The 115343-nt window shown below is 74.1% G+C and carries 87 protein-coding genes and 1 pseudogene (1 of these 88 running past the window's edge); 45 read left to right on the forward strand and 43 right to left on the reverse strand.

Annotated features, from left to right (window positions below; translation table 11 throughout):
* Positions 1-718 (reverse strand): annotated as a pseudogene (locus tag QK440_RS03995) (FUSC family protein); the annotation flags it as partial.
* 308 nt (positions 719-1026) lie between these two features.
* Between QK440_RS03995 and QK440_RS04000 the strand changes: the two are divergent.
* The 5 genes from QK440_RS04000 to QK440_RS04020 all read left to right on the forward strand — a co-directional run bounded on the left by QK440_RS04000 (position 1027) and on the right by QK440_RS04020 (position 4992).
* Complete coding sequence (locus QK440_RS04000; RefSeq protein WP_282791533.1) at positions 1027-1584, forward strand: DUF5134 domain-containing protein; 558 nt, start codon at positions 1027-1029, stop codon at positions 1582-1584.
* Positions 1585-1952: 368 nt separating this feature from the next.
* Complete coding sequence (locus QK440_RS04005) at positions 1953-2885, forward strand: M56 family metallopeptidase (protein WP_282791534.1); 933 nt, start codon at positions 1953-1955, stop codon at positions 2883-2885.
* A 33-nt stretch (positions 2886-2918) separates the two neighbouring features.
* Positions 2919-3626 carry a phosphatase PAP2 family protein gene (locus QK440_RS04010; protein WP_282791535.1) on the forward strand — a complete coding sequence of 236 codons (708 nt, stop codon included), beginning with the start codon at positions 2919-2921 and terminating at the stop codon, positions 3624-3626.
* 79 nt (positions 3627-3705) lie between these two features.
* The gene (locus QK440_RS04015) at positions 3706-4407 is read left to right on the forward strand and encodes an HAD-IA family hydrolase (protein ID WP_282791536.1); all 702 of its coding nucleotides are present in this window, start codon (positions 3706-3708) and stop codon (positions 4405-4407) included.
* A gap of 186 nt (positions 4408-4593) precedes the next feature.
* Positions 4594-4992, forward strand: a complete 399-nt coding sequence (locus tag QK440_RS04020; RefSeq protein ID WP_282791537.1) for a hypothetical protein — start codon at positions 4594-4596, stop codon at positions 4990-4992.
* Positions 4993-5124: 132 nt separating this feature from the next.
* Here QK440_RS04020 and QK440_RS04025 read toward each other — a convergent pair whose 3' ends face one another.
* The gene (locus tag QK440_RS04025) at positions 5125-5364 is read right to left on the reverse strand and encodes a DUF2630 family protein (RefSeq protein ID WP_282791538.1); all 240 of its coding nucleotides are present in this window, start codon (positions 5362-5364) and stop codon (positions 5125-5127) included.
* Positions 5365-5577: 213 nt separating this feature from the next.
* Between QK440_RS04025 and QK440_RS04030 the strand changes: the two genes are divergently transcribed.
* Positions 5578-6222 (forward strand): TetR/AcrR family transcriptional regulator, encoded by a 645-nt coding sequence (locus tag QK440_RS04030; RefSeq protein WP_282791539.1) that lies wholly within the window; start codon positions 5578-5580, stop codon positions 6220-6222.
* Positions 6223-6246: 24 nt separating this feature from the next.
* Here the strand turns inward: QK440_RS04030 and QK440_RS04035 are convergent, their stop codons facing one another.
* Positions 6247-7755, reverse strand: coding sequence for a hypothetical protein (locus tag QK440_RS04035; protein WP_282791540.1), 1509 nt, complete (start codon positions 7753-7755; stop codon positions 6247-6249).
* Positions 7756-8069: 314 nt separating this feature from the next.
* Here QK440_RS04035 and QK440_RS04040 point away from each other — a divergent pair, with 314 nt between their 5' ends.
* On the forward strand, positions 8070-8696 hold the full coding sequence (locus QK440_RS04040; protein ID WP_282791632.1) for a DUF305 domain-containing protein: 627 nt from the start codon (positions 8070-8072) through the stop codon (positions 8694-8696).
* A 149-nt stretch (positions 8697-8845) separates the two neighbouring features.
* A complete protein-coding gene (locus QK440_RS04045) occupies positions 8846-10216 on the forward strand; it encodes an FAD-dependent oxidoreductase (protein WP_282791541.1) in 1371 nt (456 codons plus the stop codon).
* A gap of 152 nt (positions 10217-10368) precedes the next feature.
* Here QK440_RS04045 and QK440_RS04050 read toward each other — a convergent pair whose 3' ends face one another.
* Positions 10369-10743 carry a helix-turn-helix domain-containing protein gene (locus QK440_RS04050; RefSeq protein ID WP_282791542.1) on the reverse strand — a complete coding sequence of 125 codons (375 nt, stop codon included), beginning with the start codon at positions 10741-10743 and terminating at the stop codon, positions 10369-10371.
* Between the two features lie 138 nt (positions 10744-10881).
* On the opposite strand from QK440_RS04050, the gene QK440_RS04055 reads away from it, so the two are divergent.
* Complete coding sequence (locus QK440_RS04055) at positions 10882-11967, forward strand: NADH:flavin oxidoreductase/NADH oxidase (RefSeq protein ID WP_282791543.1); 1086 nt, start codon at positions 10882-10884, stop codon at positions 11965-11967.
* A gap of 97 nt (positions 11968-12064) precedes the next feature.
* Here QK440_RS04055 and QK440_RS04060 read toward each other — a convergent pair whose 3' ends face one another.
* Positions 12065-12760, reverse strand: a complete 696-nt coding sequence (locus QK440_RS04060) for a L,D-transpeptidase (RefSeq protein WP_282791633.1) — start codon at positions 12758-12760, stop codon at positions 12065-12067.
* 214 nt (positions 12761-12974) lie between these two features.
* The gene (locus QK440_RS04065; RefSeq protein WP_282791634.1) at positions 12975-16142 is read right to left on the reverse strand and encodes an amidohydrolase family protein; all 3168 of its coding nucleotides are present in this window, start codon (positions 16140-16142) and stop codon (positions 12975-12977) included.
* A gap of 768 nt (positions 16143-16910) precedes the next feature.
* Between QK440_RS04065 and QK440_RS04070 the strand changes: the two genes are divergently transcribed.
* The 3 genes from QK440_RS04070 to QK440_RS04080 all read left to right on the forward strand — a co-directional run bounded on the left by QK440_RS04070 (position 16911) and on the right by QK440_RS04080 (position 21073).
* Complete coding sequence (locus QK440_RS04070; RefSeq protein ID WP_282791544.1) at positions 16911-17087, forward strand: hypothetical protein; 177 nt, start codon at positions 16911-16913, stop codon at positions 17085-17087.
* A 178-nt stretch (positions 17088-17265) separates the two neighbouring features.
* A complete protein-coding gene (locus QK440_RS04075) occupies positions 17266-20115 on the forward strand; it encodes a LuxR family transcriptional regulator (RefSeq protein ID WP_282791545.1) in 2850 nt (949 codons plus the stop codon).
* A 124-nt stretch (positions 20116-20239) separates the two neighbouring features.
* Entirely contained in the window at positions 20240-21073 is an 834-nt protein-coding gene (locus QK440_RS04080; RefSeq protein ID WP_282791546.1) for a BTAD domain-containing putative transcriptional regulator, read from the forward strand.
* Positions 21074-21420: 347 nt separating this feature from the next.
* Here the strand turns inward: QK440_RS04080 and QK440_RS04085 are convergent, their stop codons facing one another.
* From QK440_RS04085 to QK440_RS04110, 6 genes are all read right to left on the reverse strand, one after another.
* A complete protein-coding gene (locus tag QK440_RS04085) occupies positions 21421-22794 on the reverse strand; it encodes a hypothetical protein (protein ID WP_282791547.1) in 1374 nt (457 codons plus the stop codon).
* Positions 22781-23854, reverse strand: coding sequence for a caspase family protein (locus QK440_RS04090; RefSeq protein WP_282791548.1), 1074 nt, complete (start codon positions 23852-23854; stop codon positions 22781-22783). The genes QK440_RS04085 and QK440_RS04090 overlap by 14 nt, the downstream gene beginning before the upstream one ends.
* A gap of 69 nt (positions 23855-23923) precedes the next feature.
* Positions 23924-25438: a hypothetical protein gene (locus tag QK440_RS04095; RefSeq protein ID WP_282791549.1), complete on the reverse strand. Its 1515-nt coding sequence runs from the start codon at positions 25436-25438 to the stop codon at positions 23924-23926.
* Between the two features lie 204 nt (positions 25439-25642).
* Entirely contained in the window at positions 25643-26461 is an 819-nt protein-coding gene (locus tag QK440_RS04100) for a transporter substrate-binding domain-containing protein (RefSeq protein ID WP_282791550.1), read from the reverse strand.
* A 157-nt stretch (positions 26462-26618) separates the two neighbouring features.
* Complete coding sequence (locus QK440_RS04105) at positions 26619-28256, reverse strand: M81 family metallopeptidase (RefSeq protein WP_282791551.1); 1638 nt, start codon at positions 28254-28256, stop codon at positions 26619-26621.
* Positions 28253-29677, reverse strand: coding sequence for an ROK family transcriptional regulator (locus QK440_RS04110; RefSeq protein ID WP_282791552.1), 1425 nt, complete (start codon positions 29675-29677; stop codon positions 28253-28255). The genes QK440_RS04105 and QK440_RS04110 overlap by 4 nt, the downstream gene beginning before the upstream one ends.
* A 233-nt stretch (positions 29678-29910) precedes the next feature.
* On the opposite strand from QK440_RS04110, the gene QK440_RS04115 reads away from it, so the two are divergent.
* The 9 genes from QK440_RS04115 (at position 29911) to QK440_RS04155 (ending at position 41078) form a co-directional block, all read left to right on the forward strand.
* A complete protein-coding gene (locus QK440_RS04115) occupies positions 29911-31764 on the forward strand; it encodes a peptide ABC transporter substrate-binding protein (RefSeq protein WP_282791553.1) in 1854 nt (617 codons plus the stop codon).
* Positions 31761-32711 (forward strand): ABC transporter permease, encoded by a 951-nt coding sequence (locus tag QK440_RS04120; protein ID WP_282791554.1) that lies wholly within the window; start codon positions 31761-31763, stop codon positions 32709-32711. The genes QK440_RS04115 and QK440_RS04120 overlap by 4 nt, the downstream gene beginning before the upstream one ends.
* Positions 32708-33625 (forward strand): ABC transporter permease, encoded by a 918-nt coding sequence (locus QK440_RS04125; protein ID WP_282791555.1) that lies wholly within the window; start codon positions 32708-32710, stop codon positions 33623-33625. The genes QK440_RS04120 and QK440_RS04125 overlap by 4 nt, the downstream gene beginning before the upstream one ends.
* 13 nt (positions 33626-33638) lie before the next feature.
* A complete protein-coding gene (locus QK440_RS04130; protein WP_282791556.1) occupies positions 33639-35813 on the forward strand; it encodes an ABC transporter ATP-binding protein in 2175 nt (724 codons plus the stop codon).
* Positions 35810-36763, forward strand: coding sequence for a homocysteine S-methyltransferase (gene mmuM / locus QK440_RS04135; protein WP_282791557.1), 954 nt, complete (start codon positions 35810-35812; stop codon positions 36761-36763). Before QK440_RS04130 ends, mmuM begins: the two co-directional genes overlap by 4 nt.
* Positions 36764-36934: 171 nt before the next feature.
* Positions 36935-38020 (forward strand): exo-alpha-sialidase, encoded by a 1086-nt coding sequence (locus QK440_RS04140; protein ID WP_282791558.1) that lies wholly within the window; start codon positions 36935-36937, stop codon positions 38018-38020.
* A gap of 126 nt (positions 38021-38146) precedes the next feature.
* Positions 38147-38824, forward strand: coding sequence for a uracil-DNA glycosylase (locus QK440_RS04145; RefSeq protein WP_282791559.1), 678 nt, complete (start codon positions 38147-38149; stop codon positions 38822-38824).
* Positions 38821-39960, forward strand: coding sequence for a BadF/BadG/BcrA/BcrD ATPase family protein (locus tag QK440_RS04150; protein WP_282791560.1), 1140 nt, complete (start codon positions 38821-38823; stop codon positions 39958-39960). The genes QK440_RS04145 and QK440_RS04150 overlap by 4 nt, the downstream gene beginning before the upstream one ends.
* 188 nt (positions 39961-40148) lie before the next feature.
* Positions 40149-41078 carry a hypothetical protein gene (locus QK440_RS04155; RefSeq protein WP_282791561.1) on the forward strand — a complete coding sequence of 310 codons (930 nt, stop codon included), beginning with the start codon at positions 40149-40151 and terminating at the stop codon, positions 41076-41078.
* 97 nt (positions 41079-41175) lie between these two features.
* On the opposite strand, the gene QK440_RS04160 is transcribed toward QK440_RS04155, so the two are convergent.
* The gene (locus QK440_RS04160; protein ID WP_282791562.1) at positions 41176-42216 is read right to left on the reverse strand and encodes a lactonase family protein; all 1041 of its coding nucleotides are present in this window, start codon (positions 42214-42216) and stop codon (positions 41176-41178) included.
* A gap of 358 nt (positions 42217-42574) precedes the next feature.
* Between QK440_RS04160 and QK440_RS04165 the strand changes: the two genes are divergently transcribed.
* Positions 42575-43180, forward strand: a complete 606-nt coding sequence (locus QK440_RS04165) for an HAD family acid phosphatase (protein ID WP_282791563.1) — start codon at positions 42575-42577, stop codon at positions 43178-43180.
* 149 nt (positions 43181-43329) lie between these two features.
* Here the strand turns inward: QK440_RS04165 and QK440_RS04170 are convergent, their stop codons facing one another.
* Entirely contained in the window at positions 43330-44850 is a 1521-nt protein-coding gene (locus tag QK440_RS04170; RefSeq protein ID WP_282791564.1) for an FUSC family protein, read from the reverse strand.
* Positions 44851-45130: 280 nt separating this feature from the next.
* On the opposite strand from QK440_RS04170, the gene QK440_RS04175 reads away from it, so the two are divergent.
* Positions 45131-45613, forward strand: coding sequence for an Lrp/AsnC family transcriptional regulator (locus QK440_RS04175; protein WP_282791565.1), 483 nt, complete (start codon positions 45131-45133; stop codon positions 45611-45613).
* A gap of 45 nt (positions 45614-45658) precedes the next feature.
* Positions 45659-46339: an HAD family phosphatase gene (locus QK440_RS04180; RefSeq protein ID WP_282791566.1), complete on the forward strand. Its 681-nt coding sequence runs from the start codon at positions 45659-45661 to the stop codon at positions 46337-46339.
* Positions 46340-46448: 109 nt separating this feature from the next.
* Here the strand turns inward: QK440_RS04180 and alaS are convergent, their stop codons facing one another.
* From alaS to QK440_RS04210, 6 genes are all read right to left on the reverse strand, one after another.
* Positions 46449-49109 (reverse strand): alanine--tRNA ligase, encoded by a 2661-nt coding sequence (gene alaS / locus QK440_RS04185; RefSeq protein ID WP_282791567.1) that lies wholly within the window; start codon positions 49107-49109, stop codon positions 46449-46451.
* Between the two features lie 23 nt (positions 49110-49132).
* The gene (locus QK440_RS04190; protein ID WP_282791568.1) at positions 49133-49702 is read right to left on the reverse strand and encodes a GNAT family N-acetyltransferase; all 570 of its coding nucleotides are present in this window, start codon (positions 49700-49702) and stop codon (positions 49133-49135) included.
* Positions 49702-50778: a tRNA (adenosine(37)-N6)-threonylcarbamoyltransferase complex transferase subunit TsaD gene (tsaD, locus tag QK440_RS04195; protein ID WP_282791569.1), complete on the reverse strand. Its 1077-nt coding sequence runs from the start codon at positions 50776-50778 to the stop codon at positions 49702-49704. The genes QK440_RS04190 and tsaD overlap by 1 nt, the downstream gene beginning before the upstream one ends.
* A gap of 192 nt (positions 50779-50970) precedes the next feature.
* A complete protein-coding gene (locus QK440_RS04200; protein ID WP_282791570.1) occupies positions 50971-51540 on the reverse strand; it encodes a TetR/AcrR family transcriptional regulator in 570 nt (189 codons plus the stop codon).
* Positions 51541-51641: 101 nt separating this feature from the next.
* On the reverse strand, positions 51642-53024 hold the full coding sequence (locus tag QK440_RS04205) for an amidase family protein (RefSeq protein ID WP_282791571.1): 1383 nt from the start codon (positions 53022-53024) through the stop codon (positions 51642-51644).
* Positions 53011-53211 (reverse strand): hypothetical protein, encoded by a 201-nt coding sequence (locus QK440_RS04210; RefSeq protein ID WP_282791572.1) that lies wholly within the window; start codon positions 53209-53211, stop codon positions 53011-53013. Before QK440_RS04210 ends, QK440_RS04205 begins: the two co-directional genes overlap by 14 nt.
* A gap of 265 nt (positions 53212-53476) precedes the next feature.
* On the opposite strand from QK440_RS04210, the gene QK440_RS04215 reads away from it, so the two are divergent.
* Complete coding sequence (locus QK440_RS04215; protein ID WP_282791573.1) at positions 53477-54448, forward strand: MBL fold metallo-hydrolase; 972 nt, start codon at positions 53477-53479, stop codon at positions 54446-54448.
* Positions 54449-54523: 75 nt separating this feature from the next.
* A complete protein-coding gene (locus QK440_RS04220) occupies positions 54524-55585 on the forward strand; it encodes a chitinase (protein WP_282791574.1) in 1062 nt (353 codons plus the stop codon).
* 93 nt (positions 55586-55678) lie between these two features.
* Here QK440_RS04220 and QK440_RS04225 read toward each other — a convergent pair whose 3' ends face one another.
* Positions 55679-55906 (reverse strand): hypothetical protein, encoded by a 228-nt coding sequence (locus QK440_RS04225; protein WP_282791575.1) that lies wholly within the window; start codon positions 55904-55906, stop codon positions 55679-55681.
* Positions 55907-56075: 169 nt separating this feature from the next.
* Here QK440_RS04225 and QK440_RS04230 point away from each other — a divergent pair, with 169 nt between their 5' ends.
* The 3 genes from QK440_RS04230 to QK440_RS04240 all read left to right on the forward strand — a co-directional run bounded on the left by QK440_RS04230 (position 56076) and on the right by QK440_RS04240 (position 61069).
* Entirely contained in the window at positions 56076-58595 is a 2520-nt protein-coding gene (locus QK440_RS04230; protein WP_282791576.1) for a polysaccharide lyase family 8 super-sandwich domain-containing protein, read from the forward strand.
* A gap of 91 nt (positions 58596-58686) precedes the next feature.
* On the forward strand, positions 58687-59493 hold the full coding sequence (locus tag QK440_RS04235; protein ID WP_282791577.1) for an alpha/beta fold hydrolase: 807 nt from the start codon (positions 58687-58689) through the stop codon (positions 59491-59493).
* 226 nt (positions 59494-59719) lie between these two features.
* Positions 59720-61069: a cytochrome P450 gene (locus QK440_RS04240; RefSeq protein WP_282791578.1), complete on the forward strand. Its 1350-nt coding sequence runs from the start codon at positions 59720-59722 to the stop codon at positions 61067-61069.
* Between the two features lie 41 nt (positions 61070-61110).
* Here the strand turns inward: QK440_RS04240 and QK440_RS04245 are convergent, their stop codons facing one another.
* The 11 genes from QK440_RS04245 to QK440_RS04295 form a co-directional block, all read right to left on the reverse strand.
* Positions 61111-61440 carry an STAS domain-containing protein gene (locus tag QK440_RS04245; protein WP_282791579.1) on the reverse strand — a complete coding sequence of 110 codons (330 nt, stop codon included), beginning with the start codon at positions 61438-61440 and terminating at the stop codon, positions 61111-61113.
* Between the two features lie 112 nt (positions 61441-61552).
* Positions 61553-62929 carry an FAD-dependent monooxygenase gene (locus tag QK440_RS04250; protein ID WP_282791580.1) on the reverse strand — a complete coding sequence of 459 codons (1377 nt, stop codon included), beginning with the start codon at positions 62927-62929 and terminating at the stop codon, positions 61553-61555.
* Positions 62930-62980: 51 nt separating this feature from the next.
* Positions 62981-64348, reverse strand: coding sequence for a cytochrome P450 (locus QK440_RS04255; RefSeq protein ID WP_282791581.1), 1368 nt, complete (start codon positions 64346-64348; stop codon positions 62981-62983).
* 65 nt (positions 64349-64413) lie between these two features.
* A complete protein-coding gene (locus QK440_RS04260) occupies positions 64414-65511 on the reverse strand; it encodes a hypothetical protein (protein WP_282791582.1) in 1098 nt (365 codons plus the stop codon).
* Positions 65512-65576: 65 nt separating this feature from the next.
* Positions 65577-66326 carry a hypothetical protein gene (locus QK440_RS04265; RefSeq protein ID WP_282791583.1) on the reverse strand — a complete coding sequence of 250 codons (750 nt, stop codon included), beginning with the start codon at positions 66324-66326 and terminating at the stop codon, positions 65577-65579.
* Between the two features lie 108 nt (positions 66327-66434).
* Entirely contained in the window at positions 66435-70895 is a 4461-nt protein-coding gene (locus QK440_RS04270; RefSeq protein WP_282791584.1) for an amino acid adenylation domain-containing protein, read from the reverse strand.
* Between the two features lie 412 nt (positions 70896-71307).
* Entirely contained in the window at positions 71308-71856 is a 549-nt protein-coding gene (locus tag QK440_RS04275; RefSeq protein ID WP_282791585.1) for an EF-hand domain-containing protein, read from the reverse strand.
* Between the two features lie 752 nt (positions 71857-72608).
* Positions 72609-73751 (reverse strand): XdhC/CoxI family protein, encoded by a 1143-nt coding sequence (locus tag QK440_RS04280; protein WP_282791586.1) that lies wholly within the window; start codon positions 73749-73751, stop codon positions 72609-72611.
* Entirely contained in the window at positions 73744-75966 is a 2223-nt protein-coding gene (locus QK440_RS04285; protein WP_282791587.1) for a xanthine dehydrogenase family protein molybdopterin-binding subunit, read from the reverse strand. The genes QK440_RS04280 and QK440_RS04285 overlap by 8 nt, the downstream gene beginning before the upstream one ends.
* Entirely contained in the window at positions 75963-76955 is a 993-nt protein-coding gene (locus QK440_RS04290; protein WP_282791588.1) for a xanthine dehydrogenase family protein subunit M, read from the reverse strand. Before QK440_RS04290 ends, QK440_RS04285 begins: the two co-directional genes overlap by 4 nt.
* Positions 76952-77566 carry a 2Fe-2S iron-sulfur cluster-binding protein gene (locus QK440_RS04295; RefSeq protein ID WP_282791589.1) on the reverse strand — a complete coding sequence of 205 codons (615 nt, stop codon included), beginning with the start codon at positions 77564-77566 and terminating at the stop codon, positions 76952-76954. The genes QK440_RS04290 and QK440_RS04295 overlap by 4 nt, the downstream gene beginning before the upstream one ends.
* 462 nt (positions 77567-78028) lie before the next feature.
* Between QK440_RS04295 and QK440_RS04300 the strand changes: the two genes are divergently transcribed.
* The gene (locus QK440_RS04300; protein ID WP_282791590.1) at positions 78029-78607 is read left to right on the forward strand and encodes a TetR/AcrR family transcriptional regulator; all 579 of its coding nucleotides are present in this window, start codon (positions 78029-78031) and stop codon (positions 78605-78607) included.
* 57 nt (positions 78608-78664) lie between these two features.
* On the opposite strand, the gene QK440_RS04305 is transcribed toward QK440_RS04300, so the two are convergent.
* Positions 78665-79087: a secondary thiamine-phosphate synthase enzyme YjbQ gene (locus QK440_RS04305; protein WP_282791591.1), complete on the reverse strand. Its 423-nt coding sequence runs from the start codon at positions 79085-79087 to the stop codon at positions 78665-78667.
* 133 nt (positions 79088-79220) lie between these two features.
* Here QK440_RS04305 and QK440_RS41340 point away from each other — a divergent pair, with 133 nt between their 5' ends.
* From QK440_RS41340 to QK440_RS04330, 6 genes are all read left to right on the forward strand, one after another.
* Positions 79221-79304 (forward strand): putative leader peptide, encoded by an 84-nt coding sequence (locus tag QK440_RS41340; RefSeq protein ID WP_319053403.1) that lies wholly within the window; start codon positions 79221-79223, stop codon positions 79302-79304.
* A 387-nt stretch (positions 79305-79691) separates the two neighbouring features.
* Entirely contained in the window at positions 79692-80591 is a 900-nt protein-coding gene (locus QK440_RS04310) for an ABC transporter permease (protein WP_282791592.1), read from the forward strand.
* Positions 80564-81361, forward strand: coding sequence for an ABC transporter ATP-binding protein (locus QK440_RS04315; RefSeq protein WP_282791593.1), 798 nt, complete (start codon positions 80564-80566; stop codon positions 81359-81361). The genes QK440_RS04310 and QK440_RS04315 overlap by 28 nt, the downstream gene beginning before the upstream one ends.
* A gap of 51 nt (positions 81362-81412) precedes the next feature.
* Positions 81413-82459: an ABC transporter substrate-binding protein gene (locus QK440_RS04320; protein ID WP_282791594.1), complete on the forward strand. Its 1047-nt coding sequence runs from the start codon at positions 81413-81415 to the stop codon at positions 82457-82459.
* 2 nt (positions 82460-82461) lie between these two features.
* Complete coding sequence (locus QK440_RS04325; protein ID WP_282791595.1) at positions 82462-83670, forward strand: LLM class flavin-dependent oxidoreductase; 1209 nt, start codon at positions 82462-82464, stop codon at positions 83668-83670.
* 106 nt (positions 83671-83776) lie between these two features.
* Positions 83777-84892 carry an NAD(P)-binding domain-containing protein gene (locus QK440_RS04330; protein WP_282791635.1) on the forward strand — a complete coding sequence of 372 codons (1116 nt, stop codon included), beginning with the start codon at positions 83777-83779 and terminating at the stop codon, positions 84890-84892.
* Positions 84893-84957: 65 nt separating this feature from the next.
* Here QK440_RS04330 and QK440_RS04335 read toward each other — a convergent pair whose 3' ends face one another.
* The 7 genes from QK440_RS04335 to QK440_RS04365 all read right to left on the reverse strand — a co-directional run bounded on the left by QK440_RS04335 (position 84958) and on the right by QK440_RS04365 (position 95665).
* A complete protein-coding gene (locus QK440_RS04335; RefSeq protein WP_282791596.1) occupies positions 84958-85356 on the reverse strand; it encodes an STAS domain-containing protein in 399 nt (132 codons plus the stop codon).
* 366 nt (positions 85357-85722) lie between these two features.
* Entirely contained in the window at positions 85723-86949 is a 1227-nt protein-coding gene (locus QK440_RS04340; RefSeq protein ID WP_282791597.1) for a S8 family peptidase, read from the reverse strand.
* Positions 86950-87723: 774 nt separating this feature from the next.
* Positions 87724-88383 (reverse strand): response regulator transcription factor, encoded by a 660-nt coding sequence (locus QK440_RS04345; RefSeq protein WP_282791598.1) that lies wholly within the window; start codon positions 88381-88383, stop codon positions 87724-87726.
* Positions 88383-90503, reverse strand: coding sequence for a sensor histidine kinase (locus QK440_RS04350; protein ID WP_282791599.1), 2121 nt, complete (start codon positions 90501-90503; stop codon positions 88383-88385). The genes QK440_RS04345 and QK440_RS04350 overlap by 1 nt, the downstream gene beginning before the upstream one ends.
* Entirely contained in the window at positions 90500-92545 is a 2046-nt protein-coding gene (locus tag QK440_RS04355; RefSeq protein ID WP_282791600.1) for a GAF domain-containing sensor histidine kinase, read from the reverse strand. Before QK440_RS04355 ends, QK440_RS04350 begins: the two co-directional genes overlap by 4 nt.
* A gap of 267 nt (positions 92546-92812) precedes the next feature.
* On the reverse strand, positions 92813-93643 hold the full coding sequence (gene mltG, locus QK440_RS04360) for an endolytic transglycosylase MltG (protein ID WP_282791601.1): 831 nt from the start codon (positions 93641-93643) through the stop codon (positions 92813-92815).
* A gap of 93 nt (positions 93644-93736) precedes the next feature.
* Positions 93737-95665 carry an ABC transporter ATP-binding protein gene (locus tag QK440_RS04365; protein WP_282791602.1) on the reverse strand — a complete coding sequence of 643 codons (1929 nt, stop codon included), beginning with the start codon at positions 95663-95665 and terminating at the stop codon, positions 93737-93739.
* A 346-nt stretch (positions 95666-96011) separates the two neighbouring features.
* On the opposite strand from QK440_RS04365, the gene QK440_RS04370 reads away from it, so the two are divergent.
* The 3 genes from QK440_RS04370 (at position 96012) to QK440_RS04380 (ending at position 101625) form a co-directional block, all read left to right on the forward strand.
* Positions 96012-96452, forward strand: a complete 441-nt coding sequence (locus QK440_RS04370) for a MarR family transcriptional regulator (RefSeq protein WP_282791603.1) — start codon at positions 96012-96014, stop codon at positions 96450-96452.
* A 290-nt stretch (positions 96453-96742) separates the two neighbouring features.
* Positions 96743-99685, forward strand: a complete 2943-nt coding sequence (locus QK440_RS04375; RefSeq protein ID WP_282791604.1) for an FAD-binding and (Fe-S)-binding domain-containing protein — start codon at positions 96743-96745, stop codon at positions 99683-99685.
* Between the two features lie 458 nt (positions 99686-100143).
* A complete protein-coding gene (locus tag QK440_RS04380) occupies positions 100144-101625 on the forward strand; it encodes a Gfo/Idh/MocA family oxidoreductase (protein ID WP_282791605.1) in 1482 nt (493 codons plus the stop codon).
* Positions 101626-101676: 51 nt separating this feature from the next.
* On the opposite strand, the gene QK440_RS04385 is transcribed toward QK440_RS04380, so the two are convergent.
* Entirely contained in the window at positions 101677-102414 is a 738-nt protein-coding gene (locus tag QK440_RS04385) for a L,D-transpeptidase family protein (protein WP_282791606.1), read from the reverse strand.
* A gap of 345 nt (positions 102415-102759) precedes the next feature.
* Between QK440_RS04385 and QK440_RS04390 the strand changes: the two genes are divergently transcribed.
* From QK440_RS04390 to QK440_RS04400, 3 genes are all read left to right on the forward strand, one after another.
* Positions 102760-104889, forward strand: coding sequence for an ABC transporter ATP-binding protein (locus QK440_RS04390; protein ID WP_282791607.1), 2130 nt, complete (start codon positions 102760-102762; stop codon positions 104887-104889).
* Positions 104886-106667, forward strand: a complete 1782-nt coding sequence (locus tag QK440_RS04395) for an ABC transporter ATP-binding protein (RefSeq protein WP_282791608.1) — start codon at positions 104886-104888, stop codon at positions 106665-106667. Before QK440_RS04390 ends, QK440_RS04395 begins: the two co-directional genes overlap by 4 nt.
* 702 nt (positions 106668-107369) lie before the next feature.
* Positions 107370-108713: an MFS transporter gene (locus QK440_RS04400; RefSeq protein WP_282791609.1), complete on the forward strand. Its 1344-nt coding sequence runs from the start codon at positions 107370-107372 to the stop codon at positions 108711-108713.
* 179 nt (positions 108714-108892) lie between these two features.
* On the opposite strand, the gene QK440_RS04405 is transcribed toward QK440_RS04400, so the two are convergent.
* Positions 108893-109687 carry a metal-dependent hydrolase gene (locus tag QK440_RS04405; protein WP_282791610.1) on the reverse strand — a complete coding sequence of 265 codons (795 nt, stop codon included), beginning with the start codon at positions 109685-109687 and terminating at the stop codon, positions 108893-108895.
* Positions 109688-109748: 61 nt separating this feature from the next.
* Between QK440_RS04405 and QK440_RS04410 the strand changes: the two genes are divergently transcribed.
* The 3 genes from QK440_RS04410 (at position 109749) to QK440_RS04420 (ending at position 114100) form a co-directional block, all read left to right on the forward strand.
* Positions 109749-112322 (forward strand): DUF3516 domain-containing protein, encoded by a 2574-nt coding sequence (locus QK440_RS04410; protein WP_349239261.1) that lies wholly within the window; start codon positions 109749-109751, stop codon positions 112320-112322.
* Positions 112323-112359: 37 nt separating this feature from the next.
* Entirely contained in the window at positions 112360-113259 is a 900-nt protein-coding gene (locus QK440_RS04415; RefSeq protein ID WP_282791612.1) for an acyl-CoA thioesterase II, read from the forward strand.
* Between the two features lie 364 nt (positions 113260-113623).
* Positions 113624-114100, forward strand: coding sequence for a tetratricopeptide repeat protein (locus QK440_RS04420; protein WP_282791636.1), 477 nt, complete (start codon positions 113624-113626; stop codon positions 114098-114100).
* Between the two features lie 153 nt (positions 114101-114253).
* On the opposite strand, the gene QK440_RS04425 is transcribed toward QK440_RS04420, so the two are convergent.
* Positions 114254-115343: the 3' portion of a DUF6397 family protein gene (locus tag QK440_RS04425; protein WP_282791613.1), read on the reverse strand. It continues 23 nt past the right edge of the window; only the last 1090 of its 1113 coding nucleotides appear in the window; its start codon lies off the right edge, out of view; its stop codon occupies positions 114254-114256.

The following is a 115343-nucleotide window of genomic DNA, read 5'->3' on the forward strand; positions in this document are numbered from 1 at the left end:
CGGCCGCCTCCCCGGTGCCGTCGGGAGCGGCGGCGGCCACGGCGTCGGCGTAGGCGGCGCTCGCGCGCAGGGCCCGGGCGGTGGCACGGCGCTCGGGGCCGTGCGGGCGCAGCGGCGCGGGCGCCATGCACACCAGCCAGGCCAGTGCCCCGGCGCCGAGCGTCATCGCGAGGTGGCCGGGCACCTGGCCGAGGCGCTGCGGCGCGAACAGGCTCGCCGAGCTGACGAAGGTCAGGATCAGATGGCCGGGCGGGCCGACGCGGGTGGCGTCGCAGAGGGCCTTCTGGGCGGCAGCGAGCAGCGCCCCCACCGCGACGAGCACCGCGGCGCCCGGCGCGAGCGCGGCGGCGGTCAGCGCCACGGCCACGCTCGCCGCCATGCCGGCCACGACCCAGGCCAGGGCGCGGGCCCGGGCGGCGTACGGGAACTGGTGGGTGTACAGGGCGCAGAACGAGCCCGCCATCGTGTACATCACCAGGTCGAGGCGGTCGAGCGCGAGCAGCGTCAGATGCGGCACGGCGGTGGCGGCGACGACGCTCAGCGCGGGCTTGAACCAGATGTCCGAGGGCGCGTTCAGGCGCAGTACGCCGGCGAGCGGCAGTCGGTGCGGGTGCGTGCGGGAGGCGGGGCGGGTGCGGAAGCCCGGGCGGGTGCGGAAGCCCGGGCGGGTGCGGAAGCCCGGGCGGGAGGGGCGGGTCGGGGGTGGGGCGCTGCTCATGAGAGAGAAGGTTAGCAAGTGTTTTACCTGAAAAATAAATGAGGGCGCAGGCAGTCACGCTCCGGCGGCCCGGTCACGCCCCAAGCGCGGCAGGGCGGGGCGGGGTCGCGCTCAGTCGCGCCCCGCGTGAGGCGCGGCCGTGCTCCGGGCGCGGGAGGCACGTGCACCGCACCCGGCGCGAGGCCCGTGGTGAGCCCGCCCCGCTCCCCGTCCGCGCTCCCGCCGTACACCCGTGCGCTCCCGTACGCCGCCCCGGTCCCGGGCATCGACCCGTCAACGGCGACGACCGTCGATCGAGGAGGTGCCCGGTGCACGGACCCGGTTCGGCGAGCTGGCTGCTCGTGGCGCTCTGCGCGGCGAGCGGCGCCTACTGCCTGCTGCGCACCCGCAGCTCCGTCGCGGAGCAGCGCCGCGCGGCGGGCAGCGAGGCCCTGATGGGCTTCGGCATGGCGGTGATGGCCGTCCCGGCCGCCGTGCTGTCCCCGCCCCGCGGCGCCTGGCTCGTGTACACGGCGGTGTTCGCCGCCGCCGGGCTGCGCACGGCGTGGACGGCCCGGCGCGACCCGCACCACCTCCACCACCTGCTCGGCGCCGGGGCGATGGTCTACATGTCGGCGGCGATGACCACCGCCCCGGGCGGGGCCCACGGGGGCGGGCACGGCGGCGGGGGCGTCCCGGCGCTGACCGGCGTCCTGCTGCTGTACTTCACCGCGCACGTCCTGGCCTCGGGCGCCCGGCTCGCGCCGGTGGGCGCGGCGGCGGCCCCGGAGGCGGGCGTCGTGCGCTGGGCGGACCGGCCGGAGCTGGCGCTGGTGTGCCGCCTGGCGATGAGCATGGGGATGCTGGCGATGCTCCTGACGCTGTGAGGGCTCCTGTGGCGGGGCCGGGTCCGCGGGGCGGCGGGCTCCCGTGACGGGGGTCGGCCCGCCGGGCGGGGGTTCGCGTGGCGGGACCGGGTGGGGGGCTCGCGTGGCGGGCTCAGGCGGCGGGCGCAGGGCTTCCGTCGCGGGACCGGTCCGCCGGGCGGCGGGCTCCTGCGGCGGAGCCGGTCCGCCGAGCGGCGGGCTTCCGCGGCGGCACCGGGCGCCAGGTTCCCGTGACGGGACCAGTACGCCAGACGCCGAGCCTCTGTGACAGGACCGGCCCGGCCGGCGTCGGCGGCCCGGCGTGGCATGCGTCACTTCACGGGGAGGGCCCGTATCCCCGCGCGGGGCGCCCCTCATAGGGTTGACCCATGATGGTCCCCGTCGCGCTGTTGCTGCTGGGCGTGCTGACCGCCGTCTTCGCTCCCCGGATGCTCGCGCGGGCGGAGTGGCCGGAGCGCGAACCGGTGGTCGCGCTGTGGGCCTGGCAGTGCGTCGTGGCGGGCGTCCTGCTCTGCTGCGCCCTGTCCATGACGTTCAGCGCGGCGGCCGCCTGGCAGGCGGTGCGCGGCCATCTGTTCGCGCCCGCGCCGCGCGGCGTGGTGGAGGCGTACGCGCTCGGCCAGACGCCGTGGGCGACCGTGACGGCGGTGGCGCTGGCCTGCGGCGGCGCTTGGACGGCCGTGATGCTGACCCGCGAGATCGCGCTGGCCCGGGCGCGGCGCGCCCGGCGCCGGGCCGAACTGGTGGTGCGCGCCCCGCTGTTGCCCGGCGAGGAGCCCGGCGCCGACCGGCTCGTCGTCCTGGAGGGCGAGCAGCCGGACGCCTGGTGGCTGCCCGGCACCGCGCCCCAACTGGTCGTCACCACCGCCGCGTTGCGCCGCCTCAAGGGCCGCCAGCTCGACGCGGTGCTCGCGCACGAGCAGGGCCACGCGCGGGCCCGGCACGACTGGCTGCTGCACTGCTCGGCGGCGCTCGCCGCGGGCTTCCCGCAGGTGCCGGTGTTCGCCGCGTTCTGCGACGAGATGCACCGGCTGGTGGAGCTGGCCGCGGACGACGTGGCCTCGCGCCGCTTCGGCCGGCTGACGATCGCCCTGGCCCTCGTCGAACTGAACGAGGACCGGGGCGTGTTCGGTCCCTGCCCCACCGCCCACGCCCACGTGCCGCAGCGGGTGCACCGGCTGCTGGCCGCCCGGCCCCGGCTGACCGCCGGACGCCGGCTGCGGCTCACCGCGGCCGCCGCGCTCGTGCCGGTCGTACCGCTCCTGGTGGCGTTCGTCCCGGCGCTCCGCGCGCTCGGTTAGGCACCGCCGCCGTCCGTCGTCCAGGATCGTTCCATGGATTCCGCACCGCCCCCGCCCCCGCCCCGGCCCGCCTCCCGCGCCCCGCGCGCGGCCCTGCTGCTCGCCGTGCCGTCACTGCTCCTGCTCGTCCTGGTCTCCGCCGAGTGGCAGCCGCTGCTCACACTGGACGGCGACGTGGCGCGCACCACGCACCGCTGGGCGGTGGAGCACCGGGGCGCCACCGACGTCGCCCGCGTCCTGACGGACTGGGTGTGGGACCCGTGGACGATGCGCGCCCTGTGCACGGTCGTCATCCTGTGGCTCGCCGGGCAGCGGGCCTGGTGGCTCGCGCTGTGGCTGGCCGGGACCTGCCTGGCGGCCTCGATCTTGCAGCAGGGCATGAAGGCGGCGGTGGGCCGGGACCGGCCCCGGTGGCCGGACCCGGTGGACTCCGCGCACTACGCGTCCTTCCCGTCCGGGCACGCGATGACGGCGGCCGTGGCGTGCGGGCTGCTGCTCTGGCTGGCGCGTCTGTACGGCCTGGGCGCGACCGTCCGGCGGGCCGGGCTCGCCGTGGCCGTGGTGTCCGTGGTCGGCGTGGGCCTCACCCGGGTGTGGCTGGGGGTGCACTGGGCCTCGGACGTCGTCGCCGGCTGGCTGCTCGGCGCGCTGACGGTCACCGTGGCGATCGCCCTGTACGAGCGCTACGCCCCCGCCCCACGGCGGCCGGTCCTCGACGAGCCCGCCGAGACCCGCGCCTGACCGGGCCGGTCCGCCGGGGCACGGCCCGCCCGCCGAGGGGTGGTTGACCGCGCCCTCGGCGGCCGCGGAGGATCGCGGCATGGCGATCAAAGGCGTGCTGTTCGACTTCTCCGGAACGCTGTTCCGCATCGAGTCCGCGGCCTCCTGGCTGCGGGCCGCGCTCACCGCGCGGGGGCTCGCCCTGCCGCCGCGGGAGGAGGCCCGCCTTGCCGCGGCGCTGGACCGGGCGGGCGCGCTGCCGGGCGGCTCCCCGGCCCTGGACGTGCCCGCGCACCTCGCCACCCTCGTCGCCCGGCGCGACGAGAGCGCGGAGCTGCACCGCGCCGCCTACACCGCTCTGGCCAGGACCGTGCCGCTGCCGGACCCGGCCCTGTACGAGGCGCTGTACGACCGCCACATGGCCCCGGAGGCCTGGCAGCCCTACGCGGACGCGCTCGACGTCGTCCGCGTGCTCGGCTCGCGCGGGGTGCGGGTCGGCGTGGTCAGCAACATCGGCTGGGACCCGCGGCCCGTCTTCCGCGCGCACGGCCTGCACCCGTACGTGGACACGTACGCCCTGTCCTTCGAGCACGGCGTCCAGAAGCCGGACCCGCGCCTGTTCGCGCACGCCTGCGCGGTGCTGGGCGTCGACCCCGCCGAGACGCTCATGGTCGGCGACGACCGCCGCGCGGACGGCGGCGCGGCCACGCTCGGCTGCACCGTCCACTTCGTGGACCACCTGCCGGCCGCGGCCCGCCCGGACGCCCTGCGCCACGTCCTGACCCTGGCCTCCCCGGCCTGACGCCCCACGCGCCCGAGGCGCACCGCCCGCCGTACGGACCCGCACCGGGCCTGCGCCACGGACGGAGGTTCGTCCCATTCCGCCCGGCCCGGTCGAACGACCGGTTCCTGTCTGTCCCGGCAACCACCGGTCGTCGACACTGCTACCGACACCCACAGCCGCACCCACACCGCCTCGGGAGCACGCATGAGGAGACGGCCGCGCCGCGCCCTGGCCGCCACGGCGACGATCATCGGCGTGGCGGGCGCCCTCACCCTCGCCTCGCCCGCTCCCGCGAGCGCCGCGACCACCGCTCACTGCGTCAGCGCCTCAGGGCACCGGGACGCCCTGTCGCACCGCGGCAGCCTGCGCGCGGAGCTGGCCTCCTGCCCCGACTTCACGGACTCCGGCGCCCCCTACACCTTCTTCGTCGACGCCTTCTACTCCGCGGAGGTATACGGGGTGCCGCCCCGTGTCGGCTTCGTCCGCTACGACGACCAACTGGCGGACTGCACCGCCGTCACGGTCGAGGGAACCCTCTTGAAGGCCACCGGCTGCCACATCACCCGTCAACCGCGGCCCGATGCCGATCGGCCCTCTCGCTGAGCGGCGCCCGGCCCCTGCGCCGGCGGGCGGCTGCGCGCCGGACCGGCGCGGCCACGGCTCGTTGCCCGAGGGCGACCGCGCGGCGCGACACGCCCGGCCGAGGGGGTGAGGCGTGACAGGGACGCGGGACCCTCAGACCTCGTAGGTGTCGACGCGCGCAGTGGGGCGTAGCCGCACCGGGTCGCCGCCGGAGGACTCCTTGGCCCGGCGCCTGCGCAGCAGCTCCCAGCACTGGTCCAGCTCGCGCTCCAGATCGCCCAGGCGGGCCCGCTCCGTCGCCTCGTCGATCGCCCCGGTCGCCAGTGACTCCCGCAGGGTCTTCTCGGCGTCGACCATCTCGGTGATCCGCGCCAGGATCTGCTGTTGGTCCATGTTCACGCGCCTCCTCTGCCCCTTTGGATCACTGTAAGGAGACGGCGCCGGATCGGCGAGGAGAGCGCGGGCGGGGCGTCACGGGACGCACCTGTGGGCAGGCAACACTCCCCCGCGGTGTTACCTGCCCCCAGGCAGCACCGGCCCCTGTCGGCCAGGGCCGGTATGCCCTGAGTATATTGGCTGTGAGCCAGTCAACGCAGGAGTTACAGGATGTCCCCCCGTAGCCCATCGGTCAATGAAGAGTTGCGGCGGCGTTCCCGGGAGCGGCTTCTGCAGGCGACGGTGGACCTGGTGGGCGAGCGCGGCTACGAGGCGACGACGCTCGCGGACATCGCCGACCGCGCCGGTTCCGCGCGCGGCCTGGTGTCGTACTACTTCCCGGGCAAGCGGCAGCTCCTGCAGTCGGCGGTGCACCGGCTCATGCACCTCACGTTGCAGGAGGCGCTGGAGCGGGAGCCGCGCACCGAGGACGGGGACGAGCTGCTCGCCCGCGCCATCGACGCGATACTGGGCCTCGCGCGGGACCGGCCGGTCCTGATGCGGACGCACATGGCGGGCATCCTCCAGGCCGAGGGCTTCGTGCAGTGCCCCGAGCAGCAGCGCCTCGCCTCCCTGCTGCGCGACACGGTGGACAAGCACGGCGCGCCGGACGCGGAGACCGACTACCGGATGCTGCGCGCCCTGCTGATGGGCGCGGTGTTCGCGCTGCTGATCCCGGGGGCGCCGATGCCGTTCGCGCGGCTGCGGGCGGAGCTGTTCCAGCGCTACGGCCTGGACTGGAAGCTCGGCGTCCCGCCGGGCGACGAACCGCCCGACGGGACGTACCGGGCCGGTGCCGGGCCCGGGGCGCCATGACCCCGGGCGGTCCGGACCACCGGCTCAGTGGTGGCCGAAGTACTCCGGCTGGGTCTGCACGTTGAGCTCGCGCAGCCGTACCCGCTCGGCGGGGGCGGTGCGCTTGTCGTGGAGCTTCAGCACGTCGAAGCCCTTGACCATGTCGTTCGAGTAGATGTGGCCGTTGTAGTAGTACGCCGACCACGAGCCGCCGCCGACGAGGGTGTCCGCGGAGATCGGGCCGCGCTCGAAGTAGGCGATCTCCTTGGGCCTGGTGGAGTCGGTGAAGTCCCACACGGAGACGCCGCCCTGGTACCAGGCCTGGACCATGAGGTCCTTGCCCTTGACCGGGATGAGCGAGCCGTTGTGGGCCACGCAGTTCTCGGTGTCCGCCTGGTGGCGCGGGATCTTGAAGTAGCTCTTGAAGACGAGCCTGCTCCTGTCGCCCCGGCCCTTGATCTCGTAGATGCCGTCGGCGCCGCGGTTCGGGCCGATCTCGGCGTTGCAGGTGGCGCCGCCGCCACCGCCGAGCTCGTCGGTGAACACGACCTTGTCGGCACGCTGGTTGAAGGTCGCCGAGTGCCAGAACGCGAAGTTCACGTTGTCCTGGACCCGGTCGATGACCTTCGGGCGTTCGGGGTCCTTGATGGAGAACAGGATGCCGTCACCCATGCACGCGCCCGCCGCGAGGTCCCTGGAGGGCAGCACGGTGATGTCGTGGCAGCCGGTGGTCTTGGAGACGCCCGGGTTGGTCGGGGCGCCCGGGTTGCCGCCGCCGTCGGGGCCCTCGCCCGGGAACAGCACGGGGAAGCCGACGACCGCCGCCTTCTGCGGGGCCTTGCGCGGCACCTTGATGACGGAGATGCCGTCGTGCGGCGGCTGGCAGTCGGGGAACGCCGCGTTCGGCGCGTAGGAGGAGACGTAGACGTACACGTCGGAACGCTCGGGGACCAGCGTGTGGGTGTGCGAGCCGCAGGCGGTCTCGACGGCGGCGACGTAACGCGGGTTGCGCTTGTCGCTGATGTCGAAGACCTTCATGCCCTCCCAGGAGGACTTCTCCGTGGCCGGCTGCGTGGTGCTGGCGCACGAGCTGTCGCTGCGCGAGGAGTCGGTCGACAGGAACAGCAGGTTGCCGGAGACCGAGACGTCGTTCTGGGACCCCGGGCAGAGCACCTGGGCGACGGTCCTGGGCTTCCTGGGGTTGCTGATGTCGAAGATGCGGAAGCCGTCGTAGTTTCCGGCGAAGGCGTACTTGCCCTGGAAGGCGAGGTCGGAGTTGGTGCCGGGCAGCGCGTCCTTGGGGATGTTGGCGAGGTGCTCGATGTTGTCGGAGTGGACTATCTCGTCGGGCGCGGGGATCTTCCCGTCCCTGATCGCCCGCCTGGTGTCGGCGGCGTCGGACTTCGAGACCTTCTTCGGGGCCGCGGGGCTGTCCCCCGGGTCCGGGGTCGCCGCCGCGGGCACGGCGGTGAGCAGCGCGGCGAGGAGCCCGGCCGCGGCCGTGGCGACTCCCAGACGTCTGCGCCGCGTTCGGGCTTCGTGCAACAAAGTCACTGCGTCCTCCCTTGTGGCCGTTCGACGGTGAACGGTTCACGGACACCCGCAGTATCGTGCTCTACATGCACAGATCAACAGAGGGCGGCAGGGTCGTCATGAACATTCCACACGGGTGATACTCACCCGACGTGCCCGTACGGACCCAACTGCCCCGCCCGCACCAGGAGGTTGCCGTGCCCCGCTTTCGTACGTCCTGCGCCCCTCCGTCCGTCGCGCGGGCCTCCGCCGCCCGTACGTCCGGCGCGCGTACGCCCGTTGCGCGGGTGTCCCTCGGCCGCGGCTGGGCCGTGGCCGCGCTCGTGGCGGCCGTCGTGCTCGGGGGCGGGGCCTGCGACTCGGGGTCCGGTTCGGGGGGCGGCTCCGACGCCAAGTCCGGTGCGTCGTCCGGGCCTTCGGTGATCGCGCCCGGCAAGCCCGGTGAGACAGCCGCGACGCTGTCCGCCGAGGAGGCCGCGAGGAAGCGGACCGACGACGACAGCCCGAACTCGGCGGACTTCGACTACGTCGAGAAGATGATCCCGCACCACACCCAGGCCCTGGAGATGACCCGGCTCGTCCCCGAGCGGGCGCGGTCGACGAAGGTGAAGCGGCTCGCGGACCGCATCAGCTCCGCCCAGAAGCCCGAGATCGGCGCCATGGAGCGGTGGCTGAAGAGCCACGGCGAGAAGCGCGGGAAGCCGCGGCACGGCGGGCACCACGACCACGCCGGGATGCCCGGCATGGCCACCCCGGCGCAGCTCAAGCAGTTGCGGGCGGCCAAGGGCGAGGCCTTCGACGAACTCTTCCTGAAGCTGATGATCACGCATCACCAGGGGGCGCTCACCATGGCCACGGACGTCCTCTCGGAGGGCAACAACCTCCTCGTCGAGGAGATGGCCAACGATGTGGTGGCGCAGCAGACGAGTGAGATCAACCGGATGCGTGGGATGACGGGCTGACCTCGCCCGCCGGGGTGCCGTCGGCTCGCCCGGGACGGCGCCCCGCCATCCGGGCGACGCTTCCTCTCCCCCTGCGGGCGCCCCGGTGCGATGCTGGGACCAACCGGCATCCAGCCGTCCCGGGGGCACCTCGCGGAAGGAGCGCCGCCGTGCACGTAGCCGTCGTGGGATCGGGTCCGAGCGGGGTCTACACGGCCCAGAGCCTGGTGCAGCAGGACCGGGTGCCCGGGGTGCGGGTCGACGTGCTCGACCGGCTGCCGTGCCCGTACGGCCTGGTGCGCTACGGCGTGGCGCCCGACCACGAGAAGATCAAGTCCCTCCAGAACAACCTGCGGGCGGTCCTGGAGCACGAGCGCGTACGGTTCTTCGGCGGGGTCGAGATCGGTCCCGGCGGGGTGTCCCCGGCCCGGCTGCGGGAGTGCTACCACGCGGTCGTGTACTGCGTGGGCGCCGCCGCGGACCGCAGGCTCGGCGTGCCCGGCGAGGACCTGCCCGGCAGTTGCTCGGCGACGGAGTTCGTGTCCTGGTACAGCGCGCACCCGGACGTGGCGGTGCGCGGCTGCGGGCCCCCGGACCGCTTCGTGCGGGGCGTGGAGACGGCCGTCGTCATCGGCGTCGGGAACGTCGCCGTGGACGTGGCCCGGATCCTCGCGCGCGGCGCCGCGGAGCTGGCGGCCACCGACATGCCGCACGAGGCGCTCGGCGTGCTGGCGGAGAGCCGGGTGCGCGAGGTGCACATGGTGGGGCGGCGCGGGCCCTCGCAGGCGCGCTTCACCACGAAGGAGCTGCGCGAGCTGGGCTCCCTGCCCGACGCCGACGTGGTCGTGGACCCGGAGGAGCTCGCGCTCGACCCGGCGTACGCGGACCCGTCGGGGCTGCCCGCGGCGAGCCGCCGCAACGTGGAGGTGCTGCGCGACTGGGCCGGCCGCCCCCCGCGCGGGCGGGCGCGCCGGATCCGGCTGCGGTTCTACCTGCGGCCGGTGGCGGTGACCGAGGCGGCGGGCCGGGTGGGCGGCGTCCGGTTCGAGCGGACGCTGCCGGACGGGCACGGCGGGGTGACCGGGTCCGGCACCTACGAGGACATCGAGGCGCAGCTCGTCCTGCGCTCCGTGGGCTATCGCGGGGTGCCGATCGACGGGCTGCCCTTCGACCCGGCCCGCGGTACGGTGCCGCACGCGGCGGGCCGGGTGCTGCGGGACGGCGCGGTCTCGGCCGGTGAGTACGTGGCGGGCTGGATCAAGCGCGGGCCCACGGGTGTGATCGGCACGAACCGGCCGTGCGCCAAGGAGACGGCCCTGTCCCTGCTCGACGACGCCCCCGCCCTGGCCCGGCGGGCCGTGCCGGGCGATCCGCCGGCCGCGCTGCGGGCGGCCGGGGCCGAGCCGATCGAGTGGCCCGGCTGGCTGGCGATCGAGCGGGCCGAGGCGGAGCTGGGGCGGTCGCTGGGGCGCGGGTCGGTGAAGATCCCGGACTGGGCGGGGCTTCGCGAAGCGGCTGCGCGGGGCGCTGCGCTTGGCTGAGCGGGGGGTGGCCCTTGCTTGGGGCTGAGGGGAGCTTCGGCTTGGGTTGATCGGCCTTCGGCCTCGTCCTCAAACGCCGGACGGGCTGATTCCCCCGTCCATCGCGCCTCCCCTTCCCCCTGCGGGTGACTAGACGGCCTTCGGCCTTGTCCTCAGACGCCGCCGGACGGGGTGCTTTCGGCTGTTGCTCTTTCCTCCTGGCGGGTCGCTGCCAGGAGGACGCTGTCCAGGAGGCCGGGGAACAGGGTGTCCAGGTCGGGGCGGCGCAGGGCGTTGAGTTTGGCCGTGCCGCGGTAGATCTGCTGGATCACGCCCGCCTCGCGCAGGACGCGGAAGTGGTGCGTGGACGTGGACTTGGTGACCGGGAGCTCGAAGTCCGAACAGGTCAACTCCGCGGCGCGGCGCGCCAGTTCCCGCACGATCAGCAGCCGCTGCGGGTCGGAGAGCGCGTGCAGCACGCCCTCGAGGCGGATGTCGTCGCGCGCCGGGTGGTCGAGCACGCGCGTGCTCGGTGCGGCGGTCGTCATGGCGGCTCCCCTGCGGACGGGCGGACTGGCGTACGGGACGCCCTCATCGTACGAGACCTCTCGTAGTTTGACAGGTCCCGTACTACGGTGCCTATCGTACGAGGGTCGTACGCCCACCCCTCTTCGAAGGAGTCCGCCGTGAGCGCGCTGTTCGAGCCCTACACCCTGCGGAACCTGACCATCCCCAACCGCGTGTGGATGGCGCCGATGTGCCAGTACTCCGCCGAGGCGACCGGGCCCGGCGCGGGGGTCGCCACGGACTGGCATCTGGCCCACTACGCCGCCCGTGCCGCGGGCGGCACCGGACTGATCCTCACCGAGGCCACCGCGGTCAGCCCCGAGGGCCGTATCAGCCCCTACGACCTGGGCATCTGGAACGACGACCAGATCGCGCCGCTGCGCCGGATCACCGACTTCCTCAAGAGCCAGCACTCCGTACCGGGCATCCAGATCGCCCACGCGGGCCGCAAGGCGGCGACCGACGCCCCCTGGCTCGGCGGCGGCCCGCTCGGCCCGGACGCGGGCGGGTGGCAGCCGGTCGGCCCGAGCCCGGTGGCGTTCGACGAGCGCCACCCCGTGCCCACCGAGCTGACGGTGGACGGCATCCGCAGGATCGTCGGCGAGTTCGCGGACGCGGCCCGGCGCGCCCTGGCCGCGGGCTTCGATGTCGCCGAGGTGCACGGCGCGCACGGCTATCTGATCGGCGAGTTCCTCTCCGCGCACAGCAACCGGCGGACCGATGCCTACGGCGGCGACTTCGCGGGCCGTACCCGTTTCGCCCTGGAGGTCGTCGACGCCGTGCGCGCGGTGTGGCCCGACGACAAGCCGCTGTTCTTCCGGATCTCGGCCACCGACTGGCTGGAGGACGGCGTCCCCGGCTGGACCGCCGACGACACCGTGCGGTTCGCGCCGCTGCTCAAGGAGCACGGCGTCGACCTCCTCGACGTCTCCACCGGCGGCAACGCCGCGGGCGTGCGCATCCCGGCCGGGCCGCACTACCAGGTGCCCTTCGCCGCCCGGGTCAAGGCCGCGACGGACCTGCCCGTCGCGGCCGTGGGACTGATCACCGAGGTCGCGGAGGCCGAGAAGATCCTCGCCAACGGCGAGGCCGACGCGGTCCTGCTCGGCCGGGAGCTGCTGCGCGACCCGTCCTTCGCCCGCCGGGCCGCCCGCGAGCTGGGCGCGGACGTGCACGTGCCGAACCAGTACCTGCGCTCCGTCTGAGGCGCGCGGACGCGCGAGCGCCGCCGGGAGGACTCCCTCCCGGCGGCGCTGTGCGTGCGTGGTCCGGCGGCGGGCCGGACGCGGGGGCCGCCGCGGCTCAGGTGCCGGGCTTGCGGCCGTAGACGAAGACGTCGTCGCCCTTGCGCAGCATGTTCCAGTACGTCACGGCGTCCTTCTTGTTCATGTTGACGCAGCCGTGGGAGCCCGGCGGGGACCAGACGCTGATGCCGACCGAGTGGAAGGCCTGGCCGCCGTCGAAGAACTGGCTGTACGGCATCGGCACGTGGTAGAGGCTCGACACGTGGTCGATGTCCCGCCAGTAGACCTTCTTCAGGCCCGTGCGGGTCTCGTGGCCGTTGCGGCCGGTGCGCACCGGGACCGGGCCGTACTTGAGCGTCTTGCCGTCCTGGATCCAGCTGAGCTGGAGCGTGAGGTCGACGCAGGCGATGCGGCCCTTGTCGGTCGGGCACTTGCCCGCCTTGTTGGGGTTGTTGCCGACCGCCTTCTGCTTGTTCATGAGGTTCATGACACCCCAGGTGACGCTGCCCGCGTACCCGGCGTTCGGGGTGATCTTGTGCTTGGTCTGGAAGGCCTTGATGGCCTTGCAGTCGGCCGCCGACTGCTTGCCGTCCACCGGGCGGCCGAGGAACTTCTCGACCTGCTTCTGGTACGGCCCGGTCTGCGTCGAGCACGACGCGGCCTGTGCGCTGCCGGCTCCGAGAGCCACCGTGAGCGGGGCCACCAGCACGGTGATCCCCAGGGCAACGGCTCCTCGTCTGCGTATGTCCCCCACTGTTGTCCGCTCCCTCATGCGTCGTTCGTCATCGTTCGTCATGTCCACGTGTGGATTCCCCCTGCTAGACAGTCGATGCCCGGGGTTCGTTGCAGGGTGAATTGACACAGGTGTGTAACAGGGGGTGTTTTGTCGCCGGACGGGCCGCCCGGCCGGCCGGCCCGGCGACCGCCCCGCCCCGCGGTTCCGGGCCGCCTCACCCGCCCGGATCACCTCACACGCCCGGGTCGCAGCAGCTGTCCCTGCGCATCAGGCGGCCCACCTCCAGCCAGTCCGTGCCGCGGGGCGCGCGCCGGGCCGCCGTCGGGAAGGCGCCGACCAGCTCGTCGGTCTCGTACGGCGTGCCTCCGCGCAGGACGCCGACCGTCCGCACCAGCGTGGCGAAGTCCGTGAACGGGTCGCCGTCGACGAGGGTCAGGTCCGCGATCCGGCCCGCCTGTACGGTGCCGAGGTCCTGGTCGACGCCGAAGAGCCGGGCGGGCAGGACCGTCGCGGTGCGCAGGGCCTCCGCCGGGGAGAGCCCGCCGCGGTGCAGGGCGCGCAGCGCCATGTGCAGGGACAGGCCGACCGGCACGATGGGCTGGTCGGTGCCGAGCGCCACGAGGCCGCCCGCGGCGAGGACGCGCCGGTAGACGTCGGTCTCCCGGCGGAGCGTGGCGAGCTGGGCCGCGGTCGGTGGCGCGGCGGCCTGCCTGCGGACGGTCTCGACGTCCCAGGGCGGCATGACCGCCGTGACCCGGGGGTCGTCGGCGAGCGCGGGGGCGGCGCCGATGAGCGGTACGGACGTGAACGGCGTGGCGATGAGGGAGAAGGCCGCGCCCCGGGCGGTGTAGATCTCGGTGACGTCGTCGTAGGCGCGGCCCGATGCGGTGGTGGCGTGTCCGAACTCGGCCCGCTGCGTGGCCTGGAGGTGGGTGGTCAGGTCCTGGCCGGTCTGGATGCCGGGCGACAGGAAGTGACTGCCCGCGCGCACGCCGAGCCGCTCGTGGGCGAAGCGCGCCGCCTCCTCCATGATCCAGGCCGGCGCCCGTACGTACGTCTTGACGACGTCCCAGTCGAGCTGTTCGGCGCGCTCCAGGGAGCGCCTGAGGCCCGCGCGGGTGCGGTGGGCGCGGCCCATGCTGTACGCGACGCGGCTGCCGTCGAGGAGTTCGCCGCAGGTCAGCAGGCGCGGCCCGGCGAGCTGGCCGGTGGCCACCGCCTCGCGGACGCGCGCCTGCTCGTAGGAGAAGCCGCCGAGGGAGACCGTGGTGGTGATGCCGTACGTGAGCTGGCCGACGGTCTGCCGGGCGCCGTAGGTGCTCTGCCAGGGGTGGGTGTGCGTGTCCCACAGGCCGGGGAGCACGGTGCGGTCGGAGGCGTCGATCCGGCGCTCGGCGCGCCGGCCCGCGCGGTGCGGCGCGACCTCGGTGACACGGCCGCGGCGTACGACGACGTCGACGTCGTCCCGGACGCGGTCACCGGTGCCGTCCCAGAGCCGTCCGGCGTGCACCACGGTGTCGGGCGGTGCGGGTCTGCGCTGGTCGAGGGGGACGCGGACGGTGCGGGCCCGGCCGCCGTCGACGCCGATGAGGCGCAGCCGGGTGCCCGAGAGGTACAGCAGCGTCCTGGAGTCGCCCGACCAGCTCGGGTGGTCGGCGGGTTCGGTGGTGAGGGTACGGAGCTTGCCGCGCGGGGTGCCGTCGGCCGCGACGGGCAGCAGGCACAGGGCGGACTCGACGATCACGGCGAGCCAGCGGCCGTCCGGCGACCAGACGGGCCCGGAGTCGTAGCGGTCGGCGACCGAGGTGTGCGGCGCGACGGCGTGCAGGCGGTCCTCGCCGGTGGCGGTGTCGACGACGCGGACGAGGTTGTACCCCTCGCGGAAGCGGAGGCTGAGGCGGTTGCGGTCGCACAGGGCGAGGTGGCGGCCGTCGGGCGACCAGCTGGGGCGGCCGGGCAGTCCGCCGCCGCCCAGGGGTTCGGCCAGGACGCGTTCGGTGCCCGCACCCAGGTCGCGGACGACGAGCCGGCCGGTGAGGTCGAGGCAGGCGAGGCGGGTGCCGTCGGGCGAGAGCGCGGGGTGCACCCGGCCGCCGGTGGCCAGCGGGGTCTCGGTACCGGTGGCGAGGTCGTGCCGGTACACGCCGAGGAGTCCGTCGCGGTCGTCGGCGTACACCAGGGAGCGGCCGTCGCGCGCCCACGACGGCCCGAGGAGGTAGCGCGTGGGCCCCGCCCGCCGCAGCCGGCGCGGTGCCCTGCCGCCCGTGGTGCCCGCCAGCCACAGCGAGTTGAGGGCGGCGAACGCGACGTGCCGTCCGTCGGGCGAGAGCGCGGGCAGGTGGATGCCGCGCACCGGGCGCACCCGGCCCTCGCCGAGGTCGTACTCCTTGACGCGGTACCGGGGCCGGTCCACGGACAGCACCCCTTCGAAGGGGAGGGGGCGCGGCGTCCCGGGTGCGTCGGGGCGTACGAGGGTGAAGCGGCCGTCGACGGTGAGCAGCAGCTCTCCGTCCCGGGTCCAGCGGGGCGGCACGGGCGCGACGTCCCCGGGCACGGCGACGGGCTCGCCGTCGACGACGAGGACGCAGGAGCCCTCGGGCGCCGCCGTGGTGCGCAGATAGGCGAGGCGGCGGCCGTCCGGGGCCGGGGCGGGGGTCATCACCTGGGCGTTCGCGGTCTCGGTGTGCACGGTGGCGACCGGGCCCTGGCCACGGGCGGGCACGGAGGCGACGGTGCGCGCCTGGAGGGACACGCCGGTGGCGGTGGTGACGCCCCTGGCCCGGACGAACACGACGCGGTCGCCGTCCGGGGACCAGGCCGGGTCGAAGTCCTCCCAGGGGCCGTCCTGGTGGGGCCCGTCCTGGCCCGGCAGGCCGGTCAGGCGGGACACCTCGCCGGTGCGCACGTCGAGGACGTGGACGCGGTAGGCGCTGCCCGCCACCGGGTCGCCGCCGCGCTCGGAGGCGAAGGCGATCCGGGTGCCGTCCGGGGACCAGGCCGGGCCCCGGTCGTCCCAGGGGCCGTCGGTGCGCTGCCGCAGGCCGGTGCCGTCGGGGCGCACGGTCCAGATGTGGTAGCCGCCGTCGCGGTAGGCGCTGAACGCGAGGAGCCGGCCGTCGGGCGCGTACACCGGGCGGGAGGGTTCGAGCTCGGCCGGGGTGAGCGGCACGGCCTTGCCACCGTCGGCCGGTGCGGCCCACAGCACGTGCTGGACCTCGGCGACCAGCCGGTCTCCGGCGGGCGAGAGGGTCGCGGAGCCGTTGGTGGCGCGCGTGAAGGACAGGGCGACGCCGCCGGTGGCGGGGCGGGCGGCGGCGGGCGCGGGCGCCACGGCCCCGCCGGCGGCCGCGGCGGCGACGCCCGCCGCACCGGTCGCGACGAGCAGTTGACGCCGGCTCAGCGAGACGGGGCCGGACGGGGCGGGTGCCTCCGGAGCGGGCCGGGGCGGGGCCGTCGCCCCGGGAACGGGGTGGGGCGGGGCGGATGCCTCCGGCACGGGGTGGGGCGGGGTGGGTCCCGCCGGTGCGGGCCGGGGCGGGGTGGACGTCGCCGGAGCGGACGGGGACGAGGAAGGAGAGGACGGCGCTTCAGGGTTCCTGTCAGGGTCCATGGCACAGCACACTCGCGCACCTCAGGGGCCGTGAGCAACACCGCCTGCACGCACTGTCACGGTCCTCGCCGCACCCGCCCTCGGCCCGCGCCCTCGCCGCACCCGGTCCTCGCCGCGCCCGCCCCCGGCCCGCGCCCTCGCCGCACCCGGTCCTGGCCGCAACACTCCCTCGCGGCCCCCGCCCGCGCCCGTCCGCGTCCTCGTACGCGGCGCCCTGCACAGCGCCGTTGGCCACCCGGCGGCACGGCACCTCCGACCGGGGTGCGCCGGGCAGGGTGCGCCCGGCGGGCTGTGCCCGGAGGGGTACGCCACCGCGGGCCGGTCAAGGGCACCTCCGGACGCCGGGCTTCCCGGCCACCCCGGTCGCCCCGGCCGCAACTCCCGTACCACCCTAGGGACTTCCCTAGGTGCCGCACCGACGCGAGGGGTCCCGGGCCGACCCTATTCTGGTCGCCCTTGCCGAGCGTCACGGCTGTCACGCGCCCCGGCTGCCGCCGCCACGGCGGTCGTCACCCGCACGCGTCTCGGCCCGCGCCCCGCAGTGGCTCAGGAGGCGTTGTGCGCTATGTCATCGAGGTGTACCGCTCGCACGACGGGGTGTGCGGCAACGTCGTGCCCGAGGACTCGGAGTGCCCGCACCCGTTCCACGGCTGGCTGGAGCTGCTGTCGCTGCTCGAGCCGGAGCAGCCGGAGGCCGTCGGCCTCGGCGACCCGGCGCCGGAGGAGGCGCCCTAGGGTCCCACCCGTACCGCCGTCCCCCCTTGTCGCGTGGTGCGCGTCCGCGCGGATACCGGCACGTGCCTTGTGCGGAGGGACCGTCGGCCGTCATCGTGGAATTCATGGCCATGTGTCCGGCACAGGTCGCCCGCCCCCCGCGGCCCCCCGCGGCCGCCGCCCCCGCGCGGGGGCGCCGATGACGCCTGAGGACGTCGGCCACGACCGCCGCCACGCCCCCGTGACCGACGACGCCTTCTGCGGACGCGCGCGGGAACTCGACGCCCTGCGGGCCGACTTCGCGGACGCCCGCGCGGGCACGCCGCGCGTCGTGCTCCTCGAAGGGCCCGGCGGCATCGGCAAGACGGCCCTGCTGCGCCGCTTCCTCGACACGCTGGACGGCCCGTGCGTGCTGCACGCGAGCGGTGAGGAGAACGAGAGCTCGCTGCCCTGCGGCGTCCTCGCCCAGCTCGTCGGGCAGAGCCCGCTGCCGGTCCCCGAGACCCTGGCCGGGCTCATGCGCGCGCCGCAGTCGCTGCACGCCAACCTGCCGCCCCTCGCCGCCGGTTTCGGCCTGCTCGACCTGATCGGCGAGGTCCAGGGCAAGGGCCCCGTGGTCCTCGTCGTGGACGACGCGCACTGGGCCGACCCCGAGTCCCTGAACGCGCTCACGTTCGCGCTGCGCCGCCTGCGCCACGACCGGGTCCTCGCCGTCGTCGCGCTGCGCGACCCGTACGTGCCCGAGCTGCCCGACGGCCTGCGCCGCCTGCTCACCGCCCCGCCCACGCGCCGCCTGGCCCTGGACGGCCTGAGCCCCGACGAGCTGGCCGCGCTCAGTGACCGGCTTGGCGGGGCGCGCCTGCCCCACTCGGCCTCCGTACGGCTGCGCACCCACACCCACGGCAACCCGCTGCACGCCCGCGCGCTGCTCGACCAGGTGCCGTCCGCGGTGCTGCTGGACGTCACGACGCCGCTGCCCGCGCCGCGGTCGTACGCCATGCTGGTGCTCGCCAACCTCGCCGGGTGCGGGCCGCAGACGCAGCGCCTGGTGCAGGCCGTCAGCGTGCTCGGGATCTCCTGCCGGCTGCGGACCGCGGCCCGGCTCGCCAAGGTCGCGCAGCCGCTGCCCGCCCTGGAGCGCGCCGTCAAGGCGGGGCTGCTGCGCGAGTCGCCCGCCGGGACGTCGGCGCCCGAGGTCTCCTTCCCGCATCCGCTGGTGCACGCGGCGGTCTACCAGGACATCGGGCCCGCCCAGCGCGCCGCCCTGCACGAGCGGGCCGCCGCGCTCGTCGAGGACGAGTACACGAAGCTGCGGCACCGCGTGCTCGCCGCCACCGGACCCGACGAGCAGCTCGCCGACGCCCTGGCCGCGTGCGCGCGCCGCGAGGCCGCCACCGGCCAGTGGGCCGTCGCGGGCACCCATCTGCGGCACGCCTCGCGCGTCGCGACCAGTGCGACGGAGCGGGACCGGCTCGCCGTGGAGGCCGTCGAGGCGCTGCTCCTGGACGGCCGGGTGCAGGAGGCCGCGGAGCTCGCGGGCGGTCTGCCGGAGTCCGCGGACCCGGCGCTGCGCGGCTACGTCCGCGGCTATGTGGCGCGGGTCCAGGGCCGCACCCAGGCCGCGTGGACGCTCCTCGTGGACGCCTGGGAGAGCTGCGACCGCGGCCGCTACCCGTGTCTCGCGGCGCGCGCCGCCGAGCAGTTGAGCTACGCGGCCGTCATGTGCGGGCAGGCCGCCGTGGCCGCCCAGTGGGCCGAGCGCGCCCAGCGGCTCTCCACCGACCAGGGGCCGAGCCGGATGCTGCGCTTCAACCACCTGGTGGCGCTCGGCCTCAGCGGCCGGGCCAAGGAGGGCATCGCGCTCGCGGGCGAGCTGCCGGACCCGATGATCGTGCCGCTGCGGAGCATCGACCTGCTGCTGGCGCGCGGCCAGTTGCGCCTGTGGTCGGACGACCTGCGCGGGGCGCGCCAGGACCTGCTCGGCGCCGTCACCAACTGCCGTACGACCACGGTGCCGCTGCGGCTGCTGTCCGCATCGGCGCTGGCACAGACACTGCACCGGCTCGGGGAGTGGGACGAGGCGCTGATCCACGCCGAGTCCTCGGCCTCCATCGCCGACGACGCCGACCAGTCCTGGCTGCAGCCGGTCACGCACGGCGTCGCCGCGCAGATCCTCGCCGCGCGCGGCGCCTTCGACCGCGCGGCCGAGCACCTGCGCACGGCCGCCGAGGTGCCCGGGGGCGCGGAGACCCCCGTGGCGTACGCGTACGGGGTGTGCGCCCAGGGCGCCACCGCGGACGCGCGCGGCGAGCCCCGGGCGGTCGTGACGGCGCTGCGCCCGCTCCTCGCCTTCGCCGAGCAGGACGGCGTCAACGAACCCGGCGTCGTGGACTGGCAGCCGCTGCTCGTCGACGCCCTCGTCCAGCTCGGCGAACTCGACGAGGCCGAGGCGGTGCTCGCCCCCTTCGAGGAGCGCGCCCGGGCGCGCGGGCGGCACTCGGCGCTCGCCGCCGCCGCGCGGGCCCGGGGCAACCTGCTGGCCGCGCGCCGCGACACCCAGCGCGCCCAGTCCGCGTACGCCCGGGCGCAGGACCACGCGGCGCAGGTACCGCTGCCGTTCGGGCAGGCCCGGGTGGCCCTCGACCACGGCGCGTTCCTGCGCCGCCTGGGGCGCCGCTCCCTCGCCATCGCCCAGTTGCAGGCGGCGTACACCACGATGACCCGGCTCAAGGCGCTGCCCTACCAGGCCCGTTGCGTACGCGAGCTGAACGCCTGCGGGCGCGCGGTGTCCGCGCCGGCGGCCGGCGGGCCGGCGCACGACGGCGCGGGCGAGGCCCTCGACGGGGCGCTCACGCCGCAGGAGCTCGCGGTGGCGCGGCTCGCCGCACAGGGGCAGACCAACCGGCAGATCGCCACCACGCTCGCGCTGAGCGTCAAGACCATCGAGTACCACCTCGGCCACACCTACGCGAAGCTCGGCATCACCTCGCGCATCGGCCTGGTGCGGCGGCTCGGGCCGCAGGAGCGGCCGTCGCCGTCGGCGGGGTGAGCGCCGGGCGCGACCGGGGCGCACCGGGGTAAACCCCGGCACGCTCCCGGAGGCGCGGAACCGCCCCGGCCCGTACGTTCGTGCCGGACGGCAGGGCGTCGGCGGGACCCCTGGAGGTGGCCCGATGGCTTCGATCACACGCGCGGCGGCCGGAGACGAACGGCCCGCGCTGCGGCTGCGTCTGCTCGGCGGATTCCTCCTCACGCGGGACGCTCCGGGCGGGCGCCCCGCTCAGGGCGCCGACGCGGCATACACGGAGGACGCACAGGGCGCGGAGGACACAGAGGGCACGGACTGCTGCTGCGAGCGGGGCGGGGAGCCGCTGGAGGTGCCCGCCAGCGGGCAGCAGGTGCTGGCCCGGCTCGCGCTCTACGGGGCGGCCAGCCGCTCCGAGCTCGCGGGCACGCTGTGGCCGGACGCCACCGAGACGCGGGCCCGGGCGCGGCTGCGGACCGCCATGTGGCGTCTGAACGGGGCCGGTTCGGCCCTGTCGGACGCGGGCGGGGGGACGCTGGCCCTGAGCTGCCGGGTCCGCGTCGACCTGCAGGCCTTCACGGTGGCCGCGCGCCGGGTGCTCACCCGGGCGCCGGTCCGGCTGCGGCCCGCCTACCACCTGCTGCTGTGCGGCGGGGAGCTGCTGCCGGGCTGGCAGCAGGAGTGGGTGGCCTTCGAGCGGGAGCGGCTGCACCAGTTGCGGCTGCACGCCCTGGAGGCGCTGTCCGCCCGCCTGGTGGCGATGCGGGCGTACGGCGCCGCCCTGGAGGCGGCCCTGGAGTGCACCCGTATCGACCCGCTGCGCGAGAGCGCCCACCGCGCGGTGGTCTCCGTCCACCTCGCGGAGCACAACCTCACCGAGGCGGTACGGCAGTTCGAGCGGTTCCGCGGGCTGCTGCGCGGCGAGCTCGGCGTGGAGCCGTCGGGGCAGTTCTCGGCGATGCTGCGGCACGCGACGGTGTGACGCGGTGGTGTGCCGGGCCCGGGGGCGGCGGGCCCGGTGACGCGGCGGTGTGACGCGGCGGTGACGCCCGCCCGACACGATGGACATGCCTCGTCCAGGTCGCGGGGAGAAGGGGGAACTCCCCTGATGGAGCGCGGCTCGGCCGACCGGCCGCCAGCTCGGCCCGCTCCACCCTGGACGAGGCTTTCCCGCACCGCCACCACCGCGCGTGCCGCCGTACGTACAGGCCGCCGCGGGTACGGGTAGCCGTACGTACAGGGGGACCGCGTACGCGCCGGGGCTGAACCACCCCCCGCGTGGCTCAGCCCCGACTCCCCCGACCCCCGGCTCCCTCGGCGTCCGGACGGCTAACCGGCGCGTCCTCGGGCGGGGCCCGGCCCCCGCAGCCCCTCGATGGCCCGCTCCACCGGCCGGTGGGGCAGTCCCGTCCTGCGGCACAGCTCGTCCCGGGACACGTCGTGCAGGACGTCCTCGACGGTCCGGCCCTCCAGGCCCGCGATCTCCTGGATGTAGGCCTGGACGCGGCCGACCGGGTCGGCCGTCAGCGGGCGCCTGGCGGTCGGGCCCTGCGGCAGGGGCCCGCCGCGGGCCGTCGGCGGGTCCGGCCGGTGCTCGCGCTCCAGCCAGGTGGTCCACACCCCGCGCCCGACCAGGCGCTCGGCGGCGGCTTCCGCGGCCGAGCCGTCCTCGATCACCCCGGGGTCGACGCCGTCGGCCTCGACGAGCAGGCGGCAGGACGCGGCCAGCATGGGCGGTGAGGAGACCGGCCCGGACAGTCCGTCCCCGTCGAGGAGCGTGCACAGCGCGGCGACGTCCGGGTGCCCGGGCAGGTGCGGGGCGAGCCGCCGCACGACCTCCTCCAGGCGCCGCAGGTCGGGCCTGTGGTCGAGCAGCATCGCGTGCGCGCCCACGACGCCGAGCAGCGGATCGGCGTGGTCCGACTCCAGCATCGGGAAGAGCTGCTGGTCGGAGATGAGGTCGATGCCCTGCCGCAGCCCGGAGAGCGCCGCCTCCCGGGCGAGGCTCAGCTCCTCGTCCAGGGGGCTCCAGCCGGCGCCGAGCGGCGCCATCTCCACCGACGCGTGCTGCGGCTGGGCGCCGTGCGGCCCGTTGCCGACGAAGACGAGGGTGGTCCAGCCCTCGGTCACCCACAGCGCCTGGGCCAGCGGCAGGCCCTCGCCGGACGGCCTGCGCAGCCGCAGCCGGTAGCCGCCGGGCGGCAGCGGTCCGCTCCACACCGACCAGCCCTCCCCCTCGTCGACGTGCCAGCCGGCCTCGCCGCCGTCCACGGCCTCGCCGCTCTCCGCGCCGATCTCCAGCGCGTACGGGTCGAGCCGCCGGCCGTGGCGCAGGTTGCGCAGCAGGACCATCACCGTGGGCGGGCCGCTCAGGCAGGTGGACTGCCGGCTCCAGCGGACGGCGGCGGCCCGGTGCCCGGCGTGCGCGGTGGCGGTCCGCCGCACGGGCGCCTGCGCCGGGATGCGCGGCAGGGGCAGGCGCCGCGTGCACGCCTCGGTGCCGACCTCGACGTACTGGGAGGCCACGGCGCCCGCGAAGCGCTGCTCGATGCGGTAGATGCCGGGGGCCACGGTGGTCTCCAGGGTGCCCATGCCGTACGCCACCTCGCGCAGGGCCTCGTCGGTGACGGTGACGCGCACGGACGGGGTGTCGGGGATGACGACGAACGGCACCTCGGTGCGGGCGCGGTCAGAACTGGACACCGTGGCCTCCTGTGGTGACGACCTCGAAGTACCCGCCGGAGCGGAGGTCCGGCGCGGTCGGGCTCTCCGGCACGACCCGGTACAGGCCCGGCCGGAGCGACAGCACGAGCCCGGCCTCGTGGCCGGTGCCGGGGTCGACGTACAGGCGGCGCGGCTCGGTCACGTCGCGGCCGCGCAGCTCCACCCAGCCGCCGAAGCCCGCCGGGAAGCGCAGGGCCACCGGGTAGGAGCCCACGCCCTGGAGACCCTCGGCGAAGACGATCGGGGTGCTGGTCTCGCGCAGGAACCGGGCCTCCTGCGGGACGAGCGCCTGGGCGGTGCCGTCCCGCACGTGGCGGCGTACGTAGCCGACAAGGCTGTCGGAGGTGACGGTGCCCTCGGAGGTGACGGTGCCGCCGCCCGCCCCGCGCAGCCCTTCGAGCAGGGCGGTGGTGAAGTGGCCGCGGGCCCGGTTCGGGTCGGGTGTCCGCTCCTCGTAGGCGGGGTCGCCGAGCGAGGTCGCGTAGCCGACGAGGCACTCGACCTTGTCGGGCGCCTCGGTGGTGTCGGTGAACGGCGGGCCGAAGGCGGTGACCCCGCCGAAGCGGGTGCGGCAGCAGTCGGCGAAGAAGACCACCTCGTGGAACGGCGACGCCGACTCGTACCAGGACAGGTAGGGGCGGACGGCGATGTGGTTGCCGAGCAGGTCGATCGCGGCGTTGGCCATGAGCAGCGCGGCGTCGCCGCCGAACGGGGCGATGCCGTGGCCCGCGAGGAACACGTACAGGCGCGTGTCGGCCCAGGAGCCGCCCTCCTCGACGGCCTTGCGGACCGCGCGGTGCGTCTCGTACAGGGCGCGGTTGACGCTCTCCCGGGTCGGTACGACGGTCAGCACGTCGGCCGCGTGCTCGTCGCGTTCGGTGGCGGTCACCAGCGTGACGTTGCCCTCGGGCACGTTGCCGCCGGCCGGGTCCACGAGCCAGTCGCGGAACCGGCCCGCGTCGCCGCGCGCCCCGCGCAGGTCGCTGATCGCCGGGTAGCGGTTGATCCCGACGACCACGGCGTAGTGCACGTCTTTCACGAGCCTTTCCCCCTGTTTCCCCCTGGTGGGGTCTCCCCCTGGTGGAGCCGTGCCGGAGCCGTCGCCGGCTCAGTCGGCGAGCATCCTGGCGAGGCTCGCCAGGACCTCCGGGTCGTTGTCGAAGCCCGCGTGGCTGCGGGCGCCGGAGGCCAGGCCGGGGCCGCCGTCCACGGGCGACCACACGGTCCGGGTGCCGTCCGCGCGCAGGAAGGCCCGCAGGTCCCGGGCGTCCGGGCCGCCCGGCTCATCGGCCAGGAACCAGCGCTGCATGCCCGCGAGCGGCGCCACCGCGGTGTCCCCGTCGGGGCCGCGCTCCAGGACGGCGGAGACGAAGTACAGCAGCGAGCGCGGATACAGGAACGGCACCAGGTGGTCCGCGCGCTCGGCCTCGTCCGTCAGGGTGAACATCCGCAGGCGGCGGAAGAGCCCGGCCTGGCGCCGGACGACGCCGGCCAGGTCCTTGACCGTGCAGGCGGGCGCCAGGAGGGCGACGTCGCGGACGCGGAAGTCCTCCGGCAGCGGGTCGTCGGCCGCGGCGCGCCTGCGGGCCAGGTCGGCGAGGAGGTGGCCCATGAACACGGCGCCCGCGCTGTGTCCGACGAGCGTCACCTCGGGCCGGCTGCCGGAGGCGAGCAACTGGCCGAAGCGGTCCAGGAAGTAGCGTCCCGCGCGGGGCGGGCCCGCCTCGCCCGGGGCCCCGGCCGCGAAGGTCTCCGCGGTCTGCCGCTTCATGGCGTCCCAGACGGCCGCGCCGACGTTGGCGACGTAGAACTCGCGGAGTATCTCCTCCACGACGGTCGGGTACAGGCCGTGGTCGGTGCGGTGCCGGAAGCGGGCGACGACGGCGGAGACCACGCGGACGGTCCTGCGCACCAGGAGCGCGGAGGTGACCACGGCCCGGCGGTTCTCCGCGTCGGTGGTCCCCGCCGCGAGCTCGGCCACGGTGTCCGGGGACATGAGGGTGGCGACCGCCGCGCGCCCCCCGTTGATGTCGCGCGCGGCGGTCGTCCCGGGCGCCGAGCGCAGGACGGTCCCCGCGATCTCCCGGTTGCGCTCGGCGAGTTCGGTGTCCGCCGAGAGGTCGGCGGTGATGCGGACGCGCTCGGCCTCGCCCAGGGCGGGGACCTCGGCGGGCGGGGTGAGGCGCGCGTACGGCTCCTGTCCGGTGCGCAGCAGGGCGAGCTCGGCGGCCACGTCCCGGGTGGACGGGACGGTGAGACCGCCCAGGGCCCGGGTGCCGGGGTCCTGGAAGACGACGCCCGAGGCGAAGCGGATGACACGGTTCAGCAGGGTCTGGAAGACGCCCTCGCCCAGGATCTGCGGCAGGTTGCCCCGCAGGACCTCCAGCAGCCCGCTGCTCCACACGAAGAACACCGGCTCGGCGCCGGCGGCCGTGTACACCGGGGCGAGCCGCTCGGCCGTCGCGAAGCCGAGCGTGTCGTCGACGAGGCCGCCGTGGAAGTGCAGCACCACGCGCGAGCGGTCCTTCAGGCGCGCGACGAGCGCGTCGACGTCGTCGGTGGTGGTCGTGGCGAGCCGTCCGCCCGTGCCGCTGTGGACGCAGTTCCTGCCGGATGGGTGCATGTCGGACCTCCGGGTCCGCCGGGAGCGCACCGCAGTGGTCTGCGGCTCCCCACCGCTCCGGGCGGATGCCCACCGTAGGCCCGCGGCGGGCGCCGCGTCCCCGGGGACGGGCTCAGGGATTACCCCGGGGTTCGCGGCCCGCCCGTCCCGGCCGCCGGGGCCGTCTCCCGCGCTCCCCCGCGGCCGGCGGGCCACCGGGTCACGTCATCGGCTCCGCATCCACCGCGCCTCGTACGCCGCGTACGTCCCGTCGTGCGTCGCCAGGTGCACGAACTGGTCGACGTACTCCTTGAACGGCTCGTCCCCGCGCGGCAGCGCGTAGGCCTTCTCGGCGAAGGTGAAGGGCTCGTCGGGGCGGATCGCGCACAGTTCGGGGTGCAGCCCGGCCTGGTAGCGGGTCTCGCTCGCGTCGGTGATCATCACGTCCGCGCGGCCCTCGGCGATCTCCCGGAAGATCGTGGTGTTGTCCGGGTGGACGGTGATCGTGGCCCGCTTGATGTGCGCGCGGGCGAACTGCTCGTTGGTGCCGCCGGGGTTGACGACGACGCGGGTGCCCGGCCGGTCGATCCGCTGCAGCGTCCGGTACGCGTCCTTGTCCGCGCAGCGCGCGATCGGGGCCTTGCCGTCCTCGCGGGTCGGCTCGCTGAAGTACACCGTGCGGGCGCGCGGCAGGGTGACGGAGATGCCGCCGACGGCGATGTCGCAGCGGCGGTCGGCCACGTCGTCGACGATCTCCTTCCACGTCGTGGGGACGAACCGCGGCTCGGCGTCGAGGGACTTCGCCAGGTCGCGTGCCATGTCGACGTCGATGCCGCGGTGGCCGCCGCCGGCCTCGCGGTGCGTGAAGGGCCGGTAGTCGCCGGTCGTGCACACGCGCAGGACGCCCTTCCGCGGCACGGAGTCCAGGAGCGTGGAGCGGGCCCGGTCGGCGTGCCCCCGGCCGCCTCCGCCGGGCGAGGCGGGCGCGGCGGCCGTGACGACGAGCAGGCAGACCAGGGCGGACAGGGCGGCGGCACGCTGCATGGCGGGGGTTCCTCTCGTACGGGCGGCGTCGGCGGGGCCCCTGAGGGGTCGGGGCTCCGGTGGCTCGGGGGCCATCGGGGACCCTACGGGCCGAGGGCGACGGTGCCGGGCGTGTGAGCCGGTGCGGGGCGGGCGCGCCGGTGCGGCGCGGGGCGTGTCAGCCCGGCGTGCCCGGTGCGAGCGGTGTGAGCGGTGTGAGCGGTGTGAGGAGGCGCGCGGTGAGGTCGGGCCCCGGGCCGTCGTCGTCCGCGTCCTCGTCGTACGCGTTCTCGTCGAAGGGGTAGAGCGGCCGGTCCACGCGGTGGTGGCCGAGCCGCTTCAGGTCCTGGTCGACGCCGCCGGGGGTGAGCGCGAGCAGCCAGTCGGCGGCCATGGCGTACAGCTCCGGCTCCAGGTAGCCGATCTTCACGACGACCAGGTCGTACGTCCTCGGGTCGATGCCGAGGCCGCCCTCGGCGGGCCCCAGGAAGTCGGCGAGGGTGTGGAAGGCCTTGCGGCGCCCGACGAGGATCACGGTGAGGCCGCCGGTGCGGACCGCCGCCATGTCGGCGCCCCGGTCGTACGCGCCGCCCTCCGCCCGGTCCGCGCGGTCCGTGGCGCGCTGCAACGCCTCGACGGTGCCGGTGAGTTCGCAGGGCCCGCCGTGGCCCGTGTCGACCTTGCCGCCGACGGACAGGGTCACCTCGGCGCCGACGCCGGCCGCGAAGCACCGGGCCACGGCGGCGGGGTCGGTGATGCCGGGGTGCAGGGCGGTGACCCGGCCGGAGCGGATCGCGTCGTGGGCCAGGAGGCGGCGCAGCATGTACGCGAGGTCGCCCGCGCCGCCCGCGGTCGGATTGTCGCCGGAGTCGCTGATGAGGAAGGGCCGCCGGTCGGAGGCCACGGCCTTCTCCACGCACTCCTCGGCGCTGCCCGTCGGCCCGGCGAAGGCGAAGTCGCGGCGCGCGTCCCAGTAGCGGCGGGCGAGCCGCTCGGCCTCGGCGGCGGCGCGCCCGGGGTCCTCCCCGGTGACGACGACCGCGGCGCGGCAGCGCGGCTCGTCCGCCCAGGCGTAGCCGACCCACAGCGCCGCGTCGAGGACGCCGGGCCGCCGCTCGATGTCCGCGAGGGAGGCGTACAGGGACCGGGCGGGCTCCAGGCGCGTGCTGGTCTTCTCGCCGGGCAGCAGCACGGGCACCTGCACCCAGGCGCGGTGGGGCCTGCTGCCCCCGCGCAGGCAGCGCACCAGGTTGCGGGCGGCGCGCTCGCGGGTCTCCCAGGCGTCCTCGTGCGGGGCGAGGCGGTGGGCGGTGAGCAGGTCGACCGGCTCGGCGAAGCGCCGCGAGACGTTGCCGTGCAGGTCCATGGCCGCGGAGATCATGGGGCGCCCGGTGCCGTCCGGGGTGCCGACGGCGTCCAGGGCGGCGCGCACCGCCTCCGTCAGGTCGGCCTCGGCGTCGGTAAGGCCGACGACGCTCATCGCGCCGTGGATGTCGTACACCAGCCCGTCGAGGGGGCCCGCGGCGCGCAGGCGCGTGACGAGTTCGTCCTTGAGGGTCAGATACGACTCCGCCTCCACCGGGCCGCCGGGCAGGGACACCGCGTGCAGCAGCGGCACCCACTCCACGGGGCCGCCGAGGCGGGCGAGGTCGCTGTCGGGGCGCGTCCAGGTGTAGCGGTCGAGCAGTTCCTGACCACGGGTCCGGCGGAAGTCCTCGACGGTGGTGCGGTGCGGGCAGAACGTGGAGGACTCGATGCCGATACCGCCGACGGCGATGCGCAGGGGACGGCCGGTGACGGGCGCGGACGCGGTCATGTGGAGGCGCTCTCTTCCTGGCGGGGGGTGGGCTGCCGTCGGTCCCGGCGGGCAGCGGGCTGCTCGTCGGCGGCACCGTCCGGCCGCGAGGGCGGCGTGGGCTGCGAGGGCGGCGGGGACTGTGTTCCGGACGGTGGGGACTGCCTTCCGGACGGTAGGGACTGCCGACGCCCGGAACCGCCCGGGTCCGTGGGCACGGTGGCGCCCGGGCCCGTGGGCACGGTGGCGCCCGGGCCCGTGGGCGCGGTGGCGCCCGGCTCCGGGGGCGGCGCGGTGGTCGGCAGGTGCCGGCGCAGGGCCGTGAGGCCCGCGCCGATCAGGCCGGCGTCGGGCCCGGTGACCGTCGTGGTGATCTCCAGGTCCGCGGTGGCCAGCGGCAGGCAGCGCTCGTACAGCACCCCGCGCACGGCGGCGACCAGCGGTTCGGCGGTGGCAAGGACGCCGCCGAGCGCGACGGCCTGCGGGTTGAAGAAGTTCACGACGACGGACAGGACCGTGCCGATGTGCCGGCCCGCGGTGCGCACCAGTGTCGTGGCCCGCGGGTCGCCGTCGGCGACGAGCCGCAGCAGCGCGCTCGTGGACCCGACCTCGACGCCCTGGCCGGCGAGTTCGCGGATCAGCGCGGCGCCGCTGGCGACGGTCTCCAGGCAGCCGATGTTGCCGCAGCTGCACGGGCGTTCGCCCGCCGCCTCGATGCGGACGTGGCTGATGTCGCCGGCCGCGCCGTTGGCCCCGTCGTGCGGACGGCCCGCCGCGATGACGCCGCTGCCGATACCGCGGCCGGCCTTGACCACGACGAGGTGGTCGAGTTCGGGCCGGGCGGCGCGGTGCTCGCCGACGGCCATCATCGTGGCGTCGTTCTCGACGGTCACGGGCAGGCCGAGGCGTTCGGCCAGGACCTCGCGCAGCGGGTAGCGGTGCCAGCCGGGCATGCGCGAGGGGCTGAGGACGCGGCCGCCCGCGGGTGCGACCGGGCCGGGGAAGGCGACACCGAGGGCGCGCACCGCCCGGCCCGCGTCCCGTTCCCGGGCGGTGAGTTCGGCCACGCGGTCGCAGAGCCAGTCGACGACCGGCTCGGGCCCGGCCGTGATGTCGTGCGGCAGGTCCACGGGGTCGAGGACGCCGCCGCCGAGGTCGACGGCGCCGAGCCGGGCGTGGTGGCTGCCGAGGTCTGCGGCGAGGGCGACCCCGCCCTGGGCGCGCACCCGGAGCAGCCTCGGGCGGCGCCCGCCGCGGGAGGCCCCCTCGCCGGACTCGGTCAGCACCCCGGCGGCCACCAGCTCCTGCACGCGCGAGGAGACCGTGGAGGGGGCGAGGCCCAACTCCCGCACGAGGTCGGCCCGGGACGTGGCCGCGCCCGACGACACCAGGTGCACGATGTGCTGCGCCGATCCGGGTGGCCCGTGTGCAGTGTCGGCCATACCGCCCCCGTAGGTTCGATGACTTGATTCGGCTGCCGGTCGAACACTAGGGGCCAGCGAAGCAAGTTGACCAGAGCGATGGCGGGGATCCCGCTTTCCGCAGTCTTTGCCGAACGAAGCTATTGACTTGTTTTTCGCCACGGGCCTACGTTCGGGCCCCGCACTCCTCGCCCGTCGCCCGCCACCCGGCAGTCCCGTGGCGGCACGGGCCCGGCTCCGGGAGGCCCCGCACCATGCGCGCACTGAAGGCAGCCGCGGCCGCAGGCCTCGTGCTCGCCGCCCTCACCGGCTGCGTCCGCGAGGGCGGCCGCGTCGACATGGGCCCCACCGGCGGCACCCCCGTCGAGGGCGGCACCGCGACCATGGCCCTGCCGCCCGCCGCGACACCCAACTGGATCTTCCCGATCGGCGCCCCGGGCTACGGCGCCTCGTACAACTACGGCATCCAGTCGCTGCTGTTCATGCCGGTGTACGAGGCCGTGCAGGACAGGGCCGCGGGGAAGCTGACCACGCACGGTCCGAGCACCCTCGGTCTGGAGCCCCGCTACAGCGACGGCAACCGGACCGTCACCGTGCCGCTGCGCCGGGGCGTGACGTGGTCGGACGGCACCCCGGTCACGGCCCGCGACCTGGAGTTCTGGTTCCACCTCGTCAAGGCGAACAAGAGGTCGTGGGGGAACTACTCGGTCGGCACGATGCCCGACAACGTCAAGCGGTTCGAGACGCTCGACGACCACACCGTGCGGCTGCGCCTGAGCCGCGCGTACAACCCCGACTGGTTCACCGCCAACCAGCTCACGCTGATGCGCGCCCTGCCCCAGCACGCCTGGGACGCCACGTCCGACGGCGGGCGGATCGGCGACTTCGACCGGAGCCCCGAGGGCGCCAGGGCGGTCTTCGCCCGCCTCACCCGGCACGCCAAGCGCCTCGGCTCGTACGGCAGCGACCCGCTGTGGAAGACCGTCAACGGCCCCTGGAAGCTGGCCGGATGGCGGGACAACGGCCAGGTCACCCTCGTCCCGAACGAGAGGTTCACCGGCCCGAGGTCCCAGCGGCCGCACCTGGACAAGGTGGTCTTCAAGCCCTTCACGACCGCCGGCTCCGAGTACAACGTGCTGCGCTCGGGAGGCGTCGACTACGGCTACATCCCGCCGTCGGTCCTGGCCCAGAAGGAGCGGTTCGAGGACCGGGGCTACCGCGTCGACCCCTGGGAGGGCTGGGCGGCCACGTACATCGTCCACAACTTCAACTCCACGCACGCCGGGCCGCTGCTGCGGCAGCTCTACGTCCGGCAGGCCCTGCAGCACCTCGTCGACCAGAAGGCGATGAGCGAGGTCATCTGGCAGGGCAGCGCGACGCCGACCCTCGGACCGGTGCCGGTCACGCCGAGGAGCCAGTACCTGTCGAAGGGGATGGAGCGCGAGCGCTACCCCTTCTCCGTCGCGAGGGCCAAGGCCCTCCTGAAGGCGCACGGCTGGCGCACGGAGGACGGCACCGCCCACTGCGCGCGCCCGGGCACCGGCCCGGACCGGTGCGGCGCGGGCATCGCCGAGGGCACCCGCCTGGAGCTGACCCTGCTGTCCCAGTCGGGCTCCACGGAGACCACGAACATGATGCAGGAACTCAAGTCGTCCCTCTCCAGGGCGGGTATCGACCTGACGGTGCGCCAGCAGCCGCTCAACTCGGTGCTCGGCAACTCCGTGCCATGCACGGCCGAGGACCCCGGCTGCGACTGGGACATGTCGTTCTTCGGCACGGCGGGGAGCTGGTACTACCCGCTCAACCCCAGCGGCGAGCAGCTGTTCTCCACCGGGGCGTCCGCCAACTTCGGCAACTACAGCGACGCCAAGGCCGACCGGCTCATCCGCGCGGTGCAGTACGCGCCCGACATGAAGGCCGTGCACGCCTACGGCGAGTACCTCGCCGAGCAGCTCCCCGTCCTGTGGATGCCCAACCCCGCCTACCAGGTCTCCGTGATCCGCAACGACCTGCGGGGCGTCGAACAGAACCCGACGGTCACCTTCGCGCCGCAGGACTGGTACTACGTCAAGAAGGCCGGACAGGCCGGGAAGGGTGGAGCCTCGTGACGGGCTTCCTGCTCAAGCGCTTCCTCCAGGCGCTCGTCGTGCTCCTCCTGGTGTCGGTGATCGTGTTCGTGCTCCTGCACCTGCTGCCCGGAGGCCCCGCCCGCGCCATCCTCGGCCCGAAGGGCACCCCGCAGCAGATCGCGGACTTCAACCACCAGCAGGGGTACGACCGTTCGCTGCCCACCCAGTACGCCCTGTACCTGAAGCGGCTGGTCACGGGCGACCTCGGCGACTCGTACAAGCTGAACTCGCCGGTCCTGGAGCTGCTGCGGCAGCGGCTGCCCAAGACGCTGCTCCTGACCGTCCTGTCCACCGCGCTCGCCGTCGTCATCGCGGTCCCGCTGGGCCTGCTCCAGGCCGTGCGGCGCGGCAAGGCGTCCGACTACGCGCTCACCGGCCTGGCGTTCCTGCTGTACGCGACGCCCGTGTTCTTCCTCGGCCTCGTCATGATCATCGTGTTCGCGCAGGTGCTGCCCGTCCTGCCGGCGGAGGCGCCGCAGGGCGAGTCGGTCGGGGACCTGCTCGGGGAGGCCACCGGCCTCGTCCTGCCCGTGGTGACGATGGCGTTCGGCATCGTCGCGATGTTCAGCCGCTACATGCGCTCGGCCGTCCTGGACAACCTCAGCGAGGACTACGTCCGCACGGCCATGGCCAAGGGCCAGTCGAGCCGCCGCGTCCTGGTCCGGCACGTGCTGCGCAACGCACTGATCCCGCTGGCCACGCTGCTCGGCCTGTATCTGCCGACGCTGTTCAGCGGCGCCCTCGTCGTCGAGTCGATGTTCAACTACCCCGGCATGGGACTGCTCTTCTGGAACGCCGCCCAGGGCTCGGACTTCCCCGTCCTGCTCGGCGTGACGCTGGTGGTCGGCGTCGCCACCGTCGTCGGCTCCCTGCTCGCCGACGTCCTGTACGCCGTCCTCGACCCCCGGATACGGAGCGTGGCATGACCACCACGACCGCCCCCGTCCCGGCCCCCGGGGCCGCGCCGGGCGACGAGGAGGCCGCGCGGGCCACGCCCTCGCTCGCCCGCCGCACCCTGCGCGTCTTCACCGCCAACAAGCTCGCCCTGACGGGCGTGGTGGTCCTGGCGCTGCTGTTCGCGTTCAGCTACCTCGGGCCGCTCCTGTACGACACCGAGCAGGTGCACACCGACCTGGCGCAGGCGAACCTCTCCCCCGGCACCGGCGGGCACCCGCTCGGCACCACCGACCTCGGCTACGACATGCTCGGCCGGCTGATGGTCGCCGGGCGGACCTCCCTCGAGGTCGGCCTTGCCGCAGGCCTGCTGGCGACGCTCTTCGGGACCGTGTACGGCGCGGTGTCCGGCTACTTCGGCGGCTGGCTGGACGCCGCGATGATGCGGATCACGGACGCGGCGCTCGCCGTCCCCGCGATGTTCCTGCTCGTCGTGGTCGCCGCGATCGTCACCCCCGACAAGGGCGTGCTCGTCCTCATCATCGCCGCCGTCGCCTGGCTGTCCCCGGCGCGCCTGGTGCGCGGCGAGGCCCTGGCGCTGCGCGACCGCGAGTACGTGCAGGCCATGCGCATGATGGGCGGCGGCGGCGCGCGGGCGGTGTTCCGGCACATCGTGCCGAACGCCGTCGGCACCGTCATTGTCAACTGCACCTTCCAGATCGCCGACGCCATCCTCTACGTCAGCTATCTGGCGTTCCTCGGCCTGAGCATCCCGCCGCCGTCGGCCGACTGGGGCTCGATGCTGTCCGCGGGGATCACCTACACCCAGAACGGCTACTGGTGGCTGATCTTCCCGCCGGGCATCGCCATCGTGCTGGTCGTCGCCGCGTTCAACTTCATCGGCGACGGGCTGCGGGACGCCTTCGACGTACGGCTGCGGAAGTGAGGAACCCGGCGAGATGACCGACAGGAACGATCCCCCGAGCACACCACCGGACGAGCCGCGGGACCGGCCTCTGAACGAGCCGCCGCGCGAGCCGCTGTTCCAGTCGCCGAAGGAGCCGCAGGACCGACCGCTGCACCAGCCGCCGCACGAGCCGCTGCTCAGCATTCAGGACCTGCGCGTCGACATCACCGGCCGCGACCGCACCGTGCACGCCCTCGACGGCGTCTCGCTCGACGTCGCCCCCGGGGAAACCCTGGGCATCGTGGGCGAGTCCGGCAGCGGCAAGACCATGACCGCGCTGAGCGTCCTCGGCCTGCTGCCGCCCGGCGGCGCGATCACCGGCGGCCGCGTCCTGTTCGCGGGCCGAGACCTGGCCGCCGCCCCCGCGCCGGTGCTCCAGGACGTACGGGGGGCCGGCGTCGGCATGGTCTTCCAGGACCCGCTGACCTCGCTCAACCCGACCATGACGATCGGCGCGCAGGTCGCCGAGCCGCTGCTCCTGCACCGCCCGGGGACCGGCCGCAGGGAGGCGCGGGCGCGCGCCGAGGAGATGCTGCGCCTCGTCGGCATGCCGCAGCCCGCCGAGCGCATGAAGGCCTACCCGCACCAGCTCTCCGGTGGCATGCGCCAGCGCGTGGCGATCGCCATGGCCCTGGTGTGCGAGCCCCGGCTGCTCATCGCCGACGAGCCGACCACGGCGCTCGACGTGACCACACAGGCCCAGATCCTGGAGCTGGTGGACGACCTGCGCCGACGGCTGGGCATGGCGATGATCCTGGTCACCCACGACCTGGGCGTCATCGCCCACCGGGTGGACCGGGTCGCGGTCATGTACGCGGGCAGGGTCGTCGAAGAGGGCGACGTGCGGGAGTTGTTCGCCCGGCCGCGGCACCGCTACACCGAGGCGCTGTTCGCGGCCCTGCCCGAGCGAGCCGCCGGCGACGGCACGGACCTGCGCACCATCCCCGGCCTGCCGCCGAGCCTGACCGTCCGCCCGGCCGGCTGCCGCTTCGCACCGCGCTGCGCCTTCGCCACCGCCACCTGCCACGAGCGGGAACCGGTGCTGTCCGACGACGAACTCCGGGGCGGGGCCCATCGGTTCGCGTGCTTCCACCCGGTGCCGTACGGGGACGACGCGCCCGAGACGGCGTGCGTCCCCCCGCCCCCGGCCCGGACCACCGAGCCGGGCGGCGCGCTCCTCGAACTCGACGGCGTCACCAAGGATTTCCCGCTGCCCGGCGGCCCCTTCGCCCGGCGCCGGGGCACGGTCAGCGCGGTCGGCGGTGTCCGTCTGACTGTCCGCAAGGGCGAGACGTACGGTCTGGTCGGCGAGTCCGGGTGCGGCAAGACGACGCTCGGCCGGATCGTCGCGGGCCTGGAGGAACCGACGAGCGGCACGGTCCGCTTCGACGGCCGCGACCTCGCGCGCCTGTCGCGCGCGGAGCGGCGCGCGCACCGGCGGCGCGTCCAGCTCATGTTCCAGGACTCGACGGCGGCGATGGACCCGCGCATGCGCGTCGCCGACATCCTGCGCGAGCCGCTGGTCATCCAGCGCGTGGGCGGCCGGGCGGACCAGGAGAGGCTGATCGCGGAGCTCCTGGACGCGGTCGGCCTGCCGCGCGGCGCGGTGCGCCGCTACCCGCACGAGTTCTCCGGCGGCCAGCGCCAGCGCCTGGGCCTCGCACGGGCCCTGGCGCTCTCCCCCGACCTGGTCGTGGCCGACGAGCCGGTCTCGGCGCTCGACGTCTCCGTGCAGGCACAGATCCTGAACCTGATGCGGGACCTCCAGCGCGAGCGCGGCCTCACCTACCTGTTCGTCTCCCACGACCTGGCCGTGATCCGGCACCTCGCCGACACCGTGGGCGTCATGTACCTGGGCAAGCTGGTGGAGTCGGGACCCGCCGCCCGCGTGTACGCCCGGCCGCTGCACCCGTACACCCGCGGCCTGCTCGACACCGTGCACACCCCCGACCCCGAGGCCGCCGCCGGGGCGGGGCGGGCGCCGCTGACCGGCGAGACCCCGTCGGCCGCCCGGCCGCCCTCCGGCTGCCGCTTCCGCACCCGCTGCCCGCTCGCCCAGGACGTGTGCGCGGCCGTCGAGCCGCCGGTGACCACCCCGAACGGCGCGGGCCATCAGGTCGCCTGCCACTTCCCCCTCGCGGCGCCTCGGCTAGCGTCGGCGGTATGAACGACGCAGTGGGTACGGGGGCGGCGCCCCGGGGCGGCGCGCGGGGCCTGGCGGCGGCCCTGGCGCGCGGGCCGCTGGTGCTCGACGGAGGCCTGTCCAACCAGCTCCAGGCCGCCGGTCACGACCTGTCCGACGACCTGTGGTCGGCGCGGCTGCTCGCCGAGCGCCCGGACGCCGTCCGCGACGCGCACCGCGCCTACTACGAGGCGGGCGCGGACGTCGTGATCACGGCCAGCTACCAGGCCACGTTCGAGGGCTTCGCGCGGCACGGCGTGGACGCCGTCAGCACGGCCGAGCTGCTGCGCCTGAGCGTGACCCTGGCCCGCGAGGCCGCGGTCCTCACCGGGGCCGAGCGGCCGCTGTGGGTGGCCGCGTCGGCGGGCCCGTACGGCGCGATGCTCGCCGACGGCTCCGAGTACCGCGGGAACTACGGCCTGGACGCGGCCGCCCTGGAGCGCTTCCACCGGCCCCGCCTGGAGGTCCTGTCCGCGGCGGCGCCCGACGTGCTCGCCCTGGAGACCGTCCCGGACACCGACGAGGCCCGCGCCCTGCTGCGCGCCGTGCGCGGCCTCGGCGTGCCCGCCTGGCTGTCCTACAGCGTCGCGGGCGGCCGGACGCGCGCGGGCCAGTCCCTCACGGAGGCCTTCGCCCTCGCGGCGGACGCCGACGAGGTGGTCGCCGTGGGCGTGAACTGCTGCGACCCGCGCGACGTGGACGCGGCGGTGGAGCTCGCCGCCCGCGTCACCGGCAAGCCGGTGGTGGTGTACCCGAACTCGGGCGAGACCTGGGACGCCGCGGCCCGCGCCTGGCGCGGTCCCTCCCGGTTCGAGCCCGGCGCGGCGGAGCGGTGGCGGGAGGCCGGGGCACGGCTGATCGGCGGGTGCTGCCGGGTCGGGCCCGACGCGATCGCGCGGGTGGCCGCGGAGGTCCACGGCCGGGCCGCGCCCTGAGCCCTCGGAGGGGCCGCGCGCTCGGGCTGGTGCGGCGTCGGGCCGCCGGGCCGCGAACTCCGGCCCGTAGCGCCTCTGAGCTGCGGGGACGCGTCGTACGCGGGTGAGTGTCAGTGGTCGGGTGCAGACTGAGCCGTACCTGAGACAACGCCGTCCCGGAAGGTGTCCGCCATGGCCGAAACCCTGCTCACGATCGGCACCAGGAAGGGGCTCTTCGTCGCCCGCCGCCGCGCCGGCGCGTGGCAGTTCGACGAGAGCCCGTACTTCAACGCGCAGGCGATCTACTCGATCGCGATCGACACCCGCACCCCGGTCCCCCGCCTCCTGGTCGGCGGCGACAGCGCCCACTGGGGCCCGTCGGTGTTCCACTCCGACGACCTCGGCCGCACCTGGACCGAGCCGTCGAAACCGGCCGTCAAGTTCCCCCAGGAGACGGGCGCCTCCCTGGAGCGCGTCTGGCAGTTGCACCCCGCCGCGGCGGAGCCGGACGTGGTGTACGCGGGCACGGAGCCCGCCGCGCTGTACCGCTCGGAGGACCGCGGCGAGACCTTCGCGCTCGTCCGGCCGCTGTGGGAGCACCCCACGCGGTCGCAGTGGCAGCCGGGCGGCGGCGGGGAGGGGCTGCACACGATCCTCACGGACGCCCGGGACAAGGACGCGGTGACGGTCGCGGTGTCCGCGGCGGGCGTCTTCCGCACCCGCGACGGCGGCGCGAGCTGGGAGCCGTCGAACGCGGGCGTCTCGGCGGTGTTCCTGCCCGAGCCGCAGCCGGAGTTCGGCCAGTGCGTGCACAAGGTCACCCGGGACGCCGCCGACCCGGACCGGCTGTACCTCCAGAACCACTGGGGGGTGTACCGCAGCGACGACGCGGGCGCCCACTGGACCGACATCGGCGAGGGCCTGCCCTCGGACTTCGGCTTCGCGGCCGTCGCCCACCCGCACCGCGGCGACACGGCGTACGTCTTCCCGATCAACGCGGACGCGGACCGGGTCCCTGCGGGCCGCCGCTGTCGCGTCTACCGCACCCAGGACGCGGGCAAGAGCTGGGAGCCGCTCAGCGCGGGGCTGCCCCGGGGCGACCACTACGGCACGGTGCTGCGGGACGCCATGTGCACGGACGGCGCGGACCCGGCGGGCCTGTACTTCGGCAACCGCAACGGCGAGGTGTACGCCTCGGCGGACGACGGCGACTCCTGGCAGGAGCTGGCCTCGCATCTACCGGACGTGCTGTGCGTACGGGCGGCGGTGATCAGCTGAGGCCCCCGCGGACGGCGGTCCCGTACGACCCGCGGCGGCGGTCCCGTACGGCCCGGGGCGGCGGTCTTGTGCGGGGCCGGGCGGCGGTGGAGAAGTCACGCGACTACGGCAGTAGAGTGACGCTCCGTGGCACCACGACCCTTGCATGAAATCGTCGAAGCCGGCTGGGCCAAGGCCCTGGAGCCGGTGGCCGAACGGATCGCCTCCATGGGTGACTTCCTGCGCGCGGAGATCGCCGCGGGACGCACCTACCTGCCCGCCGGACCGAACGTGCTGCGCGCCTTCCAGCAGCCGTTCGACGAGGTACGGGTCCTGATCGTCGGACAGGACCCGTACCCCACGCCCGGCCACGCGGTGGGCCTGTCGTTCTCGGTGGCGCCCGACGTCAGACCGCTGCCCGGCAGCCTCATCAACATCTACCGGGAGCTGGGCAGCGACCTGGGTCTGCCGCAGCCGTCCAACGGCGACCTGACGCCGTGGACCCGCCAGGGCGTCCTGCTGCTCAACAGGGCGCTGACGACGGCCCCGCGCAAGCCGGCGGCGCACCGCGGCAAGGGCTGGGAGGAGGTCACCGAGCAGGCCATCCGGGCCCTGGTGGCGCGCGGGCGCCCGCTGGTGTCGATCCTGTGGGGCCGGGACGCGCGCAACCTGCGGCCGCTGCTCGGCTCGCTGCCGTCGGTGGAGTCCGCGCACCCCTCGCCGATGTCGGCGGACCGCGGGTTCTTCGGCTCGCGCCCGTTCAGCCGCGCCAACGACCTGCTGGTCCGTCAGGGCGCGCAGCCGGTGGACTGGCGGCTGCCGTGACCGCGCCGCCCGGCAGGGGCGCGACGGCCGTCCTCGGCGTGGACTCGGGCGGCTCCGGCCTGCGGGTGGCGCTGCGCTTCCTGGACGGCTCGCGCGGGCCCGCGCCGAGGAGTTCCGGGGAGCCCGTGCGGACGGGGGCGCGCGGCATCGACGCCGGGCACTTCCTCGAACAACTGACCCCCTTGGCGCGGGAGTTGCTGGCCGAGGCGGGGGACGGGACGCGGCTCGCGGCCGTCGCGGTGGGCGCCGCCGGGATGGCGACGCTCGGCGACGACCTGCGCGACCGGCTGCCGTCCGCGTGCGCGGCGCTCTTCGGCGTGGACCGGGTGGCGCTGGCCGCCGACGCCGTCACGGCGTACGCGGGGGCGCTCGGCCAGCGCCCCGGCGCGGTCGTCGCCGCGGGCACCGGACTGATCGCGCTGGGCACCGACCTGACGGCGTGGCGGCGCGTCGACGGCTGGGGGCACCTGCTCGGCGACTGCGGCAGCGGAGCGTGGATCGGGCGGGCCGGCCTGGAGGCCGCCATGCGGTCCTGCGACGGGCGGCGCGGAGGTTCGGCCGCGCTGCGGGCCCGCGCGGAGGAGACGTTCGGCCGCCCCCTCGCGGAGCTGCCGGGGCTGCTGTACCCCCGGCCGGACCGGCCCGCGGTGCTCGCCTCGTTCGCGCCCGAGGTGGGCCGGTGCGCGGCGGACGGCGACCCGGTGGCGGTGCGCGTCCTGAGCGAGGCGGCCGCGCACATCGCCGACGCGGCCGCCGCCGCCTGCCCGGACCCCGCGGACTTCCTGGGCACACCGGGTCTCGCGAACTCCCCGGCACCGGCGGGCCCCACGGGCACCTCCGCCCACGGCACGCCCGCGCCCACGTCCGAGCCCGTGCCCGGCGCGGATTTCCTCCCAGAGAGCGCGGAAGGCCCGCAAGCCCCGCAAGTCGCCCTCACGGGTGGCCTGCTGAAACTGGGTGAGGTCCTGCTGGCCTCGCTGGAAGCGGAACTGACGCGGCGACTCCCGTACGCCCGCCGCGTCCCCGCGGCGGGCGACCCGCTCGACGGCGCCGTCCGCATCGCCGCCGACCTGGCCCGGGGCACCCTTGAGCTGCCCCGCGACCCGCGGCTGCTGCACGTGCCGACGGCCGGGTGACCCGGCGCGGACGGCCGTGCGACCCAGTGCGGACGGCATGTGGTCCGGTCCAACCGGAAGCAATCGAAAGGAACCGGAAGCAGGACGTCCACGCGTCCGCCCGATGCGGTCCGACAAAGCGGACTTATGCCTCTGACCTGCACCCTCCCCGAACAAAGAGGGGGTCGGAGCCAGTAGCATGCGGCGCCATGAGCTCCTCCACTGGGCCCGCATCCGGCCTGCCCGTACGAATGCCGCGCCCCCGCCAGCCGGGCCGGCACCGACGCCCGGAGCCCGTCGCGGCTCCCGAGGGCGCGCCCGCGCTCGTCCTCGCCGTACCGGGCGTCCCCAGCCCCAGCACGCGCGGCCTCGCCGAGGAAGTCGTCAGCATCGCCCGCTCGGAGCTGCCCGGCCTTGACGCGCGCATCGGCTACCTCGACGGGGAGGACGGCGACGGCGCGGAGTTCCCCGCGCTGCGGGCCGTGCTCGCGCGCACGGCCGCCGAGCGCGTCGCCCGCTACGAGCAGGCGCTGGCCGCGGGCGTCGAGGCGAAGGAGCCCGAGGGGCCCGTCGCCGTCGTGGTGCCGCTGCTCGCGGGCCCCGAGTCCGCGCTGATACACCGCGTCCGGCAGGCCGTGGCGGACAGCGGCGCCGCCGCCGAGCTGACCGACGTGCTCGGCCCGCACCCGCTGCTCGCCGAGGCGCTGCACGTGCGCCTGTCCGAGGCGGGCCTCGCCCGCGCCGACCGCGCCCGCCTGTTCACCGTGGCCACGGCGGCGGACGGCATCGTCCTCGCCACGGTCGGCGGCGAGGAGGCCGTGCAGGCCGCCGGGATCACCGGCATGCTGCTCGCGGCACGCCTCGCGGTGCCGGTGATGGCGGCGGCCCTGGACGTCGAGGGCTCCGTCGCGGCCATCGCCGACCAGTTGCGCGGCGCCGGTTCGGCGCAGCTCGCGCTGGCCCCGTACCTGATCGGCCCCGAGGCCGACGCGGGCCTGCTCGACATGGCGGCGAAGGAGGCCGGGTGCGCCGTCGCGGAGCCGCTCGGCGCCTATCCGGCGATCGGCAAGTTGGCCCTGTCGAAGTACGCGGCGGCGCTGGGCATCGCCCCGCAGGCGACGGGCGTGCCGGTGCGCTGATCCGCCGACGCCCCGCCGCGTCGTGATGCCGATGGGCCCGCCCCGTTCCCGGGGACGGGCCCGTCGGCGTTCTCGCGCGGGCCCGCCGGCGCCCGGGTCAGCCGAAGACCACGCAGGAGGCGGCCGGGAGGTCCACGGCGCCCGCGCGCCGCGGCAGGCCGGTCTCCGGGTCGACGGTGAACCAGGTGACGTCACCGGAGTGCTCGTTGGCGGCGTACAGGAAGCGTCCGGAGGGGTCGAGGGCCAGGTCGCGCGGCCAGCGCCCGCCGCAGGGCACGGTGGTCAGCAGCCGCGCGGTGTCCCCCGCGGGGTCGAGGGCGAAGACGGACAGGACGTCCGCGCCGCGCGTGGCGGTCCACAGGAAGCGGCCGTCGGGCGCGACGACGACCGCGGACGGGTAGGCGTCGCCGTCGGGCGCCCCGACCAGGACGGGCGTCTCGGCCAGCGGCTTCAGGGAGCCCTCGGCGGCGTCCCAGGCGCAGACGGTGAGGGTGGGCGCGAGCTCGTTGAGGACGTAGGCGCGGTCGCCGCGCGGGTGGAACGCGAGCTGGCGGGGGCCGGAGCCGGGCCGCAGCGCGACCTCGCGGTGCAGGGTGAGCCCGGTGTCGCCGAGGGCGCACACCCGGACGGAGTCGGTGCCGAGGTCGACGCTCACCACCCAGCGGCCGCTCGGGTCGGACACCACCTGGTGGGCGTGCGGGCCCTGCTGGCGCTGCGGGTGCGGCCCCGAGCCCTCGTGGCGCAGCACGGCGGCGGGGGCGGGGGCGAGGCTGCCGTCGGCCTGGACGCGGACGGCGGTGACGCTGCCGGAGCCGTAGTTCGCGGTCACCAGATGACCGTCGTGCAGCGCCAGGTGCGTGGGCGCGGCGGCGCCCACGGGCACGGGCGGGCCGAGCAGCTCCGGCCGCTCCCCGGAGACCCGGAAGGCGGCGACGGCACCCTCGGACGTCTCGCTGACGGCGTACAGCAGGCCCGTGGCGGGCGAGTGGGCGAGGTACGACGGGTCGGCGACGGCGTCCGTCGCCGCGAGGACGGTCAGCGCCCCGCTGCCGGGGTCGAGTTCCGCGCTGACGACGCCGGGGCCGCCCGCCGCCGTGAAGGACCCGACGTACGCCCGCCGTGTCTGCCTGTCACTCACCGATCGCCCCTCTCCGCGCGCCCGTGTGCGCACATGGTGCCACCGTGGCGCGTTCCCTGGCCGTCGCGCCGCACGGCGCGCGTGAGGCGACGTTAGCAGGTGGTCTGGACCATTGCGCCCGTTCGTCCGTGCGCGGGATCGCGCCGCCGGACCGCCAGGAATCCGCTACCGATCGGTAACCAAAACGTCTCCTGCTTGCCACCCCTCTTCGTGATCATGACACTCGGGGCGTACGGCCCCCGTCGGGCGGCCCACCGGCGCCGCTCCGACAACAGGGTCGGCAGGCCCCGCCAACGGGGTCGACAACAGGAGAGGGGACACGGGCATGGCACGACGCGGTGCGCGTCAGCGGACAGGCATGGCAGCGGTGGTTCTGGCGGTGAGCCTGGGGGTGACGGCGACGACGGCCTCGTCCGCGTCCGCGGCGCCGAGCGCCCCCGTCGGCGCGGTCTCGGCCCTGGCGGCCGACGTCGACCGCGCCACCTGGGAGCGGGACGTACGGGCCGTCGTCGACCAGGCGCTGCCGTACGTGAAGCAGCGCACCGCCGACGCGGACGGGCAGAAGCTCGCCATCGTCTTCGACGTGGACAACACCACGCTGGAGACGGACTTCCACCCGTGGTGGAAGCTCCCGACGCCCGCCGTGAAGCCGTCGCTGGAGCTCGCGTCGTACGCCAAGTCGCGCGGTGTCTCGGTATTCTTCGTGACCGCCCGTCCGGGCATCATCACGAGCCTGACCAAGGCCAACCTGACGTCCCAGGGCTACGCGGTCGACGGTCTGTACGTGCGTGACCTGCCGGACCTCTTCGACGAGGTCAGCGACTACAAGACGCGCAGCCGCGCCGAGATCGAGGCCAAGGGCTACAAGGTCATAGCCAACGTCGGCAACCGGCAGACCGACCTGGTCGGCGGGCACGCGGAGCGGACCTTCAAGCTCCCGGACTACGACGGCAAGCTGTCCTAGGCACGGCACCGCCCCGGCGCCGCACCTGAGCACGGCGGCACCGCCCCGGCGCCGGGGCCGAGAGCCGCGACTGCCCGGCACCGCCCTCGGGGGCGGGGCCGGGCAGTCGGCGTCCCGCGGCGCGGGAGCCGTCCTCGGCGGTGCCGCGATCAGCCGCCGGTCAGGCGGGCCCGGCCGGGGGCCTGGAGCGGTTCGGCCAGCTCCACGAGGGCCTGCTCCAGGCCGTGCACATGGGCGAGCGCGCCCTCCACGACCCCGGCGACCCCGGTGTGGGGCGCGGCGGCGGTGTCGGGCCCGCGCCCCGCCGCGGCCCCCGGCGCGGTGAGCGCCTCCACCGCGGCCTCCACGCGCCAGCACGCGGCGGCGAGGCGGTCGTCGTGCGAGGCCTCCGTGTCGGCGGCGACGGCGGCGAGCCCGCGGACCTCGCGGGCGCAGTCGTCGAGCAGGGCGAGCACGCGCCGGGCCCGTTCCTTGCGCGCCAGGAGCGGGTTCAGCGGGTGCAGCAGCGGGGCGAGCGAGAGCCGCACCCGGCCGAGCAGGACCTCGAGCTCGGCGACGCGCGGGGCCGGGTCGGCGCCGGGGACGCCGCGCAGCCGGGCCGCGGCCTCGGCGGTGCAGGCGTGCACGCAGCGCAGGGCGCGCTGGATCCAGCCGTCGGTGACGGCGTGCGTGGTCACCGGCAGCACCAGCAGGACGGCGAGCACGGCCCCCAGCGCCCCGACGGCGGTCTCGGCGACGCGCAGGGCCAGCAGCCCCGGGTCGAGCACGCCGAGGAGCCCGTAGAGCATGCTCGCCATCACGGTCACCGCCAGCATCATCCACGTGTACGAGACGGCGGCGGTGTAGAAGATGCCGAAGACGCACGCGGCGATGATCACGGCGGCGGCGACCGGCTCCTGGTGCAGCGGCACGGCGAGGACGAAGCCGAGCCCGATGCCGATGACCGTGCCGAGGAACCGGCGGAAGCCGCGCACCAGGGTCTCGCCGCGCGAGGTGGTGTTCACGAACACCCACCACGTGGCGCCGACGGCCCAGTACCAGCGCTCCTGGGACAGCACCTGGCCCAGGGCCAGCGCGAAGGCCGCGCCCGCAGTGGCCTGGATCGCCTGCCGGGTCGTCGTCCGGGCGAGCCCCGACTGCTCCAGCGGGGCGGGCGGCGGCGGGAACGGCGGCAGCCGGCGCTCGTAGCACCACACCCCGAACCGGACGGCCGAGGACGCGCACAGGGAAAGGAGCACGGCGGCGCCCAGCTCCGGGAGCTGCCCCGTGCGGGCGTGCAGGAACTGCGCCGCGAAGAACATCATGAACGCGAACACGCCGAGCGAGTGGCCGCGCGGCCCCCACCGGCGCGCGTACACGCCGGCGCCCGTGACCGCCAGGAACGCCAGGTCCCGTACGAGCGGCTGGTCGTGCAGCACGGCCGCGAGCGCGAGCACGGGGAGGCCGACGGCGGGCAGCAGCGCCGTGGTCACGGCCTGGCCGCGCACCGTGGGGTCGAGGACGGTGAAGAGCGCGAGCAGCGCGGCGAGTCCTCCGAGGATGGCCGCGACCAGTGAGTGCCCGACGAGGCCGCACAGCGCGACGGCCGCTCCGATACCGAGCACGGCCCGACTCGCGCTGCGCAGCCGCAGCAGTCCCGGATCGGGTGCGGTGAACGCTCTCTTCAGCACCAGTGTGTCCGCTCCTTCCCGTGCCCGGCCCGTCCGCGCGAGCACGCCCACACAACAAAGGCGCCGCGGAATCCGCAGCGCCATCGACACCCCCATCACATCATCAACAGGCCCGATGGCTCAACCTGGCTCTGCTGGACTGCGCCATTGGCCCAGTCGGGCGGTCACGCGGAGCGCCATGGGCGGGCCAACGGCCGGGTCCGCCCCGGCCGCGGGCCGTAGGTACAGTCAGCGGTGATCGTTTCGTGTTCCAGTCGTGCACCAGGGAGGCCGTGGGGCGATGGCCGTCGACGAGTTGGACACCCGCATCCTGCGGCTTCTGCTGGAACAGCCGCGCACCAGCGTGCGCGAGTACGCGCGCCTGCTCGGCATCGCGCGCGGGACGCTCCAAGCGCGGCTCGACCGCATGGAGCGGGACGGGGTGATCACGGGCGTCGGCCCCTCGCTGTCCCCCGCCGCCCTAGGCCACCCGGTGCTCGCCTTCGTGCACATCGAGGTCATGCAGGGGCACCTCGACGAGGTCGGCGACGCCCTGGCCGCGGTGCCGGAGATCATCGAGGCCTTCTCCATCACGGGCGGTGGTGACCTGCTGACCAGGGTGGCGGCGCGCGACAACGGCCACCTGGAGGACGTGATCCAGCGCCTGATCCAACTGCCGGGCGTGGTGCGCACCCGCACGGAGATGGCGCTGCGCGAACGCGTCCCGCACCGCCTGCTGCCGCTGGTCGAGTCCGTGGGCAGGGCCGCGGCCCAGGAGAAGTGACCGCGGCCACGCCGTTGTGATCACCTCCTTGGCATGCTGGGGCGCATGAGCGCCCTGAACGACACCTCGGTCATCTTCGATCTCGACGGCACCCTCGTGGACAGCGAGCCGAACTACTTCGAGGCGGGGCGCGGGCTCCTCGCCGCGCGGGGCGTCACCGACTTCACCTGGCAGGACCACGAGGAGTACGTGGGCATCTCCACGCGGGAGACGCTGGCCCGCTGGAAGGAGCGGTACGGCCTGGCCGCGCCGCTCGCCGACCTGCTCGCGGAGAAGAACCGCCGCTACCTGGAGCTGGCCCGCGCCTCCACGCGCGTCTACCCCCAGATGGCGCGGTTCGTGGAGCTGCTGCACGGCGCGGGCGTGCCGATGGCCGTGGCCTCGGGCTCGTCGCGGGCCGCGATCGGGGCGATCCTCGCGGGCACGGGGCTCGACGCGTGGCTGACGACGTACGTGTCCGCCGACGAGGTCGACCACGGCAAGCCCGCGCCGGACGTCTTCCTGGCCGCCGCGGAGCGGCTCGGCGCGGCCCCGGCGCGCTGCGTGGTCCTGGAGGACGCCGTGCCCGGCGCACGGGCCGCCAAGGCGGCGGGCATGCGGTGCGTCGCGATCCCGTACGTGCCGGAGCAGGCCGACGACCCGGCCTTCGCGGCGGCGGACCTGCTGCTGCGCGGCGGCCAGGCGGAGTTCTCGGCACAGACGGTCCTGGACTGGCTCCGGGGTTGAAAAGGTGCCGCGCGTCGTCGTACGGGGCGGGCGGCCTGCCCTTGCCCGGCCCTCGCCGCACGGCGCGGCTTACCCCGGCGCACGGGTGCCGCTCGTCCCCGCCCGGCCTTCAGGCCCCGACCCCGGCGCGCACCGCCTCCGGGAGTGTGGCCAGTGCCTCCGTGAGGTGGTCTTGCGGTACTCCGCCGCCCTGTGCCACCTCGTCGGAGCCGCCGCCGCGGCCGCCGAGGAGCTGCTTGACGAGGGCGGAGGCGGAGAGGCCGGCCGCGCGGGCCGCCCCGTTCACGGCCACGGCGAGGACCGGCTTCGCGCCGGGGAGCGTCACGGCGGCCACCCCGGGCCGCTCGGCGGGCAGGTGGCCGCGCACTTCGAGGGCCAGGGCCCGCGCGGCCCCGGCGTCGCCCTCCGCCGTGGCGGTGGCCACGCGGACGCCCGCCACGTCGACGGCGCGCCTGGCGAGTTCGGCGGCGCGGGCGGCCAGCGCCGCCTGCCGCAGCCGCTGGTTCTCGCGGTCCGCGGCCTTGAGCCGGTCGAGCAGCGTGGCGATGCGCTCGGGGAGTTCGGCGCGCGGCGCCTGCACCTGCTCGGCGATGCGCGCGACGAGGTCCCGCTCGCGCGCCAGGTAGCCGAAGCCCTCGATGCCGACGGCGGCCTCCAGGCGCCGCATGCCCGCGCCCACCGACGACTCGGCGGTCAGCGCGACCACGCCGATCTGCGCCGCGTGCTCGACGTGAGTGCCGCCGCACAGCTCACGCGACCAGGCCCCGCCGATCTCGACGACGCGGACCTGCTCGCCGTACGTCTCGTCGAACAGCGCGAGCGCGCCGAGCTCCTTGGCCTCGGGCAGCGTCATCCAGCGCACCCCGACGGGCAGGTCGCGGCGCAGCGCCCGGTTGGCGGCCTCCTCGACCTCGCTGCGGACGGTGGCGGACAGGCCGCCGCGCCAGGGGAAGTCGAGGCGCAGATAGCCGGGCCGGTTGTAGGAGCCGGACTGCAGGGCGGTCGGGCCGAGGACCTCGCGCAGGGCGGCGTGCAGGACGTGGGTGCCGGAGTGGGCCTGGCGGGCGCCGAGCCGCCACTCGGGGTCGACGGCGGCGTGCACGGTGTCGCCGACGGCCAACTCCCCCGCGGTGACGCGGACCTGATGGGCCACCAGGCCGGGCAGGGGGCGCTGGACGTCGAGGACCTCGGCCTCCGTGGAGGGGCCGGAGAGCCGCCCGGCGTCGCTGTCCTGGCCGCCGGACTCGGCGTAGAACGGGGTGCGGTCGAGGACGGCGGTGACGATCTCGCCCTCCCGGGCGACGGGCACCGGCCCGGCGGGGCCGGTCAGGGCCAGGACCCGGGACTCGGTGGTCAGCGTGGACCAGGCGCGCCAGTCGGTCGGGCCGTGCTCGTCGAGGACCGCGCGCAGCGCCGAGGTGTCGGCGGCGGAGCCGGACTTGCGGGCGCGGGCGTCGGCGCGGGCTCGCTCGCGCTGGGCGCGCATGAGGGCCGTGAAGCCCTCGCGGTCGACCTCGACGCCCTGCTCGGCGGCCATCTCCAGGGTGAGGTCGAGGGGGAAGCCGTAGGTGTCGTGCAGCAGGAAGGCCTGGGCGCCGGGGAGCTGGCGGCCGCCGTCGGCCTTGACCCGGGCGACGGCGGTGTCCAGGACGGTGGTGCCCTGCTTGAGGGTGGCGCGGAAGGCGTCCTCCTCGCCCCGGGCCTGGTCGGCGATCCGCTCGTAGGCCTCGGTGACCTCCGGGTAGCTCGGTGCCATGCGGTCGCGGGCGACGGCGAGGAGGTCGGCCAGGGCCGGGTCGCCGTAGCCGAGTTGGCGCATCGAGCGCACCGCGCGGCGCAGGATGCGGCGCAGCACGTAGCCGCGGCCCTCGTTGCCGGGGGCGGTGCCGTCGGCGAGGAGCATGAGGGCGGTGCGGACGTGGTCGGCGACGACGCGCAGGCGTACGTCGTCCGCGGCGTCGGCGCCGTAGCGCACCCCGGCGAGTTCGGCGGCGCGGTCCAGGACGGGCCGGGTCTCGTCGGTCTCGTAGAGGTTGTCGACGCCCTGGAGCAGGGTGGCCATGCGCTCCAGGCCCATGCCGGTGTCGATGTTGCGGCGCGGGAGTTCGCCGAGGATCGGGTAACCGGTCTTGCCGGGGCCCTCGCCGCGCTCGTACTGCATGAAGACGAGGTTCCAGAACTCCATGTACCGGTCCTCGTCGACGGCGGGGCCGCCGGCGCGGCCGAGCGCCGGACCGCGGTCGTAGTACAGCTCCGAGCAGGGGCCGCACGGCCCGGGGACGCCCATGGACCAGAAGTTGTCCTCGTCGCCGCGGGCCACGATCCGCTCGTCGGGCAGTTCGGCGACACGCCGCCACAGGGCGCGGGACTCGGCGTCGGAGTGGTGCACGGTCACCCAGATCCGCGCCGGGTCGAGCCCGAAGCCGCCGTCCGCGACGGGCCGGGTGCTCAGGTCCCAGGCGAAGGTGATGGCCTCTTCCTTGAAGTAGTCGCCGAAGGAGAAGTTGCCGTTCATCTGGAAGAACGAGCCGTGCCGGGTGGTCCTGCCGACCTCCTCGATGTCGAGGGTGCGCACGCACTTCTGCACGCTGGTGGCGCGCGGCCAGGGCGGGGCCGCCTCACCGGTGAGGTACGGCTTGAACGGCACCATGCCCGCGTTGACGAACAGCAGCGTCGGATCGGGCGTGGGCAGCGGGGCGCTGGGCACGACGGTGTGGCCGCGCTCGGCGAAGAAGTCGAGGAAGCGGGTGCGGATGTCGGCGGTACGCAAGACGTGCTCCGGTCTGGGGTGGGTCACTGGGGCGGGGCCGCGGCGGCGCGCGCGGGGTGGTCCGGTCCGAGGAGGACGACGATCCCGTTCCCGTCCGGCGCGGGGCGGGTCGCCTGCCGCCAGCCGAGGCGCTCGTAGAAGCGGACGGCGGTGGCCTCGGCGGACGTGAGCAGCCAGCAACGGCCGTCGGGGGCGTCGCGGGTGACCGCCGTGAGGAGCGTACGGCCGAGTCCGAGGCCGTGCGTGTCGGGCAGGACGGCGAGTTCGTCGACCTCCCGCCCGCCGCACAGCCACGCGGCGGTGCGTTCGGCGCCGAGCGCGCCGGTGACGCGCGGGTAGGCGCGGTCGGCGGGCAGCGGGGTGCTCGACGTCCAGGCCGTGGCGAAGCCGAGCACCCGTTCGCCGTCCAGGGCCAGGGCAGCGGTGAAGCCGGGCCGGGTCACGTCACGCGCGAGGCGTTCGAGGTAGCGGTCCGCGTCCGCGGGCAGCGAGTGCCAGGGCTCCCGGCCGAAGGCGGCGGCGTGGACGGCGCGGATGCCGGCGCTGTGGGCCAGCAGGTCACGCCCTGCCAGGCGGTGTACGGCGGCGGCCATCAGGCGGCCCGCGCGACGGTGGCCACGGGGTGCAGCGCGGCGCGCTCCAGGGGCGCCGACGGGTCGATGGAGACGTCCAGCGGCGCGGGTGGGGCGCCGGCGCGGACCAGCAGGTCGCCGACGGCGGCGATCATCGCGCCGTTGTCGGTGCACAGCTTCAGCGGCGGCACGCGCAGGGTGATCCCGGCGGCCCGGCAGCGCTCCTCGGCGAGCGCCCGCACCCGCGAGTTGGCGGCGACGCCCCCGACGACCACGAGCGTGGTGACGCCGTGCGCGGTACAGGCTGCGACCGCCTTGCGCGTGAGCACGTCGGCGACGGCCTCCTGGAGCGCGGCGGCCCCGTCGGCGACCGGCAGCTCCCGGCCCCGGTGGCCCTCGGCCCAGCGGGCCGCGGCGGTCTTCAGGCCGGAGAAGGAGAAGGCGTACGGGTCGTCGCCCGGGCCGGTCAGCGGGCGCGGGAAGGCCACGGCGTCCGGCGACCCGGCGCGGGCCGCGCGGTCGACGGCCGGGCCGCCGGGGTAGGGCAGGCCGAAGACGCGGGCCACCTTGTCGAAGCACTCCCCCGCGGCGTCGTCCAGGGTGTCGCCCAGGTGCGTGATGGCGTCCCGGGCCAGGTCGCGCACGAGGAGCAGCGAGGTGTGCCCGCCCGAGACGATCAGGACCACGCAGGGGTCGGGCAGCGGGCCGTGCTCCAGGGTGTCGGCGGCGACGTGCCCGGCCAGGTGGTGCACGCCGTACAGCGGTACGCCGAGCGCGTACGCGAGGCCCTTCGCGCCGGCGAGGCCGACCTGGAGGGCGCCGGACAGCCCCGGGCCGGTCGTCACGGCGACGGCGCCGATGTCACCGAGGCGCAGTCCGGCCTCGTCGAGGGCGCGGCGCACCACCGGGTTGAGGGCGTGCACGTGGGCGCGGGCGGCGATCTCGGGCACGACGCCGCCGAACCGGGCGTGCTCGTCCATGCTGGAGGCCACCGCGTGCCCGAGCAGGCGGCCGTTCCGTACGAGGCCCGCGCCGGTCTCGTCGCAGGACGACTCGATTCCCAGCACGATTGGGCCCGCCGTGGCGCCGCTCCCCATGTCCGCTCCCTTGGCTGTTCACGTTTTCCGTGGCTGTGCCCGTTCCCCAGGCTTGTTGCTCAGCCATCGTAGTTGCAAAGAGGTCGCAATAAGGAGGGGCACGGCTGTAGCGGGAGGGCTCGGAGGACAGGGAGGCAGGCGATGGACGGGCCCGATGACCTCCTGGTCACCGGGCCGGACGGCGTGCGGACGTCAGCGCCCGGCGTCCTTGAGGACCGCGTCCGCGAGCCCGCGGGCGTACTCCGGGGACAGGTCCTCCGGCCGGAACAGGATGCGGTACAGGAGCGGCGCCACCACGTGGTCCATGACGGCTTCCCGTCGCGGCAGCGGCTCCTCGCCCCGCCCAGCGGCACGGCCCAGGATCAGGTCGACCTGGTCGGCGGCGTAGTCGGAGCAGCGGCTCGCGTTGCCGCTCTCGGGGGTGCCGAGGAGCGCGTCCCGCAGGTAGGCGCGGCCGGGGGCGGAGGACATCTCCTCCAGGAAGTGCTCGGCCCACGCGGTGAGGTCGGCGCGCAGGCCGCCGTGGTCGTCCGGGTCCGCCTCGGGCCGCAGCCGCTCCACGGCCACGTCCGACAGGAGCTCCTGGAGGTCGCCCCAGCGGCGGTAGACCGTGGACGGCGTGACCCCGGCCCGGGCCGCGATCAGCGGCACCGTCAGGGCCGCTCGCCCCCGCTCCGCCTCCAGCTCGCGCACCGCGGCGTGCACGGACGCCTGCACCCGGGCACTGCGTCCTCCGGGACGGGCCATGGGCTTGCGACTCATGCCGGTCACCTTAACGCGAATTCCTGGCTTCTACGGGGGCGGGGTGGCGGAGCCGGCCGCCGCCTCGCCGGGGCCGGCCGCCGCCTCGCCAGGGCTGGGGGCTACGCGACCGGGGCAGCGGGCGGGCTCCCCGCCTCCGGGGCGAGCGAGCCGGCATCCGGCCGTGTCCGCTCGTAGGCCCGGGCCGCCCGCAGCACCGTCCGCTCGCCGCGCGGGCCGCCGATGAGCTGCATGCCGAGGGGCAGTCCCGCGCCGTCCCGGCCGACGGGGACGGTCAGCGCGGGCAGGCCGGTGATGTTGGCGGGCGCGGAGAGGCGTACGTAGGCGTCGGGGACGCTCTCCACCGTGCCGTCCGGCCACGACACCGACTCCTGCCCCGCCCGCGCCGCGGCCGTCGGCACGGCGGGGGCGGCGACGATGTCGGCCTCCTCGAAGAGCCGCGCCCACTCCCGGCGCATCAGGGTGCGGGCGCGCTGGGCCCGCAGGTAGTCGCCCGCGTGGAACAGCTCTCCGGCTTCGAGGAGGAGCCGCACGTCGTCCCCGTAGAGCTCGGGGGTCGTGCGCAGCGTGCGCTCGTGGTTCGCGCTGGCCTCGGGGACCATCAGGCCCCACTGCACGGCCTGGACGTAGCGGGTCATCGGGACGCGGACGTCGACGAGTTCGGCCCCGAGGTCGCGGAGGCGCTCGACGGCGTTCCGTACGGCGGATTCGACCTCGGGGGTGACGTGGTCGAAGTAGTAGTCGACCGGGACGCCCACCCGGAGGCCCGCCACGCCGCCGTCCGGGAGGGGCGCCTGCTCCGCGCCGGTGAGGGCGGCGAGTACGAGCGCGGCGTCCTCGACCGTGCGCGTGAGCGGGCCGACGTGATCCAGGGACCAGGACAGGGCGGTGACTCCGCGCGTGGGGACCAGGCCGTGGCTCGGCTTGAGGCCGACCACGCCGTTGAGCGCCGCGGGGACCCGGACGGAGCCGCCGGTGTCGGTGCCGATGGCGAAGGTCGCCGCGCCGGCCGCGACCGCGACGGCCGAGCCGCCGCTGGAGCCGCCCGCGACGCGGTCGGCGGCCCAGGCGTTCCGGGTCTGCGGGGTGGTCAGGCCGTAGGCGAACTCGTGAGTGTGGGCCTTGCCGAGCAGCACCGCCCCGGCGGTCGCGAGCCGGGCGGCGACGACGCTGTCCTCGCTCGCCCGGTGGCCGTCGCGGACCCGCGAACTGGCGCTGGTGGGCTGCCCCTTGACGTCGATGAGGTCCTTCAGGGCGAAGGGGATGCCGTGCAGGGGGCCGCGTCCGCGCCCGGCGGCGAGGTCGCGCTCCGCCTGCCGGGCGGCACGGAGGGCCGCCTCGTGGTCCACGCCCACATAGGGGTTGAGGGAGTCCGCCACGGCGTCGGCGCGGCCGAGAACGGACGCGGTCAGCTCGACCGGGGACAGCTCGCCCGCGGCGATCGCGGCCGCCGCCCCGGCGAGGGTCAGCTCATACGGCCGCATCGCGCACCTCCGCCCCGGCGGGCGTGGGCTCCACACCGGTGAGGTCGAGCTCGCGCAGGGTGGCGACGACGGCGTGGATGTGGCGGGCGGTGGCGGCCACGAGTTCGAGGCGCTCGTCGGGCAGGGGCAGCCCGGCGCGCGCGGCCCAGTGGGCGGCGTCGCGGGGGCCGAGTTCCGGGGACGGCATGGGGGTTCCCTTCGGGGTGGGCGGACAGCACGAGCCGGGCACCACAAGACGGGCAGCACAAGCCAGGCAGTGCGAGACGGGCTGTGCAAGACAGGCAACGCAAAAGCTAAGTGTTTGCGTTAGGCCACCTTAGGGGCTAACCTCCACTAACGCAAAGCCATTGCTTTTAGGCCTTCCCGAGGGGTACACCCCTCGGCCTTCCCGAGGGGTACGCCCCTCACTTCGCCCCCTACTTCACTCCTCCCTCCACCCCGCCGGAGCACCCATGCACCCCCACCCCTCGCCCGACCGGCCCGCCGGAAGCCCCGCCCCGACCACCGCGGCCGCCCATCGGACCGCCCGGCCCGCCTCGGCCTGGGCCGTCGGCAGCACTCCCGTCCACCGCGTCGACGAGATCGACTTCCCGCCCGAGACCGGCGCCTGGCTGCTGCCCGACGCCACCCCGGACGTCGTCGCCCGAGCGCCGTGGCTCACGCCGGACTTCGCCGACGACGAGGGCGTCCTGCGCGCGTCGAGCCACAGCTTCGCGTTCACCGTCGACGGCCGGCGGGTCCTCGTCGACACGGGCATCGGCAACGGCAAGCAGCGCGCGATGCCCGCCTGGCACCAGCTCGACACCGACTACCTCGACCGGCTCACCGCGGCGGGATACCCGCCCGACTCCGTCGACCTGGTGATCCTGACCCACCTGCACGCCGATCACGTCGGCTGGAACACCCGCCTGGAGAACGGGACCTGGGTGCCCACGTTCCCCCACGCCCGGTACGTCACCACCCGCACCGAGTGGGACCACTGGGCGTCCGTGGACATGGAGGAGTCCCGCCGCCAGATGTTCCGCGACTCGGTGCACCCCGTCCGCGAGGCGGGCCTGCTGGACGTCGTCGACATCGCGGAGGGGCCGGTCGCCCTCGCGCCCGGCCTGCGGCTGCTGCCCACCCCCGGACACACCCCCGGCCAGGTCGCGGTCGAGCTGCGCGACTCCGGGGACACCGCGCTGATCACCGGCGACGCGGTCCACCACCCCGTCCAGCTCGCGCACCCGCACCTGTCCAGCTGCGCCGACACCGACAGCGCCCTGGCCCGGAGCACCCGGGCCGCCCTGCTCGCGTCCGCCGCGGAGAGCCGCGCGCTGCTGCTCGGCACGCACTTCGCCCCGCCGACGGCGGGCCGCCTCACCCAGGACGGCACCGGCTACCAACTCACCCCCGAGCGCCCCGTATTGGCCCAGACCTATTGACGACAGGTCTATACCTACTTACCGTCTGCCGCATCACATCCCATCCGCAGCACGGCCTCCTTGAGGGAGCACGCCATGATCGGTCGGACGGTACGTCTGTTGGGAGCGGCCCTGGCGCTGGCCTGCGCGGCCCAGTTGCCCGCCGCGGCGGCGCCGGACGCGCCGGGCACGCCGCGGGAGGAGACCTGCGCGGTCAAGTCGAAGCCGGCGGGCAAGGTCCTCCAGGGCTACTGGGAGAACTGGGACGGCGCGGCGAACGGCGTGCACCCGCCCTTCGGCTGGACCCCGATCACCGACGCGCGCATCGGCGCGCACGGCTACAACGTGATCAACGCCGCATTCCCCGTCATCCGCTCCGACGGCACCGTGCTGTGGGAGGACGGCATGGACGCCACGGTGAAGGTCGCGACGCCCGCCGAGATGTGCCAGGCCAAGGCCAACGGCGCCACGATCCTGATGTCCATCGGCGGCGCGGCCGCGGGCATCGACCTCAGCTCCCCGGCCGTGGCCGACCGCTTCGTCGAGACCATCGTGCCGATCCTGAAGAAGTACAACTTCGACGGCATCGACATCGACATCGAGACCGGCCTCGTCGGCAGCGGCAACATCAACCAGCTCTCGCCGTCCCAGTCGAACCTGATCCGCATCATCGACGGGGTGCTGGCCAGGATGCCGTCCAACTTCGGCCTGACGATGGCGCCGGAGACGGCGTACGTCACCGGCGGCAGCGTCGTGTACGGCTCCATCTGGGGCGCGTACCTGCCGGTCATCAAGAAGTACGCGGACAACGGCCGGCTGTGGTGGCTGAACATGCAGTACTACAACGGCAGTATGTACGGCTGCTCCGGCGACTCCTACTCCGCGGGCACCGTCCAGGGCTTCGTCGCCCAGACCGACTGCCTCAACAAGGGACTCGTGATCCAGGGCACCACCATCAAGGTCCCGTACGACAAGCAGGTGCCGGGCCTGCCCGCCCAGCCGGGCGCCGGCGGCGGTTACATGGGCCCGAGCCTCGTCGCCCAGGCCTGGAACCACTACGCGGGCGCCCTCAAGGGCCTGATGACCTGGTCCATCAACTGGGACGGCTCACGCAACTGGACGTTCGGCGACAACGTCAAGCGCCTGCAGGGCCGCTGAGCCGTGTGACGTGACGGCCTCCGCCTTCGGTGGTCTCGCGGGGGACCGCGGACCGGCACCCGCGAGACCGCCGAGGAGTTCCCTGCCGCGGACCTAGGACGCGTGTGTGCCCGGCTTGATGATCTCGTCAAGCACCAGGCGCACGGCCTCAAAAGCAGTGGCCCGGGCGGCCAGACCCGTTCGCTCGCCCTGATCAGCCTGCTCCGCCTGGTCCTCCGCGGCCTCGATCGCCTCGTTCAGCCGCTGCTCCTCGCGAGCAGCCCAGTCCCGCGCGACCTGGATACGTCGCAGCAGTTCGTCGGCATCCACCACATCAGCCATGCACGGACCCTACTCGCAGCGGCCGCGCGGCACCAGGACGCACCCGGCACGGGCCTCGCCCCGGTGTGCCGGTGGGTGCGCCCGTACGGGTCCCGCCCCCTTGCCCGCGTCCCGGCCCTCTGCTTGACTCCGCCCGCCGAACCGGCCACGCCCCCACGCGGAGGACCCCATGGACCTCACCCGCAGACGTCTGCTCTCCGTCCTCGCCGCCGCCGGGCTGCTGAGCGCGGTCCCGGTGCGGGCGGCGAGCGCGGCCGACCGGGAGCGGCTGCTCGCCAACGTCGTGGCCGTGTTCGCCGGGACCACGCGGTCCAACACCCGGCCCGAGACCGAGGCCAGGCTCGCCGCCGTCGAACGGGCCGCGCGGGACCGGCTGAAGGCCATGGACGACGCCGGGCCGGGCGAGCTCTTCGACGGCCTCGTGCTCGGCACCGACGAGGCCCGCCTCAACACCGCCTTCCGCCACCTCTACGAGATCGCCCTCGCCACCCGCACCCCCCACCTGCCCGGCGGCGGCCTGTACGGGAACACCACTGTGCAGCACCGGGTCGTCGACGGCCTGGTGTGGCTGCACGAGCGGTACTACGGCGACCAGGCGAAGGGCTACTACGGCAACTGGTTCCACTGGGAGATCGGGATCTCCCAGCACGTCAGCAGGACCCTGGTGCTGCTCGCCGACACCGTGCGCGCGTACCGCCCCGAGCTGGTCCGCACGTACGTGGCCTCCATGGACGCCTACCTGCGCAACGGCGTCGACGGGGACGTGGACCTGGACTCCCGCTTCCACACCGGCGCCAACCTCGCGGACATCACCACCAACCGCGTCCTGCAGGGCGCGCTGCTCGCCGACGACGCGCGGGTGCGCAAGGCGCTCACGGACCAGTTGACGGTCTTCGCCACCGTCGACCCCTACGACCTGAAGCACGGCGTGACGGACGGCTACTACGCCGACGGGTCCTTCCTCCAGCACGCCTCCGTCGCCTACACCGGCGCCTACGGCAAGGGCCTGCTCACCCGGGTCGTACAGACCCTCACGTTCCTCGACGGGACCGGCTTCGCGCACGGCGAGGACCTGGTGCCGGTCGTCCTGCGGTGGGTGCGGGACGGGTTCGCCCCGGTGATCTTCGAGGGGTGGATGATGGAGATCGTCAAGGGGCGGGCGGTGTCCCGCACCGACAGCGGCTACACCGACGTGGCCGCCGTCGTGGAGGCCGTCACCGACCTCGCCGCGCTCGCGCGCGGCGCCGACGCCACGGCCCTGAAGGGCTACGTGAAGCACGTGCGCGAGACCTCCCGCGCCGCCCTCGACCCCGGCCGGTTCGTCTCCCCCGTCAGCGTCGTGCGCTACGCCGACATCGTCGCCGACGCCTCCGTCCCGGCCCGTGACCTCAACCCCGCCGCGCGGTGCGTCGCCTTCAACGCCATGGACCGGACCGTGCACCGCAGGCCCGGGTACGCCTTCGCGCTGGCGCGCAGCTCGGACCGGATCAGCAAGTACGAGTACATGAACGGGGAGAACCTGCTGCCCTGGTTCCAGGGCGAGGGCGCCCACTACCTGTACCTGGCGGGGCAGGACCAGACGGCGGCGTTCGGCGTCGACTACTTCACCGCCGTCCCGCCGCACGGGCTCGCCGGGGTGACGGCCCCGGTGGAGCGGCGCCGCTCCGTGCCGGAGCTGTACGGCAAGCCGTACTACGACAACCCGGGCCACCCGCTGAGGTTCACCCCGTCCTCCGCGTCGCAGAACACCTACGTGTACTTCCCGCGCGGCACCCACCGCTTCTCCGGCGGTGCCGTCCTCGGGGCGTACGGCGCCGCGGGGATGGTGCAGTCCGACGACGTCGCCCACCGCGACCGGGCGCTGCTGCCCGACGACTTCGTGACCTGGCGCAACGCCTCCGCCACCAAGTCGTGGTTCCTGTTCGACGAGGAGGTCGTGGTGCTCGCGGCCGGCGTCGGGGACGGGGCCGGGCGGGCGGTGACCACGACCGTCGACGCGCGGATCTCCGCGCCCGGCGACCGGGTCTCCCTCACCGGGGCGCTGCGCGACGGGCGGCCCTGGAGCGGTCCTGGCACCGGCCGGCTCGCCTGGCTGCGCTGGGCCGACGCCGGGCAGGGCACCGCGGTCGGGTACGTCTTCCTCGACACGCCGCCGGTGCGGGTCGCCCTCGACGAGGTGACGCGCAGCCGCCGCGCCGTACGGACGGCGAACCCGGACACCCCCGTGACGCGCCAGGTGTTCGCCGCGCGGGTCGAGCAGGAGGCCGGCGCCGCCCCGGCACGCCTCGCGTACGCGCTCCTGCCGCACGCGGACGAGGCCCGGCTGCGGTCGTACGGAGCGGTCGAGGTGCTCGCCAACTCCCGGGCGCTGCAGGCCGTGGCGCACCAGGGGCTCGGCCTGACGGCGGTCAACTCCTTCACGCGCGGGCGCCACGACGCCGGGCCCGTGCGCGTCGACGGGCCGGCCTCGGTCCTCGTGCGCGGACGGCGCGGCGGGCGCACCACGGTCGCCGTGTCCGACCCGACCACGGCGCGGTCCACCGTCACCGTGCTGCTGCGCGGGCGCCCGCTGCGGCCGGTCGACACCGACGACGGGGTGCGGGTCCGCGCCGTACCCGGCGGCACGAGGATCGACGTCACCACGCACCACGCGTACGGCCGCAGCTTCACGCTGACGCTCCGCCCATGAACCGCGCCGCCCAGGGTGGCGGCGGTGCGCGCACCGCACCGGGAACAAGGTGCCCGTTGCACCGAGGAGTTGCCGCGCCTAGCCTCGGGCCATGGCAACCGCGCAGCTCAGCACCGGCGTCCGCGTCGCATACGACGACCACCCCGGCACCGGCGGCCTCCCCCTCGTCCTCGTCCACGGCCACCCCTTCGACCGGTCCATGTGGGACCCCCAGGTCGCGGCCTTCGCCGGGACGCACCGCGTGGTCACCTTCGACCTGCGCGGCTACGGCGGCTCCACCACGGGCACGGACGGCGCCGCCCCGCCCGTCACCGCCTTCGGCGACTTCGCCCGCGATCTGGAGGCGCTCCTGGACCATCTGGATGTGGACCGGTGCGCGCTGGGCGGTCTCTCCATGGGCGGCCAGATCGTGATGGACGCGTACGCCCGCTTCCCGGACCGGATCGCGGGGCTGCTGCTCGCCGACACGTTCCCGGCGGCCGAGACGGACGCCGGGAAGGCGGCCCGCAACGAGGCGGCGGACCGGCTCCTGGCCGAGGGCATGAAGGGGTACGCCGACGAGGTCCGGTACAAGATGGTGGCCCCGTACAACCCCCAGGCCGCCGCCCGCGTGCACCGGATGATGCTCGCGGCCCCGCCCCAGGGCGCCGCCGCGGCCCTGCGCGCGCGGGCCGAACGCGACGACTATCGGCAGGTGTTGACGCGCGTCGCCGTCCCGGCCCTGGTGGTCGTGGGCCGCGACGACGCGTACACGCCGGTCGCCGACGCGGAGGCGATGCACGCGGCCCTGCCCGACTCGCGCCTGCGGGTCGTCGAGCGGGCCGCGCACCTGCCGAACGTGGAGCGCCCGGAGGAGTTCAACGCGGCAGTACGCGACTGGCTGGCCCGCCTCGCCTGAGGCGGGGGCTGCGGCGCTGCGGGTCTGCGTGAGGAGCGCTCTTCGAGCCCTGACACGGCGTGTGCACGTGGAGGAGAGGAAGCCGTGCTTCTAGGCTCCCTCCGGTATGCCACGAAAGATGGCGGTGTGTCTGGGCAGTGTGTCTGGACAGTACGGAGCGGGCGCCGGACTCGTGGGGCCTGTCGAGCACTCGAACCGTAAGACCGTATGCCGGAAGGCGGCCGTGATGCCCGCACCTCCTGTCCGTCGCGTGGAGGCCGTGCCCCTGCACCGCGTTGTGGGCCTGCTGGCGCGCGGCGGTCCGCTGGGACTGGTGGAAGAGGTCGGTCGGCGGGCGCGGGGAGCGGTGGCGCGGCTTGAGCTCGGGCCCTTTCGGCCGCTGCTGGTCACGCACCCTGATCATCTGCGGTACGTCCTGCGCGACGGCGCGGAGAACTATGTCCGCGGAGCGGCGATGTGGGACGCGCTGGGGCGGCTGACCGGCAGGGGCATCGCCGGTGAGGGGCCGGGGTGGCTGGCGAGCCGGGACATCGTGCGCAGGGGGATGTCGAGCGGGTACGTGCAGCAGTCGGGTGCGGGCATCGCCGCCGCCGTCGAGCAGGGCGTCGAGGAGTTGGCGGGCCTTGCCCGGCGGCAGCCGGTGGACGCGGTGGCGCAGATGACCCGGCTGGTGCACCGCGTCATCGACCCGGTCTTCTTCGGCTCCCGTATCGGCGTGGAGGAGTGCGACCGGCTGGGCACAGAGGTGGCCACCGCGCTGGGGGCGCTGCTGTGGCGCATGGCGATGCCTTCCGTTCCGCACTGGGTGCCGATGCCCGGGGACCGTTCGTTTCTGCGGGCGACCCGCCGTATCAATGCCACGCTGCTTCCGGTGATCGAGGCGGCCCGCCGCGAGGACGCCACCGGTGGCACGGACTTGATGAGCGGTCTGCTGAGGGGCAGCGGAGCTGACGGCGGGCCGTTGGACGACACCCAGGTGAGTCAGGACATCGTTGCCCTGTTCGTGGCCGGTTCGGAGTCCAGCGCCTTGACGCTCACCTGGACCTGGGCGGTCCTGGCCCGGCATCCGGCCGTGATGGCCGCGGTCCGCGCGGAGGCCGACCAGGTCCTGGCGGGCGGCCCGCCGCGCCCGGAGCACGCGCGGAAGCTGGTCTTCACCCAGCAGGTGATGGCCGAGGTGATGCGGCTGTACTCGATGGCCTGGGCCGTTCCCCGGGTCGCCCGGAAGGACGACCACGTCGGCGGGGTGCCGGTGCCGGCCGGGACCACCCTGGTCGTCTCCCCGTATCTCACCCACCGCCTTGAGGAGTTCTGGCCCGATCCGCTGCGCTTCGATCCGCACCGCTTCGACAGACCGGCCGTACGCGCGCGGCACCCGATGGCCTACCTGCCTTTCGGGGACGGTGCCCACCAGTGCGTGGGCCAGGCGTTCTTCGCCATGGAGTCGGTGCTGGTCCTGGCCACCGTGCTGAGCCGCTACGACGTGCGGGTCTCCGGCGATCCGCGCCCGCGCCTGGCCGTGGCCCTGCCGCCGCGCGGCCGCGTCGGCCTCACGCTGACCCCGCGCACCCGGTGAGGACCGCCGTCCTCGGCACGCGGCAGGCGGCGGCGTGCGGCTCAGGCGGTGGCGATGCCGGGGTGGATCGTGAAGACCTGGTCGAGTCCGGTGACACGCAGGATGCGCAGCGTGTCAGTGGGGACAGCGGCCAGGACGATGTCGGCGTCGGCGGCCAGGGCGTGCTGACGGGCGGCGAGGAGGGCGGCGACGCCGATGAAGTCGCAGAGTGCCAGCCCGGTCAGGTCGATGACCAGGCGCTGTCCGGGCCGCAGGGGCAGGCGTTCGACGTACTGGCACAGGGCGGCGGCGTGGACGGAGTCGAGGGCACCGGCGACTTCCACGACGGGGCCGATGGCGGTGTTCCGGCCGGTGACATCCAGTGGGCTCATGCATGGCATTCGTGGCCGGACGGGCACACGGATGCACGGCGAGGCCACCGTCGCGAGCAGCTCCGCGATGGTGGCGCCCGGGCCCGGCCGCGGTGCGCTGCCCCGGCACGCGTCACGGTGCGCGAGTACCGCCGGTACGGGACGTGCGCCCGCCCGGGGCGAGGAGGACGCGAGCGACGACGTGGGGGCTGGTCAGTGCCCTGGGTGGCAGCAGTTCGTGGAAGACGCCGATGAACAGGGCGTAGAGCCTCTGGTCGGTCGCCGCGAGCCTCAGGAGGCGCTCCTTGTACCAGTGGAGTGGCCGCAGCCAGAGCGGCGGTGGCCTGTGCCTGCCGTGGTACTGCCAGACGAGGTCGTCGGCGGCGGTCATGATCCACTGTTTCCGCGCGAGGCGTGTGATGTGGCGCTGGAGCGGGCGTGCGGCCGCGGACGGCGCGCGTCCGAGCTCGGCCGCCCGGGTCAGGTGCTCCGCCATGATCCGGGCTTGGAGGACGGCGGCGGACATGCCCTGTCCGAAGGCCGGGTTGTGGGCGGCGACGGAGTCTCCGACGGCGACGAGCCCTGCGGGCCACCGGCGTGAGCGGGGGTACTGGGTGAGGCGGTTCTCGGTGCGCCGGAAGGTGTGGATGGTGCTGTCGGACGCGGCTGCCGCGGAGGCGAGCAGGTGGTCGAGGTCGGGGTTCCGCAGGCTGGCGGCGAACTTCCGCCAGCCCACGGCGTCGTGGGGAGGGTGGTCTCCGCCCGCGCCGAACAAGGTGACCAGCCAGTTCCCGTGTTCGAGCCGCGCGGCGAAGCCGCCACGCGGCTGTCCCGGGGTGCGGTAGGGCTGGAACAGCGCGTCGAAGTCCTGCGCGGGTGCTCGCAGGACGGTGGTGGCGTAGACGAGGTCCGCGTCGGTGACCTTCCGCACCGGGCGCGGGTGGCCCGCGTGTTCCAGCCAGTCGGGGAGCGCGGAGAAGCGGCCCGAGGCGTCCACGACCCACGCTGCTCCGATCGTGCGTGCGCCCTCCAGACGGACTCCGGTGACCTGCGACGCGTCGTGGTTCCAGGACAGCCCTTCGACCCGGCACCGGTCGCGTACGTCGACCGGTGTGTCCGTCAGGAGGCGGCGGCGCAGTGTCCATTCGAGCAGGTCCCGGGAGAAGGCCTGGACGGACAAGTCCATCGGTGTACGCGGGAGGCGGCGGCCGGCCAGTGTCACCGAGGTCCCCCGTCCGAAGTCGAACAGGGGTGCCCCGGCAGCGGCGAGTTCCCGCTGGAGGCCGGGGAAGAGCCGTTGCAGCTCCGCGGCCGCGCCGGCCAGCAGGCCGTGCTGGTGCCGCGCCTGGGGCGTGCCGCGGCGCGGCCGGGCCGCCGGGGGCAGGGCGTCGGCCTCCAGGACGACCACGCTCGTGAAGTGGTCGGCGAGGACCCGGGCGGCGACGAGTCCCGCGATACCCGCGCCGATGACTACCGCTGTCGTGCCGGGCGTGTGGGGGCGTTCGGACATGCGCGCTGTCGGTCCTGTTCTCGTACGTCGGGACGGGGCGGGGTGGCTCGTTCAGACGCCTCGGGCGGAGCGGACGCGCAGGTGGAGCCCGCGGGGGCGGATGACGATGTCCTTCTCGTAGCGGACCCGCGCGGTGGAGGCGGGTTCCAGGTGCCAGCGGCGCGTGAGGGCGGCGAGGGCCAGGGTGAGTTCTCCCACGCCGAGTGTGTCGCCGATGCATTTGCGGGCGCCCATGCCGAAGGGGATGAAGGAGCCCGAGGGGGGTTGGCCGGTGTCCGACGAACACCAGCGGCGGGGGTCGAACGCGTGGGGGCGGGGGTGGGCGGAGGCGAGGTGCTGGACGAGATAGGCGCTGATCACGACTGTGTCACCGGCTCGCAGGGGGTGTCCGCCCAGCTCGGTGTCGCGGGTGACGGCGCGGGTCAGCAGCCACACGGGCGGGTAGTGGCGCAGGGCCTCGGTGACGACGTGGCCGGTGAGCCGCAGGGAGGGCAGCGCGGTGTGCGTCGGGGGGCCGGCGGGCAGGGCGGCTGCCTCGGCGCGGACGCGGTGCTGCAGTGCGGGGTCCTGAGCGAGGTGGTGCGCGGCCCAGGCGAGGGCGTTGCCGGTGGTCTCCATGCCGGCGATGAAGAAGGTGATGACCTGGTCGCTGATGTCCCTGTCGGACAGGGCGGGGCCTTCCCCGGCCTCGGTCAGGAGGGTCAGGAAGCCGCCGTGGTCGGTGGCGTGCGAGCGGTGTTCGGTGATGATGCGGCCCAGGGTGGCGCGCAGGCGTCGCTGGGCGTGGGTGTACCGGCGGTGGGCGGGCAGAGGCAGCCGGGTGTACACGGCGGGCAGGAGCGCGTGGGTGTAGATGCCGGCGGTGATGGCGGCCATGTCCTCCACCATGGTGGCGACGGTGGCGGGGGCGAGGGTGCCGTCGAAGAGGGTGGCGACGACGGCACGGGCGGTCAGGGCCTGGGCCTCGGTCGCCATGTCGACGATCTGGTGGTCCTGCCAGCGTGCGACGCCGTCGGTGATCTCGCGGGCCATCAGGTCGAGGTGGGCCGGGAGGCTGTCCTTCTGGAACACGGGCTGCAGGAGACGGCGCTGCTTGCGGTGGTCGGCGTGGGGGCAACTGAGCAGGCCGTTGCCCATGACGTCGCGGATGCGGTCGTAGAGCGGGCCCCCCTTGTCGAAGAGGGCGTCGTCCAGGAGGACGTGCCGGGTGAGGCCGGGGTCGCTGACGAGGGTGGCGGTGAGGGGGCCGAGGCGGATGCGGGCGAGCGGGCCGTGCGCGGGTGCGCGGGTGAGGAACCCGGCCGGGTCGTTCAGGAGGCGCAGCCCGTGTCCCACCAGGGGCAGTGCGCCGGGCAGCAGGGGTGGTGCCGGACGGGTGCTGCGGGGCTGGGCCGCGGCGGAGGTGCGGGTGTGTGACACGGCTCTCCTGGGTGCGTACGAGGGGACGGGAGTGGCGGGGAGGGGGCGGGCGGCACGCGGGCGCCTCAGGTCTTCCACCACCAGGCGGCCACCGGTGTGGTGAGAGGCTCGTCGAGGCGGTCCGCGTCGGCGGGCCGGGTGACGGCGGCGGGCATGTCGACGTGCGGGGCGAGGTCCTGCCCCGGGTTGTTGGGGTTGTTGTACCGGCCACTGGTGAGGTGCCAGTGCAGGCTTCCCGCGACCCAGTCCGTCAGCGCGGCCACGTACCGGGTGAGGCGGGGGCTGCTGTCGGCGGCGGTGTGCTCGGCCAGGACCTGGAGGCGGCGCATGGCCCGGTCGTGCATCGCGGCGGCGATGTCCAGTGCTTGGCGCGGGGAGCAGTCGTGGTGCCGGGCGAGGACGGGAACGAGGTTCATCGCCTCGGGGTACCCGAAGTGCTGCTCGCGGAAGGCCTCCTTGTTGTAGGAGGTGATGTCGTTGTGCCAGGCGATGAGTGCGACGCTCACGTCGTGCAGGGCGTGGACGCGCGGATCGTGGTACTCCTCGGCCGTCAGGACGTAGGACTGGGCGATCTCGATGAAGGCCAGGGCGGACAGGGCGGCGCTGCTGCTCTGCCACATCATGAGGTAGTCGTCCAGGCCGGCGGAGCGGGGCACCTGCCGGATGGCGGCTTCCCAGACCAGGCCGGAGAAGTAGGCGTCGACCTGGTCGGTCCACCGGTAGACCTGGGCGGGGGTGCCCTGGCGGGCGAGGTCGTCGCGGATGTCGAGGAGCGAGGCGGCCCACTTGTCCTCGCGCAGCAGCGGGGCCCGGGGGGTGTGGAGCGCGCGGCTGAGGCGGTTGAGGTAAGGGGCGAGGGTGGCGGGCGTGGTGCCGCCGAGGGTTTCGTCGCACAGGGCGTCGTCGAAGGCGAAGAGCCAGTTGCAGTAGTTGGTGCCGGCCTGGAGGGTCTCGGCCCGCCCGTCGGGGATGCCCAGGCCGACGAAGTCGCCGACGCGGGCCCGGCGGGTGTACTCCCGGTGGGATGCGTCCTTGAAGAGGTCGAAGCGCTCCATCCAGGTGATGCTCCGGGCCCCGACGGTCTCGGCGTGGGGGGAGCGCCGGGGGGTGAAGGGGCAGTACAGCGGGGGGACGGGCAGCGGCGTGTAGGTGGCGGTGGCCATCGGTACTCCTCGGCGTCGGCCGGGTGCGGGCGGGCCGGGACGTCCTGGCCCGCCGCCGGGTTCGTTCAGCGCGTGGTGAGGGTCTGTTCGGTGGTGGGTGCGGGGACGCGGGCACCGCTGGTCAGCGGGCGCCGCGGGAGGCGGATCATCAGCACGCACAGGACCAGCGCCCACAGGGCGAAGCCGACGTAGGACCCGAAGCTGCCCCAGCCCCAGGGGGTGAAGGGGGTGTCGTCGGTGGTCAGGACGTTGAAGAAGTACGCGAAGTGGGCCACGGCCAGGATGTGGGAGGTCCATCCGGTCCAGCGGGGCAGGGTGGTGTTCTTGAGGATCAGGCTGCCCGCGGCGAAGGAGAACAGGGCCAGGGGCAGGGACCCGGCGTAGCCGAAGGTGACGCACAGGTCGTAACTGAGGTGCAGGTACGCGTCGCGGACGGCCTCCGGGCGCTCCGCGGCGACGGGGCCGCAGAGGAACGCGGCGTTGGACAGCATCCAGCAGATGCCGACGGACAGGGCGGCGGGGACGAGGAGTTCGGCGTGCAGCGGTGCGGCTCCGGAGCCGGTCAGCCAGCGCTTGAGCCCGGCGGCGAACCAGATGAACAGCAGCCCGAAGGCGATGTCGATGGTGTAGCCGGAGATGGAGGGGTTCTCGGCGAACCAGGTGCCGATCCTGTCGGAGGAGTCGCTCCAGTAGGGGAAGGGGCGGCTCAGCGGGTTGCGGACGAAGGGCAGCGGGACGAGGAAGAGCGCCACCATGGCGATGCCGATCCAGCCGGCTGTCCGTGCCTCGTTCCGGTCGTCGTGGAGAGTGGACATGGCTGTGCCTTTCGTTCGAGGGTACGAGGTCGCGCGCGGCCCGGCCGTGTGCTTCGGGCGGGCGGTACGGGTCGGGCGCCCGGGGTGCGGTGGGGGCCCGGTCCGGGGTCAGCCGGTGAGCGCCGCGCAGGGGTCGGCGGGCACCAGTCCCCGCCAGGGGCGGTCGGCCGAGGCGGCCACGGCGGTGAGGGCGTCGTCCATGCGCCGCAGCAGGCTCTCGGCGTAGGCCGCCGGGGCGTAGGCCGGGTCGAAGAGGACGGCCAGGTCCAGGGCGTCGCCGTTCTCCCGGGCCAGCAGGCCCAGGTCGACGGGGAGTTGGAAGAGCTGGCCGGTGAAGCCGGGGTCGAGCTGGTCGGTGCGCTCGACGACGCAGCCGCTCAGGCGCAGTCCCTGGACGGCGGGCAGGAAGTCGTAGAAGACGAACTGGGAGGCGGCGAAGAGGTCCGCGATGTGCGGGTGGGCTTGCGCCAGGGTGAGCAGGGAGGCGCTGTCGTGGCGCAGGGCCTCGTGCAGGTCGTGACCGGCGGCACGCAGGGCCTGGCGTGCCGTGAGGCCCGGGGACGGGGAGAAGCGGTGGCGCACGGGCAGGGCCTGGGCGTGCAGGCCGGCGGTGTGGGCGGTGCCTTCGGGGCGGGGCGCGCTGATGGCGAGCAGCAGTGTTTCGTCCTGTCCGGTGTCGGCGGCCACGGTGGCGGCGAAGAGCGCGTACAGGGCGCCGGCCAGGGTGAGGCGTTCGGCGCGGGCCAGCGCGCGGAAGGCCGTGGCGGTCGTCGCCGGGACGCGGCGGGTGCGCAGCAGCGTGTCGTGCGCGGTCTCCGCGTCCCGTACGGCGGGTGGGACGAGGTGGGTGGGGCGGGCGCCGGTGAGGCGGTCCGCCCAGAAGGCGACGTCTTCGGGGCGGGGCCGTTCGGGTGCGTTGAGCGCGCGGTAGTCGGTGGCGGGCAGCGCGGGCGCACGCCCCGCCAAGGCGTCGTCGTAGAGGGTGGAGAGCTGTCGTTCGACGAGGTTGAGGGAGCAGCCGTCGGAGGTGAGGTGGTGCAGGCGCAGGCCCAGGAGGTGGTCCTGCGGTCCGGCGCTGAGGAGGGTGGCGGCGAACACGCGCCCGCCGGCCGGGTCGAGGGGCGTGGTGGCGTCCAGTGCCGCCAGGCGCTCCTCGAGGCTGCCGGGCGCGGCCGGGTCGACGCGGTGCTGGTGCAGGACGCCGGGGCGGGCGGGCCCTACGGTCTGGTGCAGGTGGCCGGGGTCGCCGGTGAGGTGCACGGCGGTGCGCAGCGCGGGCTGGTGCCGTACGAGATGGTCGACGGCTCGTGCCAGGGCGCGGGTGTCGAGGGGGCCGCGGATGCGGTAGTGGCATGCGAGGGCGAAGCGCGGGGCGTGGCTCGGCAGGAGGCCGCCGGCCCGGTCGTCGTTGACGCGCAGGAACTGGTGGGTGGGGCTCGCGGCCAGCCGCGTCCCGGTCGGACCGGGGTCGATCAGGTCCTCCTGTGCGGCTCGCGGGGCGGGCACGGTGGCGGTCGCGGAGGTGAGGTGGGCGGCCAGGCGGGCGGGGGTGGGGTGGTGGAGGATGCTGTGGAACGGCAGGCGCAGTCCGAGGGCGTCGCCGATCTGGGTGGCGGCTCGTACCGCCGTCAGGGAGTCTCCGCCCAGTTCCATGAAGTCGTCGTCGAGGCCCACCCGGTCGAGTTGCAGGACCGTGGCCAGGATCGTGGCGATCGTCTGCTCCGTGGGCAGGTGCGGTGCCCGGTAAGGGGTGGTCAGGTGGGGGCGCTCCGGGGAGGGGGCGGGCAGGGCCGACCGGTCGAGCTTGCCGTTGCTCTTCGTGGGCAGCGCGGTCAGGAACGTGTAGTGGCTGGGCCGTTCGGGCTCGGGCAGGCGCGCGTCCGCCTGTTGGCGCAGGGCCGGCAGGAGCTCGTCGGCGGCCCGGGCGAGGACGTGCCGGTGCACGGGGGAATGAGGCGGTTCGCCGGGATGGGGCGGACGGGGCCAGCGGATGGCGACGGGTGCGTGCGCGCCGGTACCGGTGGTGTCATCGGTGTGCGTGTCCGGGGAGCGGGCGGGCAGGAACACCGCGTCGAAGGCGCCGTCGCGGTATCCGGCCGCGCGCGACAGGCGTAGGGGACGCCCCCACCGGGATGCCGCTTCCTGCAGTTCGCCGGGGTGGACGGCGTCGGCTTCCGCGCGGGCGGCCAGGTGGCGCAGGTCGCGGGCCGTGGCCGGGGCGGGGCCGTCGGCGGCGAGGGCGGCGCGTACGGCGCAGGCGCCCGCGGTCCGGCGGTTGGGCACGTGCACCAGGCCGATCGGGCCCGCTTCGGCCGCCAGCAGATCGTGCAGTGCGTCCATGCTGCCGGGCCAGGGCCGCCACCGGTCCACTTCGACGGCGGTCCCGGGCCGGCGGGGAAAGAGGACGGCGTCGTAGCGGAAGTCGTTCATCTCGTTGCGGGCACGGCCCGTGCGCGGCCGGACGTCGGCGTGTGCTGCTCCGCAGCGGGTGAACCAGCGGGGGTCGACCAGGAGGCTGGGGTCGAGGGCGACGCGGCGACGCCACTGCGCGCGCAAGTCTGCGAGCCGGGTGTCGTCGGCGGCGGCCCGCAGGACCACGGAGGCGTGGAAGGCGTCCTGCAGGGTGCGGTCCTTCACGTCACCGAAGACGGCCCGTCCGGCGGGTGCGGTCGCGGCCAGCGCCGCGCGCACGGTCCGGGCCAGGTGGTCGGGGCCGTGCAGATAGGGCGTGACGGAGTTGCACAGCACGAGGTCCATGCCGGTGCAGTCGCCGGTGTCGGCCACGTCTGCCCGCCTGAGTTCGACGTGGGACAGGCCCCTTTCCTCCAGCCGCTCGCGCAGCGCGGTCAGGGACTCGGCACTGGTGTCCACGCCCACGGCACGCGAGGCGGTCCTGGCGAGCCGCGTGAGGATCATGCCCGTACCGCATCCCAGGTCCAGCACGGTGTCGGGAGGGCCTTGCTCGGTGGCGAGGCGTACCGTGGCCGCGATCCACTCGTCCATCTCCGGCGCGGGCAGTGGTTCACCGGTATAGCTGCTGGTCCAGCCGGTACGTTCGTCGCTGAAGTCCAGGGCGCCGAACACCCGGCGCCAGTTCTCGTCGGCTTCCTCGGCGGCGCCGCGCTCGTCCCAGTGCGGGACCACGTGGGCCACCAGGCGGCCCTGGTGGGCGCTCACCGCCACGTCCCTCACGCCCTGGACCTGTCGTAGCACGCGGGCGACGCCGTCCGGTTCCACCCGGAAGCCGCGCACCTTCACCTGGGCATCGCGGCGGCCGAGCAGTTCCAGCCTGCCGTGCTCGTCGAGGCGGCCGAGGTCACCGGTGCGGTACATGCGCTGGTGGGGCCGCTGCGGGTCGGGGACGAAGCGTGCCGCGGTCAGTTCGGCGTCCCCGTGGTAGCCGTTCGCCAGGCCCACGCCCGTCACGCAGACCTCACCCGTCTCGCCGTCGGGGACCGGTCGCCCGTCCGCGTCCACCACGAGGACGGGTGTGCCCGGCAGGGCCGTGCCGACCGTGACGGGGTCGCCGGGGCGCAGTACGGCCGCGGTGCACCACACGGCCGCTTCGGTGGGGCCGTAGGCGTTGACGAACTGGACGCCCGGCATCTTGTGGTGGTGCTCGGTGACCAGGGTGCTGGGGCAGGGTTCTCCCGCGACCACGACCTGCCGCAGACGTGGTGAGGCCTGGTCCAGCCGTGGCAGCAGCGCGCTGTACAGCGAGGGGGTGAGCACGGTGTGGCTCGCCGGCCCCCGGGACAGGTGCGCGGCGAGTTCCCGCAGGGCGCGCTGCGGGTCGGGAGAGGTCAGCAGGACGTGCCCGCCCGACAGCAGCGTCCACCACACGCCCGGCAGGAACGCGTCCGTCGTCACCGGTGAGACAGCCGCCATGCACCGGACGGGGTCGGGGAACACCCGCGCGTACGCCCGCATGGTGTGTGCGATCGCGCGGTGTCCGACCGCCACGGGCTTCGGTCGTCCTGAGGTTCCGGAGGTGTGGATGATGTAGGCCACCGCTTCCGGCGGGGGGCCGGGCGCCGCCGGGTCGTGCGGGCACGCGGCGACGGCTTTCCGTACGGCCGGATCGTCCAGGTCGATCCTGCCGACGCCCCGGGGCAGGCGCTGGCCGGACAGGCCCAGCAGCCAGCGCGCGCCCACCCCGCCGATGAGGTCGGTGAGCCGGTCCGGTGGATCGTCGGCGTCCACCGGCACGTACACCGCTCCCGCCGCGAACACCGCCAGTTGGGCCACCAGCGCCCACGTCCCGCGGGGCGCCGCGCACGCCACCGGATCGCCTTGGCCGATGCCGCGCTCGCGCAGGTGACGGGCCCACCTGCCGGCCTCGCCGACGAGCTGCCCGTAGTCCAGCCGCGCTGTCGGGTCGGACACCGCTGTCGCGTGCGGCCGGCGTGCCGCGCGGGCACGCAGAAGGTCCCACAAGGTGGTGTCGGCCGCACCGGCCGAAGTGGCCGTGCTGTCCTGGCGTGCGCTGAAGATGTCCGTCACTTGTTTCTCTCCCGAGAAGAGGAGTTCACGTACCGCGCGCGGGGAATTGAAGAATGGGGACGCCATATGCGGGCATGGAAAAGCCGGTCGTGCCGCCGGTGTCGCGGCAGGCGTCAGGGGGGTGCTGTGGCGCGTTGAAAAGGGGTAACGAAAAAGGCAGTGAAAGGGCGGGGCGAAAAAGGGTAGCTTCTTGGCGATTCTTGGGTGTGCCCGGCGATTCTTGAGTGTGCCCGGCACCGGTGCATCACGCCTGGCACCCGATCGCGTTCACCGGCTGTCGCAGATGACATCTCCGCGGGGATTCCCGGACGCTGTGGTTCCCTAGGATGCCGGGACGTTGGGGAGACATTCCGCGGTGCGGTGCTTCAGGGGCGGCGCGCGACAGCGCCGGTGGGCGTTCTTGCTGGCTTCGCGCGAACGCCCCCCGGCCGCTTCGGATCAGGTCGATTCAGATCGCTTCAGGTCGGTTCAGGTCGGTTCAGGTCAGGTGGCCGAGGAACTGGCTTCCCACCGCGGTGAGGTCGTCACTGAGCAGGTACTGGGTCCACCCGTCGTGGAATTCCTCCCGGGAGACCCGTCCGTCGCCGTTGGCGTCCAGGCTCTCGCAGGTCGCCCTGGCCTCCGCGGGCGTGGACCCCAGGGCCTCGAGGTAGCGCTGGAAGTCGGCCGACGGCACGAGGCCGTCGTCGTCCGCGTCGATCGCACGGAACTCGGCGTCCAGCACGGCCCGGCAGCCCGCGACGACTTGCTCGCGCCGGCCCAGGGTCTCGGACATGGCGGCCTTGAACTCCTCGCGCGTGATGACGCCGTCCCCGTCGGCGTCCGCCGCTTCCACGAGTCGCTGCCACGCCTCGCGATAGGCGGTGAACAAGGCGTCGGCCTCGCTGGAGTCCTCTCGCACGTGTCCCGCGCGGATCACGGCTTGCCCCATGCGCAGGCAGTCGGCGAATTCCAGAACACCGTTTCCGTCGATGTCGAGACGGTCGAAGATCAGGTCGTACTTACGCTGTATCGAGGCTGCGGTCATGGCGGCACTCCCTCACGCGTTGTCGGACAGTAAGTGCTTGCGCCACCGAAAGCGGATGTAGTGATGACGCCAGCGCCTTTAGCCCGAAAGGGTGGTGCGGTATGCGCCATGTGAGTGACCTGCCGAAGGGTGACGTGGCTCGGGTGGCGCTTGGAGCCTGCTTCGACTGCCGAGACACATGAGGCGCCCGACGTTCATGCCTCTGCCTGGGAGCGTCGAGGGACGTACCCCAACGGCCCGTGCCTGACGAGGACTTCGGGCGGAAACGACCTGGCGCGAGGCGGAGCCCCCAGCCCCGTTCAGGACTGCGGGGCGTGGGCGGCGCGGACGCCTCTCACGCGGTCAAGTAGCCGTTGGCGCCGCGCTGTTGAGTGCTTCCTCGCGCCGTCTTCGCGTCAGAAACTTGGCGCATCCGCCTGACCGGGCAGGGTAGTTGATGTCCCGTGCGGCGATCGACCGGCCGGCCGGTGACACCGGCGTCGCCGGACGGGAGTTCAGCATCGACTGATCCGGCTCGGGCAGCCCTACGGCAAGACCGTGAACCTGCGCAGGCTCTGACCCGAGCCACCTGACAGGCTCTCCTCCTTCCGTGGGGGCTCGCTCGAAGGAGGAGAGCCGTCAGCAGGCACACCGCACCACGCGCCAACCGGTGGCCCTACCGGCGCGGGACCGTCCTGTTGAAGCCGCATGGCCCTGTCGCCGCGCGCACGGAGCGGCGATCCGACGCGCCGGGGTCCGCGCCCCCGTCGCCGTCAGGCGCCCGCCGCCACCGGCTGGTCCCGGCCGTCCCGGTGGATCGGGACGCGGGTGCCGGTGAGTGGCGCGCCCGTGCCGCCGTGCCGTGCCGCCACGATCTCGGCGGCGATGGACAGGGCGGTCTCCTCCGGCGTGCGGGCCCCGAGGTCCAGGCCGATCGGCGAGCGCAGCCGGGCCAGTTCGGCCTCCGTGACGCCCGCCGCGCGCAGGCGGCGGGCGCGGTCCTCGTGGGTCCGCCGCGAGCCCATCGCGCCGACGAACGCGACCGGCAGCCGCAGCGCCACCTCCAGGACGGGCACGTCGAACTTGGCGTCGTGCGTGAGCACACACAGCACCGTGCGGGCGTCCGTCGCGGTGCCGCGCAGATACCGATGCGGCCAGTCCACGACGACCTCGTCGGCCTCGGGGAAGCGGGCCCGGGTGGCGAAGACGGCCCGGGCGTCGCACACCGTCACGTGGTAGCCGAGCAGCTTGCCCGTGCGGACCAGCGCCGCCGCGAAGTCCACGGCACCGAACACGATCATGCGCGGGGGCGGGGTGCTCGACTCGACGAGCAGGGTCACCCCGCCCGGGCAGCGCGAGCCGTCCTCGGACACCTCGACGGTGCCGGTGCGGCCCGCGTCGAGCAGCGCGCGGGCCTCGGCCACCGCCGTGCGGTCCAGGGCCGCGCCACCGCCGAGGCCGCCCGCCGCCGAGCCGTCGCCGCGGACGAGCAGGGCCCGGCCGAGGAGTCCGGCGGGGCCGCGGGGCCCCCCGACGAGCGCGGCCGGCTCGTCGCGGGCGGCCCGGGCCAGGGCCTCGGTGACCGGCGCCCGGTCCGGGGCGTCGGCGGGGACGGGCACGACCAGGACCTGGAGGGTGCCGCCGCAGGTGAGGCCGACGGCGAAGGCGTCCTCGTCGCTGTAGCCGAACTCCTCCACCACCGCCTCGCCGTCCGCCAGCGCCCGCAGGCACAGGTCGTACACCGCGCCTTCCACGCAGCCGCCGGAGACCGAGCCGACGGCGGTGCCGTCGCTGTCGACGGCGAGCGCGGCGCCGGGGCCGCGCGGGGCGCTGCCGCCGACGGCCACCACGGTGGCCACGGCGAACGAGCGCCCCTCGTCGGCCCAGCGCCGCAGCGTGCCGGCGATGTCAAGCACGGTCCGGCCCGCCGTCGGCCGTGCCCGTCGGGCCCGCGGTGTCCGGGGCCCCTGCCGCGCCCGTCGGGCCCGCGGTGTCCGGGGCCCCCGCCGCTCCCGCCGCGCCGAGGACCCGGTCCGGCCGGATCGGCAGGTTCCGGTGGCGGACGCCGGTGGCGTGCCACACGGCGTTGGCGATCGCCGCGGCCGCGCCGACGATGCCGATCTCGCCGATGCCCTTGATGCCGACGGGGTCCTCGTCGTCCGCGTCCTCGACCCAGTCCGCCTCGATGCGCGGTACGTCGGCGTGCGCGGCGAAGTGGTAGCCCGCCAGGTCGGGGCCGACGTGCGTACCCGACGCCGCGTCCCGGACCGCCTCCTCGTGCAGCGCCATCGACAGGCCCCACGTCATGCCGCCGACCAGCTGGCTGCGGGCGGTCAGCGGGTTGATGATCCGGCCGGCGGCGAAGATGCCGAGCATCCGGCGGACCCGTACCTCGCCGGTGGCGACGTCCACGGCGACCTCGGCGAACTGCGCGCCGTAGGAGTGGCGCTCCTTCTGCGCGAGCGCGGCGAGCACGTCGCTGGTGTCCGAGCGCGCCGTGAGGCCCTCCTCCGGTACGGCGCCGCCGAGGGCCAGGCGTTCGCGCAGCTCGCGCGCCGCCAGGAGCACCGCCCAGCCCCAGGAGCGGGTGCCCATGGAGCCGCCGGCGAGCCAGGCCTGGCCGAAGTCGCTGTCCGCGATGCGTACGCGTACCCGGTCCGGCGTGACCTCCAGCGCGTCCGCGGCGATCTGGGTGAGCGCGGTGCGGGCGCCGGTGCCGACGTCCGCCGCGGTGATCCGTACGGTGAAGGTGCCGTCGGGCTCCGCCGTCACGGCCGCCGTGGTCGGGGCCGCGCCGACGAAGAACGTGGACGCCGCCATGCCGGTGCCGACGAGCCAGCGCCCGTCGCGGCGCGTGCCGGGGCGCGGGTCGCGACCGTCCCAGCCGAAGCGGCGGGCGCCCTCGCGGTAGCAGGCGAGGAGGTTGCGGCTGCCGAACGGCAGGCCGGAGACGGGCCCGACGGCGGGTTCGTTGCGCTCGCGCAGCGCGATCGGGTCGACGCCGCACTTCTCGGCGAGCTCGTCGAGGGCGCACTCCAGGGCGAAGGAGCCCGGTGCCTCGCCGGGCGCCCGCATCCAGGTGGGCGTCGGCACGTCGAGGGGCACCAGCCGGGTGACGGAGTGGTGGGCGTCGGCGGCGTACATCGACCGCCCGAACCCGGCGCTCGCCTCGACGAACTCGAACAGCTTCGACGTGACGCCGTGGGCCTCGTGGCCGAGGGCGCGCAGCCGTCCGTCGGGGTCGGCGCCGAGCCGCACGCGCTGGGTCGTGGGGCTGCGGTAGCCGACCACCGAGAACATCTGCCGCCGCGTCAGGGCCACGCGCACGGGCCGGTCGAGGACCGTCGCCGCCATCGCGGCGCCCACCTGGTGCGGCCGTACGCCCTTGCAGCCGAAGGCGCCGCCGACGTGCTCGGACCGCACCCGCACCGAGGCCACGTCCAGCGAGAACAGGTGGGCCAGCTCCTCGGCGACCCACCGGCTGCCCTGGTTGGAGTCGACGACTTCGAGCCTGCCGCCGTCCCAGCGGGCGGTGGCCGCGTGCGGCTCCATCGCGTTGTGGTGCTCCTCGGGCGTGGTGTACCGCTCGTCCACCACGACGGCCGACGCCGCGAGTTCGGCCTCCAGGTCGCCCTTGACGGCCTCGTTGGGCCGGCCCATCACGTTCTCGGGCGTGTACGCCGCCGCGTGCCCGGGGTGGAAGCCGATGTCGTGCGGCTGGGTCTCGTACCGCACCTGGAGCGCCTCGGCGGCCTCCCTGGCCTGCTCGGACGTCTCGGCGACCACGAGGGCGACGGGCCAGCCCGCGTAGGGCACGCGGTCGTGCTGGAAGAGGCCGACGACGGGGTCGGGCGGCCCGAGGGTGCCCACGTACTCCGTCTCGACGCGGGGCGCGTTGCCGTGGTGGAGGACGGCGAGCACGCCCGGCATGCGCAGCACCGGTCCGGTCTCGACGGCGACGACGCGGCCGCGGGCGACCGTGGAGAGGACGAGCCAGCCGTGGGCGAGTTCACCGAAGGGGATCTCGCTCGCGTAGCGGGCGGCGCCGGTGACCTTGTCCCGGCCCTCGATCCGGGTGTGCCCGGTGCCGACGGCTCCGGGCGCCGCCGTGCCGCGGGTGGCGGTGGTCATCGGCCGGCCTCCTCGGCGAGTTCGGTCAGGACGGCGACGACGAGGTTGCGCATCAGGGTCACCTTGTATCCGTTGTCGGGCAGCGGCTCGGCGGCCGCGAGTTCGGCGTCCGCGGCGGCGGCGTACGCCTCGGCGGTCGCCGGGCCGCCGGTCAGCGCCCGCTCGGCGGCACGCGCCCGCCAGGGCCGGGACGCCACCGCGCCGAAGGCGAGCCGGACGTCGTGCACGCGGCCGTCGCGCACGTCGAGCGCGGCGGCGAGCGAACCGATCGCGAAGGCGTACGAGGCGCGTTCGCGCACCTTGCGGTAGCGGGAGCGGGCGGCGACCGGCGCGGGCGGCAGCGTGACGGCGGTGATCAGCGCCCCGGTGGGCAGCGCGGTCTCCGCGTGCGGGGTGTCCCCCACCGGCAGGTAGAAGTCCGCGAGCGGCACCTCGCGGGGGCCGTCGAGGGTCTCGTAGGCGACGACCGCGTCGAAGGCGGCGAGGGCCACGCCCATGTCCGAGGGGTGGACGGCCACGCAGTGCTCGCTGGCGCCGAGGATGGCGTGATTGCGGTGCTCGCCGCGCAGGGCGGCGCATCCGCTGCCGGGCGTCCGCTTGTTGCAGGGCCGCGCCAGGTCGGTGAAGTAGGCGCAGCGGGTGCGCTGCAGGAGGTTGCCGCCGACCGTGGCCATGTTCCGCAACTGGCCGGAGGCGCCGGCGAGTACGGCCTGCGTCAACGCGGGGTAGCGGCGGCGGACTTCGGGGTGGGCGGCCAGGTCGCTGTTGCTGACGGTGGCGCCGATCCGCAGGCCGCCGTCGGCGGTCGGCTCGATCCGGTCCAGCGGCAGCCCGGCGAGGTCGACGAGGCGCTCGGGACGCTCCACGCCCGCCTTCATCAGGTCGACGAGGTTGGTGCCGCCCGCGAGGAAGCGGGTGCCGTCATCGGCGCCGTGCAGGGCGAGGGCGCCGGAGACGTCGGGCGCGCGCAGATAGCCGAACTCCCTCACGCCAGGGCCTCCTTGGCGGTGCCGGCGGGTATGTCGTCCCCGGTGTCGGGGGCGTCGGCGGCGGTCGCGTCCCGGTCGGCCGCGGCGGCGCGCTCGACCGCCCGCACGATGGACACGTAGGCGCCGCACCGGCAGAGGTTGCCGCTCATCCGCTCCCGGATCTCCTCGGGGGTCAGCGGCGGCACGCCCGCCTCGGGCCGTACGTCGTCGGTCGCGGCGCTGGGCCAGCCCGCCGCGTGCTCGTCGAGCACCGCGAGGGCCGAACAGATCTGCCCGGGCGTGCAGTACCCGCACTGGAAGCCGTCGAGGTCGAGGAAGGCCTGCTGCACCGGGTGGAGCCGGTCGCCGTCGGCCACGCCCTCGATGGTGGTGATCTCGCGTCCCTCGGCGGCCACCGCGAGCTGCAGGCAGGAGACGGCGCGGCGCCCGTCGACGAGGACCGTGCAGGCGCCGCACTGGCCCTGGTCGCAGCCCTTCTTCGTGCCGGTCAGGTCCAGGCGCTCGCGCAGTGCGTCGAGCAGGGTGGTGCGGTGGTCGACGGGCAGGGTGTGTTTCTCGCCGTTGACGGTCAGGGTGACGACGCTGTGGGTCGCCGTGGGGGCTGGAGCCATGGTCAAGCCTTCTTTCGCGTACGCGGAGGTGGCGCGCGGCGCAGCGGGACGCGCTGGAGCCGGTGGCGCTCGGCGTGCTGGGACGTGCTTGGACGTGCTCGGGCCGGGCGTGCCCGGGCCGGTGGTGCTTCGGCGTGGTGCTTCGGCGTGGTGCGAGGACGAGCTGGTCGGGCGCGTTCGAACGGGCGGGACGTGCTCAGGGGTGGTGCGCGGTCACGGGTGCGGCCCGCGGGCGAGGGTGGCGCGCGGGCGCCGGGCCGGCCACCGGCCCGGTCGGACAGGTCGTGCGAACAGGGCGTACGAGCAGGGCGCGCGGACGCCGGGCGGGCGCCGCGGGGGCGTCCGGCCGGCCGGTGTCCCGCTATGGTGATCCCAAGCGGACACCTGTCCGATGACTCCGAACCTAACGGACACCTGTCCGCTTGAGCAAGGCCGGACGGCCCGGGCCCGGAAGGACGAGGGGTGCACGAGAAAAGGAACGCGCCACTGCGGTCGGACGCGCAGCGGAACCGCGAACGCATCCTGCAGGTCGCCCTCGTGGAGCTGACCCGGGCGGCGGACACCCCCCTGAGCGCCATCGCGAAGAAGGCGGGCGTGGGGCAGGGCACCTTCTACCGCAACTTCCCGAACCGCGAGGCGCTCATCCTTGAGGTCTACCGCTACGAGGTGGAGCAAGTGGCCGCCACCGCGGCCCAGTTGCTGGCGGACCGCGCCCCGGACCAGGCCCTGCGGGAGTGGATGGACCGCCTCGCCCGCTACTCCATGACGAAGGCGGGCCTGGCCGAGGCCATGGGCAAGGCCACCGCGTACGGCAGCTTCGTCGCCCTCGGGCACGGCCCGCTCACTTCGGCCATCACGCTCCTGCTGCGCGCCAACGACGAGGCGGGCACCATCCGGCCGGGCCTGACCTCCGACGACTTCCTGCTCGCCATCGCGGGCCTGTGGCACATCGACCCGTCCGGCGACTGGCAGGCACGCGTGGACCAGCTCCTGGACATCGTCATGGACGGGCTGCGGGCGGGGGCGCCGGGGCGCCACTGAGCGGGACGGACCGCCGCTCCGGTGCCCGCCTGGGAGCCCACCGCGGCCAACGGCCGCTCACCCCAGGAAGCTCAGCCGCACCTGCCGGTCCGGGTTGTCCTTGTTCGTGTCGACCAGGCACACCGACTGCCACGTGCCCAGCTCCAGCCTGCCGCCGACGACGGGGAGCGTGGCGTGCGGGGCGACCAGGGCGGGGAGCACGTGGTCGCGGCCGTGGCCGGGGCTGCCGTGGCGGTGCTGCCAGCGGTCGTCGGCCGGGAGCAGGGTGTGCAGGGCGGCGAGCAGGTCGCGGTCGCTGCCCGCGCCGGTCTCAAGGACGGCCACGCCGGCAGTCGCGTGGGGCACGAAGACGTTGAGGAGGCCGTCGCCGCCGCGGGCCGCCTCGGCCAAGAAGGTGGCGCACTCGTCGGTGAGGTCGACGACCGTCTCCTGCGAGCCGGTCGTGATGTTCAGGATGCGGGTGGTGAAGGCATCGGACATACGTCCCATCCTGCACCACCGCGCGGCCTCCGACCCCGTCGGACACCACCCCGCCTTCCACCTGGCGGGACGGCGCGTCCGGTCCGCGAGACACCATTGACCGCGCGTCGCCGAGATCGCTACGTTCTGCCGCATGTCGCGTTCAGCCCTGCTCACTTCGCGCGGTCACATCGACCTGCTGCGGGTGGCCTCCGCCGCGTGTCGCCGCGGCTGCTGACGCCCTCTCACCCGAACCGGACGGCTGCGCGTACAGCACGTACAGCACATACGCCGTAGCGTCCGCCCACGGTCCCGACGCTCCCCGCGGGCGTCCGTAGACCACTGCGGCACGCGAGCACGTCGGCACGTCAGCTCGTCGGTCCTCGGCCCTCGGTCCGTCGGCCCGTCGGCCCGCCCGTACGGTCCCCCGCGCCTGCCCCACGGTCCGCACGCCGCTCGTACGCCGTGACTCCGCTGCGGCGGCCGCGGCGCGGTGCCGCCGTCCACGGCCGGGCCGGGCCGTCCGCCGGGCCGAGCCGCACCGCAGCCCCGCCCCAGTGTCCCCGCCTTACTGCCTTCCCCCTTCCCGCTTCCCGCCGCCGGGAGCCGTCCGCCCTGGAGTGCCATGAGCATCAGCCATGCCCCACCGTCGCCTCCTTCACCCGACATATCCGGTCAAGGCACCCAGGAGGTCCCGGACGTCGGGGCCGTCCCGCCGCCGCCCGAACTCGTCGCCCTCGTGCCCGCCTCCGCCCGCCGCGCCCGTGTCCCCCGCTGGCTGCGCCGCACCACCGGCCCCCTGCTGCTGCTCGTCCTGTGGCATCTGCTCAGCGTCGGCGGCGTCCTGAGCGACGACGTGCTGGCCTCCCCGGGCACCATCGCGCGGGTCGCGGGGAACCTCGTCGAGGACGGGTCGCTGCCCTCGGCCATGGGGGTCTCCCTGCAGCGTGTCGCCGTCGGCCTGCTGCTCGGGACCCTCGTCGGAACCGGACTCGCCCTCGTCTCCGGCCTGTTCCGGATCGGCGAGGACCTTGTCGACGCGAGCGTGCAGATGCTGCGGACCGTGCCGTTCGTCGGGCTCATCCCGCTGTTCATCATCTGGTTCGGGATCGGCGAGACGCCCAAGCTCGCCCTCATCACGCTCGGCGTCTCCTTCCCGCTGTACCTCAACGTGTACGCGGGCATCCGGGGCGTCGACACCCAACTCATCGAGGCGGGCGAGTCGTTGGGGCTCTCCCGCTGGGGGCTCGTACGGCACGTGGTCCTGCCGGGCGCGCTGCCCGGCGCGCTGACCGGGCTGCGGTACTCCCTCGGCATCGCCTGGCTCGCCCTGGTCTTCGCCGAGCAGATCAACGCCGACGCGGGCATCGGCTTCCTGATGGTCCAGGCCCGGGACTTCCTGCGGACCGACGTCATCGTCGTCTGCCTGATCGTCTACGCCTTCCTCGGCCTCCTGGCCGATCTCGCCGTCCGCACTCTCGAAAGGCTGCTGCTGCAATGGCGACCGACGTTCACCGGCCGGTGACCACCGCGGCGCCCGCCGCCGTCCGCGTCGACGGGCTCACCCGCGCCTTCGACGGCCGGGCCGTCATCGACGGGCTGCGCCTGGACGTGCGGCCCGGCGAGTTCGTGGCGCTGCTCGGCCGCAGCGGCTGCGGCAAGTCCACGCTGCTGCGCGTCCTCGCCGGGCTCGACCGCGAGATCGAGGGCACCGTCCTCGTGCCCCGCCGCAAGGCCGTGGCGTTCCAGGCGCCGCGCCTGATGCCCTGGAAGCGGGTGTGGCGCAACGTGGTGCTCGGCCTGCCCGGCAAGCCCGAACGGGCCGTCGCCGAGCGGGCTTTGGACGAGGTCGGGCTCGGCCACCGGTCCCGCGCCTGGCCCAAGACGCTGTCCGGCGGCGAGGCCCAGCGCGCCTCCCTGGCCCGCGCGCTGGTGCGCGAGCCCGACCTGCTGCTCCTGGACGAGCCGTTCGGCGCCCTCGACGCGCTGACCCGGGTGCGGGCGCAGCGGCTCGTCGGCGAGCTGTGGCAGCGGCGGGGCTGCGCCGTCCTGCTCGTCACGCACGACGTGGAGGAGGCGGTGCTGCTCGCCGACCGGGTCCTCGTCATGGACCGGGGCGTGATCGCGCACGAGCAGCGCGTCGACCTCGACCGGCCCCGGGACATCACCGACCCCCGCTTCGCCGCCCTGCGCGCCGGGCTCCTGGAACGCCTCGGCGTCGAAGCGCCCGCCCCTGCCACCGCTCCCGCCACCGTCCACGCCCCGGCCCACACCCCCGCCCGCACCGCCACCTGACCGGCCTCCCCCGCCGAGCCCGTGACGTACGCACAGAACGGACACGCCCCCATGCGACGACGCCTCGCCCCTGTCCTGCTCCTCCCCCTGGCGCTGGCCCTCGCCGCCTGCTCCGGGACGTCCTCGGCCACCTCGTCGACCGGCGGCGGCGGACGTACCGACGGCAAGGGGTCGCTGACCCTCGCCGTCGGTGACCAGCGCGGCGGTTCGGAGGCCGTGCTCCGCGCCGCCGGCGAGCTCGACGACCTGCCGTACCGGATCAAGTGGTCGACGTTCACGTCCGGGCCGCCGCTCCTGGAAGCCGTGAACGCCAAGGCCGTGGACATCGGCGCGGTCGGCAACACGCCACCGGTGTTCGCCGCGGGCGCCGGCTCGAGGATCTCGGTGGTGGCCGCGGCCCACGGCACCGCGCGCGGCGAGGCCATCGTCGTACCGAAGGACTCCGGGCTGCGGCGGACGGCCGATCTGAAGGGCAGGTCGGTCGCCGTGGCGCAGGGGTCGTCCGCGCACTACCAGCTCGTCGCGTCGCTGCGGAAGGCCGGGCTCACGCTGAAGGACGTCGACGTCACGTACCTGCAACCAGCCGACGCGCTCGCCGCGTTCACCGGCGGCACCGTCGACGCCTGGGCGGTGTGGGACCCGTACACCTCGCAGGTCCTGCGCGGCGGCAAGGCGCGGGTCCTCACCGACGGCGAGGGCCTCGTCAACGGCCTGAGCTTCCAGGTGGCGGCGCCCGGCGCGCTGAAGGACAAGAAGAAGGCCGCCGCCGTCGGCGACTACCTGCGCAGGCTGCGCAAGGCCCAGGACTGGGTCTTCCGGCACCCCGAGGCGTGGGCGAAGGTCTGGTCGAAGGACACCGGACTGCCGTACGAGGTCGCCCTCGACGCGGTCAAGCGCACCCACGGCACGCGCGTCCCGGTCGCCGTGGACCGTGCCGCCGTCGCCTCCGAGCAGGCCATCGTCGACACCTTCGCCGAGCTGAAGCTCATCCCGCGCCGCGTCGACTTCGCCGACTTCGCCGACGACCGGTTCAACGGCTCGCTGCCGCCCTCGACCACCAAGCCCCGCACCTACCCCCGTACGCCCGAGGAGTCCTGACCATGACCGTCCACCTGCACTGGTTCCTGCCGACCGGCGGCGACGGCCGCACCCTCGTCGACCGGCACGCCTACACCGACGGCGGCATCACCCGCTCCCGCGTCACCCCGGTCAGCGGCGTGCGCGCCCCCGACATCGCGTACCTCGCGCAGATCGCCAAGGCCGCCGAGCAGCTCGGCTTCGAGGCCGTGCTGACGCCGACGGGCACCTGGTGCGAGGACGCCTGGCTGACGACGGTCGCCCTGGCCCAGCACACCGAGCGGCTCAAGTTCCTGGTGGCGTTCCGGCCCGGCGTGCTCTCCCCCGTGCTCGCCGCGCAGATGGCGGCGACGTACCAGCGCGTCACGCGCGGGCGCCTGCTCCTGAACGTGGTGACGGGCGGCGACTCGACCGAGCAGCGGCGCTTCGGCGACCACGTGGACCACGACCGCCGGTACGCCCGCACCGACGAGTTCCTGTCGGTGGTCCGCGGCGTGTGGGGCGGCACCCCGTACGACTTCGACGGGAGGTACTACCAGGTCGAGGGCGGTCTGACCGCGCTGCCGCCGGACCCGCTGCCGGAGCTGTTCTTCGGCGGCTCGTCGGCCGCGGCGGGCCCGGTCGCGGCCCGCCACGCGGATGTGTACCTGACCTGGGGCGAGCCGCCGGAGCAGGTGAGGCAGAAGCTCGACTGGATCCGGGGGCTCGCCGAGGCGGAGGGGCGCACGGTCCGCTTCGGCATCCGCCTGCACAGCATCTCCCGCGACTCGGCACGGGAGGCGTGGGCCACCGCGCGGCGCCTCCTCGACGACCTCGACGCCGACACGGTCGCCGCCGCGCAGGAGGCACTGGGCCGCAGCGAGTCGGTCGGCCAGCAGCGCATGCTCGCCCTGCACGGCGGCTCCCGCGACGACCTGGAGATCGCGCCGAACCTGTGGGCGGGCGTGGGCCTGGTGCGCGGCGGCGCGGGCACCGCGCTCGTGGGCAGCCACGCCGAGGTCGCCGACCGCATCGAGGAGTACCACGCGCTCGGCGTGGAGCACTTCATCCTCTCCGGCTATCCGCACCTGGAGGAGGCGTACTGGTTCGGCGAGGGCGTCGTCCCCGAGCTGGCGGCGCGCGGGCTCCTGTCCCGCATCCCCGCCGCCCCGCTCGCCGGCGTCCCCGCCGCGAACGGCCGCCCGGCGTCGGCACCGGGCGGGGCTCCGCTGCTGGTGGCCGGGGGCCGCTGAGCCGCTGAGCCGGTCGCTGAGCCGCGGGAAGATCCCGCACCCCGGCATGGTTGGTAGAAACGTGAACGATATCGGGGTGCGGGACGCGGACGTGACGGACACAGGTGTGACGGATGTGGACGTGGTGGTCGTGGGCGCCGGGCAGGCGGGCCTGTCCAGCGCCTACCACCTGCGGCGCAAGGGGTTCGAACCGGGGCGGGACTTCGTCGTCCTGGACCACGCGCCCCGGCCGGGCGGCGCGTGGCAGTTCCGCTGGCCCTCACTGACGTACGGCAAGGTGCACGGCATGCACGCGCTGCCGGGCATGGAGCTGACCGGGGCGGACCCCGCCCGACCGTCGTCGGAGGTGATCGGGGAGTACTTCGCCGCGTACGAGGACCGCTTCGGCCTGCGCGTACGGCGTCCCGTGGACGTGCGCCGCGTACGCGAGGGCGACGGCGGGCGGCTGCGCGTCGAGACCTCGGCGGGGACCTGGGCCACGCGCGCCCTGATCAACGCGACCGGCACCTGGGACCGGCCCTTCTGGCCGCGCTACCCGGGCCAGGAGACGTTCCGCGGCCTGCAGGTGCACACGGCGGGCTACCCCGGGCCCGAGGCGTTCCGCGGGAAGCGCGTCGTCGTGGTGGGCGGCGGCGCCTCCGGCACCCAGCACCTGATGGAGATCGCCCCGTACGCCGCCCGGACGTGGTGGGTGACGCGGCGGCCGCCCGTGTTCGCCGAGGGGCCCTTCGACGAGGAGCGCGGGCGGGCCGCCGTGGCCATGGTCGAGGAGCGGGTGCGGCGGGGCCTGCCGCCGCTGAGCGTGGTGTCGGTGACCGGGCTCGCCGTCACGGACGCGGTGCGCGAGGCCCGCGCGCGGGGCGTGCTGGACCGCCTGCCGATGTTCGACCGGATCACCCCCACCGGCGTGGAGTGGGGCGACGGGCGGCGGATCGAGGCCGACGTGATCCTGTGGGCGACCGGCTTCCGCGCGGCCGTCGACCACCTGGCGCCGCTGCGGCTGCGGGAGCCGGGCGGCGGCATCCGCCTGGACGGTACGCGGGCGGCCGCCGACCCGCGCGTCCACCTCGTCGGGTACGGGCCCTCGGCCAGCACGATCGGCGCGAACCGCGCGGGACGCGCGGCGGTACGGGACATCGTGCGGCTGCTCGGGGACGGGTCGGTGGCCGTGCCCGGGCCGAGGGCTCGGGTGGCCGGCGCGGAGGTGCCGGTACCGGCCTGAGGCGGGCGAGACGGCCGGGACAGGTGTGCGAGACAGCCGAGTCAGGCGTGGGACGGACGGCCGGGTCAGGCGTGGGACGGGGTCGGCGGCCTGCGGCGGCGGCTTCCGTCCGGCGGCACCGCGAGCGCGTCGCGCAGGCGGGGCACGACGGTGAAGCAGTCGGCCACGCCCGCGAGGCGCATCACCTTGCGGTGGAAGGGGTCCTGCAGAACCACGGTGAGGCACAGCTCCCGGCGGCGGGTGGCGTTGCGCGCCTGGCACAGCAGGGACAGGCCGCCGCAGTCTAGGAACGTCACGTCGCTCAGGTCCAGGATCACGTCGTGGCGGCAGGTGAGCGTCAGCTCGGCGAGGCGGCCCGTGAGCCGCTCGGTGGCGTAGATGTCGAGCTCTCCCCAGAGCGTGATGACCAGCCGCTCCTGCCGCACCCGGGCGTGGAGACCGAAGGGAGGACTGTCGTCGTGCATCGTTCCCCCTCGTGGCGCCCTGCGCGCGGATTCGGGGTGCGGCGGCCCGGCGCCCCCCGGCCCGGATCGGACCGGCCGGGGCTCGTGAACCCACCACAGTGATTGCGGTATGCGGTGATTGCGGTCTGTGCGGTGAACTGTCTCGCCACCGGGGGCACGCGCGGCGCGGTGGTGCCTATGGCATACCCGACAGGCGCAAGATAATGCAACTCCTCTGCATTAAACCGGGGTTGGCCGATGCGGCCGGGCTCCGGCGCACGCCGCCGGGCGGGGGGCGCCGACCGCCGTCGCGGCACCGCTGTCGCGCCTGGTCCGGGCCGGGTCACCGGTCGGCCGGGCGGTGCGGTGCCGCTGTCGGCGGTGGCGTCACAGTGTGTGGAGAAGTTTGTTCGGCTCCACCGGCGGGGTGCCCTGCAGAACGCCGGTGGTGGCGTTGTCGATCAGGTGCCACTTGACCTGGGCGGGGGTGTCCGCGGGCCGGAGGGCGAGGCGGAGCGCCGCCGCGCCGGCCGCGTGGGCGGCCGCCATCGACGTACCGCTGACAGTACGGACGGAGGTGTCGCTGTCGTGCCACGCGGAAGAGATCTGCACGCCGGGTGCGAACAGGGATACGCACGAGCTGTAGTTCGAGGAGGAGGCCCGCCGGTCGGTGCGGTCGACGGCGCCGACGGTGATCACCTCGGGGAGGCGCGCGGGCGACGTGGAGCAGGCGCCGGTGGAGGTGCCCGCGCTGCCGGCCGCCGCGGTGTAGGTGACGCCGGAGCGGACCGAGGAGCGTACGGCGTTGTCGAGGACGCCGTCGGCCGGGCCGCCCAGGCTCATGTTCGCCACGGCCGGCCGCGCGGCGTGCGCCGTCACCCAGTCGACCCCGGCGATGACGCCCGACGTGGTGCCGGAGCCCTGGCAGTCGAGGACCCGCACCGCGACCAGCCGGGCCTCTTTGGCGACGCCGTGGGTGCGGCCCGCCGCGATGCCGCCGACGTGGGTGCCGTGGCCGTTGCAGTCGACACCGTTCCGGCCGTCGCCCACGGTGTCGACACCGACCGAGGCGCGCCCGCCGAAGTCCTGGTGCGTGGTGCGCAGCCCGGTGTCGATGACGTGGATGCGGACGCCGGGAGCCGTGGTGCGGTACGTGTAGCTGCCGGACAGCGGCAGTGCGCGCTGGTCGACGCGGTCCAGGCCCCAGGGCGGGTTCGGCTGGGTCCCGTCGGCGGCCGCCGGGGCGAGGCGCACGCGGGTGTCCTGGTGGACGGACGCGACCCGCGGGTCGGCGGCGACGCGCGCGGCCCGCGCCCTGCTCATCGTGGCGGAGAAGCCGCGCAGCGCGGCCCGGTACACGTGCCCGAGACGTGTACCGCCGCCCTGCCCCAGCAGCTCACGCGCCACGCCGGGCACGTCACGGCCCCGCGTGTCCTTCAGGACGACGATCCACCCGTCCGGCACGGCGCTCTCCCCGGCCCCGGCGAGACGCAGCGCGCCCGCCGGGCCCGTCGGGGCGGCCCCGGCCGCGGACGCGCCGCCGACTGGGAGACCGGAGGCGAGGACGAGCGCGGACAGCACCGCGACGGCACGGGTGCGGGAGGGACGTGTCATGGCTGCACCTCTTCTGCTTCCTCGTGGGGGTGAGGGTCCCGGGGGGCGGGAGCGGCGGGGGTGGGCGAGGGGGATTGCCGCCCGGGGCAGGGGGTACCCGGCGACGGTGGTCCGCCGGATGGTCGGCCGGCGGGCCACGTCTGCGACATGCCGCCAGGGCTGGGCGGGGTCGCCCTCCGCCGGTCACCACGTCGGCGGGGGGACGCCGGAACGACAGGCGCGGCGGCATCGTTCAGCGCCGCAACACCGGATGCGGCGGCGCCGTTCAGCACCGCCGCACCAGATGAATCGCCCACCTGTTCTCTGGACCGCCCTGCTTTCGCTCGCGCCCCGCAGATGCGGTGATGGCTCATCCGCTCCCCTCCCTTCCCTGGCTCTCTCGACGGAACATCGCTGGAGAGTCATGGAAGCGTCGATGCGCGATGCCATCAACGGTGTGCGGAGTTCCGCGGATGCATTCCGGCCTGTGCCGGTGCGCCTGCGGAGAACCACTCGGTGGTCGTCCTCAGTCGGTCATGTACCGATGCCGGGCCATACCCCATAGAGGGCGACGACCGCCGAGACGGCGGACGCCACGACGGGCGTCCACAGTCGGATGGCCCGGGTTCGGGCGCCGCGTCGCCTCCTGATGCATGTACGGCACGGGGGCCGTTCCCTATTGTGCATCTGCCCCTCCCGTTGACTCCGTCCGTGCGTTGCCTACGGGGAACAGGCTGCGTCCACTGGGTTCCCGCAGTCACGGGAATGCGCTACCGAGGAGGCGGGAGTCGCAGGTCACCGCCTTACGCCCAGTCCGGCGGCACGTGCCTGGACGATCAATTCCATGCGATCGTTCACTCCGAGTTTGGCCTTGATGTCGGTCAGCGCGTTCTCGACGCGCTTGGTGCTGATGCCCAGGTGGGCGGCGGCACTGGCTGTGGTCTGCCGCGGTGTGGCGATGATGTCGAGGATGTCCCGTTCTCTCGGGGTCAGTTGCGGGAAGGCGGTTTCGCGCCGAGCCGTCCGCAGTTCGTCGAACCAAGGACGCATGCGGGCTGTGTCGGACAGATTGAAGATCCATGCGCCTGCGGCGACGTCGCGGACCGCTCGGACGATCTGTGTGACGTCGCCCGCCTTCATGAGGAAGCCCGATGCCCCGGCGCGCATGGCGGCCATGACATTGAGGTCCTCCTCATACTCGGAATGGACGAGCACCTTTGTCCCGAGTCCTGCCCGTTGGATCTCCTGAGTGGCCCACAGGCCGCTGCCGTGCGGCATCCGGACGTCCATCACGACGACGTGCGGGCGGAGCTTCAAGGTCTGCTCAACGGCTTCGTGGCCGTCACAGGCTTCGCCCACTACGGTGATGTCGGCGTCGGACTCAAGGAGCACGCGCAATCCGTACCGGGTGAACGCGTGGTCGTCCGCGATCACTACGCGAATCTGCTGTTCCACTACGTGGTACCGCCCTTCGCCACCAAGTCGTCGTCCTGCGTGGCTGTGCCGAGCAGGGTGAGCGGCAGTCGGGCCACCACCTCAGTGCCTCCACCGTCGCGTGTGCGCACGTCACAGGTACCGCCGATCTCGGCAGCACGTTCCCGCATGGACCCCAGGCCCACGCCCGGACGGAACAGTTCCGGCAGGCCGCAGCCGTCGTCGGCGACCGTCAGGACGAGTGCCTCACCCGACGCGACGCTCACCCAGCAGGTGTCGGCACGGGCGTGCCTGACGGTGTTGCCCACCGCCTCGGCGATGATCCAGTAGGCAGCCTCCTCCACCGCCGCCGGCAACCGTAGCGGCCCGTCGGAGAACCGCACGTCCGTGGTCAGGGGCACCCGCTCCAGGTAGGCGAGGACGGCGTCCCGCAGCCCGAGCTGGTCGGCGGGCGACCTCAGCCCCACCGAGATGCGCCGGAGGTCTTCCGTTCCCCGACGGATGTGGTCCAAGGCGGTGGTCAGCAGGTCTTGCGTGGCGTCGGGGTCACCGCGCAGCTTCGTGAGGGCGGCTTGCAGAGTCCAGGTGGCACCGGTGAGAACCGGCCCGACCCCGTCGTGCAGGTCCCGGGCCAGTCGTCGGCGTTCCTCGGCGGCAGCCGCGACCGCCCGCTCCTGCGCCTGCCCCAGGGTCAACGAGAGCTGGACGACGGACGCGGCTTGGGCGATGTGCCGGGCCACGTCGCCCAACAGCCGCATGTCCGCCGATGAGAAGTGCTCCTTGGCATCTCTGGCACCGACGAGCAGGACGCCGATCTCCTCACCCCGATGCACCAGAATGAGCTCCAACAACGGCCGGACCTCCGTTCCGTGGGCCGCTACGCGGGTCCGTTGAACGCCTGTTGTTGTCGTCTGGTCCAGCTCAATGGCCACGTAAGGCACGTGCAGAGCATCAGCCACGACCGCTGCGGCCTCCGGAAGCACTTTCTGCGGATCACTTGTTGTCTCCAGACGTCGACCGAGCATGACAAGAGCCGTGTACGGGTCGTCGCGCAGCCCGTAGACGAGTCGGCTCACCGAGCGTTGCAGCAAGGTACGGAGCGGTTGCAGCAGCACGGCCACGATGCCCGTCGCCAGCAAGGGGACCGCTCCGGTGGCTGAGTGGCGCAGCAGTTGCCCCAGAACACTCACGGCGCCTACGTAGAGTCCGATGACGCCACCGGTCAACCCGGTATAGACCAATGTGTGGCTGAGGATCCGGTCGATGTCGAAGAGGTTGTCGCGCACGATCGCGACAGTGATGGCTGTGCTGAGCAGCAGGATCACGGCTTCGACGGCGAGCGACTCCGCCGGCCCGTCCAGGAGCACGATGTGCGCGGCCACCAAGCAAATGCCCACCAACGCCGCCCAGGCCATCCACTTCAACTGCCGCTTCTCCTGGCCAGTCACGCTCCGGTAGCGGAACAGCAGAGCGGTGATCGACAGCAGAAAGGGGACGAGAGTGATGGCCAGGGAAATCATGCCGATGGTCACGTCGCTGTACGACAACCCCGGTATGCCCAGAGGGTTGGTGGTCGTCGGGAAGTAGCCGCCGCCCAGCGGCCCCGACTCGGTGGCAGCAATCAGCAAATTCACGCACCCGCACGCGACCATGTACCTCGCGGCCCACCTCCAGCGCGCTGACGGTACGTGCCCATTCGGAAACAGCAGCAGGAGGAAGATGAAGGGGAAGGTGAAGAGTGCGAAGCTCCATGAGCTGACCCAGGCCGACAGCAGGCCGCCCGGCAGGCCACGCGGCAACGCGTGGAGGGCGTACGCGTGACTGAGAAGATCGATCGAGTCGCCGCACCCGGCGACGAGCAGGAGCCAACCCGCCGGATTGTTCGGCACACGCCTGGCGACCAGCAGGCCGAGGGAGGGAAGCAGCAATCCCAATGGTGTTTCGGCCAGAATCAGCCACCAGGGGTGCCAGTCCGGACGCGGCGTATGACGGGACAGCACCGCGAACACCGCCGCCAGGCTCATGAACACGGCAGCCGTGCCCCAGAGGGCCCACGCCGTGCGCTCCGTCGCGAGGTGCGCCTTTCCCCGAGCCACGACATGCGGAGCGCGCCGCGTCTGAGCCTCCGTGAGCTTGTTCATGGCTCACCTCCAGCACGGTCACCGTCGCGGTCGTCCACTCCCGGACACAAGGGAGCCGGCTCCCGGGACGCCGGGAGGGCTCCGTGCGGGAACCGCCGCGGAAGCCGTGCGACGCACTCACTCCCACCCCCGGGACGAGCCCGTAGGTCACAACGGCCACCGACCTCGGCGGCACACGCGCGCAGCGAGGACAGCGCCGGGCCCGGGCGCACGGTACTCGGCAGTCCCGTCCTGTCATCGGCGACCGTCAAGGTGACGTGGTGTTCGTCCACCTCCATACCCACCCAGCAGCGCGCCGCCCCGCCGTGCCTGAGTACGTTCGACACCGCCCCGGTGAGCACTCGGTACACAGTCTCCTCGACCGCCGCGGGAAGCTCTGGAAACTGGTCCGGCAGTGCGGTGTGGACCGACATCGGCACACGGTCCACATACGCCAGAACGGCTTCCCTCAGGCCGACCTCGTTGACCGGTGAACGCAGTTCGAAGGAAAGGCGGCGCACGTCCTGCGCACTTCGGCGCACGCGTTCCAGCGTCGCAGCGAGCATGCCGCGTGCCCGGTCGGGGTCTGCACGCGTCAGTTCGGTGGCCTCTCGGACACTTCGAGCCGCGCCGACCAGGACCGGCTCGATGTCGTCGTGCAGATTCATGGCGAGGTGGCGTCGGGCCTCGGCCCGCGCCACGACAGCCTCCCTCTGCGAGCGCCTCACCTCCAACGACAACCTGACGTTCGCCGCCGCTTGGGCGATGTGGCGCGCCGTGTCCCGCAGCAGCCGCAGATCGGCGGGGGTGAACTCCTCCTGCGCGGACCGCGTGGCGACCGCCAACGTCCCGATCTCTTCGTTCCGGTGCACCAGCGCGACACGCACCAAGGGAGGACTGCCGGATGTGTCGTTGGCCGCTCGCGTGCGCCGTTCAGCGACCGTCACCCCGTTCATCTCGATGACCACGTACGGTGAGCGCATGGCATCGGCCACGGTGGAAGCCGCGGTCGGCAGCACCTTCTCCACGACGTCTGTCGTCTCGAGGCGACGGCTGAGGTTCGCCAGTGCCGTATACGGGTCGTCCCGCAGACCGTAGACAAGTCGGCCGGCCGCCCGTTGCAGCATGGACCGCAGTGGTTCCAGTGCCAGCGCCGTCGCACCGGTCGCGAGCAGCGCCGCCGCTCCTGGGCTTACGTGGCGCAGCACCAGCCCGAACAGCGCTACCGTGCCGGTGTAAAGGCCGACGACGCAGCCCGTGAGTCCGAAGTAGACCAGCGATCGACTCAACAGCCAGTCAACGTCGAACAAGCGGTGGCACACGATCGCCACCGCGATGGCGAAGCTCAGGATGACCGGCATCAGATCGATGCAGACCGTCAGCCACATCCCTCGGTCGAACATCATGGCCCCAGCAGCGAGGACAAGGTCGATGAGCGCCGCCAGCGCCACCCACTTGAACCTTTGCCGGGTCACGCCGGTGGAGTGAAGGAACCGATGCAGCAACGAGACCGTCGCGAGCAGAAAAGGCAGCGCGACCAACGCCAGTGAGATCGCGCCCTCGTGCTGCTCGAGGACCGCGAGCCAGGAAACCCCCATGGGGTTCGGCACATTCCGGTGGGGTGCACGGTCAACCGGTCCCGGAACGAAACTGGCTATCGCTGTCACGCAGGCTCCGCACAAGCCGACGTACCACGTAACGGCCCGCCACCTCCTCCCGGGCAGTCGGCCGTCCGGAAAGCACAACAGCAGGAAGAAGACCGGGAAGAAATTGACCGCGAAAGCCCAATTCGACACCCATCCCGACGCAGCGACTCCTGGAAGGTCGTGGGCGAGCCCGTAATCCGTGTACGCGTGCCCGAAGGCGTCGAGCAGCCCTCCGAAACCGGACAACAGGAGCAGCCACCCGACCCTGTTCCACGGCTGCCGTCTGGCCACCAGGAACCCCGGGTACGCGTACGCCATCAGCGCTACGGGCTCCACTATGGCGACCAGCCATGGATGCCACTCGGGACGCGGAGCCGACATCATGGGCAGCGTCAGCGCGGTGGTCGAGACAGCCATGACCACCGCGCCCAGCCACAGCCCCCAAGCGAACCGCACGGCACCCGGTCGCGCCGCACATGCCTGTCGGCCTTCGCCGCCACACGCGTTCGACCGAATAGGTATTCGACGAAATCGCTTGTAGCCGCTTGTTATGTGACGCACGCCGCCCCCCGAGGAGCAATTTGCCCCAAGCCCGTGACGAACGTCCCAGAATCACGCTGCGAGGACAAGGGCTGTGCGGCCATTTACGGAAAAAGGCCGAGCACGCGGGCCACTAGTCCGCGGTCACCGGTTCTTGTTGAACTCCGCCACGTTGCGCCGCTGTTCCTCATAGCTCGCGGTGAAGCGGGTGTCCCCGCGCTTCACGGTCACGAAGTAGAGCCAGTTCCCCGGTGTCGGGTTCGTGGCGGCCCGCATCGCGTCCTCGCCGGGGTTGTTGATGGGGGTGGGGGGCAGGCCCATGCGGGCGTAGGTGTTGTAGGGGCTCTTGAGCTTGGTGTCGCTCGCGGCGGTTCTGAGCGTGGAGCGTTTCAGGGCGTAGTTGATCGTGGAGTCCATCTGGAGGGGCATGCCCCGGTCGAGGCGGTTGTAGATGACACGGGCCACCTTGCCCATGTCCGCCTTGGTGTCCGCCTCCGCCTGGACCATGCTCGCGATGGTGACGGTCTGGTAGATGTTCACGGCGTTGCGGTCGGCGCCCGCGGTGACGTGGCCGCCGCTGAACTTCTTGTTCGCGGTGTTCACCATGTACGACAGGACGGACGCCGGGGTCGACTGGGACCCGATGGGATACGTGGCCGGGAAGAGGTACCCCTCGGGGTTGCCGCCGGCGTCGCCGGGCAGTTTGAGGTCCGCCCGGCCGGCCGCCTTCTTCGTGGTGCCCTCGGCGACCCCGAGGGCCTTGTCGACGGCCTCGTACACCTGGCCGGAGCGCCAGCCCTCGGGGATCGTCAGCGTCTTGGGCCGTGGTTCTTCGTCGTCGTCCGGGAGCAGCAGCGGGACCGCCACGGCGGTGGCCGCGGCGACGGCTCCGGACGTGATCAGGGCGATCCGGCCCCGGCGCGTCAGCCGGACCGCTGTGCGCTTCTTGCCCCCTGGCGGTGTGGTGGTGTGCATGCGGGCACGGTAACCCGGCTTTTGTCATATTTCAGGGCGAATTCCTACGGATCGGACCCCGGCGGACCCGACCCCGGCGGAGCGGGCGCGGGCCTACGGCGCGGGCTCCAGCAGGGCGTCCCTGCGCACGAGCGCGGCGTACCGGCCGCCCCGGGCGAGGAGTTCCTCGTGGGTGCCCCGTTCCACGGCCCGCCCGCCGTCGAGGACCACGATCTGGTCGGCGCCGCGCACGGTGGACAGCCGGTGGGCGATGGTCAGCGTGGTCCGGTTGGCCGACAGGGCGTCGATGGCCCGCTGCACGGCGTGCTCCGTCCGGGTGTCGAGGGCGCTGGTGGCCTCGTCCAGGATGAGCACGGGAGGGTCGCGCAGGATCGTGCGGGCGATGGCGAGGCGCTGCTTCTCGCCGCCGGAGAAGCGGTGGCCGCGCTCGCCGACCACGGTGTCGTAGCCGTCGGGGAGGGCCGCGATGTGGTCGTGGATCTGCGCGGCCCGCGCGGCGGCGTGCAGTTCCTCGTCGGTGGCGTCCGGCTTGGCGAAGCGGAGGTTGTCGGCGACCGACGCGTGGAAGAGGTACGTCTCCTGGGAGACCACCCCGACGGCGCGCGCGAGGGTGTCGAAGTCCAGGTCGCGCACGTCGACACCGTCGAGGGTGACGCGCCCGGCCGTCACGTCGTACAGCCGGGGGACCAGATAGCTGAGCGTGGACTTGCCGGAGCCCGTGGCTCCGACGACGGCCAGGCTGCCGCCCGCGGGCACGGTGAGGTCGATCCCCTCGAGGACGGGCGCGCCCTCGGGGTCGTAGCGGAACTCCACGCCCTCGAACCGGACCTCGCCCTTGACCCGCTCCAGGGACACCGGCCGGTCCCGCTCAGTGATGTCGATGGGCAGGTCGAGGTACTCGAAGATGCGCTGGAAGAGCGCCAGCGAGGTCTGGATCTGCACCCCGGTCGAGAGCAGGCTGACCGCGGGCCGGAACAGGCCCTGCTGGAGCGAGACGAACGCGACGAGCGTGCCGATGGAGACGGTCGGGCCGCCCATCTGGAAGGCGAGCCCGGCGCTCCAGTACAGGACGGCGGGCATGGCGGCCATGACGATGGTGATCACGGACAGGCGCCAGCGCCCGGCCATGTTGGAGCGGACCTCGAGGCGCACCAGCTCCGCGGACTCGTCGGCGAACGAGCGCGTCAGCGAGTCGGCGCGGCCCATCGTGCGGCCGAGCAGGATGCCGCTGACCGACAGCGACTCAGTGACCGTGGCGGCCATCGCTGCCATCTGCTTCTGCCGTTCGGTGGCGATCCTCTTGCGCTCGCGGCCGACCCGGCGGCTGATCCACACGAACAGCGGAAGGAGCAGGAGCGAGACGACGGTCAGGCGCCACTCGAGGGCGAGCATGGCGACGACCGTGGCGATGACGCTCGTGCTGTTCGACACCAGCGAGGTCGCCGTGGAGGTGACGGTCGCCTGCATGCCGCCGATGTCGTTGGCGATGCGGGACTGGACCTCGCCGGTGCGGGTGCGGGTGAAGAAGGCGAGCGACATGCGCTGGAGCCGTCCGTAGACGGCGGTGCGCAGGTCGTGCATGACCTGTTGGCCGACGGTCGTGGAGATCAGCGTCTGGAGGACGCCGAAGACGCTGGTGACGACCGCGCTGAGGACCATGCCGAGCGCGAGCAGGGTCAGCAGGCCCGTGCGGCCCTGGGGGATGGCGGTGTCGAGGATCTCCTTGAGGAGGAAGGGGGTCGCCACCGAGACCAGGGACGCGGCGCACACCAGCAGGCCGACGACGGCGAGGCGGGCGCGGTACGGGCGGAAGAGGCGAAGGATGCGGCCCAGCTGACGGGGCTCCTCCGCAGCCTTGGCCGGGCCGGGCTCTCCCAGGCTCGCGCCCTTGGCCGAGCGGGGACCTCCCGGACTTGCGTCCTTGGCCGAGCGGGGACCCCCCGGGCTCATGCCCTGGGCCGAGCGGGGTTCCCCGGGGCTCGCGTCCGAGGGCGTCCAGGTGGGTGGATCTTCGTGAGGCATGGGCTCCTACGGGACCTAGCGGGACGTCGGCGGTGTTGGGCCGACGACGGTGCGGAGGGGCGGCGGTACGGGACCGCCGCCCCGGACTGCGCATGTTGTACGGCCCGGACTGCCAGAGGCCGTACGGCCCGGAGTGCCAGTGGCCGTACGGCCTGGGCCGTCGGAGGGCGTACGGCTCGGGCTGTCGGTGGGGTCGCACGGCTGCGCTGTCGGCGCGGTCGCGCGGCCTGAGGTGCGGTGGCCTGCCGCCGAGGACGGCGGTGGGTGGGCCGGCGCCGACGACCTGAGGAGGATAGCTCATTGTTACCTATACTCACAATGCACATGGTCCTGCTACTGTTCCGGCATGAGCACACCGGACAGCGACGGACTCCTCGCCGAGCAACTGCTGCGGCTGACCCGTCGGCTGCACCGCATCCAGAAGCGCCACCTGGAGCCCATCGGCATCACCCCCGCGCAGTCCCGGCTGCTGCGCACCCTGGCGCACTGCGACACGCCCCCGCGCATGGCCGATCTAGCACAGCGCCTGGAGGTCGTGCCGCGCGCCGTGACCAGCCTGGTGGACGCCCTGGAGACGAGCGGCCTGGTGCGCCGCGCCCCGGACCCGACCAACCGCCGCGTCATCCGCATCGAGCTGACCGAGGGCGGGCACGAGGCGCTCCGGCTGCTGCACGGCGCCCGCCGCGCCGCCGCGGAGGACATCCTGGCGCCCCTGGACACCGCCCAGCGCGCGCAGTTGGGCGGCTTGCTCGACGCATTGTTCGAGGTGCCTGAGGGTGGTGGGTGAGGCGGGGGCGACCCGGTGTCGGGGGCGTCCCGGTGTCACGGGGGCTCGCCTGTGTGACGGGGCTCGCCTGCTTGGCGAGGCCATTGCGGGAGGCGTCCCGGTGTCGCGGGGCCGTTCGCGGGTGGCGTAGCCGCTCGTGGCGGTCCCCTGGCGGCGGGTGTGGTGTCCCGGCCGTCGCCGGTGGTGCCTCGGCGGCGGAGCGCCCTCGCGGGTGGGACCCTGGCGGCGGAGAGCCGGTGTCGGTGCACCGGTCGCCCGGCCCGCGCCGCCGAGACCGCTGAGGAGAGGCCATGCCCCTGCTGGAGCCCGACCCCGACGCCCTGCGCCCCGCCCCGCACGACCGCAGGCCCGCGCCCGACCGGGTCCCCGAGGGGGAGGCGGCCGGCACGCCCCAGCCGCTGCGCGACGACCTGACCGCGCTCCTGGGCGCCGACAAGGTCCTCACGAAGGTGTCCGACCTGGTCCGCTACGCCTCGGACGCGAGCCCGTACCGCTTCGTGCCGCGCGTGGTGGTCGTCGCCGAGGACATCGACGACGTGTCCGCCGTCCTGTCGTACGCCCACGGCAAGGGCCGCGAGGTCGTCTTCCGCGCGGCGGGCACCTCCCTCAACGGCCAGGCGCAGGGTGAGGACATCCTCGTCGACGTCCGCCGGCACTGGGCGGGCGTCGAGGTGCTCGACGGCGGGCGGCGGGCGCGGATCGCCCCCGGCACGACGGTGGCGCGCGCGAACGTCACACTCGCGCGGCACGGGCGCGTGCTCGGCCCGGACCCGGCGAGCGCGATCGCCTGCACCGTCGGCGGGGTCGTGGCGAACAACGCCTCCGGCATGACGGCGGGCACCACCCGCAACTCCTACCGCACGGTGGCGTCCCTGACGTGCGTCCTGCCGTCCGGCACGGTCGTCGACACCGCCGACCCCGACGCCGACGCGCTGCTCGCCCGCGCCGAACCCGCCCTGTGCGCGGGCCTGCTCGCCCTCAAGCACGAGATCGAGGCGGACGCGGAGCTCACCGCCCGCATCCGGGCGAAGTACGAACTGAAGAACACCAACGGCTACCGCCTGGACGCCTTCCTGGACGGCGCCACGCCCGTGGAGATTCTGCGCGGCCTCATGGTCGGGTCCCAAGGCACCTTCGGCTTCATCACCGAGGTCGTCTTCGACACGCTGCCGCTCGACCGGTACGTGTCGACGGCGCTGCTCTTCTTCCCCGCGCTGCCCGCCGCTGCCGCGGCCGTGCCGCTGTTCACCGCCGCGGGCGCGCGGGCCGTGGAGCTGATGGACGGCAACACCCTGCGCGCGTCGTTGCGCGTGCCGGGCGTCCCGCGGGACTGGGCGCGGCTGCCGAAGGACACCACCGCCCTGCTCGTGGAGTTCCGCGCGCCGGACGAGGCGGGCCGGGACGCGTACGAGTCGGCGGCCGCCGAGGTGCTGCGCGGCCTCGACCTCGTCGCCCCGGTGCCGTCGGTGACGAACCGCTTCACCCGCGACCCGGGGGAGATCGGCGCCTACTGGACGGCGCGCAAGGCGTTCGTGATGGCCGTCGGCGGCTCGCGCCCCGCCGGGACGACGCTCATCACCGAGGACTTCGCGGTGCCGCCCGCCCGGCTCGCGGAGGCCTGCCAGGAACTGCTCGCCCTCCAGACGCGGCACGGCTTCGACGCCGCCGTCGCCGGTCACGCCGCCCACGGCAACCTGCACTTCCTGCTCGCCTTCGACGCGGCCGACCCCGCGGACGTGGAGCGGTACGCCGCCTTCATGGACGACTTCTGCCGGCTGACCGTCGAGCGCTTCGACGGCTCCCTGAAGGCCGAGCACGCCACCGGCCGCAACCTCGCGCCGTTCCTGGAACTCGAATGGTGCGCGCGGGCCACGGAGTTGATGTGGCGCACCAAGCAGCTCATCGACCCGGACGGCGTGCTCGCGCCGCGCGTCGTCCTCGACCGCGACCCGAAGGCCCACCTGCGGGGCCTGAAGACGATCCCCGCGGTGGAGCCGATCGCCGACCCGTGCATCGAGTGCGGCTTCTGCGAACCGACCTGCCCCAGCGAGGACCTCACGACCACACCGCGCCAGCGCATCGTGCTGCGCCGCGAGATGATGCGCCAGGCCCCGGGCTCCGCCGTCGAGGACGGGCTCGTGGCGGCGTACGGGTACGACGCCGTGGACACCTGCGCGGGTGACTCGACGTGCAGGCTGGCCTGTCCCGTCGGCATCGACACCGGCGCGCTGATGAAGTCCTTCCGGCACGACCGGCACTCCCCGCGCGAGGAGCGGGTCGCCGAGCTGGCGGCACGGAGGTTCAAGCAGGTGGAGGCCTCCGCGCGGCTCGCGGTGGCCGCCGCAGGAGCGGTCCGCGCGGTGGCCGGGGCCCGGACCGGCGACCGGGTCCTGTCCGCCGTGACCCGGGCCGCCCGCAGGGCCGTCCGCCCCGACCTCGTCCCCGCGTGGCTGCCGCGGCTCCCCGGCGCGGCGCCCCGGCGCCTTCCCCGCACCACGCGCCGGGGCGCCGCCGCCGTCTACTACCCGGCCTGTGTGAACCGCGTCTTCGCGAGCCCCGGCGAACTGCCCCTGGCCCACGCCGTCGTCGCCGTGTCGGCGCGCGCCGGCAAGCCCGTGTGGATCCCCGACGACGTGACCGGCACGTGCTGCGCGACGATCTGGCACTCCAAGGGGTACGCCGCCGGGAACGCCCTCATGGCCAACCGCGTCGTCGAGGCCGCCTGGGGCTGGACGGCGGGCGGCGCGCTACCGCTCGTCGTGGACGCCTCGTCGTGCGCGCTCGGCCTCGCGCACGAGGTCGTGCCGTACCTGTCGGACGACAACCGCGCCCTGCACGCGGAGCTGACCGTCGTCGACTCCGTGGTGTGGGCCGCCGAGCACCTGCTCCCCCACCTCACGGTCCGCCGCACCGTGGGCTCCGCCGTGCTCCATCCCACCTGCTCCACGCGCCACTTGGGCGACGAGCCGCAGCTACGGGCCGTCGCCGAGGCCTGCGCCGACGAGGTCGTCGTCCCCGACGACGCGGGGTGCTGCGCGTTCGCGGGCGACCGGGGCATGCTGCACCCCGAGCTGACCGCGTCCGCGACCCGCGCGGAGGCGGCCGAGGTGACCTCCCGCCCCTTCGACGCGCACCTCTCGGCGAACCGCATGTGCGAGGTGGGGATGGAGGGGGCGACGGGCAGGGAGTACCGGTCGGTGCTGCTGGAGCTGGAGCGGGCGACGCGGCCGTAGGGGCCGGTGCCAGAGGTTCTTCGGCGCGGCCGTAGGGGCCGGGCCAGAGGTCCTTCGGCGCGGCCCCACCCGTCCGCCCGGCACGGCCCGCTCCGGCTCGGCGTACCCCGGGCTCGGCATTCCCCGCTGCGCGTACCCCGGCTCGGCGTACTCCCGGCTCCGCGTACTCCGGCCCAGCATTCCCCGGCGTCGCGTACCTCGGCTCGGCGTACCCCGGGCTCGACATCCCCTGGCGGCACGTACCTCGGCTCGGCGTACCTCGGCTCGGGCCGCGCCGCCCCGCGGCATAGGACCTGCGTACCCCGGCTCCGCGCACCCCCGTCACCGCAGAAGGGAGCCGCCACGTCACGGTGTGGAAAAGTCCAACCCCCTGGCCACGTACGCCCCTTGCGCCCCGTCGGCGCCCGCCCGCAAGGTGGGCGCGCCCAGTGACAAGGCACCGTGACTACGGAGGTCCGATGCACGACGAGGACGCGTACGCGCAGCACACGACACCGGCACCGGCACCTGACGACTCCCCCGACGGGCACTCCCGGCGCGCGGTCCTCCGCACGGCCGGTATCGCCGGGGCCGGCCTCGGCCTCGGCGCGTTCGCGGGCGGCCCCGCCGCCCACGCGGACACGGCTGCCCCCGCGGGGGCGGCGCCCGCCGAAGCCGCCGATGGCGCGCCCGCTGCGCCCGCGCGCAAGGGCAGGACGATGATCGGGGTCCCGTTCGCGGCCCGCTCCACCGTGCGTGTCGGCATCATCGGCCTCGGCAACCGCGGCGGCAGCATGATCGACCTGTTCCTGGCGCTCCCCGGCGTACGCGTGGTCGCCCTGTGCGACCCGGTCAAGGACAAGACCGCGGCGGCCGCGAAGAAGGTCGTCGCCGCGGGTCAGCCCGCCCCGGCGACGTACACCAAGGGGGAGCACGACTTCGAGAAGCTCTGCGAGCGCGGGGACGTCGACTTCGTGTACGTGGCGACGCCCTGGGACTGGCACTTCGAGATGGCCAAGTCGGCGATGCTGAACGGCAAGCACGTCGGCGTGGAGTGCCCCCTCGCCCTGCGCCTCGACGAGCTGTGGGCGCTGGTCGACCTGTCGGAGCGCACGCGCAGACACTGCATGCAACTGGAGAACTGCTGCTACGGCAGGAACGAGATGCGTGTCCTGCGGATGGCGCACGCGGGCAAGTTCGGGGACCTGCTGCACGGGGCGGGCGCGTACAACCACGACCTGCGCGGCCTCATGTTCGACCCCGACTACTACGAGGGCCCCTGGCGGCGCCTGTGGCACACGCGGCTGCGCGGTGACCTCTACCCCAACCACGGCTTCGGCCCCGTCGCCAACTACATGGACGTCAACCGCGGCGACCGCGCCACGCACATCTCCAGCTTCGGCACACCCGCCCTCGGCCTCGCCGAGTACCGCAAGGAGCACATGCCGCCGGGCGACCCGAGCTGGAAGGAGACGTACATCAAGGGCGACCGGACCATCAGCCTGGTGCAGACCGCCAAGGGGCGCGTCATCCGCCTGGAGCACGACGTCTCGACGCCCCACCCCTACAGCCGTATCAACAGCCTCGGCGGCACGAGGGGCGTCTTCGAGGACTACCCCGCCCGCATCTACATCGAGCCCGACCACACCGACGACCGCTGGGGCGACTTCTCGAAGTACGCGGCGGAGTACGACCACTGGCTGTGGAAGGAACACGCCAATCCGCCCGGCGGACACGGCGGCATGGACTACCTCATGGTGTTCCGCCTGATGCAGTGCATGCGCCTCGGCCTCGTACCGGACTTCGACGTGTACGACGGCGCGACCTGGACCGCGCCGGTGCCGCTGAGCCACGCCTCGATCAAGGCGAAGGGCGCCCCGCAGGCCATCCCGGACTTCACCCGGGGCGGGTGGAAGAAGGCACGGCCGGGCGTGGACTCGGAGAAGCCCAGGGAGTCCTGAGCGGCACGGTTACCGGGACGGCGGGGTGGGTCCCCAGCGGCGGGGCGGCTCTCAGGCCTTGAGGGCCGCCCTGTCCCCCATCACCACGACCGGGTGTTGCTTCGGGTCGAGCGTGCGCAGCAGGTGGCGCATGCCCGACTTCGACAGGCTCACGCAGCCCGACGTGCCGCCGCCGTGATCCATGTGCAGCCAGATGCTGCCGCCCTTGGCCTGGCCCTGCGGGCGCGTGGGGTCGTTGGGCGGGGTGCCGGGGACGCGGTTGTAGTCGATCGCGATGACGTAGTCGAAGTCGTGCCAGTGCGTCCTCGGCCAGTAGTGCGGGGCCTGGAGGGACGCGGTCCGCGTGTACGGGAGGCCGCTCCCCGGGTCGGCGAGGACGCCGCCCGCGTCCGTGAGCGTGAACACGCCGACCGGGCTGCGCTTGTCGTTCTCGCGGTGGTCGCGCGTCCAGCCCTTCTTGCCGTTGTGGGCGGGCCAGCTCCGTTCCTTCTTCCAGGTGTCACCCTGCTTCGTGTACAGAACGACCGTGGACGCCGCCGAGTTCTCGCCCGCGCCGTAGACGGCGACGACCTGACGCGCGTTCCGCGGGATGCGGGACCGGAGGCGGTCACCGACGTCTGGGATGCGCTTGAGGTCGGTGGTGGGCCGGGCCGCTGCCCGGCCACCGCCACCGCCCTGCGGGGAGTGCGCGGCCCCGCCCCCGCCGTCCCCCGAACCGCCACAGGAGCTCAGGACGGCTGAGCAGGCGACGGCCGCGGCGGCCGTTCGAACCACACCGGTTATGCGCATGCGCCCCATGCTCGCATCAGCCCCGTGCGCCCCCTGACCGACGGCCCCTCAGCCCCCTCAGGAATGGCGGACTCTTTACCCGGCCCCGAAAAATCGTTTGCCTCCTGCCACCGTGCGAGGTGAACCTTGCACGGTTTGTTACCGCCGTTCGGTCGGCGCCCCTCGGGCGCCCCGCCCGGCACGCGGCCGTCGCTCCGGGCGCGGCCGCTCCGCACACCAACGCTGCCCACCGCCGTCCACCGCTGCCACCGCCGCCCATCACTACTCGCCACTTCCCATCGCTGCCCGCCACTTCCCATCGCTGCCCATCGCTGCCGAGAACCACCGCTCCGATCCTGGGACGTCATGCAGATTCGCGATCTTCCGTACGCCGATCCGGGCGAGCCCGACGCCCGCTCCGGCCCCCGCTTCCTGGTGTGGTTGGGCCGTATGCAACTGGGCGGCCAGCTCAAGTCGCTGAGCTGGGGCCTGCTGCACTTCCTCGGCATCGCCGCCCTGCCGTACATGGTGGGCACCGCTGTGGAGGCCGTCATCGACCGCTCCGGCACCCGGCTCGCCCTCTCCGGCTGCCTCATCCTGCTGGCAGGCGTCGCCATCGCGGCCGGTGACACGATGCTGCACCGCACCGCCGTCACCAACTGGATCACGGCGGCGGCCCGGGTCCAGCAGTTGCTCGCCCGAAAGACCGCCCGGCTGGGCGCCGCGCTCACCCGGCGCGTGGCCGCCGGTGAGGTCGTCGCGGTGTCCACGGGTGACGTGGAGAAGATCGGCTGGTTCGTGGAGGCCCTGTCGCGGTTCGCCGCGGCGGCCCTGACCGTCCTGGCCGTCTGCGTCGGGCTGGTCGTCTACCAGCCCGCCCTCGGTGTCATCGTCGCCATCGGCATCCCGGTCCTGGCCCTCGCGGTCCTGCCGCTGCTGCCGCGCGCGACCCGCCGGGCCGACCTGCAACGGGAGAAGGCGGGCCGGGCCACCGAACTGGCCTCGGACACCGTCGCGGGCCTGCGCGTCCTGCGCGGCATCGGCGGCGAGGAACTGTTCCTGGACCGCTATCGCCGCGCCTCCCAGGAGGTCCGGGCCGCCGCCGTGCGCAGCGCGCGTATGTGGGCGGTGATCTCCGCCGTCCAAGTACTGCTGCCCGGGCTGCTGTTGACCGTCCTGGTCTGGCACGGTGTGCACCTCGCCCGCGAGGGCCGCATCACGGTCGGCGAACTGGTCACCGTGTACAGCGCGGTGATGCTGCTCAACTACCCGCTACGGCACTTCGAGGAGATCGCCATGGCGTACTCCTTCTCCCGCCCGTCGGCGAAGCGGGCAGCACGGGTGCTGTCCCTGCAACGCACGGAGGCGCCCGGGGACACCGGGCTGGTCGACGACCGGGGGACGCGTGGGGGCGCGCGAGCTGCCGAGGGTGAGCAGACGGTGGCCGGCAGGGGGACGGCCGACGGGAAGGTGAGCGCGGCCGCCCCGGGCGGCGGTGTGCTCACCGCCGCCACACCGCCCGCCGGTGACCTGTACGACCCGGCGACGGGTCTGCTCGCCCCGGCCGGACGCCTCACGGCCGTGGTGTGCGGGGACCCGGACGCGGCGGGACGGCTCGCCGAGCGCCTCGGCGGCCACCCGGCGTACACCACGGACCTGCCGTCGGTACGGCTCGGCGGCGTACCGCTCGACGAGTTGCCGCTCGACACCGCCCGCGCCGCCGTCCTCGTCCAGGACAAGGACCCGGTCCTGCTCTCCGGAACCCTGGCCGCTCTGCTCGACGTACCGGCGTCCGGCGCGGTGAGCCCGGAACGAGCCCTGGCCGCGGCCCAGTGCGGCGACGTCCTCGCCGCACTCGTACAGGGCTCCACGGCCGACGATCCCATGGACGCGCACCTCACCGAGCGCGGCCGGTCCCTGTCCGGCGGCCAGCGCCAACGCCTCGCCCTGGCGCGGTCATTGGTCACCGACCCGGAGGCGCTGGTCCTTGACGAGCCGACGTCCGCCGTCGACTCCCACACGGAGGCCCGGATCGCCGACGGTCTGCGGGAACTCCGCGCGGACCGCACCACCGTCGTCTTCACCTCGTCGCCGTTGCTCCTGGACCGCGCCGACCGCGTCGTGTTCCTGCGCGACGGCGAGGTCGCCGCCGTCGGCGCACACCGCGAACTCGTCGTGACCCATGCGGCATACCGGGCGGTCGTGACGCGTGAGACGGAAGAAGAACACACTCGCCCGGACGAACACACTCGCGCAGAGGAACACGCCCGCGTGGAGGAACGTGCTCGCGCGGAGGACGACTCCGTCGGCTGCGGGCGCTCGGACAGCCCCGGCCACTCGCGCCACTCCGGCCACTCGGACGACTCCGGCTCGGGCTCCGGCTCCGGCTCCGGCTCCGGCCACTCCAACCGCTCGGGCCACGCCGGTCGCCCGGGCCTCCGGGGCCAGGCGAGCGGCATCCCCGTGCAGACCATCGACATCGAGGAGACGGCATGATCGGCCTGGCGCCGCCGCAGTACGATCCGGCGGCCCCGACCACCGCGGAGACCCTGCCCGTCGGCGCCCCCGCGACGGTACGGGCCTATGTGCGTGAGCTGCTGCAACGGCACCGCGGCGCCTTCGCCCTGCTGATCGCGGTGAACACCCTCGCCGTGGTGGCCTCCATGGTGGGCCCCGCGCTCCTCGGCGGTCTCGTCGAGGACATGTCGGACGGCGCGCGCGAGCTCCATCTGGAGCGCACCGTGGGCCTGTTCGCCCTCGCTCTGGTGGCGCAGGCGGTCTTCGTACACCAAGTGCGGCTGCGCGGCGCGATGCTCGGCGAACGGATGCTCGCCGACCTGCGGGAGGACTTCCTCGTCCGGTCGGTCGGCCTGCCGCCGGGCGTCCTGGAGCGCGCCGGCACCGGTGACCTGCTGTCCCGCATCACCACCGATATCGACCGGCTGGCCAACGCGATGCGCGAGGCCGTGCCGCAGCTCGCCATCGGCGTGGTCTGGGTGGCGCTCCTCGTGGGCGGGCTCACCGTGACCGCGCCGCCGCTGGCGCCCGCACTGCTGGTCGCCGTGCCGCTGCTCGTGGTCGCCTGCCGTTGGTACTTCAAACGAGCGCCGTCCGCGTACCGTTCCGAGGCCGCCGGGTACGCCGCCGTGGCCGCCGCGCTCGCGGAGACCGTCGACGCGGGCCGCACCGTGGAGGCGCACCGGCTCGGCGCGCGCCGCGTGGAACTCTCGGAGCGCCGCATCGCGGAGTGGACGGCGTGGGAACGCTACACGCTCTACCTGCGGTCGGTCCTCTTCCCCTTCGTCAACGCCACCCACGTCATCGTGCTGTGCTCGGTGCTGATGATCGGCGGCGTGTTCGTCCTCCAGGGCTGGATCGGCGTCGGCCAGCTCACCACGGGCACGCTGATCGCACAGATGCTCGTCGACCCGATCGGCATCGTCCTGCGCTGGTACGACGAGCTGCAGGTGGCCCAGGTGTCGCTGGCCCGGCTCGTGGGCGTGCGCGACATCGAGCCCGCCGCCGGTGACGCCTCCGTGGCACCGGAGGGCCGCGACGTCCTCGCCGACGACGTGCACTTCGGCTACCACACCGGCGTCGACGTGCTCCGCGAGGTGTCGCTGGCCGTCGAACCCGGCTCCCGCGTGGCGCTCGTCGGCCCGTCCGGCGCGGGCAAGTCCACGCTCGGCCGCCTCCTGGCCGGTATCTACGGCCCGCGCACAGGTCAAGTGACGCTCGGCGGCGCCGAACTCGCGCGGATGCCCGCGGAGGACGTACGCGCACACGTCGCGCTCGTCAACCAGGAGCACCACGTCTTCGTGGGCTCCCTCCGCGACAACCTGCGGCTGGCCCGGGCCGGTGCCGAGGACACCGAACTGTGGGCCGCCCTCGGTGCGGTCGACGCGGACACCTGGGCGCGCGACCTCGACGAGGGGCTGGACACAGAGGTCGGCTCGGGCGGTCTGAGCCTGACCCCGGCCCAGGCCCAGCAGATCGCCCTGGCCCGGCTCGTCCTCGCCGACCCGCACACCCTGGTCCTCGACGAGGCCACCTCGCTGCTGGACCCGCGCGCGGCCCGCCACCTGGAGCGCTCGCTGTCCCGCGTCCTGGAGGGCCGGACGGTGGTCGCCATCGCACACCGTCTGCACACCGCACACGACGCCGACGTCATCGCCGTGGTGGAGAACGGCCGCATCAGCGAACTCGGCAGCCACGACGAACTGGTCCGCGCCCAAGGCGCCTACGCGGCCCTCTGGAAGTCCTGGCACGGCTGACCGCATGCCCCGGAGCGAGGACGGGGCGGTGACCGACGAGACGTACCCGGCCACCGTCCCTCCTCCTCCAGAACGGTGTGCGGACCCGTTACCGGCCGACCCGGCGGAGGCCGCACTCCGATACCTGTACCCCCGCGAACAGCCGGAGCGCGATCCCGGCAGCTTGCACGCCTGATACGCGGCCGACCGCTGAGGCACTGCCCCCGACGCATGCGACGGCCCCAGGGTCTCGACGATTCCAACCTTTTGCGTTCTGGGTGTTTTGTCCCTACGGATACGACGGGGTTGTTCACGCGCATCGCCGTCCGTTACGGTGATGCCGCCCTGGCCCCCCGTGGAGCCCCGGCCTCCCGTAGAGCGGCCTGCAGGGCAGCGTCCTTCTGTGCGGCGCCCGTTTTCTCTTCTTGCTCCCTTCTCTTCTTCAGCAGCAGCGCTCCCTGTCAGCGGAGCACTCTCCGGCTGCGCCCCCTCCCCCGAGGTCCAGCACCACAGCCGCCGCAAGCCCATACGGCGGCACCCCGGGCGCGTCGCGTACTCGCGGCACGACGGGCGGGACAGCACCGTGCCGACAGGGAGGCCAGAACGATGGAGCAGGTGCCACAGGTGCCACAGGTGTCGCAGGAGCCATAGGCACCCCAGGACGGCGGCAGTGCGATGGCCGCGTCGCCCGCCGCACGGCGATGGGCACTCAGCGCCGTGGCCATGGGTGTGTTCTGCATCCAGCTCGACTCGTTCGGCCTCAGCCTGGCGCTGCCCCGCATCGGCCGCGACCTGCACGCGGCCGGGGACGGTCTGCAGTGGGTGATCAGCGCCTACCTGCTGTCCATCGGCACGCTGATGCTCGGTGCCGGTCGCCTCGGTGACCTGTTCGGCAGACGCCGGCTTCTGGTCGCGGGGCTCGCCCTCTTCGGCGCGGCGTCGCTGGCGTGTGCCCTCGCCCCGACGCTGCCCGTCCTCGTCGGCGCCCGCGTGGCACAGGGCGGAGGCGCGGCCTTGATCATGCCGGTGGGCCTGTCGCTGCTGACCAACGTCTACCCGAGGCCGCTGCGGGGCCGTGCCGCGGGCTGGGCGCTCGGCATCGGCGGGGTCGCCACCGCCTGTGGCCCCTTCATCGGTGGCCTCCTCACCGAGACGATGTCCTGGCGGGCGATCTTCTGGCTGAACGTTCCCCTCGCCGTCCTCGGCGCCCTCTGCGCGTCGCGCACCATCGAGAGCCACGACACCGGCGCCGCCCGTACCGTCGACTGGGCCGGCCTCTGCACCGCGACGGCCGCACTCGCCGCGCTCAGCGTCCTCATCGACCGCGGCATCGGTCACGGCCCTCTGCTGCGGTGGCCGATGATCTTCGGCGCCGTGGTCGTGGCAGCCCTCCTGACCCTGTTCGTACGGCGTGAGCGGACCGCCGCGCGGCCATTGGTACGGCTCGCACTCTTCCGCAACCGGCCTTACGTGGCGTTGACGCTCGCCGGGGCCGCGGCCAACACCGCGACGGTGCTCTTTCTGCTCGTCGTCCCCCTCGCGCTGCAAGGGCAGTGGGGACTCCCGGCCGCCGTGGCGGGCACCGCCTTCCTGGCCCCGGCCCTGGCCATGGCCGTCGCGGGGCCGCTCGCCGGGCGCGTCCTCACGCGTGCAGCGGTGCGGCTGATGCTGGGCTGCCTGGCCGCGGGCGCGCTCGCTCTGTCCTGGCTGTCCGTCGCCGTGTCGCTGCCAGCTTTCCTGGCCGCGGCCACCCTGGGCGGCGCGGTACTCGGGGTCGCCAACGCGCTGACCCTCATCGCCACCCAAGCCTTCGTCAGACCTGAGAGGGCAGGCGAGGCCTCCGGTGTCACCAAGACCGTCATCACCGTCGCCGCCGGCCTGGGCGTGGGTCTCGCCGGGGCCGTCACCCACCAGGACAGCGGTGGAGGTGCCGAGGCCGCCTCCGACGCGGCCCTGCGGATCACCGCGGCGGGCTGTGCCGCCGTGTGCCTGGCCCTTGGCGCCTGGGTGGGCAGAGCACGCCCGGCAGGCCCCGTCGACGACGTCCCCCTGGACAGGGAGCCGTGAACCGGCCTGGGCCTCGTCGCCCGGATGGACGGAGCACGCCCGGCAGGATCCCTGGACGGCCTCCGCCCGGGAAGCGAGCCGTGGCCCTCGCACCCTCCGCCCCGGCTCGGGGTGTCCCCCACGCCTGGCCACGGCGGCTCCCCGTCGGAGCAGCCGCCGCAGCGGACGCCACCACCGGCTCAGATGAAGTTGAGCGCGGCCGCGCCACCCACTCCCCCGAGCAGCATGAACACCGGCATCAGCACCTTCAGCTCGACCCAGCTCCCGGCCCGGAACCGCAGCGCCCGGGGCGGCCCAATCGGGTACCAGCGCTTGCGGCCGATCGGTATGGGCCACAGGATCGGGCAGCCGGACACGGTCAGCGCGTCCCCGATGTCGTGCACCAGCGCCCCGAGCACCACCGGCAGCCCCAGCCACAGATACTCCTGGCCGTCCCCGGTGAACAGCCAGTCCGAACCGTTGCCCGGCTTGTCCAGCACCCCGGCCATGATCCAGGCGCTCGCCGCCGCGAGCAGCCACACCAGCACGTCGCTGCTCGACCCGCGCGCCGCCCTCCACAGCAGGCCCTCGATGGCGAGCACCATGTGCACGAACAAGATCGCGAGGACGGCCCAGCGACCTCCGGCGATCGCGAGCACCGACGAGCCCACTCCGATCAGCACCGCCCACACCCAGGTGTGGGTGAGCGTCCGGTGCCCGCCCGAACGGCGCGGGTCGCCCGGCTTGCGGGTGGAGCGGTAGACGGCGTACGACAGCTTGTCGACGATCTCGCACAGGCCGCGGGAGAGCGGACCGAAGGCGCGCGAGATGGTCGCCGACTTGTGGTCGAGGTCGGGAGCCAGTGCCGCACCGGCACAAATCAGGGCACCGACGACAAGAACGGGCCAGGGCATCGAGTGTCCAGCGGCCGTAGCCGCCGCGCCGACCCCCAGCCAGGCCGCTGCTCCCGACAGTGAGTGTGCCGGTCCCATCATCGCTGTTCCCCGCCCCATTTCCGGTGTTGTGACGCCCCCTTGACGGCTCAGCGTAGCGTTCATGATCTTCGTGCGGCCGTCCGGTTCCCGGATCTGGACGCCGGGAAGGCAAGATGGGGGTGTGACCCTTATCGATCAGCTCCCGCAGGACGCCGACCCCGATGCCCTCTACGAAGCCTTCGAAGGCTGGGCCCAGGAGCGCGGCATCACCCTCTATCCCCACCAGGAGGAGGCGCTGATCGAGGCGGTCTCGGGCGCGAACGTGATCGTGTCGACCCCCACCGGCTCCGGCAAGAGCATGATCGCCGCCGGTGCGCACTTCGCGGCCCTGGCCCGTGACGAGGTCACCTTCTACACCGCCCCGATCAAGGCGCTGGTGTCCGAGAAGTTCTTCGAGCTGTGCAAGCTCTTCGGCACCGAGAACGTCGGCATGCTCACCGGCGACGCCTCCGTGAACGCCGACGCCCCCGTGATCTGCTGCACCGCCGAGGTCCTCGCGTCCATCGCGCTGCGCGACGGCAAGCAGGCCGACGTCGGCCAGGTCGTCATGGACGAGTTCCACTTCTACGCCGAGCCCGACCGGGGCTGGGCCTGGCAGATCCCGCTGCTCGAACTGCCCCAGGCACAGTTCATCCTCATGTCCGCGACGCTCGGCGACGTCTCGATGTTCGAGAAGGACCTCACGCGCCGCACCGGCCGCCCCACGTCCGTCGTCCGCTCCGCGACGCGCCCCGTGCCGCTCTCGTACGAGTACCGCCTGACGCCCATCACGGAGACGCTCACCGAGCTGCTCGAGACCAAGCAGGCCCCGGTGTACATCGTGCACTTCACGCAGGCCCAGGCCGTGGAGCGGGCGCAGTCGCTGATGAGCATCAACATGTGCACCCGGGCCGAGAAGGACCAGATCGCCGAGCTGATCGGCAACTTCCGCTTCACCACCAAGTTCGGCCGCAACCTCTCCCGCTACGTGCGGCACGGCATCGGCGTCCACCACGCCGGCATGCTGCCCAAGTACCGGCGCCTCGTGGAGAAGCTCGCCCAGGCCGGTCTGCTGAAGGTCATCTGCGGCACGGACACCCTGGGCGTCGGGGTGAACGTGCCCATCCGCACCGTGCTTTTCACGGCGCTCACCAAGTACGACGGCAACCGCGTGCGCACACTGCGTGCCCGGGAGTTCCACCAGATCGCGGGCCGTGCCGGACGTGCGGGCTTCGACACGGCGGGCTTCGTCGTGGCGCAGGCGCCGGAGCACGTCATCGAGAACGAGAAGGCGCTGGCGAAGGCGGGCGACGACGCCAAGAAGCGGCGCAAGGTGGTACGCAAGAAGGCGCCCGAGGGCTTCGTGGGCTGGACGGAGAACACCTTCGAGAAGCTCATCGCCTCGGAGCCCGAGCCCCTGACGTCCCGCTTCCGCGTCACCCACACCATGCTCCTGTCGGTGATCGCCCGGCCGGGCAATGCCTTCGAGGCGATGCGCCACCTGCTCGAGGACAACCACGAGCCGCGCAAGCAGCAACTGCGGCACATCCGCCGCGCCATCGCCATCTACCGCTCGCTGCTCGACGGCGGTGTCGTGGAGAAGCTCGACGAGCCGGACGCCACCGGCCGCGTCGTGCGCCTGACCGTCGACCTCCAGCAGGACTTCGCGCTGAACCAGCCGCTGTCCACCTTCGCCCTCGCCGCGTTCGAACTCCTCGACCCGGAGTCGCCCTCGTACGCCCTCGACATGGTCTCCGTCGTCGAGTCCACGCTCGACGACCCGCGCCAGATCCTCGCCGCCCAGCAGAACAAGGCGCGCGGCGAGGCGGTGGCGCTGATGAAGGCCGACGGCGTCGAGTACGAGGAGCGCATGGAGCGGCTGCAGGACATCACCTACCCCAAGCCCCTGGAGGAGCTCCTCTTCCAGGCCTACAACACCTACCGCACCAGCCACCCGTGGGTCGGCGACCACCCGCTGTCGCCGAAGTCGGTCATCCGGGACATGTACGAGCGGGCGCTGTCCTTCACCGAGTTCACCTCCTTCTACGAGCTCGCCCGTACCGAGGGCATCGTGCTGCGCTACCTGGCGAGTGCGTACAAGGCGCTGGAACACACCATCCCGGACGACCTGAAGTCCGAGGACCTCGAGGACCTGATCGCCTGGCTCGGCGAGATGGTCCGCCAGGTCGACTCCAGCCTCCTGGACGAGTGGGAGCAGCTCGCCAACCCAGAGGTCATGACGGCCGAGGAGGCGCAGGAGAAGGCCGACGAGGTCAAGCCGGTCACGGCCAACGCCCGCGCCTTCCGCGTGCTCGTCCGCAACGCGCTCTTCCGCCGGGTCGAGCTCGCCGCTCTCGACCAGGTGGAGGAGCTGGGTGAGATGGACGCCGAGTCCGGCTGGGACGCGGACGCGTGGGGCGAGGCCATGGACAAGTACTGGGACGAGTACGACGACCTGGGCACCGGACCGGACGCGCGCGGCCCGAAGCTGTTGCGCATCGAGGAGGATCCCGAGCACGGTCTGTGGCGCGTCCGCCAGACGTTCGCCGACCCCAACGGCGACCATGACTGGGGCATCAGCGCGGAGGTCGATCTCGCGGCCTCCGACGCCGAGGGCCGTGCCGTCGTCCGCGTCACCGACGTCGGCCAGCTCTGAGCCCCCCATGCTCCCGGACAGAGGTTGAGGACCACCCATGGACAATCCCGCGGACCGCCTGGTCGACCTGCTGGACCTCGAACAGATCGAGGTGAACATCTTCCGTGGCCGCAGCCCGCAGGAGTCCCTGCAGCGCGTCTTCGGCGGACAGGTCGCCGGGCAGGCACTGGTCGCGGCCGGGCGCACCACGGAGGGCGATCGCCCGGTGCACTCGCTGCACGCGTACTTCCTGCGCCCGGGCCGCCCGGGGGTGCCCATCGTGTACCAGGTCGAGCGGGTCCGGGACGGGCGCTCCTTCACCACGCGCCGCGTCACGGCCGTCCAGCAGGGCCGTACGATCTTCAACCTCACCGCCTCCTTCCACCAGCCCGAACAGGGCGCCTTCGAACACCAGCTCCCACCGCGACTCGACGCCCCCGACCCCGAGTCGCTGCCGACGGTCGCCGAAGAGATCAAGGAGCACCTGGGCGCGCTCCCCGAGCAACTGGAGCGCATGGCCCGGCGCCAGCCCTTCGACATCCGCTACGTGGACCGGCTGCGCTGGACCCCGGATGAGATCAAGGACGCCGAGCCCCGCAGCGCGGTGTGGATGCGCGCGGTCGGACCGCTGGGCGACGACCCGCTCGTGCACACCTGCGCGCTCACGTACGCGAGCGACATGACCCTCCTGGACGCCGTCCGCATCCCCGTGGAGCCGCTGTGGGGCCCGCGGGGCTTCGACATGGCCTCGCTGGACCACGCCATGTGGTTCCACCGCCCCTTCCGGGCCGACGAGTGGTTCCTGTACGACCAGGAGTCGCCGATCGCCACGGGGGGCCGCGGCCTGGCACGGGGCCGGATCTACGATCATGAGGGGCGGCTGCTCGTCTCGGTCGTGCAGGAGGGGCTGTTCCGCCCGCACGCTCCGCGCCACCTGGGCAGCCGGACGGACGGCTGAGCCACGCGGCGGGCACTGCCACCGCCACGGCGGCGGAATGGTTCGGTCGACGGGACACGGGGCCTCCTGTTCATGAGGCATCTGAGGGGAGCGGATCGGGGACATGGAAGACACGAGGGACACCGGTGACACCGGCAAGGTCGACGGCACCGGGCTGAGCGATGGTCCGGGGCAGACCAGTGACGCGGGACGGGGTGGCGGCGCAGCCCAGCGCCAGGACGCAGCCCAGCGCCAGGACGCAGCTCAGCCCGAGGACGCGGAGCAGGCCGAGGACGCGGAGCAGGCCGAGGACGCGGAGCAGGCCGAGGACGCGGAGCAGGCCGGCGGCGGCTCGGGCGGTGAGACGCTCGACGGGCGGGACGCGCTGCTGGCCCGAGCCGTACGCCTGCGCGAGAGCGGCCGCCGCGAGGAGGCCCGGACGCTCCTGCTCACCCTGAGCGAGCGCTGCCCCGACGACGCCGAAGTGGCCTACCAGACGGCCTGGGTGCACGACACGCTCGGTCTGGAAGCCGAGGCGCTGCCGCACTACGTACGTGCCATCCAGCTCCCGGGCCTCTCCGACGACGACCGCCGTGGAGCGCTCCTCGGCCTCGGCAGTACGTACCGGATCCTCGGCAAGTACCCGGAGGCCGTCGCCACCCTGCGGGACGCGTCGGCGGAGTACCCCGACGACGGAGCGCTGCGGACCTTTCTCGCCATGGCGCTGTACAACACGGGCCGGTCGCACGACGCGATGGAGATCCTGCTGCACCTGCTCGCCACCACCAGCCAGGACCCCGAGATCACGCGGTACCGCCCCGCCATCGAGCACTACGCCACGGACCTCGACGCGACCGTCTAGCGGAGCTGAGTGCGGCCGCCTGACGAACGGACCTGGCCCAGCCGCCGGGTGCGGCTGGGCCGGGGCCTTCAGCGGCCCGAGCCCAGTCGCGTGGAAGTCGGTCGCCCCCGCGCGGCTTCGCCGGCTGCCCTCAGCGCCGTCGGCCTGTCCCGCTCAGTCCTCCGGCTGTCCTCTCCTCCGCCGCAGCCACCTCAGCAGGCCGCGCGGCTCGTCGCGCCGGTCCGCGTCAGCTATCGGAGGGGCTGTATCCGGCGCGGGTGGCACCGGGGTGCCAGCCACCGAGGACACGTCCGCTCCGCTGCCGACCTCGCTGACGGAAGCCCGCAGCCGCTCCGCGCGCGGGGTTGCGACCACCGGTGGCACACCCGGCCTCGGTGCCGGCCGATGCCGTCGTGCCTCCGCCAACCCCAGGCTCATATTGACGCGCAGCCAACTGATCTCGTCCGGGTCGTCGGCCGTGGTGATCCGCTCGACGAGGTGGGTCGTCGGTGACTCCGGCGCGGCCTGGGTCAACGGCTCGGGCCTGAGACGGTGCAGATAGGCCCGCTCGTACGGATCCGGGACCAGATGGGCGAGCCGCACCGGGTCGAGGAAGGACGCCGTGATCGCGGCACGCTCCCACGGGTCCTCCGACTGCCGCAGCAGGAAACCCACATGACGGCGGCGCCAGTTGCGGGCGCGCAGGTCCGCCCCGCTCGCCAGCAGTGCCCGCATCGTGTCCGGCGCGCGGCCGGTGAGCAGCGGGGCATTGGCCTCACACGCCGCGAACTCCCGCAGCTCCTGGGCGAGATACAGCCACACGACGGTCCGATAGCGGTTCAGGTAGAACTTGACGGGTGTCAGCAGCCCGGCGCGGGCGAGACGGGTGAACCGGGGCTGCGGGATGTCCAGCAGCGCCGCGCCGTCCGCGGTCCCCACCGTTTCGATGGCATCCCGCAGCGACTTCGGGAAGCCGGGTGTCTCGCGGAGGCGGTCGATCTCCTCGCGGCCGACACGGCGGCGCATGCCCGTCGGATCGGCGACGGTCCGCACGTGGCCGAGCATGACGGCCAGCTCGAACTCCCCGCGCTTGAGCCCCAGTTCCCGCGCGGCTCGGCTGCGCGCGAACGACGAGGGCCGACTGGTCGGGACAGGTGGGGCGATCGGGGCTGTTGAGTCGGTCGGGACTGTTGAGTCGGTCCGGACTGTTGAGCTGGTCGGGGCCGTGCCCGGCGGTGCGGGCCCGGCGGTGACGGGTTGCGAA

This window comes from Streptomyces sp. CC224B, from assembly GCF_030010595.1.
Taxonomy (GTDB): domain Bacteria; phylum Actinomycetota; class Actinomycetes; order Streptomycetales; family Streptomycetaceae; genus Streptomyces; species Streptomyces longispororuber.

Excerpts from the sequence above, each read along its gene's own strand:
- QK440_RS04005 (WP_282791534.1), top strand. The coding sequence starts at position 1,953 with ATGATGGTCCCCGTCGCGCTGTTGCTGCTGGGCGTGCTGACCGCCGTC.
- QK440_RS04010 (WP_282791535.1), top strand. The coding sequence starts at position 2,919 with ATGGATTCCGCACCGCCCCCGCCCCCGCCCCGGCCCGCCTCCCGCGCC.
- QK440_RS04015 (WP_282791536.1), top strand. The coding sequence starts at position 3,706 with ATGGCGATCAAAGGCGTGCTGTTCGACTTCTCCGGAACGCTGTTCCGC.
- QK440_RS04020 (WP_282791537.1), top strand. The coding sequence starts at position 4,594 with ATGAGGAGACGGCCGCGCCGCGCCCTGGCCGCCACGGCGACGATCATC.
- QK440_RS04025 (WP_282791538.1), bottom strand. The coding sequence starts at position 5,364 with ATGGACCAACAGCAGATCCTGGCGCGGATCACCGAGATGGTCGACGCC.
- QK440_RS04030 (WP_282791539.1), top strand. The coding sequence starts at position 5,578 with ATGTCCCCCCGTAGCCCATCGGTCAATGAAGAGTTGCGGCGGCGTTCC.
- QK440_RS04050 (WP_282791542.1), bottom strand. The coding sequence starts at position 10,743 with ATGACGACCGCCGCACCGAGCACGCGCGTGCTCGACCACCCGGCGCGC.
- QK440_RS04075 (WP_282791545.1), top strand. The coding sequence starts at position 17,266 with ATGACGCCTGAGGACGTCGGCCACGACCGCCGCCACGCCCCCGTGACC.
- QK440_RS04080 (WP_282791546.1), top strand. The coding sequence starts at position 20,240 with ATGGCTTCGATCACACGCGCGGCGGCCGGAGACGAACGGCCCGCGCTG.
- QK440_RS04095 (WP_282791549.1), bottom strand. The coding sequence starts at position 25,438 with ATGCACCCATCCGGCAGGAACTGCGTCCACAGCGGCACGGGCGGACGG.
- QK440_RS04100 (WP_282791550.1), bottom strand. The coding sequence starts at position 26,461 with ATGCAGCGTGCCGCCGCCCTGTCCGCCCTGGTCTGCCTGCTCGTCGTC.
- QK440_RS04105 (WP_282791551.1), bottom strand. The coding sequence starts at position 28,256 with ATGACCGCGTCCGCGCCCGTCACCGGCCGTCCCCTGCGCATCGCCGTC.
- QK440_RS04110 (WP_282791552.1), bottom strand. The coding sequence starts at position 29,677 with ATGGCCGACACTGCACACGGGCCACCCGGATCGGCGCAGCACATCGTG.
- QK440_RS04115 (WP_282791553.1), top strand. The coding sequence starts at position 29,911 with ATGCGCGCACTGAAGGCAGCCGCGGCCGCAGGCCTCGTGCTCGCCGCC.
- QK440_RS04125 (WP_282791555.1), top strand. The coding sequence starts at position 32,708 with ATGACCACCACGACCGCCCCCGTCCCGGCCCCCGGGGCCGCGCCGGGC.
- QK440_RS04130 (WP_282791556.1), top strand. The coding sequence starts at position 33,639 with ATGACCGACAGGAACGATCCCCCGAGCACACCACCGGACGAGCCGCGG.
- mmuM (WP_282791557.1), top strand. The coding sequence starts at position 35,810 with ATGAACGACGCAGTGGGTACGGGGGCGGCGCCCCGGGGCGGCGCGCGG.
- QK440_RS04140 (WP_282791558.1), top strand. The coding sequence starts at position 36,935 with ATGGCCGAAACCCTGCTCACGATCGGCACCAGGAAGGGGCTCTTCGTC.
- QK440_RS04155 (WP_282791561.1), top strand. The coding sequence starts at position 40,149 with ATGAGCTCCTCCACTGGGCCCGCATCCGGCCTGCCCGTACGAATGCCG.
- QK440_RS04165 (WP_282791563.1), top strand. The coding sequence starts at position 42,575 with ATGGCAGCGGTGGTTCTGGCGGTGAGCCTGGGGGTGACGGCGACGACG.
- QK440_RS04175 (WP_282791565.1), top strand. The coding sequence starts at position 45,131 with ATGGCCGTCGACGAGTTGGACACCCGCATCCTGCGGCTTCTGCTGGAA.
- QK440_RS04180 (WP_282791566.1), top strand. The coding sequence starts at position 45,659 with ATGAGCGCCCTGAACGACACCTCGGTCATCTTCGATCTCGACGGCACC.
- QK440_RS04190 (WP_282791568.1), bottom strand. The coding sequence starts at position 49,702 with ATGGCCGCCGCCGTACACCGCCTGGCAGGGCGTGACCTGCTGGCCCAC.
- tsaD (WP_282791569.1), bottom strand. The coding sequence starts at position 50,778 with ATGGGGAGCGGCGCCACGGCGGGCCCAATCGTGCTGGGAATCGAGTCG.
- QK440_RS04200 (WP_282791570.1), bottom strand. The coding sequence starts at position 51,540 with ATGAGTCGCAAGCCCATGGCCCGTCCCGGAGGACGCAGTGCCCGGGTG.
- QK440_RS04205 (WP_282791571.1), bottom strand. The coding sequence starts at position 53,024 with ATGCGGCCGTATGAGCTGACCCTCGCCGGGGCGGCGGCCGCGATCGCC.
- QK440_RS04210 (WP_282791572.1), bottom strand. The coding sequence starts at position 53,211 with ATGCCGTCCCCGGAACTCGGCCCCCGCGACGCCGCCCACTGGGCCGCG.
- QK440_RS04215 (WP_282791573.1), top strand. The coding sequence starts at position 53,477 with ATGCACCCCCACCCCTCGCCCGACCGGCCCGCCGGAAGCCCCGCCCCG.
- QK440_RS04220 (WP_282791574.1), top strand. The coding sequence starts at position 54,524 with ATGATCGGTCGGACGGTACGTCTGTTGGGAGCGGCCCTGGCGCTGGCC.
- QK440_RS04225 (WP_282791575.1), bottom strand. The coding sequence starts at position 55,906 with ATGGCTGATGTGGTGGATGCCGACGAACTGCTGCGACGTATCCAGGTC.
- QK440_RS04230 (WP_282791576.1), top strand. The coding sequence starts at position 56,076 with ATGGACCTCACCCGCAGACGTCTGCTCTCCGTCCTCGCCGCCGCCGGG.
- QK440_RS04235 (WP_282791577.1), top strand. The coding sequence starts at position 58,687 with ATGGCAACCGCGCAGCTCAGCACCGGCGTCCGCGTCGCATACGACGAC.
- QK440_RS04240 (WP_282791578.1), top strand. The coding sequence starts at position 59,720 with ATGCCCGCACCTCCTGTCCGTCGCGTGGAGGCCGTGCCCCTGCACCGC.
- QK440_RS04245 (WP_282791579.1), bottom strand. The coding sequence starts at position 61,440 with ATGAGCCCACTGGATGTCACCGGCCGGAACACCGCCATCGGCCCCGTC.
- QK440_RS04250 (WP_282791580.1), bottom strand. The coding sequence starts at position 62,929 with ATGTCCGAACGCCCCCACACGCCCGGCACGACAGCGGTAGTCATCGGC.
- QK440_RS04260 (WP_282791582.1), bottom strand. The coding sequence starts at position 65,511 with ATGGCCACCGCCACCTACACGCCGCTGCCCGTCCCCCCGCTGTACTGC.
- QK440_RS04265 (WP_282791583.1), bottom strand. The coding sequence starts at position 66,326 with ATGTCCACTCTCCACGACGACCGGAACGAGGCACGGACAGCCGGCTGG.
- QK440_RS04270 (WP_282791584.1), bottom strand. The coding sequence starts at position 70,895 with ATGGCGTCCCCATTCTTCAATTCCCCGCGCGCGGTACGTGAACTCCTC.
- QK440_RS04275 (WP_282791585.1), bottom strand. The coding sequence starts at position 71,856 with ATGACCGCAGCCTCGATACAGCGTAAGTACGACCTGATCTTCGACCGT.
- QK440_RS04285 (WP_282791587.1), bottom strand. The coding sequence starts at position 75,966 with ATGACCACCGCCACCCGCGGCACGGCGGCGCCCGGAGCCGTCGGCACC.
- QK440_RS04295 (WP_282791589.1), bottom strand. The coding sequence starts at position 77,566 with ATGGCTCCAGCCCCCACGGCGACCCACAGCGTCGTCACCCTGACCGTC.
- QK440_RS04305 (WP_282791591.1), bottom strand. The coding sequence starts at position 79,087 with ATGTCCGATGCCTTCACCACCCGCATCCTGAACATCACGACCGGCTCG.
- QK440_RS41340 (WP_319053403.1), top strand. The coding sequence starts at position 79,221 with ATGTCGCGTTCAGCCCTGCTCACTTCGCGCGGTCACATCGACCTGCTG.
- QK440_RS04310 (WP_282791592.1), top strand. The coding sequence starts at position 79,692 with ATGAGCATCAGCCATGCCCCACCGTCGCCTCCTTCACCCGACATATCC.
- QK440_RS04315 (WP_282791593.1), top strand. The coding sequence starts at position 80,564 with ATGGCGACCGACGTTCACCGGCCGGTGACCACCGCGGCGCCCGCCGCC.
- QK440_RS04320 (WP_282791594.1), top strand. The coding sequence starts at position 81,413 with ATGCGACGACGCCTCGCCCCTGTCCTGCTCCTCCCCCTGGCGCTGGCC.
- QK440_RS04325 (WP_282791595.1), top strand. The coding sequence starts at position 82,462 with ATGACCGTCCACCTGCACTGGTTCCTGCCGACCGGCGGCGACGGCCGC.
- QK440_RS04335 (WP_282791596.1), bottom strand. The coding sequence starts at position 85,356 with ATGCACGACGACAGTCCTCCCTTCGGTCTCCACGCCCGGGTGCGGCAG.
- QK440_RS04340 (WP_282791597.1), bottom strand. The coding sequence starts at position 86,949 with ATGACACGTCCCTCCCGCACCCGTGCCGTCGCGGTGCTGTCCGCGCTC.
- QK440_RS04350 (WP_282791599.1), bottom strand. The coding sequence starts at position 90,503 with ATGAACAAGCTCACGGAGGCTCAGACGCGGCGCGCTCCGCATGTCGTG.
- QK440_RS04355 (WP_282791600.1), bottom strand. The coding sequence starts at position 92,545 with ATGGCTGTCTCGACCACCGCGCTGACGCTGCCCATGATGTCGGCTCCG.
- mltG (WP_282791601.1), bottom strand. The coding sequence starts at position 93,643 with ATGCACACCACCACACCGCCAGGGGGCAAGAAGCGCACAGCGGTCCGG.
- QK440_RS04365 (WP_282791602.1), bottom strand. The coding sequence starts at position 95,665 with ATGCCTCACGAAGATCCACCCACCTGGACGCCCTCGGACGCGAGCCCC.
- QK440_RS04370 (WP_282791603.1), top strand. The coding sequence starts at position 96,012 with ATGAGCACACCGGACAGCGACGGACTCCTCGCCGAGCAACTGCTGCGG.
- QK440_RS04375 (WP_282791604.1), top strand. The coding sequence starts at position 96,743 with ATGCCCCTGCTGGAGCCCGACCCCGACGCCCTGCGCCCCGCCCCGCAC.
- QK440_RS04380 (WP_282791605.1), top strand. The coding sequence starts at position 100,144 with ATGCACGACGAGGACGCGTACGCGCAGCACACGACACCGGCACCGGCA.
- QK440_RS04385 (WP_282791606.1), bottom strand. The coding sequence starts at position 102,414 with ATGCGCATAACCGGTGTGGTTCGAACGGCCGCCGCGGCCGTCGCCTGC.
- QK440_RS04390 (WP_282791607.1), top strand. The coding sequence starts at position 102,760 with ATGCAGATTCGCGATCTTCCGTACGCCGATCCGGGCGAGCCCGACGCC.
- QK440_RS04395 (WP_282791608.1), top strand. The coding sequence starts at position 104,886 with ATGATCGGCCTGGCGCCGCCGCAGTACGATCCGGCGGCCCCGACCACC.
- QK440_RS04400 (WP_282791609.1), top strand. The coding sequence starts at position 107,370 with ATGGGTGTGTTCTGCATCCAGCTCGACTCGTTCGGCCTCAGCCTGGCG.
- QK440_RS04405 (WP_282791610.1), bottom strand. The coding sequence starts at position 109,687 with ATGATGGGACCGGCACACTCACTGTCGGGAGCAGCGGCCTGGCTGGGG.
- QK440_RS04410 (WP_349239261.1), top strand. The coding sequence starts at position 109,749 with ATGATCTTCGTGCGGCCGTCCGGTTCCCGGATCTGGACGCCGGGAAGG.
- QK440_RS04415 (WP_282791612.1), top strand. The coding sequence starts at position 112,360 with ATGGACAATCCCGCGGACCGCCTGGTCGACCTGCTGGACCTCGAACAG.